General features: G+C 72.2%; 100 protein-coding genes, 1 tRNA gene, 1 pseudogene and 1 riboswitch (2 of these 103 only partly in view). Of the genes and pseudogenes, 34 read left to right on the top strand and 68 right to left on the bottom strand.

Annotation, left to right across the window (positions count from 1 at the left end):
- Positions 1-1,860 carry the 5' portion of an ATP-dependent Clp protease ATP-binding subunit gene (locus ACFYTE_RS03950; protein WP_388704519.1) on the bottom strand. It extends 618 nt beyond the left edge of the window, so only the first 1,860 of its 2,478 coding nucleotides appear in the window; it begins with the start codon at positions 1,858-1,860; its stop codon lies off the left edge, out of view.
- 157 nt (positions 1,861-2,017) lie between these two features.
- Between ACFYTE_RS03950 and ACFYTE_RS03945 the strand changes: the two genes are divergently transcribed.
- Positions 2,018-2,209, top strand: coding sequence for an antitoxin (locus tag ACFYTE_RS03945; RefSeq protein ID WP_388704517.1), 192 nt, complete (start codon positions 2,018-2,020; stop codon positions 2,207-2,209).
- Positions 2,210-2,289: 80 nt separating this feature from the next.
- On the opposite strand, the gene ACFYTE_RS03940 is transcribed toward ACFYTE_RS03945, so the two are convergent.
- The 5 genes from ACFYTE_RS03940 to ACFYTE_RS03920 form a co-directional block, all read right to left on the bottom strand.
- Complete coding sequence (locus ACFYTE_RS03940; protein WP_388704515.1) at positions 2,290-3,138, bottom strand: lysophospholipid acyltransferase family protein; 849 nt, start codon at positions 3,136-3,138, stop codon at positions 2,290-2,292.
- The gene (locus ACFYTE_RS03935; RefSeq protein ID WP_388704512.1) at positions 3,138-3,908 is read right to left on the bottom strand and encodes a GNAT family N-acetyltransferase; all 771 of its coding nucleotides are present in this window, start codon (positions 3,906-3,908) and stop codon (positions 3,138-3,140) included. The genes ACFYTE_RS03940 and ACFYTE_RS03935 overlap by 1 nt, the downstream gene beginning before the upstream one ends.
- A 536-nt stretch (positions 3,909-4,444) precedes the next feature.
- Complete coding sequence (locus ACFYTE_RS03930; protein WP_388704510.1) at positions 4,445-5,185, bottom strand: succinate dehydrogenase/fumarate reductase iron-sulfur subunit; 741 nt, start codon at positions 5,183-5,185, stop codon at positions 4,445-4,447.
- Positions 5,182-7,140 (bottom strand): fumarate reductase/succinate dehydrogenase flavoprotein subunit, encoded by a 1,959-nt coding sequence (locus ACFYTE_RS03925; RefSeq protein WP_388704506.1) that lies wholly within the window; start codon positions 7,138-7,140, stop codon positions 5,182-5,184. Before ACFYTE_RS03925 ends, ACFYTE_RS03930 begins: the two co-directional genes overlap by 4 nt.
- Before the next feature lies 1 nt (position 7,141).
- The gene (locus ACFYTE_RS03920; protein WP_388705162.1) at positions 7,142-7,813 is read right to left on the bottom strand and encodes a succinate dehydrogenase; all 672 of its coding nucleotides are present in this window, start codon (positions 7,811-7,813) and stop codon (positions 7,142-7,144) included.
- A gap of 130 nt (positions 7,814-7,943) precedes the next feature.
- On the opposite strand from ACFYTE_RS03920, the gene ACFYTE_RS03915 reads away from it, so the two are divergent.
- The gene (locus ACFYTE_RS03915; protein ID WP_388704503.1) at positions 7,944-8,831 is read left to right on the top strand and encodes a LysR family transcriptional regulator; all 888 of its coding nucleotides are present in this window, start codon (positions 7,944-7,946) and stop codon (positions 8,829-8,831) included.
- A 245-nt stretch (positions 8,832-9,076) separates the two neighbouring features.
- On the opposite strand, the gene ACFYTE_RS03910 is transcribed toward ACFYTE_RS03915, so the two are convergent.
- The 3 genes from ACFYTE_RS03910 to ACFYTE_RS03900 all read right to left on the bottom strand — a co-directional run bounded on the left by ACFYTE_RS03910 (position 9,077) and on the right by ACFYTE_RS03900 (position 13,302).
- Entirely contained in the window at positions 9,077-11,221 is a 2,145-nt protein-coding gene (locus ACFYTE_RS03910; protein ID WP_388704500.1) for a putative bifunctional diguanylate cyclase/phosphodiesterase, read from the bottom strand.
- Positions 11,218-12,039, bottom strand: coding sequence for an SAM-dependent methyltransferase (locus tag ACFYTE_RS03905; protein WP_388704499.1), 822 nt, complete (start codon positions 12,037-12,039; stop codon positions 11,218-11,220). Before ACFYTE_RS03905 ends, ACFYTE_RS03910 begins: the two co-directional genes overlap by 4 nt.
- Before the next feature lie 306 nt (positions 12,040-12,345).
- Positions 12,346-13,302 carry an SCO0930 family lipoprotein gene (locus tag ACFYTE_RS03900; protein ID WP_388704497.1) on the bottom strand — a complete coding sequence of 319 codons (957 nt, stop codon included), beginning with the start codon at positions 13,300-13,302 and terminating at the stop codon, positions 12,346-12,348.
- Positions 13,303-13,817: 515 nt separating this feature from the next.
- Between ACFYTE_RS03900 and ACFYTE_RS03895 the strand changes: the two genes are divergently transcribed.
- The 3 genes from ACFYTE_RS03895 to ACFYTE_RS03885 all read left to right on the top strand — a co-directional run bounded on the left by ACFYTE_RS03895 (position 13,818) and on the right by ACFYTE_RS03885 (position 15,999).
- Complete coding sequence (locus ACFYTE_RS03895; protein ID WP_388704495.1) at positions 13,818-14,384, top strand: hypothetical protein; 567 nt, start codon at positions 13,818-13,820, stop codon at positions 14,382-14,384.
- A gap of 49 nt (positions 14,385-14,433) precedes the next feature.
- Complete coding sequence (locus tag ACFYTE_RS03890; RefSeq protein WP_388704494.1) at positions 14,434-15,198, top strand: hypothetical protein; 765 nt, start codon at positions 14,434-14,436, stop codon at positions 15,196-15,198.
- Positions 15,199-15,423: 225 nt separating this feature from the next.
- Positions 15,424-15,999: a hypothetical protein gene (locus ACFYTE_RS03885; RefSeq protein WP_388704492.1), complete on the top strand. Its 576-nt coding sequence runs from the start codon at positions 15,424-15,426 to the stop codon at positions 15,997-15,999.
- Between the two features lie 122 nt (positions 16,000-16,121).
- On the opposite strand, the gene ACFYTE_RS03880 is transcribed toward ACFYTE_RS03885, so the two are convergent.
- Positions 16,122-16,991, bottom strand: coding sequence for a hypothetical protein (locus ACFYTE_RS03880; protein WP_388704491.1), 870 nt, complete (start codon positions 16,989-16,991; stop codon positions 16,122-16,124).
- A 163-nt stretch (positions 16,992-17,154) separates the two neighbouring features.
- Between ACFYTE_RS03880 and ACFYTE_RS03875 the strand changes: the two genes are divergently transcribed.
- Entirely contained in the window at positions 17,155-17,826 is a 672-nt protein-coding gene (locus tag ACFYTE_RS03875) for a class F sortase (protein WP_388704488.1), read from the top strand.
- Between the two features lie 43 nt (positions 17,827-17,869).
- On the opposite strand, the gene ACFYTE_RS03870 is transcribed toward ACFYTE_RS03875, so the two are convergent.
- Together ACFYTE_RS03870 and ACFYTE_RS03865 are read right to left on the bottom strand one after the other, a co-directional pair.
- The gene (locus ACFYTE_RS03870; protein ID WP_388704485.1) at positions 17,870-18,709 is read right to left on the bottom strand and encodes a polysaccharide deacetylase family protein; all 840 of its coding nucleotides are present in this window, start codon (positions 18,707-18,709) and stop codon (positions 17,870-17,872) included.
- A 190-nt stretch (positions 18,710-18,899) separates the two neighbouring features.
- Complete coding sequence (locus tag ACFYTE_RS03865) at positions 18,900-19,040, bottom strand: hypothetical protein (RefSeq protein WP_388704482.1); 141 nt, start codon at positions 19,038-19,040, stop codon at positions 18,900-18,902.
- A 90-nt stretch (positions 19,041-19,130) separates the two neighbouring features.
- Here ACFYTE_RS03865 and ACFYTE_RS03860 point away from each other — a divergent pair, with 90 nt between their 5' ends.
- The gene (locus ACFYTE_RS03860) at positions 19,131-19,601 is read left to right on the top strand and encodes a universal stress protein (protein WP_388704479.1); all 471 of its coding nucleotides are present in this window, start codon (positions 19,131-19,133) and stop codon (positions 19,599-19,601) included.
- A gap of 662 nt (positions 19,602-20,263) precedes the next feature.
- Complete coding sequence (locus ACFYTE_RS03855) at positions 20,264-21,694, top strand: amino acid permease (protein ID WP_388704476.1); 1,431 nt, start codon at positions 20,264-20,266, stop codon at positions 21,692-21,694.
- Here the strand turns inward: ACFYTE_RS03855 and ACFYTE_RS03850 are convergent.
- Positions 21,681-22,835: a CapA family protein gene (locus ACFYTE_RS03850; RefSeq protein WP_388704474.1), complete on the bottom strand. Its 1,155-nt coding sequence runs from the start codon at positions 22,833-22,835 to the stop codon at positions 21,681-21,683. The genes ACFYTE_RS03855 and ACFYTE_RS03850 overlap by 14 nt on opposite strands.
- 231 nt (positions 22,836-23,066) lie before the next feature.
- Between ACFYTE_RS03850 and ACFYTE_RS03845 the strand changes: the two genes are divergently transcribed.
- From ACFYTE_RS03845 to ACFYTE_RS03835, 3 genes are all read left to right on the top strand, one after another.
- The gene (locus tag ACFYTE_RS03845; RefSeq protein ID WP_388704471.1) at positions 23,067-23,615 is read left to right on the top strand and encodes a sigma-70 family RNA polymerase sigma factor; all 549 of its coding nucleotides are present in this window, start codon (positions 23,067-23,069) and stop codon (positions 23,613-23,615) included.
- A gap of 134 nt (positions 23,616-23,749) precedes the next feature.
- Entirely contained in the window at positions 23,750-24,265 is a 516-nt protein-coding gene (locus ACFYTE_RS03840) for a hypothetical protein (protein WP_388704469.1), read from the top strand.
- 164 nt (positions 24,266-24,429) lie between these two features.
- Positions 24,430-25,083, top strand: a complete 654-nt coding sequence (locus ACFYTE_RS03835) for an anti-sigma factor family protein (RefSeq protein WP_388704466.1) — start codon at positions 24,430-24,432, stop codon at positions 25,081-25,083.
- Between the two features lie 187 nt (positions 25,084-25,270).
- Here the strand turns inward: ACFYTE_RS03835 and ACFYTE_RS03830 are convergent, their stop codons facing one another.
- Both ACFYTE_RS03830 and ACFYTE_RS03825 read right to left on the bottom strand, forming a co-directional pair.
- Entirely contained in the window at positions 25,271-26,134 is an 864-nt protein-coding gene (locus ACFYTE_RS03830; RefSeq protein WP_388704464.1) for an Fpg/Nei family DNA glycosylase, read from the bottom strand.
- A 64-nt stretch (positions 26,135-26,198) separates the two neighbouring features.
- Entirely contained in the window at positions 26,199-26,732 is a 534-nt protein-coding gene (locus ACFYTE_RS03825) for a hypothetical protein (protein WP_388704461.1), read from the bottom strand.
- Positions 26,733-26,885: 153 nt separating this feature from the next.
- Between ACFYTE_RS03825 and ACFYTE_RS03820 the strand changes: the two genes are divergently transcribed.
- Positions 26,886-28,307: a lipase maturation factor family protein gene (locus ACFYTE_RS03820; RefSeq protein ID WP_388704458.1), complete on the top strand. Its 1,422-nt coding sequence runs from the start codon at positions 26,886-26,888 to the stop codon at positions 28,305-28,307.
- 218 nt (positions 28,308-28,525) lie between these two features.
- On the opposite strand, the gene ACFYTE_RS03815 is transcribed toward ACFYTE_RS03820, so the two are convergent.
- The 7 genes from ACFYTE_RS03815 to ACFYTE_RS03785 all read right to left on the bottom strand — a co-directional run bounded on the left by ACFYTE_RS03815 (position 28,526) and on the right by ACFYTE_RS03785 (position 36,177).
- Entirely contained in the window at positions 28,526-29,365 is an 840-nt protein-coding gene (locus ACFYTE_RS03815; RefSeq protein ID WP_388704455.1) for an amidohydrolase family protein, read from the bottom strand.
- Positions 29,366-29,501: 136 nt separating this feature from the next.
- Positions 29,502-30,455 (bottom strand): aldo/keto reductase, encoded by a 954-nt coding sequence (locus ACFYTE_RS03810; RefSeq protein WP_388704452.1) that lies wholly within the window; start codon positions 30,453-30,455, stop codon positions 29,502-29,504.
- A complete protein-coding gene (locus ACFYTE_RS03805; protein WP_388704450.1) occupies positions 30,452-31,216 on the bottom strand; it encodes an SDR family NAD(P)-dependent oxidoreductase in 765 nt (254 codons plus the stop codon). The genes ACFYTE_RS03810 and ACFYTE_RS03805 overlap by 4 nt, the downstream gene beginning before the upstream one ends.
- Complete coding sequence (locus ACFYTE_RS03800) at positions 31,213-32,553, bottom strand: enolase C-terminal domain-like protein (RefSeq protein WP_388704447.1); 1,341 nt, start codon at positions 32,551-32,553, stop codon at positions 31,213-31,215. The genes ACFYTE_RS03805 and ACFYTE_RS03800 overlap by 4 nt, the downstream gene beginning before the upstream one ends.
- Before the next feature lie 27 nt (positions 32,554-32,580).
- Positions 32,581-33,606 carry an ABC transporter permease gene (locus tag ACFYTE_RS03795; RefSeq protein ID WP_388704445.1) on the bottom strand — a complete coding sequence of 342 codons (1,026 nt, stop codon included), beginning with the start codon at positions 33,604-33,606 and terminating at the stop codon, positions 32,581-32,583.
- A complete protein-coding gene (locus ACFYTE_RS03790; protein ID WP_388704442.1) occupies positions 33,599-35,101 on the bottom strand; it encodes a sugar ABC transporter ATP-binding protein in 1,503 nt (500 codons plus the stop codon). Before ACFYTE_RS03790 ends, ACFYTE_RS03795 begins: the two co-directional genes overlap by 8 nt.
- On the bottom strand, positions 35,098-36,177 hold the full coding sequence (locus ACFYTE_RS03785; protein ID WP_388704440.1) for a sugar ABC transporter substrate-binding protein: 1,080 nt from the start codon (positions 36,175-36,177) through the stop codon (positions 35,098-35,100). Before ACFYTE_RS03785 ends, ACFYTE_RS03790 begins: the two co-directional genes overlap by 4 nt.
- Positions 36,178-36,340: 163 nt before the next feature.
- On the opposite strand from ACFYTE_RS03785, the gene ACFYTE_RS03780 reads away from it, so the two are divergent.
- Positions 36,341-37,054 carry a FadR/GntR family transcriptional regulator gene (locus ACFYTE_RS03780; RefSeq protein WP_388704437.1) on the top strand — a complete coding sequence of 238 codons (714 nt, stop codon included), beginning with the start codon at positions 36,341-36,343 and terminating at the stop codon, positions 37,052-37,054.
- A 472-nt stretch (positions 37,055-37,526) separates the two neighbouring features.
- On the opposite strand, the gene ACFYTE_RS03775 is transcribed toward ACFYTE_RS03780, so the two are convergent.
- Complete coding sequence (locus ACFYTE_RS03775) at positions 37,527-37,703, bottom strand: hypothetical protein (RefSeq protein WP_388704435.1); 177 nt, start codon at positions 37,701-37,703, stop codon at positions 37,527-37,529.
- A gap of 460 nt (positions 37,704-38,163) precedes the next feature.
- Here ACFYTE_RS03775 and ACFYTE_RS03770 point away from each other — a divergent pair, with 460 nt between their 5' ends.
- Complete coding sequence (locus tag ACFYTE_RS03770; RefSeq protein WP_388704433.1) at positions 38,164-38,580, top strand: hypothetical protein; 417 nt, start codon at positions 38,164-38,166, stop codon at positions 38,578-38,580.
- Positions 38,581-38,734: 154 nt separating this feature from the next.
- Here ACFYTE_RS03770 and ACFYTE_RS03765 read toward each other — a convergent pair whose 3' ends face one another.
- The 6 genes from ACFYTE_RS03765 to ACFYTE_RS03740 form a co-directional block, all read right to left on the bottom strand.
- Positions 38,735-40,231 carry an SDR family NAD(P)-dependent oxidoreductase gene (locus ACFYTE_RS03765; RefSeq protein WP_388704430.1) on the bottom strand — a complete coding sequence of 499 codons (1,497 nt, stop codon included), beginning with the start codon at positions 40,229-40,231 and terminating at the stop codon, positions 38,735-38,737.
- A gap of 159 nt (positions 40,232-40,390) precedes the next feature.
- Positions 40,391-41,734 carry a wax ester/triacylglycerol synthase family O-acyltransferase gene (locus ACFYTE_RS03760; RefSeq protein WP_388704427.1) on the bottom strand — a complete coding sequence of 448 codons (1,344 nt, stop codon included), beginning with the start codon at positions 41,732-41,734 and terminating at the stop codon, positions 40,391-40,393.
- 145 nt (positions 41,735-41,879) lie between these two features.
- The gene (locus ACFYTE_RS03755; protein WP_388704424.1) at positions 41,880-44,228 is read right to left on the bottom strand and encodes a GH92 family glycosyl hydrolase; all 2,349 of its coding nucleotides are present in this window, start codon (positions 44,226-44,228) and stop codon (positions 41,880-41,882) included.
- A gap of 146 nt (positions 44,229-44,374) precedes the next feature.
- On the bottom strand, positions 44,375-45,595 hold the full coding sequence (glgC, locus tag ACFYTE_RS03750; RefSeq protein ID WP_388704421.1) for a glucose-1-phosphate adenylyltransferase: 1,221 nt from the start codon (positions 45,593-45,595) through the stop codon (positions 44,375-44,377).
- A gap of 53 nt (positions 45,596-45,648) precedes the next feature.
- Positions 45,649-46,800, bottom strand: coding sequence for a glycogen synthase (glgA, locus tag ACFYTE_RS03745; protein ID WP_388704419.1), 1,152 nt, complete (start codon positions 46,798-46,800; stop codon positions 45,649-45,651).
- Between the two features lie 33 nt (positions 46,801-46,833).
- Positions 46,834-47,589 carry a (2Fe-2S)-binding protein gene (locus ACFYTE_RS03740; RefSeq protein WP_388705159.1) on the bottom strand — a complete coding sequence of 252 codons (756 nt, stop codon included), beginning with the start codon at positions 47,587-47,589 and terminating at the stop codon, positions 46,834-46,836.
- A 229-nt stretch (positions 47,590-47,818) separates the two neighbouring features.
- On the opposite strand from ACFYTE_RS03740, the gene ACFYTE_RS03735 reads away from it, so the two are divergent.
- A complete protein-coding gene (locus ACFYTE_RS03735; protein WP_388704416.1) occupies positions 47,819-48,958 on the top strand; it encodes a DMT family transporter in 1,140 nt (379 codons plus the stop codon).
- Here the strand turns inward: ACFYTE_RS03735 and ACFYTE_RS03730 are convergent.
- A complete protein-coding gene (locus ACFYTE_RS03730) occupies positions 48,948-50,168 on the bottom strand; it encodes a transglycosylase family protein (protein WP_388704414.1) in 1,221 nt (406 codons plus the stop codon). The two genes, ACFYTE_RS03735 and ACFYTE_RS03730, sit on opposite strands and share 11 nt — an antisense overlap.
- Before the next feature lie 274 nt (positions 50,169-50,442).
- Between ACFYTE_RS03730 and gndA the strand changes: the two genes are divergently transcribed.
- Positions 50,443-51,882: an NADP-dependent phosphogluconate dehydrogenase gene (gene gndA / locus ACFYTE_RS03725; RefSeq protein ID WP_388704412.1), complete on the top strand. Its 1,440-nt coding sequence runs from the start codon at positions 50,443-50,445 to the stop codon at positions 51,880-51,882.
- A 659-nt stretch (positions 51,883-52,541) separates the two neighbouring features.
- Here gndA and ACFYTE_RS03720 read toward each other — a convergent pair.
- Both ACFYTE_RS03720 and ACFYTE_RS03715 read right to left on the bottom strand, forming a co-directional pair.
- Positions 52,542-52,886: a GNAT family N-acetyltransferase gene (locus tag ACFYTE_RS03720; protein WP_388704410.1), complete on the bottom strand. Its 345-nt coding sequence runs from the start codon at positions 52,884-52,886 to the stop codon at positions 52,542-52,544.
- Positions 52,887-52,989: 103 nt separating this feature from the next.
- Positions 52,990-54,867 carry an ABC transporter ATP-binding protein gene (locus ACFYTE_RS03715; RefSeq protein WP_388705156.1) on the bottom strand — a complete coding sequence of 626 codons (1,878 nt, stop codon included), beginning with the start codon at positions 54,865-54,867 and terminating at the stop codon, positions 52,990-52,992.
- 171 nt (positions 54,868-55,038) lie between these two features.
- Here ACFYTE_RS03715 and ACFYTE_RS03710 point away from each other — a divergent pair, with 171 nt between their 5' ends.
- The 5 genes from ACFYTE_RS03710 to ACFYTE_RS03690 all read left to right on the top strand — a co-directional run bounded on the left by ACFYTE_RS03710 (position 55,039) and on the right by ACFYTE_RS03690 (position 62,323).
- Complete coding sequence (locus tag ACFYTE_RS03710) at positions 55,039-56,016, top strand: YbhN family protein (RefSeq protein WP_388704408.1); 978 nt, start codon at positions 55,039-55,041, stop codon at positions 56,014-56,016.
- Between the two features lie 67 nt (positions 56,017-56,083).
- On the top strand, positions 56,084-56,878 hold the full coding sequence (locus ACFYTE_RS03705) for an enoyl-CoA hydratase (protein WP_388704405.1): 795 nt from the start codon (positions 56,084-56,086) through the stop codon (positions 56,876-56,878).
- A 217-nt stretch (positions 56,879-57,095) separates the two neighbouring features.
- Positions 57,096-58,184, top strand: a complete 1,089-nt coding sequence (locus tag ACFYTE_RS03700; RefSeq protein ID WP_388704402.1) for a mechanosensitive ion channel family protein — start codon at positions 57,096-57,098, stop codon at positions 58,182-58,184.
- A 948-nt stretch (positions 58,185-59,132) separates the two neighbouring features.
- The gene (locus tag ACFYTE_RS03695) at positions 59,133-61,352 is read left to right on the top strand and encodes an NADP-dependent isocitrate dehydrogenase (RefSeq protein ID WP_388704399.1); all 2,220 of its coding nucleotides are present in this window, start codon (positions 59,133-59,135) and stop codon (positions 61,350-61,352) included.
- Between the two features lie 173 nt (positions 61,353-61,525).
- On the top strand, positions 61,526-62,323 hold the full coding sequence (locus ACFYTE_RS03690; RefSeq protein WP_388704398.1) for an N-formylglutamate amidohydrolase: 798 nt from the start codon (positions 61,526-61,528) through the stop codon (positions 62,321-62,323).
- A gap of 70 nt (positions 62,324-62,393) precedes the next feature.
- On the opposite strand, the gene ACFYTE_RS03685 is transcribed toward ACFYTE_RS03690, so the two are convergent.
- On the bottom strand, positions 62,394-62,879 hold the full coding sequence (locus tag ACFYTE_RS03685) for a hypothetical protein (RefSeq protein WP_388704395.1): 486 nt from the start codon (positions 62,877-62,879) through the stop codon (positions 62,394-62,396).
- A 54-nt stretch (positions 62,880-62,933) separates the two neighbouring features.
- Here ACFYTE_RS03685 and ACFYTE_RS03680 point away from each other — a divergent pair, with 54 nt between their 5' ends.
- On the top strand, positions 62,934-63,452 hold the full coding sequence (locus tag ACFYTE_RS03680; RefSeq protein WP_388704392.1) for a hypothetical protein: 519 nt from the start codon (positions 62,934-62,936) through the stop codon (positions 63,450-63,452).
- On the opposite strand, the gene ACFYTE_RS03675 is transcribed toward ACFYTE_RS03680, so the two are convergent.
- Entirely contained in the window at positions 63,341-63,979 is a 639-nt protein-coding gene (locus ACFYTE_RS03675) for an RNA polymerase sigma factor (protein ID WP_388704389.1), read from the bottom strand. The two genes, ACFYTE_RS03680 and ACFYTE_RS03675, sit on opposite strands and share 112 nt — an antisense overlap.
- A complete protein-coding gene (locus ACFYTE_RS03670; RefSeq protein WP_388704386.1) occupies positions 63,976-65,430 on the bottom strand; it encodes a S8/S53 family peptidase in 1,455 nt (484 codons plus the stop codon). Before ACFYTE_RS03670 ends, ACFYTE_RS03675 begins: the two co-directional genes overlap by 4 nt.
- Positions 65,431-65,559: 129 nt before the next feature.
- Between ACFYTE_RS03670 and ACFYTE_RS03665 the strand changes: the two genes are divergently transcribed.
- Complete coding sequence (locus ACFYTE_RS03665) at positions 65,560-68,163, top strand: CHAT domain-containing protein (RefSeq protein ID WP_388704383.1); 2,604 nt, start codon at positions 65,560-65,562, stop codon at positions 68,161-68,163.
- 183 nt (positions 68,164-68,346) lie between these two features.
- Here ACFYTE_RS03665 and ACFYTE_RS03660 read toward each other — a convergent pair whose 3' ends face one another.
- Positions 68,347-70,290, bottom strand: a complete 1,944-nt coding sequence (locus ACFYTE_RS03660) for a LuxR C-terminal-related transcriptional regulator (protein ID WP_388704380.1) — start codon at positions 70,288-70,290, stop codon at positions 68,347-68,349.
- Between the two features lie 95 nt (positions 70,291-70,385).
- Here ACFYTE_RS03660 and ACFYTE_RS03655 point away from each other — a divergent pair, with 95 nt between their 5' ends.
- The gene (locus tag ACFYTE_RS03655; protein ID WP_388704378.1) at positions 70,386-71,492 is read left to right on the top strand and encodes a M12 family metallopeptidase; all 1,107 of its coding nucleotides are present in this window, start codon (positions 70,386-70,388) and stop codon (positions 71,490-71,492) included.
- A 169-nt stretch (positions 71,493-71,661) separates the two neighbouring features.
- Here the strand turns inward: ACFYTE_RS03655 and ACFYTE_RS03650 are convergent, their stop codons facing one another.
- From ACFYTE_RS03650 to ACFYTE_RS03610, 9 genes are all read right to left on the bottom strand, one after another.
- A complete protein-coding gene (locus ACFYTE_RS03650; protein ID WP_388704375.1) occupies positions 71,662-72,792 on the bottom strand; it encodes an LLM class flavin-dependent oxidoreductase in 1,131 nt (376 codons plus the stop codon).
- Between the two features lie 226 nt (positions 72,793-73,018).
- Positions 73,019-74,398: an NtaA/DmoA family FMN-dependent monooxygenase gene (locus ACFYTE_RS03645; RefSeq protein WP_388704374.1), complete on the bottom strand. Its 1,380-nt coding sequence runs from the start codon at positions 74,396-74,398 to the stop codon at positions 73,019-73,021.
- 20 nt (positions 74,399-74,418) lie between these two features.
- Entirely contained in the window at positions 74,419-75,621 is a 1,203-nt protein-coding gene (locus ACFYTE_RS03640) for an LLM class flavin-dependent oxidoreductase (protein WP_388704371.1), read from the bottom strand.
- An 80-nt stretch (positions 75,622-75,701) separates the two neighbouring features.
- Positions 75,702-75,788, bottom strand: a complete 87-nt coding sequence (locus ACFYTE_RS03635) for a putative leader peptide (protein ID WP_310887600.1) — start codon at positions 75,786-75,788, stop codon at positions 75,702-75,704.
- 112 nt (positions 75,789-75,900) lie between these two features.
- On the bottom strand, positions 75,901-76,920 hold the full coding sequence (locus tag ACFYTE_RS03630; protein WP_388704368.1) for an ABC transporter substrate-binding protein: 1,020 nt from the start codon (positions 76,918-76,920) through the stop codon (positions 75,901-75,903).
- Between the two features lie 76 nt (positions 76,921-76,996).
- A complete protein-coding gene (locus tag ACFYTE_RS03625) occupies positions 76,997-77,785 on the bottom strand; it encodes an amino acid ABC transporter ATP-binding protein (protein ID WP_388704366.1) in 789 nt (262 codons plus the stop codon).
- The gene (locus ACFYTE_RS03620; RefSeq protein WP_388704364.1) at positions 77,782-78,762 is read right to left on the bottom strand and encodes an amino acid ABC transporter permease; all 981 of its coding nucleotides are present in this window, start codon (positions 78,760-78,762) and stop codon (positions 77,782-77,784) included. The genes ACFYTE_RS03625 and ACFYTE_RS03620 overlap by 4 nt, the downstream gene beginning before the upstream one ends.
- A 385-nt stretch (positions 78,763-79,147) precedes the next feature.
- Positions 79,148-79,257: riboswitch (SAM riboswitch) on the bottom strand.
- A 77-nt stretch (positions 79,258-79,334) separates the two neighbouring features.
- Positions 79,335-80,225 (bottom strand): glutathione S-transferase C-terminal domain-containing protein, encoded by an 891-nt coding sequence (locus tag ACFYTE_RS03615; RefSeq protein ID WP_388704362.1) that lies wholly within the window; start codon positions 80,223-80,225, stop codon positions 79,335-79,337.
- 97 nt (positions 80,226-80,322) lie between these two features.
- Entirely contained in the window at positions 80,323-80,442 is a 120-nt protein-coding gene (locus ACFYTE_RS03610; protein WP_388704359.1) for a putative leader peptide, read from the bottom strand.
- 345 nt (positions 80,443-80,787) lie between these two features.
- On the opposite strand from ACFYTE_RS03610, the gene ACFYTE_RS03605 reads away from it, so the two are divergent.
- Entirely contained in the window at positions 80,788-81,624 is an 837-nt protein-coding gene (locus ACFYTE_RS03605; protein WP_388704357.1) for a hypothetical protein, read from the top strand.
- Between the two features lie 66 nt (positions 81,625-81,690).
- Here the strand turns inward: ACFYTE_RS03605 and ACFYTE_RS03600 are convergent, their stop codons facing one another.
- The 6 genes from ACFYTE_RS03600 to ACFYTE_RS03575 all read right to left on the bottom strand — a co-directional run bounded on the left by ACFYTE_RS03600 (position 81,691) and on the right by ACFYTE_RS03575 (position 87,024).
- Positions 81,691-82,653, bottom strand: coding sequence for an alpha/beta fold hydrolase (locus ACFYTE_RS03600; protein WP_388704354.1), 963 nt, complete (start codon positions 82,651-82,653; stop codon positions 81,691-81,693).
- A gap of 255 nt (positions 82,654-82,908) precedes the next feature.
- Complete coding sequence (locus ACFYTE_RS03595; protein WP_388704352.1) at positions 82,909-83,145, bottom strand: hypothetical protein; 237 nt, start codon at positions 83,143-83,145, stop codon at positions 82,909-82,911.
- Positions 83,142-83,306 carry an ATP-binding protein gene (locus ACFYTE_RS03590; protein WP_388704351.1) on the bottom strand — a complete coding sequence of 55 codons (165 nt, stop codon included), beginning with the start codon at positions 83,304-83,306 and terminating at the stop codon, positions 83,142-83,144. The genes ACFYTE_RS03595 and ACFYTE_RS03590 overlap by 4 nt, the downstream gene beginning before the upstream one ends.
- A gap of 190 nt (positions 83,307-83,496) precedes the next feature.
- Entirely contained in the window at positions 83,497-84,711 is a 1,215-nt protein-coding gene (locus ACFYTE_RS03585; protein WP_388704349.1) for a helix-turn-helix domain-containing protein, read from the bottom strand.
- A 766-nt stretch (positions 84,712-85,477) separates the two neighbouring features.
- Positions 85,478-85,551: transfer RNA gene (locus ACFYTE_RS03580), tRNA-Pro, on the bottom strand.
- Positions 85,552-85,596: 45 nt separating this feature from the next.
- The gene (locus tag ACFYTE_RS03575; protein ID WP_388704347.1) at positions 85,597-87,024 is read right to left on the bottom strand and encodes an MFS transporter; all 1,428 of its coding nucleotides are present in this window, start codon (positions 87,022-87,024) and stop codon (positions 85,597-85,599) included.
- Between the two features lie 187 nt (positions 87,025-87,211).
- Here ACFYTE_RS03575 and ACFYTE_RS03570 point away from each other — a divergent pair, with 187 nt between their 5' ends.
- On the top strand, positions 87,212-87,808 hold the full coding sequence (locus ACFYTE_RS03570) for a TetR/AcrR family transcriptional regulator (protein WP_388704346.1): 597 nt from the start codon (positions 87,212-87,214) through the stop codon (positions 87,806-87,808).
- Here the strand turns inward: ACFYTE_RS03570 and ACFYTE_RS03565 are convergent.
- Positions 87,708-88,028: pseudogene (locus tag ACFYTE_RS03565) on the bottom strand (hypothetical protein); the annotation flags it as partial. The gene ACFYTE_RS03570 and the pseudogene ACFYTE_RS03565 sit on opposite strands and share 101 nt — an antisense overlap.
- A 98-nt stretch (positions 88,029-88,126) precedes the next feature.
- Between ACFYTE_RS03565 and ACFYTE_RS03560 the strand changes: the two are divergent.
- Positions 88,127-88,471: a cupin domain-containing protein gene (locus ACFYTE_RS03560; RefSeq protein ID WP_388704345.1), complete on the top strand. Its 345-nt coding sequence runs from the start codon at positions 88,127-88,129 to the stop codon at positions 88,469-88,471.
- Here the strand turns inward: ACFYTE_RS03560 and ACFYTE_RS03555 are convergent.
- Complete coding sequence (locus tag ACFYTE_RS03555) at positions 88,461-89,471, bottom strand: LacI family DNA-binding transcriptional regulator (RefSeq protein ID WP_388704342.1); 1,011 nt, start codon at positions 89,469-89,471, stop codon at positions 88,461-88,463. The genes ACFYTE_RS03560 and ACFYTE_RS03555 overlap by 11 nt on opposite strands.
- Before the next feature lie 111 nt (positions 89,472-89,582).
- Here ACFYTE_RS03555 and ACFYTE_RS03550 point away from each other — a divergent pair, with 111 nt between their 5' ends.
- Positions 89,583-90,743, top strand: a complete 1,161-nt coding sequence (locus ACFYTE_RS03550) for a Gfo/Idh/MocA family protein (RefSeq protein ID WP_388704340.1) — start codon at positions 89,583-89,585, stop codon at positions 90,741-90,743.
- On the opposite strand, the gene ACFYTE_RS03545 is transcribed toward ACFYTE_RS03550, so the two are convergent.
- Complete coding sequence (locus ACFYTE_RS03545; RefSeq protein ID WP_388704338.1) at positions 90,724-91,755, bottom strand: LacI family DNA-binding transcriptional regulator; 1,032 nt, start codon at positions 91,753-91,755, stop codon at positions 90,724-90,726. The two genes, ACFYTE_RS03550 and ACFYTE_RS03545, sit on opposite strands and share 20 nt — an antisense overlap.
- Before the next feature lie 120 nt (positions 91,756-91,875).
- Between ACFYTE_RS03545 and ACFYTE_RS03540 the strand changes: the two genes are divergently transcribed.
- The 3 genes from ACFYTE_RS03540 (at position 91,876) to ACFYTE_RS03530 (ending at position 95,048) form a co-directional block, all read left to right on the top strand.
- A complete protein-coding gene (locus tag ACFYTE_RS03540; RefSeq protein WP_388704336.1) occupies positions 91,876-93,105 on the top strand; it encodes a phytanoyl-CoA dioxygenase family protein in 1,230 nt (409 codons plus the stop codon).
- A gap of 15 nt (positions 93,106-93,120) precedes the next feature.
- Positions 93,121-93,897, top strand: coding sequence for an SDR family oxidoreductase (locus tag ACFYTE_RS03535; RefSeq protein WP_388704333.1), 777 nt, complete (start codon positions 93,121-93,123; stop codon positions 93,895-93,897).
- A gap of 146 nt (positions 93,898-94,043) precedes the next feature.
- Complete coding sequence (locus tag ACFYTE_RS03530; RefSeq protein ID WP_388704331.1) at positions 94,044-95,048, top strand: Gfo/Idh/MocA family oxidoreductase; 1,005 nt, start codon at positions 94,044-94,046, stop codon at positions 95,046-95,048.
- A gap of 60 nt (positions 95,049-95,108) precedes the next feature.
- Here the strand turns inward: ACFYTE_RS03530 and ACFYTE_RS03525 are convergent, their stop codons facing one another.
- From ACFYTE_RS03525 to ACFYTE_RS03510, 4 genes are all read right to left on the bottom strand, one after another.
- Entirely contained in the window at positions 95,109-95,300 is a 192-nt protein-coding gene (locus tag ACFYTE_RS03525) for a hypothetical protein (RefSeq protein ID WP_388704328.1), read from the bottom strand.
- Positions 95,301-95,500: 200 nt separating this feature from the next.
- Positions 95,501-96,415, bottom strand: a complete 915-nt coding sequence (locus ACFYTE_RS03520) for an ATP-binding cassette domain-containing protein (protein ID WP_388704326.1) — start codon at positions 96,413-96,415, stop codon at positions 95,501-95,503.
- Between the two features lie 4 nt (positions 96,416-96,419).
- Positions 96,420-97,496, bottom strand: a complete 1,077-nt coding sequence (locus ACFYTE_RS03515; protein ID WP_388704324.1) for an ABC transporter permease — start codon at positions 97,494-97,496, stop codon at positions 96,420-96,422.
- A complete protein-coding gene (locus tag ACFYTE_RS03510; RefSeq protein WP_388704322.1) occupies positions 97,496-98,515 on the bottom strand; it encodes a sugar ABC transporter substrate-binding protein in 1,020 nt (339 codons plus the stop codon). The genes ACFYTE_RS03515 and ACFYTE_RS03510 overlap by 1 nt, the downstream gene beginning before the upstream one ends.
- Positions 98,516-99,019: 504 nt before the next feature.
- On the opposite strand from ACFYTE_RS03510, the gene ACFYTE_RS03505 reads away from it, so the two are divergent.
- From ACFYTE_RS03505 to ACFYTE_RS03495, 3 genes are read left to right on the top strand one after another with little or no spacing between them, the layout of a single operon-like run.
- A complete protein-coding gene (locus ACFYTE_RS03505; protein WP_388704321.1) occupies positions 99,020-100,333 on the top strand; it encodes an ABC transporter substrate-binding protein in 1,314 nt (437 codons plus the stop codon).
- On the top strand, positions 100,330-101,307 hold the full coding sequence (locus tag ACFYTE_RS03500) for a carbohydrate ABC transporter permease (RefSeq protein ID WP_388704319.1): 978 nt from the start codon (positions 100,330-100,332) through the stop codon (positions 101,305-101,307). Before ACFYTE_RS03505 ends, ACFYTE_RS03500 begins: the two co-directional genes overlap by 4 nt.
- Positions 101,304-102,203 (top strand): carbohydrate ABC transporter permease, encoded by a 900-nt coding sequence (locus ACFYTE_RS03495; protein WP_388704317.1) that lies wholly within the window; start codon positions 101,304-101,306, stop codon positions 102,201-102,203. The genes ACFYTE_RS03500 and ACFYTE_RS03495 overlap by 4 nt, the downstream gene beginning before the upstream one ends.
- 40 nt (positions 102,204-102,243) lie before the next feature.
- On the opposite strand, the gene ACFYTE_RS03490 is transcribed toward ACFYTE_RS03495, so the two are convergent.
- From ACFYTE_RS03490 to rfbB, 10 genes are all read right to left on the bottom strand, one after another.
- Entirely contained in the window at positions 102,244-103,230 is a 987-nt protein-coding gene (locus ACFYTE_RS03490) for an aldo/keto reductase (RefSeq protein ID WP_388704315.1), read from the bottom strand.
- Between the two features lie 75 nt (positions 103,231-103,305).
- Positions 103,306-103,971, bottom strand: coding sequence for an NUDIX domain-containing protein (locus ACFYTE_RS03485; protein WP_388704313.1), 666 nt, complete (start codon positions 103,969-103,971; stop codon positions 103,306-103,308).
- Positions 103,972-104,220: 249 nt separating this feature from the next.
- Positions 104,221-105,285: an alpha/beta fold hydrolase gene (locus ACFYTE_RS03480; protein ID WP_388704311.1), complete on the bottom strand. Its 1,065-nt coding sequence runs from the start codon at positions 105,283-105,285 to the stop codon at positions 104,221-104,223.
- Positions 105,286-105,470: 185 nt separating this feature from the next.
- Positions 105,471-106,652: a macrolide family glycosyltransferase gene (locus ACFYTE_RS03475; protein ID WP_388704308.1), complete on the bottom strand. Its 1,182-nt coding sequence runs from the start codon at positions 106,650-106,652 to the stop codon at positions 105,471-105,473.
- A 72-nt stretch (positions 106,653-106,724) separates the two neighbouring features.
- Positions 106,725-107,693 (bottom strand): Gfo/Idh/MocA family protein, encoded by a 969-nt coding sequence (locus ACFYTE_RS03470; RefSeq protein WP_388705154.1) that lies wholly within the window; start codon positions 107,691-107,693, stop codon positions 106,725-106,727.
- Positions 107,694-107,707: 14 nt separating this feature from the next.
- Positions 107,708-109,105, bottom strand: a complete 1,398-nt coding sequence (locus ACFYTE_RS03465) for an NDP-hexose 2,3-dehydratase family protein (protein WP_388704305.1) — start codon at positions 109,103-109,105, stop codon at positions 107,708-107,710.
- Positions 109,106-109,148: 43 nt separating this feature from the next.
- Positions 109,149-109,892 (bottom strand): NAD-dependent epimerase/dehydratase family protein, encoded by a 744-nt coding sequence (locus ACFYTE_RS03460; RefSeq protein WP_388704302.1) that lies wholly within the window; start codon positions 109,890-109,892, stop codon positions 109,149-109,151.
- 42 nt (positions 109,893-109,934) lie between these two features.
- Complete coding sequence (rfbH, locus tag ACFYTE_RS03455; protein WP_388704299.1) at positions 109,935-111,257, bottom strand: lipopolysaccharide biosynthesis protein RfbH; 1,323 nt, start codon at positions 111,255-111,257, stop codon at positions 109,935-109,937.
- Between the two features lie 2 nt (positions 111,258-111,259).
- Complete coding sequence (locus ACFYTE_RS03450; RefSeq protein ID WP_388704296.1) at positions 111,260-112,258, bottom strand: NAD-dependent epimerase/dehydratase family protein; 999 nt, start codon at positions 112,256-112,258, stop codon at positions 111,260-111,262.
- On the bottom strand, positions 112,245-112,595 hold the end of the coding sequence (gene rfbB, locus ACFYTE_RS03445; protein WP_388704293.1) for a dTDP-glucose 4,6-dehydratase. The gene runs 636 nt beyond the window's last position; 351 of the gene's 987 nt are visible here — the last part of the coding sequence; its start codon lies off the right edge, out of view; the stop codon is at positions 112,245-112,247. Before rfbB ends, ACFYTE_RS03450 begins: the two co-directional genes overlap by 14 nt.

The raw sequence follows: 112,595 nt of genomic DNA, 5'->3' as shown, positions 1-112,595 counted from the left end.
GGCCTCCTCGTGGCCGACGTATCCGGGCGGGGCGCCGACCAGCCGGGAAACGGTGTGCCGCTCCTGGAACTCGCTCATGTCGAGGCGGATCATGCGGTTGTCGTCGCCGAAGAGTGCGGCGGCCAGGGCGCGTGCCAGCTCGGTCTTGCCGACGCCGGTCGGGCCCAGGAACAGGAAGCTGCCCACGGGCCGGTTCGGGTCGCTCATGCCCGCGCGGGCCCGCCGGACGGCGCGCGCGACGGCGGTGATCGCCTCGTCCTGGCCGACGACCCGCTCGTGCAGGTGCTCCTCCAGCCGCATCAGCCGCTCCCGTTCCTCCTCGGTGAGCTGGGCCACGGGGATGCCGGTGGTGCGGGAGACGACCTCGGCGATGTCCTCGGCGGTGACCTCGGGGGTCCGCTCCTGCGCCTTGGCGGCCTCGGCCAGCCCGGTCTCGGCTTCCTTGATCCGGTCGCGCAGTTCCTTGGCGCGCTCGTACTCCTCGTCGGCGACCGCCTGGTCCTTCTCCCGGTTGAGCGCGGCGATCCGGTCCTCGACGTCCCGGGTGTCGGCGAGCGGAGTCCTCGCGCGCAGCCGCACCCGGGCGGCGGCCTGGTCCATCAGGTCGATCGCCTTGTCGGGCAGGAACCGGGAGGTGATGTACCGGTCGGACAGCTCGGCCGCCGCCACGACCGCCTCGTCGGTGATACGCACCTGGTGGTGGGCCTCGTAGCGGTCCCGCAGGCCGTGCAGGATCTCGACGGTGTCGTCCACGGTGGGCTCGCCGACCAGGATCGGCGCGAAGCGGCGCTCCAGGGCGGCGTCCTTCTCGATGTGCCTGCGGTACTCGTCCACCGTGGTCGCGCCGATCAGATGCAGCTCGCCGCGGGCCAGGGCGGGTTTGAGCATGTTGCCCGCGTCCAGGGCGCCCTCGCCGCCTGAGCCGGCCCCGACGACGGTGTGCAACTCGTCGAGGAACAGCACGAGTTCGTCGCCGTGCTCGCCGACCTCGTCGAGCAGCTTCTTCAGCCGCTCCTCGAACTCGCCGCGGTACTTGGTCCCGGCCACCAGGCCGGCCAGGTCCAGGGAGACCAGCCGCTTGTCCTTGAGGGTCTGGGGCACGTCCCCGGCGGCGATGCGCTGGGCGATCCCCTCCACGATGGCGGTCTTGCCGACGCCGGGGTCGCCGATGAGGACCGGGTTGTTCTTGCTGCGCCGCGACAGCACCTCGATGGTCTGCTCGACCTCGTCGTCGCGGCCGATCACCGGGTCGAGGCGGCCCGCCCGGGCGTCCTCGGTGAGGTCACGGCCGTACTCGTCCAGGGTCGGCGTGTTGCTGGGCCTGCGCCGCTCGGCGACGCTCTCCGCGGGCATCCGGGTCGGCTCCCAGCCGCTCTCCGCCAGCACCCGGCCGGCCGCCGACTCCGGGTTCGCGGCGAGCGCCCGCAGCAGGTGCTCGGGGCCGATGTACGAGGCGCCCTCGGCGCGCGAGAGCCGGTAGGCGTCGAGCAGGGCGCGCTTGGCCGCCGGGGTCAGGGTGGCGGGCTCGCTCTTCTCGCCGCTGCCCGCGGCGGTGCCGAGCCGTTCCCGGACGCCGTCGGGGTCCGCGCCGGCCTCGCTGATCAGGCGCCGGGTCGAATCGTGCTCGGTGGCGGCGGCCAGCAGATGCCGGGCGTCCAGGTCCTCGCTGCCCTCCGCCGCGGCGATGTCCCGCGCCTGAGCGACCAGCTCGCGGCCCCGCTCCGACAGCAGGCTGCCGATGTCGACCCGCTGGACCCGCCGGGCGGGCGCGGCCCGACCGGTCCCGCCGAAGAAGCGGGACATCAACTCGTCGAATTCCTCGAAGGGGCTGCGTCCGAATCCGAATCCGGGAGTAGTCATCCTCGCGGGCCTTTCTGCGGCGGCAGGCATACCTACGTCCAAACTGGCACACAGCGGACACTCATGCATCCGTACGACGGCGCCCGGCCGAGATGCGAACCGTGTCCCGGCCGGTAAGTCTGGGAGAGAAGCCTCTACATCAGCTAGGAGGGTTGCCATGTCCCTCATGGACAAGCTCAAGGGCATGCTCAAAGGGCACGAGGACCAGGCGAGCAAGGGCATCGACAAGGCCGGCGACTACGCCGACGAGAGGACCGGCAACAAGTACCAGTCCCAGGTCGACACGGCACAGCAGAAGATGAAGGACGAGCTGGGCGGCCAGGACAGGGACGCTCCTCCGCAGCCGTAGATCCGCGACCACCGGACCAGACGACCACGCGAGGCACCGCCCGGCCCTGCCGTAGCTGGGTGTGTGCCTGCGGCTCCGGTTCAGGCCGCGCGGGCGCCTAGCGCCGGTTCCACTCGTGAGGCGCCGGTGACCAGGGCCGCATGGGTCCAGTCGGGTTCGTGCGCCGCCGGTTCGGCGGCGCGGGCAAGGGAACGGCGATCGGGATGGCTGCCCGCCGGGATCACCGGCCGGACCTCCACCTCGGCCACCAGCCCGCGCGACGTGGCCACCCGCCACATCGAGGCGAGCAGCGTGTCCTCGCCGACGAAGGCCGGGGCGGTGCTCGCCGGGCCGCCCGCGACCCGGTAGTGCAGCCGCACCGGCTGGACCGGTACGCCCGCGTCGAGAGCGGCCTGGAAGACGGCCCGGTGGAAGCGGCCCTGGGCCCGCCCGCACCAGGTGCTGCCCTCGGGGAAGGCCACGACCGCGGCACCGCCGCGCAACGCCTGCGCGATACGGGCGACGGTGCCGGGCAGGGCGCGCAGCCGGTCGCGTTCGATGAACAGGACACCGGCCCGGGCCACCAGCGCCCCGGCCACGGGCCACCGGCGGATCTCGGTCTTGGCGAGCATCCGCGCCGGGCGCACGGCGGCCAGCAACGGGATGTCCAGCCAGGAGATGTGGTTGGCCACCAGGAGCAGACCGCCGGTGGGCGCGGCGGTGCCGGTGACGCGGACCTGGACCCCGGCGGCCCGCACGATCGCCCGGCACCACCGCCCGACCAGCCCGGCGGGGATCCTCCCGCCGAGCGGGGACAGCACGATCCCGGTCAGCACCAGGACCGCGACCCCGGTGATCCGCAGCACGGCGCGCGGTACGGCCGTGGCGGACCCCGTCGGCTCCACACACGCCCCCGGGGTGCAGGGCGCGCTGGGCAGCCAGACGCTCATCAGGCCGGGACGAGCGAGAGGAAGTGCCGCAGATAGCGCGGGTTCACCCGGCGCATCGACAGCAGCACGTACAGGTCGGCGACCCCGAAGTCCGGGTCGTGCGCGGGCTCGGCGCACACCCAGGCGCCGAGCCGGAGGTAGCCGCGCAGCAGCGCCGGCAGTTCGGTCCGCTCGGTCGGAGCCTCGGTGCTCGGCACCCACGGCAGCAGAGGCCGTACCCGGAATTCCTCGGGGGCCAGGTGCTTGGCGCTGACCCGGTGCCAGGTGGCGGAGGCGAGCGCGCCGCCGTCGGCGAGCGGCATGGAGCAGCAGCCGGCCAGCCATTCGTGCCCACGATCCACCATGTAGCGGGCTATCCCGGCCCAGATCAGCCCGATGACGGTGCCGTCGCGGTGGTCGGGGTGCACGCAGGAGCGGCCGACCTCGACCAGGCCCGGCCGGATGCCGTCGAGCGCGGTCAGGTCGAACTCGCCCTCGGAGTAGAGTCGTCCGGCGACCGCGGCCCGGTCCGGCGGCAGCAGCCGGTAGGTGCCGACGACCTGCCCGGTCACGGTGTCACGCACGAGCAGGTGGTCGCAGTACGCGTCGAAGGGGTCGATGTCGTGGCCCGGCTGCGGGGTGGACAGCAGGGCGCCCATCTCCCCGGCGAAGACCTCGTGCCGCAGCCGCTGGGCGGCACGCACGTCGGCCTCGTCGGCGGCGAGCGTGACGGTGTAGCGGGTGGGCGCCGCGGGCTGTGGGGGGCGGTCGAGGGTGGAAACGCCGGTCATGGCTCTCTCCTGGTCACGGGCCGGGTCGGCGAAGCGGACGGCGGACCGGTGGCGTTCGGTCTGCCGCACCTGTTCTTCCGATGCCGACTGACCTCCGCGTGACCGGCGCAGAGAAAGCGGGTGTGAGGTTGTTGAACGGCTCGCTCAGCGGGCCCGCACAAGCGAGACGGGGCCGGTGAGCACCACTCCCGACCCCGCCCGTCCGCCCCAAGGCGAACGCCACCAGGGGCACGGGGAACTGCGCAACAACCCACGACGCACCCGCACCCGAAAAACCCCACGCAAGCCCCACCAGGGGCACGGGGAACTGCGCAACAACCCACGACGCACCCGCACCCGAAAAACCCCACGCAAGCCCCGCCAGGGGCGCGGGGAACTGCGCGACAAGCCACGAAGCACCCGCACCCGAACCACACCCCGAGCCACCCCTGTAGGGGCGCGGGGAACTGCGCAACCACCCACAACCCACCCGCACCCGAAACAACGCCCCAGCCCATCCCCATAGGGGCGCGGGGAACTGCGCAAAACCGCCCGCGCTACCCCTTACGTACAGCCCGCAGCCACTCCTTGTTCATGCCCGTGATGGACACCAGTGGGATGCCCTTCGGGCAGGCGGTGGCACACTCCCCGGTGAGCGTGCAGCCACCGAACCCCTCCTCGTCCATCTGCGCCACCATGTCCAGCACGCGCATCTCCCGCTCGGGCGCACCCTGCGGCAGCACGTTGAGGTGGTTGACCTTGGCGGAGGTGAACAGCATCGCCGCCCCGTTCGGGCACGCGGCGACGCACGCCCCGCACCCGATGCACTCCGCGTGCTCGAACGCGAAGTCGGCGTCCGGCTTGGGCACGGGCGTCGCATGGGCCTCGGGCGCGGCCCCGGTCGGCGCCGTGATGTAACCGCCGGCCTGGATGATCCGGTCGAACGCCGACCGGTCCACCACCAGGTCCTTGATCACCGGGAACGCCGAGGCCCGCCACGGCTCGATGTCGATCGTGTCGCCGTCCTTGAAGGACCGCATGTGCAGCTGGCAGGTGGTGGTGCGCTCGGGTCCGTGCGCATCGCCGTTGATCACCAGGCTGCAGGCGCCACAGATGCCCTCACGGCAGTCGTGGTCGAAGGCGACCGGGTCCTCGCCCTTGAGGATGAGTTCCTCGTTGAGCGTGTCGAGCATCTCCAGGAAGGACATGTCGGAGGAGATCCCGTCCACCTCGTAGGTGGACATGGCGCCTTCGGCGTCGGCGTTGCGCTGCCGCCAGACGCGCAGGGTGAGCTTCATGCGTAGCTCCGCTGAGTGGGGTGGACGTACTCGAAGACCAGGTCTTCCTTGTGCAGGACGGGCGCCTCGCCGGTGCCGGTGAACTCCCAGGCGGCGGCGTAGGAGAACGCGTCGTCCTTGCGGGCCGCCTCGCCGTCGGGCGTCTGCGACTCCTCACGGAAGTGGCCGCCGCAGGACTCGTCGCGGTGCAGCGCGTCGAGGCACATCAACTCGGCCAGTTCCAGGTAGTCGACGATGCGGTTGGCCTTCTCCAGCGACTGGTTGAACTCCTCGCCGGTGCCGGGCACCTTGATGCGCCGCCAGAACTCCTCACGGATCTGCGGGATACGCTCCAGCGCCTTGCGCAGTCCGGCGTCGCTGCGGGCCATGCCGCAGAACTCCCACATGAGTTCGCCGAGTTCGCGGTGGAAGGAGTCCGGGGTGCGGTCGCCGTCGACGGCGAGCAGCAGGTTGAGGCGGTCCTCGGTGTCGGCCAGGGCCTCCTGGATGACGGGGTGTTCGGCGGTGACCGTCTCCTGGTGCGGATGGCGGGCCAGGTAGTCGTTGATGGTGGCCGGCAGCACGAAGTAGCCGTCCGCCAGCCCCTGCATCAGCGCCGACGCGCCGAGCCGGTTGGCGCCGTGGTCGGAGAAGTTGGCCTCGCCGACGGCGAACAGGCCGGGGATCGTCGTCTGCAGGTCGTAGTCGACCCACAGGCCGCCCATCGTGTAGTGCACGGCCGGGTAGATGCGCATCGGCACCTCGTACGGATCCTCGTCGGTGATCCGCTGGTACATGTCGAAGAGGTTGCCGTACTTGGCCTCGACGGCCTTCCGGCCCATCCGCTGGATCGCGTCGGCGAAGTCCAGGTACACGCCCTGCCCGCCGGGGCCCACCCCCCTGCCCTCGTCGCAGACGTTCTTGGCGGCGCGGGAGGCGATGTCGCGCGGCACCAGGTTGCCGAAGGACGGGTAGATGCGCTCCAGGTAGTAGTCGCGCTCGTCCTCGGGGATCCGGTTCGGCGGGCGGGTGTCGCCCTCGGCCTTCGGCACCCAGATCCGGCCGTCGTTGCGCAGCGACTCGCTCATCAGGGTGAGCTTGGACTGGTGGTCCCCGGTGCGCGGGATGCACGTCGGGTGGATCTGGGTGAAGCACGGGTTGGCGAAGTAGGCGCCGCGGCGATGGGCCCGCCAGATCGCGGTGGCGTTGGAGTTCATGGCGTTGGTCGACAGGTAGAAGACGTTGCCGTAGCCGCCGCTGGCGAGGACGACGGCGTCGGCGACATACGTGTCGGTCTTCCCGGTGATCAGGTCGCGGGCCACGATGCCGCGGGCCCGCCCGTCGATGACGATCAGGTCCAGCATCTCGGTGCGCGGGTGCATCTCCACGTTCCCGGCGGCGATCTGCCGGGACAGCGCCTGGTAGGCGCCGAGCAGCAGTTGCTGGCCCGTCTGGCCGCGGGCGTAGAAGGTGCGGGAGACCTGGACGCCGCCGAAGGAGCGGGTGTCGAGCAGGCCGCCGTACTCGCGCGCGAACGGCACGCCCTGGGCCACACACTGGTCGATGATCTCGACGGAGATCTGGGCGAGGCGGTGCACGTTGGACTCGCGGGCGCGGAAGTCGCCGCCCTTGACGGTGTCGTAGAACAGCCGGTGGATCGAGTCGCCGTCGTTGCGGTAGTTCTTCGCGGCGTTGATGCCGCCCTGCGCGGCGATGGAGTGGGCACGGCGCGGGGAGTCCTGGTAACAGAACTGGACGACGTGGTAGCCCTGTTCGGCGAGTGTGGCGCCCGCGGAGCCGCCGGCCAGGCCGGTGCCGACGACGATGACCGTGTGCTTGCGGCGGTTGGCGGGGTTGACCAGTTTCGCCTCGAAGCGGCGCTTGTCCCAGCGCTCCTCGATCGGTCCGGTCGGGGACTTGGTGTCGACGGCCGGCTCGCCCGTCGCGTAGTCCGTGTAGGCGGTGGGGATGGTCATGTCAGCTCACCACTCCGGTCATGACGCCCACGGGTACGGCGATGAAGCCGGCCGTGAGCAGCAGCGCGAGGACGTTGGCGCCGGCCTTCAGGGCGCGGTCGCGGGTGCGGCTGCCGACGCCGAGGGTCTGGGCGGCGCTCCAGAAGCCGTGCCGCACATGCAGGCCGAGCGCGAGCATCGCGACGATGTAGATGACGTTGCCGTACCAGGTGGAGAAGGTGTCGACGACGTTCTGGTAGGGGTGCCCCTCCTGGAAGCCGCCGGAGTGCACGGTGCCGGTGGTCAGGTCCAGGATGTGCCAGACGATGAACAGGGCGAGGATGATCCCGCCCCAGCGCATGGTGCGCGTCGCGTAGCTCGCCCGCGGCTTCCTGTGCACGTACTTGCTCGGGCGGGCCCTGAGGTCGCGGCGGCTGAGCTGGTACGCGCAGACGGCGTGCGCGACGACGGCGACGACGAGGACGACGCGGATGACCCACAGCGTCCACTCGTAGTGCATGAACGGCTCGCCGATGGTGCGCAGCCAGTGGCCGTAGCGGTTGTAGTCGCCCGGGCCGAAGAAGATCTTCAGATTGCCGAACATGTGGACGGCCAGGTACAGCAGCATGATCAGGCCGCTGACCGCCATCACGGTCTTCTTGCCGACGGAGCTGTCCCACATCGCGCGCGCCATGGACGGCCGTCGGTCCGTCCGCGTTGCCAGTGCCATGCCCTGCACGCTAGGGCCGTTCGGCCCTATCGGTCCAAGACATGGTCCAGCTGGTTTCCATAGGCACAGGCTATGGCAGGGCTATGCTGACCTGATGCAGTTCCAGCAACTTCAGTACTTCGTTGCGGTCGCCGAGACCCGGCACTTCACCCGGGCCGCGGAACTGGTCCATGTCGCCCAGCCGTCGCTGTCCCAGCAGATCAGGGCGCTGGAGCGGGAGCTGGGGGCGGATCTGTTCCTGCGGGCCCGCGGCAACATCACACTCACCGACGCCGGCGAGGCGCTGCTGCCGCTGGCCCGGCGGATCCTGGCCGACGCGGACACCGCCCGGTACGAGGTGCAGGAGCTGGTGCAGTTGCGCAGCGGACGCGTCCGGCTGGGCGCCACCCCGAGCCTGTGCACCGGCCTGCTCCCGGACGTGCTGCGCGCCTTCCACGACCGCTATCCCGGCGTCCGGCTGCTGATCGAGGAGGGCGGCTCGCACGACCTGGTGCGGGAGCTGGCGCGCGGCGCGCTCGATCTGGCGCTGGTCGTCCTGCCGCTGCCGACGCCGTCGCCCGCGCTGACCACGGTGGAGCTGCTGCGCGAGGACCTGGTGGTGGTCTCCTCGCCGGAGGCCCCGGCGCCGGGCCTCGGCGGACGCCGCCCCGTGCGGATCGCCGACCTGGAGGGTGCGCGCCTGGTGATGTTCCGGCACGGGTACGACCTGCGGGAGCTGACCGTCGCCGCGTGTCGCTCCGCTGGGTTCGAGCCGGATTTCGCGGTGGAGGGCGGTGAGATGGACGCGGTGCTGGGTTTTGTGCGGGCCGGGTTGGGGGTGGCCGTCGTGCCGCGGATGGTCGCTACACGGTCGGGGCGGGGCCTGCGGGTCACTCCGTTGGCCCGGCCGGGGTTGCATCGGACGATTGCGCTGGCGCACCGCAGTGACGTGGCGCCGCCGCGGGCCGCGCGGGAGTTGCAGCGGATGTTGCTCGAACGTTGACGGTGGCTGCGCCGCTTTGGCGGTGGGGGGTGCGGGTTGTGGGGGCGTGTGGGTGGGTGGGGGGTGCGGTGTTGGTGGAGGGTGCGGGTGGGTGGGGGTGCGGGTCTTTGCGCAGTTCCCCGCGCCCCTTCGCCGTAGCGCCGGATCGCTATCGCGCCGTCGGGGAGTGCGGGTGCGTCGTGGTTGCTCGCGCCGTTCCCCGCGCCCCCTAAGGGGCGGGGGACTGCGTGGGTGACCGTACGTGGTCAGGTTGTTGCGTCTGCCAGGGCCAGGTGGTGGAGGCGTTCTGGGGGGCCGGGGCGGGCGTAGTACCAGCCCTGGGCCGTGTCGCAGCCCAGTATGCGCAGTTGTTCGGCCTGCGCACCGGTCTCCACGCCCTCCACGGTGACCGCCAGATCAAGGCTGTGGGCGAGCGAAACGATCCCCTCCACGATCTTGAGGTCGACGGGATCGGCCGGGAACCGCTGCATGCCCTGGGTGAAGGATCGGTCCAGCTTGAGGATGCTCACCGGCAGACGGCGCAGGTTGGCGAGGTTGGAGTAGCCGGTACCGAAGTCGTCCAGGGCGATGTCCACGCCCATCTCGGCCAGCCGGCGCAACGGCTTGAGCAGGTCGTCGTCCGCGCCGATCAGCGCGGACTCGGTGACCTCCAGGCACAGCGCGTCGGGGGCGACGCCGGTGCGCTCCAGGATCTCCACCGTGTCCTGGACCAGACCGGGATGGCTGAGCTGGCAGGGCGAGAGATTGACGTTGATGCGCAGCGGACCGCTCGGCGTCTGCTCGCCGTACCGTTCCCGCCACTCGCGCGCCTGGCGCACCGACTGCTCCAGGACCCAGCGGCCCAGCGGAACGATCAGCCCCGTGTGCTCGGCGAGCGGGATGAACCGGTCGGGGCCGATGACCCCGTGCTGCGGATGCAGCCAGCGGACCAGCGCCTCGGCCCCGCGGACGCTGCCGTCGCCGAGGTGCACCAGCGGCTGGTACTCGATGAAGAACTCGCCGCGCTCCAGGGCCGTCGGCAGCGCCGTGGTCAGCCCGTGCCGGGTGATGGCGCGGGCGTCGGCCTCCGCGTCGGCCAACTCGAAGCGGTTGCCGCCCGCCGACTTGGCCCGGTACATGGTGATGTCGGCGCTGCGCAGCACCTCCGCGGCGGTACGCTCGCCCGCCGGGCCCTCCACGATGCCGATGCTGCCCCGCACGAGCAGCTCACGGCCGTCGACGCTGACCGGGGTGACGAGGGCGTTCATGATGCGCTCGGCCAGCTCGTCGACCTCTTGCTCGGTCTCGGGCCCGGTGGTCAGCGCCACGAACTCGTCGCCGCCGAGCCGTGCGACCATCTCGCCGGGCGCGGTGGCGCAGGCCTGGAGCCGGTCGGCGACCTCGACCAGCAGCCGGTCGCCGGCCGCGTGGCCCAGGCTGTCGTTGATGGTCTTGAAGCCGTCCAGGTCCAGGTAGCACAGACCGAAGCGCTGGCCCTCGCCCGCGCCGAGCGCCTTCTCCAGGCGTTCGAAGAACAGGGTGCGGTTGGGCAGTCCGGTGAGCGCGTCGTGCGTGGCCTCGTAGCGCAGCCGCAGGTTGAGCAGCCGCCGCTCGGTGGTGTCCTCCATGAGCGCGAGCTGGTACTGCGGGTTGCCGTCCGCGTCGCGCAGCAAGGAGACCGTGAGATTCGTCCACAGCACGGTTCCGTCGGTGCGGTTGAACGCCTTCTCCACGTGGTAGTGCTCGCGCTCGCCCCGCACGAGTTCGTCGTAGAGCCGCCAGGTCTGCGGCGCGTCCTCGGGGTGCGTCCACTCCGGTACCCGGCGGCCGCGCAGCGCCTGTTCGGAGAGCCCGAACATGCGCAGCAGCGCCTCGTTGACCTGGAGCACCCGGCCTTCGAGGTCGGCGATGCCGATCCCTATGGCCGCGCCCTCGAACACCGCGCGGAAGCGGGCGTCACTGGCGTGCAGCGCCTTCGCCACCACCCCCTGGGCCTGCAACGCGGCCCGGGCGATGGCCTCCTGCTCGGCCAGGGTCCGCTCGCGCAGCGCCTGCGCGAACCCGGCCGCCATGGCGTGCTGCAACCGGGAGCAGCGCATGCGCAGTTCGTCCTGCGGCCCGTCCTCGCCGCAGTACAGCACCAGGTAGGCGTCGACGCAGTCCAGGGTGCGGGTCAGCGCCTCCGGGTCGGTGCAGTGCGCGTCGATCAGCGCGGCGCCGACCGCCTTCGCCTCCTCCGCGTCGAAGCCGCGCCGACGCAGCGCACGGCTCAGCCGGCGCGCGAGCGGCAGGAGTTGTTCCTCGAACTCCGACCGGGTCAGCGACGTCGAGGTCACCGGGAACACGGCCCGGCTCCAGATCGTCGCGAACCGCCGCAGTCTGTCCTCCGGCCCGTCCGGCTCCGCGATCACGCCGTACGCCCCACGCCCGCGAAGCCGGAGAAGGCGAACGGATCCTCGTCGTCCGGGCCCTCCGGTTCCGGCTCCGGGCGCCAGCGCGGCATCGCCACCAGTCCGGGTTCCACCATGTCGTACCCCTCGAAGAACCGCGCGATCTCCTCGCGCGAGCGCATGATCAGCGGGTTGCGAATGTCCTTGTACACGTCGACCGCGCCCGCGGCCCGTTCGGGCGGCAGCGGGATTCCCTCGTACGAGGCATGGGTGAGGATCAGCAGGCTGCCCGGCGCGAGTGCATCGCGCAGCTCGGCCACCGCACCGTAGGGGTCGTCCGCGTCTTCCACGAAGTGCAGTATGGCAACGAGCAGGAGCGCCACTGGCCGATTCTGGTCGATCAGTGACCGGACCTCGGGGCTCGACAGGATCTCCCGGGGCTTACGGAGGTCCGCGGCGACGACGCCCGCGTTCTCGTTGCCCGCCAGCACCGCCTGGCTGTGCGCGACCGCCACCGGGTCGTGGTCGACGTACACCACGCGGGCGCCCGGCAGGGCCGCCCCGGCCACCTCGTGGACGTTGCCGAACGTGGGGATGCCGGAGCCGATGTCGAGGAACCGGGTGATGCCCTCCCCCACCGCGAAGCGCACGGCGCGACGCATGAACGCCCGGTTCGCCTGCATGATCTTCGGGAGTCCCGGCAGGAACTCCATGGCCTTGCGGGCCGCCTCCCGGTCGACCTCGAAGTTGTACGAACCGCCCAGGTAGTAGTCGTGGATACGCGCAACGCTCGGCACCGTGATGTCGATGCTCCGTGGGGCCCAGGCGGGACGCTCCATGTACCTCTCCAAGGCGTAGGCGATCCAGTGTTCGAGCTGAGGCTACTGATCGTCCGCCAATGGAGCGACCCGAAACGGAAATTGACCATCCGTTCCCGGTCACTGCCTCCGGCACGTGCCGGAACGACGCCGCAGCGTGACGGTGTGCTCGCGCAGCGGTCCGCCCCCTCCGTGCGGTGCGGAGGGGGCGGACCGGTGGTCGTGCGCCTGGTGTCGTGCGTCCGGCACTCGCTTGCCGTCGTCCCTCCCTTCCGCGGTGGTCCGATGCTGACTGGGGTGGCAAGATCAACCCTGGGGAGGTGATCCCTACTTGGGCGCGCCGACCGGCTTGCCGTCGGGCGCGACGGCGTACCAGGTGCCGCCCACGCCCTGACCGTTGGTGTCCCCCGGGGCCTCGTCACCGGCGAAGGTGTAGATCGGCCAGCAGTCGACGGTCATCTGCTTGGCGCCGTCGGACCGGGTGAAGCCCATCAGGCCCTTCTTCTCTACGCCCTTGGTGTCGTCGGCGTCGACCGGCGCGACCGCCGGCCACTTCTCCAGGCAGTCTCCGGTGCAGTTCGAGACGGGCTTGGGCCACGCCTTGTCCTTCATGAAGCGGTAGACCGTCATGCCGTTCTTGTCGACGACGATCTCGCCCAGCTTGGGGTCCTTGCGGGTGGACAGGCCGGGCAGGTCCGACTGGGCCGCCTTCTTGCCGTCGGGGGCGAGCGCGAACCACTTGCCGCCCACGCCCTGGCCGTTGACGTCACCGACGTTGACGTCCTTCGCGTAACGGTAGGCGGGCCAGCCGCCCACGGTCAGCTGCTTGCTGCCGTCGGCGCGGGTCACCTCGCCGAGCAGGGCCTTGTCGATGCCGGTGCCGGCGGTCGCGTCGTCCGCGGGCACCGGCGGCCAGGTCGTTGCGCAGTCGCCGTCGCAGTTCGACTTGGGCGGCTTGGCGGTGTCCTGGTCGAAGCGGTAGAGGGTGAGGCCCGAGCCGTCGGTCACTACCTTGCCCAGATCGGGGTTGGCGGCGACCGTGAGGGCTCCCGCCGGCGCGGCCGGGCTCGGGGAGCCGGAACTCTGGCTGCCGTCGGCGCCGTAGCCGTTGCCCGCGCCGGTCCCCGTGCCGACGCCACCGTATCCGCCCGCCGCGGCCGTGGCCCCGACGTTCTGGGCCGCCGACGAGGGGGTGGTGACATTGTCCTGACCGCACGCCGTCGTCAGTGCCAGCACCGAAGCGGCCGTCGCCACCAGTGAGGCGGCCCGCCACGAGGTCTTCATCGTCAACTCCCCATTATCGCCTGGATATTGCAGCGCTCGCTGCGCCGCCGCACGACACTGGGTACGGACGCAACGGGCCATCGTGTTCAACCGTCCCGAAGATTTCTTGGCGGCGTCCGTGGCACACCGCGACGGATGCGGCAGCGCGAGCGCCCCCGGAACACGGGCCGGCCTGCGGTGCGGGCCAGTAGGCGGCAGGTGACGGCACCCTGACCACGGCGCCGTATCTCCCCGTACTCCCGACACCCACATGCGCCGTTGGGGATCGGGGGGAGCGCCGGTGCGGGTGGGTGGGGGCCGGGCGCGCAGTTCCCCGCGCCCCTGGGTGGGCTGGCCCTGGGGGTGACTCCGAAGTTGCCGGGGCCTTCCGGGGTGGTGTACATGCGTACATGCGTGCGCACGGAGCGGGTTTCGGGGGCTCGGCGTTCAAACCGCCCGAAAGCCGCTTCCCCCCTTCGGGGCAATCCGCGGACTCTGCGGCGTGGCCGGACTCTCCACACTCCATGATCTCGGTCGTGCAACCCGAAGCGACCCGATTCCCGCCCGTGGCAAGGGCGTTGGCCCTGGTGACGCTGGTGTGGGCCTTCGTGGGCTGTCCGGTCGGCACGGCCAGGGCCGACGCCTGCGCCTACGCCGCCACCGGCCCGGAGGGCACGGTGGCGGTGGCCGTCGCGGGCGGCTCCTGGCCGATTCCTCCGCCCTGCCTGACGCCCACACCGACGCCCACGCCGACGCCGCCCCCACCCCCGTCACCACCGCCGAAGCCCACACCACCGAAGCCCACGCCCGAACCGCCGCCACCGCCGAAGCCGAAGCCGCCGGCCCCGCGGGCCCTGCCGCCGGCCCCGCCGCGGCCGGCCCCCACCCCGACGCCGAAGCCGACGCCGACCCGTACCCCGGCTCCCGCACCCCGGCCGTCGGCCGAGCCCGCCCCGCGGCCCTCCGCGACCCCGGTCAGCTATCCGCGCTACCGCCCCCGGCCGGCCGACCCCCCGGCGCACAACCGGACCTCCCCGGTCACCTATGTCCTGCTCATCACCATCCCCGCGATCGTCGCCGTCGCCGCGCTGCGTCCCCGCTGACCCCGGAACCGCGCCGGCTCCACGATTCGCTCGTTCCTGGAGGCACCCGTTGTCGGATTGGCTTGTTCTCGTCCTCGCGATGCTGGGCGCGTGCGCCGTGGTGGTCGTCATCACCCTCGTACGGCACCGGACCGCCGCCGAGGACGACGACCCCAGCGAGACCCCCGACGTCATCGAGTACATGACCATGTGGATCGGCGTCGTCTACGCCATCGTCCTGGGTCTGGCCATCGCCGGGGTCTGGGAGGCCCGCAGCGCCGCCCAGGACCATGTGCAGGCGGAGGCCCAGGCGCTGCACGAGATCTCGGAACGGGTCCGGGTCTACCCGCCCGACATCCGCGACGCCATTCGGGCCGACGTCAACGCCTATGCCGGACACGTCGTCCGCACCGAGTGGAAGACGATGGAGCGCGACGACCGCCTCACCGACACCGGCGCCCGGCTGCTCGACCGCATCCGCCGCGACGTCACCGACTACCAGCCGAGGACGGACTTCGAGGCGCAGGCCTACCAACCGCTGGTCGACCAGGTGACGGCGGTGGACCAGGCGCGCAGCGCCCGCGCCGACTCCACGGGGGCCACGATGCCCGGCGTGGTGTGGTTCGGGCTGTTCTTCGGAGCGGTGGTCACCGTCGGTATGGTGTTCGCCCTGCAGATCCGGCGCACCCCGCGGGAACTGGTCCTCGCCGGGCTGTTCTCCGCCACGATCGCGTTCATGCTCTTCTTGATCTGGATCTTCGACTCCCCCTACAGCCGGGGCATGGACGCGACGGCACAGCCGTTCCTGGACCTCTTCCCGAACATCAAGGGCTGAGAGGCCCGGCCCGCCACGGCGGACCGCCGGAGGGGTGTGCGCCGCACCGCGCACACCCCCGTCCGCAACGGGGATTTCGCCCGAACGGCCGCCGGAGATGACCCGTTCGCGCTACTGGGTTCGCGCACCCGCGCGAACATTCCTAGCGTTCCGGACATCGAGGTGCACGCACGGCGCAAGCGGCAGAGGTCCGCGGGCTGCTCCTCGGGTACCGGAGGAAACACCATGCGCGCGATACGCGTCGCTTCGGCCGCACTGCTGGGCACCGGCGCCCTCGTCCTGTGCGCCCCGGCCGCCGTGGCGGAGGACGGCGGCGGCAGCCACACCGTCACGCCGTTCGGTTTCGGGGTGGAACCGTCCACCATCACCGCGGGCGGCAAGGTCAACCTGCGCCTGGACCGCAACGACGGCTGCACGGGCGGCGCCACGGTCACCTCGGAGGTCTTCGAGACGGTCCGCATCCCGTCGGGGCGGTCGTCGGCCACGACCACGATCGGCCCGGACGTCAAGTCCGGCTCCTCGTACCGGGTGACGTTCAGCTGCGACGGGGCGAGCGGCTCGACGAACCTGAAGATCGCGGAAGGGCCTGCCGACGGCGGCCGGGACTCCGGGCCGGCCGTTCAGTCTCCCGGGGACGGCGGCTTGACGGGCACGCCGGTCCCGGGCGCGGTGCAGGCCGGCGACGGCGGCAGCATCGCCGGGTTCGACCTCGGGGAGATCGGCCTGGGCACGGTGCTGACCGCCGGGGCGGTCGGCACCGCCTGGCGGCTCGCGCACCGCCGCACCGGCGACGACACCTGACCGTGCCGCCCGGACCACGCGGCCGGACCTTCGCCCACGATCCGCCACGGGATCCTGGGCGAAGGTCCGGCCGCGTGCGCTCCGCTCCGCGCGTGGCGGCCACCGGCACGGTGGTCGCCGGGTCAGATCCGCTTCTCGTGCCGACGGCGCACCCAGAACACGCCGCCGCCGATCACACCCGCCGCCACCAGGCCGCCGCCGATGGCCATGTCGGCCGGGGCCGCTCCGGAGGTGACGGAGCCTCCGAAACCGCCGTGGACCGGGCCCGGCCTGATGTCGTTTCCGGGCCGAATGCCCTCGCGACCGTTGCCGAGGCCCTCACGACCAAGGCCTTCTCGGCCAACGCCCTCTCGACTGATGCCCTCCCGGCCGAAGCCTTCCCGGCCAAGGCCCTCACGACCGAAGCCTTCACGGCCGTTGCCTTCACGGCCGTTGCCCGGGCGCAAGCCGTTGTTGCCGGGAAAGTAGCCGCCGCCCGGAACGACGAGGCCCGGTCCGACCCCGCCCGGCACGAACCCACCGCCGGGAAAGTAGCCGCCGCCCGGAAAGACTCCACCCGGGCCGAATCCACCACCCGGAAAGACGCCACCGCCCGGAACGACTCCACCGCCCGGAACGACGCCGCCCGGAGCGATTCCACCGCCGGGCAGAACGCCGCCCGGAGCGATTCCACCGCCGGGCAGGACGCCGGTGCCGTTGACGCCGCCGGTGTTGCTCGGTCCGCCCCCGTTGCCCACGCCGTCCGCGACGGCCGTGGGGGCGGCGAGCCCGAGGACGGCGACGGCGATGGCCGTGGCCGCCAGGGCGCGAGTGTTACCCATGTGATCCTCCGCGAGAGGCACCCCGGGACCCGTCCCCGGTCGATCGGCGAAAAAGCACCTCCGAGGTCGACCTTCGGATGAACGGAACACGCCCGCATGTCGAGAATGCTCCGTCCCGGTGATCGGACACGCTGAACCAAAAGCGCACAATCGGATGTTGTCCCAGGTCACGGACCGTCAGATAAATTCCTCTCGGCCGCACCTCGGATGGCGCACCGAAGGGCGTCCCGGTAACCCGTTCGCCATCGCCCCCGTCGCCGCCCGTCCGCGCGCGACTTAGCGTTCTCGTATGCGTGAGTGACGCGGCGACAGCCGCGCCGAGAGGGGATGGCGAATGTCTGCGTTCGAGCTGTCCGAGCTTCCCGAAGAGGAGGAACGGCACAGGAAGCGCGCTCCGTGGGGCGTGATAGCACTTGTTCTGCTGACCGGTCTCGCGCTGATCCGGAACGGGTCGGGCGAGTTCGACGTCGGACCGCCGCAGCCCGCGCAGAACGCGGCCGCCGACAGCCCCGTACCCGGCACCGGTTTCGCCGGCGCGCCGGACGCGCTGCCGTTCTCCGCCGCGGAGCGGGTGATGATCCCGGCGATCCGGGTGGACGCCCCGGTCACACCGGTCGGCCTGGACGCGGACGGCTGGGTGACCGCGCCGCCGCCGGAGGACCCGAACCTGGCCGGCTGGTACACGGGTGCCGTCTCGCCCGGGGAAAAGGGGACGTCCGTCATCGTCGGGCATGTGGACAACTCGTCCGGCCCCGCGGTGTTCTACGGACTGGGGTCCCTGAAGAAGGGAAACCGGATCGAGGTCCGGCGCAAGGACCGGAAGACGGCGGTCTTCGAGATCTACGGTGTCGAGGTCTTCGCGAAGAACAGCTTCCCCGGCGACCGGGTCTACGGCTCCAAGGGCACGCCCGAACTCCGGGTGATCACCTGCGGAGGCGGGTTCTCCAAGCAGAACGGTTACGACGGGAACGTCGTCGTCTTCGCCCGCCTGGCCGAGGTCCGCTGACGGTGTCCCGGCCCTGTGACTGAGCGGGCGGCCGGCCGGCCGCTCAGCCATAGGGCCGCTTGGGGACGATCAGGTGGTAGCCGTTGTCCAGCAGCCAGGGCAGATAGCGGCGCAGGGCGCCGACGCTCTGCGAGCGGTCGCCCCCGGCGTCGTGGGAGAGCACCACGACGCCGGGGGCGGCGCCGCGCTCGATCCGGTCGATGATGGTGCGGGTGCCCGGCTTGGTCCAGTCCAGGCTGTCCACCGTCCAGGCCAGCGGCTCCATGCCCATCTCGGCGCCCAGTTGGAAGGCCGCCCGGTTCCAGGCGCCGTACGGCGCGCGGAACCAGCGGGGGTGCTCGCCGTAGCCCTTCGCGATGGCCTCGCTGGTGCGTTCCATCTCGGAGCGGATCTGTGCCCGGCTCAGCTCGGTGAGCCGCGGATGGGACCAGGTGTGGTTGCCGACGACGTGTCCCTCGTCGGCCATCCTTGCCAGCAGGTACCCGTTCCACTCGGCCATCTCGCCGCACACGAAGAACGTCGCGCGGACGTCGTACTTCGCGAGGGTGTCCAGGATGTGCGGGGTGTAGGCGGGGTCGGGGCCGTCGTCGAAGGTCAGCAGCATGCGCCGGCCGGTGCCGGGCATGCGCAGGATCGGCTCCTTCCGTACGGGGGTCCTGGCGGGCGGGGTGCGTGCCGGTCCGTCACCGGTCAGCGGCCGCAGGCGAAACACGGAGGACTTGACCGCGGCCCGTGCACCGGGTCCGGCCGCGGGTGCACCGGAGCGTGCGGGGGCCGTGCCCGTGCGGCCGGTCAGGAAGAGGTCGGCGGTGCCGGCCGCTCCCATGACGGCGGCACCGGCGAGCAGCACGCGGCGCCGCGTGAGCATTTGATCCTTTTTCATGACTCATCACTCGCCCTCGGGGCGTCGGCGCATCACTCGCACACCGGTACGGCGACGGGATTCCACCCGCACGGCGCAGCCGCGCTTTGTCCGGGGTCGGGCGCCCCACCGTGGTACGGCACGCCGCCCGCCGGGGTGCGGGTGTGTTATGGCCGAGCGCGCCGTTCCCCGCGCCCCTTCAGGGCCTGCGTCAGCGGCGGTGGACGAGCGGGAAGGGCAGGGGCTCCCGGATCGCCAGTCCGGTCAGGAACATGGCATCCGATCGACTCCGAGTAGGCGGTGTCGGGTCCGTGGCGTCCTTCCCCTGAGCGGCCTCCGCGGTGGCACTCATGGTTTCGGCTGTAGGAACCGCGGGGGCCGCTCCCCCGTCGAGGGCTCCCGCAGGGGAGCGGGACCTGCGGCTTCCGATAGCCTCACGGCCGTGACGGAACAGCACGAACAGCATGCGCACAGGTTCGAGCGGGGCACGGACGGGCCGAAGGTCATCGTGGCCGGGGTGGACGGCTCCGAGTCCTCGCTGCGGGCCGCCGCCTATGCCGCCGGTCTGGCCCGGCGGCAGCACGCGCTGCTCGCGGTCGTCTATGTGCAGCCGGTGATGGCGGCGGGGGCCGCGCTCGGGGCGCCGGTGGCGGAGACGACGGACGAGATCGCCGAGGACCTCGTCACCCACATCCGTGAGTCCGCCGAGCAGGTCAAGGGGATATTCGACGTGCGCTGGGAGTTCCACACGTTCCGTGGCGATCCCTACAGCGGCCTGGTGAGGGCGGCCGACGAGCTGAAGGCCGACGCGGTCGTGGTCGGCGCGTCCGAGCAGGCGGGCCACCGGATCATCGGCTCGGTGGCGATCCGCCTGGTGAAGGCGGGCCGCTGGCCGGTGACGGTGGTCCCCTAGCCGGGGCCACGCCGCCCGCCAGACACAGCCAGACCCCACAACGAGAAACCGAGACCCCAGGACGACCCCGCCGCGGATCGACCAAGCGGCCCGCGCCAAGCCCGTCCGGCGCCCACCCCCACCGGGCAAGCCGCCGACACCGGCCCGCCCCTTCCTGAAGACGGCCCCGGCCGACGACCGGGCCGTGCCCGAGGCGGCGACAGCGCGCGAAGCGGTACGCCGAGGCAGCGAACGCGACGCGGGGCGTTGAGCGCGGGCGGGGAAAGCCACCGTCACCGGCCTGTCGCAGACCACTCGGCGCACCCTCTGCCCGAAACGGCCGCGGCGACCGGACCGGGCCCCTGCTCGCCGCCCCGGCCACCACGCCTCACCGCCCCCGCGGGGCGGCAGCGGGACATGAGAAGCAGTACAGCAACGAGACGAACGCGGCGCGGGGCGAGGCGTTGAGCGCGGTCAGGAGCTGTCACACGAGCGCCACGACGACCCCGCCGTGACCCTGCTCGTCGCCCCCGCGAGGCATGAGAGGCAGTACGCCGACGACGGACGCGGTGTCCGGGGTTGTGGCGGGGGGTGGATTCGTGTGTGGTGTCTTTCGTGGAGCGCGGGTGGGGGCCATCATGATCCGCCGTCAGCCGTTCGCCGTAGGTGAAGAGGTGAGGCACATGGCCAAGATCCGGCCGGGTGAGGGCATTCTCCGCCGCAAACCCATCGAGCACATCGAGGACACCGAGATCGGCGAGGGCCCCCGGCTGGCGAGATCGCTCGGCCTGTGGCAGCTCACCGCGATCGGCGTGGGCGGCATCATCGGCGCGGGCATCTTCACCCTGGCCGGCACGGTGGCGGGCGGCGTGGCGGGTCCCGCGGTGGTCGTCTCCTTCCTCATCGCCGGTCTCGCCAGCGCGGCCGCGGCCCTGTCGTACGCCGAGTTCGCCGGCCTGATCCCGAAGGCGGGCTCCGCCTACACCTACGGCTACGCGGTGCTCGGCGAGTTCGCGGGCTGGTTCATCGGCTGGGACCTGCTGCTGGAGTACACGGCGATCGTCGCGGTGGTCGCCATCGGCATCTCCGGCTACTTCAGCTTCCTGGTCGAGGAGATGGGCGCGAACCTGCCGGCCTGGATGCTGGGGGCGCCCGGCACCGGGGCCGGGCACCGGGTGGATCTGTTCGCCGCAGTGCTGTGCCTGCTCATCGCCTGGCTGCTCACCCTCGGCATCCGCAGCGCGGCCCGCTTCGAGACGATCGTGGTGGTGCTGAAGGTGCTGGTGGTGCTGTTGGTGATCGGTGTGGGCGTCTTCCACGTCACCACCGCCAACTACCACCCGTTCTTCCCGTACGGCATCGGCGGGGCGTTCACCGGCGCGGCCACCGTGTTCTTCGCGGTCTTCGGCTACGACGCCATGTCCACGGCCGCCGAGGAGTCCAAGGACGCGCAGCGGCACATGCCGAGGGCGATCGTCTACTCGCTCGCGATCTCGATGGTGCTGTACGTGGCGGCCTGCCTGGTGCTGACCGGAATGCAGAACTACCGGCACATCGACAAGGCGAGCGGCTTCTCCACGGCGTTCAAGTCGGTGGGCCTGAGCGGACTGGCGGATGTGATCGCGGTGGGCGCGATCATCGGCATCCTCACGGTGATGTTCACGTTCATGCTGGGCGTGACCCGGGTGTGGTTCTCCATGTCGCGGGACGGTCTGCTGCCCAAGTGGTTCGCGAAGACCCACCCGACGCGGCACGTGCCGACACGGGTGACCTGGATCGTCGGGGTGGCCTCGGCCGCCATCGCCGGGTTCCTGCCGATCGGTGAGGCGGCCGAACTGACCAACATCGGCATCCTGTTGGCGTTCGTGGTGGTGTGCACGGCGGTGATCGTGCTGCGCTACCGGCGGCCGGATCTGCCGCGCACCTTCCGTACGCCGTGGATGCCGTTCGTACCGGCGCTGGGCGTCGTCTTCTCGATCTGGCTGATCACGTTCCTGCAGTGGCAGACCTGGGTGCGGTTCGCGGTGTGGTTCGTGGTCGGGGTGGTCGTCTACTTCGGGTACTCCTACCGGCGCTCCGCGCTCGCCGGGCCGGGTCGGGTCACTCCCCCATGACCAGGCCGTCCTTGGCGGCGCCGCGGGCGAGCACCACGTCCCGGATCCGGTCGCGCACGGTGGTCAGCTCGGCGCCGTCGGCGATGGCCGCGTTCAGGTTGACCACGCGGCCCGCGTCGAGGTCGTACAGCTGCGGGACGAACTCGGCGCGGGTCACCTCCCAGCGGGCGCCGGGCCGGGCGGGCGGGGAGAAGGTGAAGCGGGCGAGCGTGGACTGGTTGCCGCGCGGGTCCTGGAGGCCCTGCCGGTTGTACATCTCGCCGGCAATCTGATCGCCCATGCCGTACACGACCCAGGTCCCGTTGACCTTCTCGTACGCCTGCGGGACATGGGCGTGGGTGCCGATGATCAGGTCCAGGTCGGGGCGGCCGGCGGTCCGTGAGGCGGTGAGGCGCTTGGCGAGGGCGAGTTGCCGGTCGTCGGGGTCGTCCTGCCATTCGGTGCCCCAGTGCAGGGACACGACGACCACGTCCGCGCCCTGCTTCCGGGCGGCGCGGGCGTCGGCGACGATCCGGGCCTCCTCGATCAGGTTGACCGCCCAGGGCTGCCCGGCCGGCGGCGAGAAGCCGTTGGTGTCGTAGGTGTACGCCAGGTGCGCGACCCGGGCCGGGCCCGCCTGCATGAGGGTGGCCGCGCGGGCCTCCCCCTCGGTACGCCCCGTTCCGGAGTGCCGCAGGCCCGCCCGGTCCATGGCGTCCAGCGTGCGGGCGACGCCCTCGGCGCCGTCGTCCAGGGCGTGGTTGGAGGCCGTGGAGCAGGCGTCGTAGCCGGTGGCGGCGAGGCTGGGGGCGATCTGCGGCGGGGACTTGAAGGCGGGGTAACCGGTGTAGTCACCGTTCGCGCCATACACGGTCTCCATGTGGCACAGCGCCAGGTCGGCGCGGTTGACGACCGGTTGCACACCGGCGAGCATCGGGCGGAAGTCGTAGCCGGCGCCGCCCGCGTCGAAGTTGGCCCGCTCGATCACGGAGGTGTGCGGCAGGACGTCGCCGGAGGCGACGAGGGTGAAGCCGCGGGCCGCCGCCGTCGGCGCCGGGTGTGCGGGCGCGGCCGGCTGCTTGCGGGCCTCGGCCGAGCAGGCGGCGGCAGCCGTGAGGAGTACGGTCAGGGCCAGGGCGACCTGGCGTCTGCGTGCGATCATCGGCTCATCCCGGATGGTCTCGAATCACCGTCACGTTTCGTATTTACAGACAAATGAGTACGAAGATGACGGCCGCCCCAAACAACCCGGTGGCCCTCTTTAACCCGTCCGGTGTCCGTGACGGGCCGTGACGGACCGTTCGCCGAACCGTTCGCCGACGCGATCGACCGTCCGTCGCAGATCCCTGTGCGCACCCTGTCCCGTCGGCGGACCCTGCGCTGCCATATGCCCATGACGGCCGGAACCACCCTTGACCACGGGACGACGACCGCCGAGCACGAGCTGGCCGCGCTGCAACGCGAGCACGGCCGACCGCTCTTCGCGCTGCTGCTGCGGCTGTGCGACGGGGACCGGCAACGTGCCGAGGACCTGGTGCAGGAGACCTTCGTACGCGCCTGGCAGCACCCCGAGGCGCTGCGCGCCGACGCCTTCGACTCGGTGCGGCCCTGGCTGCTGACCGTGGGCCGGCGGCTCGCGATCGACGCGCGGCGGGCCCGCCAGGCGCGACCGCCGGAGGTCGGCGACGCGATCCTGGAGAACGCGCGGGTGTGCGCCGACCACGCCGAGCGGTCGGCCGCCACCCTGGATGTCCGCGAGGCTGTGAAGACACTCACTCCGGAACACCGTGAAGTACTGGTGCTCGTGTATTTCCAAGGGGCGAGTGTGGCGGAAGCCGCGGAAACGCTGGGAATCCCACCCGGTACGGTGAAGTCCCGCGCGTACTACGCGCTGCGCGCCCTGCGCCGGGTTCTGCCGGGATACGCGCCCGACCTGCGGTGAAACCGGGTCCTGGGTCAAACCTCGGTAAAGCGCCTTGCTGCGGACCCCGTTGGAGCAATCAGCTGTCTTCATCCGTGTTCCGGACCGGGGCGGGGTTCGGGCGACGCGCACGTACCGGAGGAAGGCAGGACGGGATGCTGCACAGAGGTCAAGAGAGCACGGACGGCACCGGCGGCGGCGCGCTGACGGTCCCCGTGGCCTGGTTCTATGCCGAGTACATCGCCGACGAACTGCTGCGGACCGGCGATCTGATGCCACCCACGTCCTTCGAGTTCCGGGCCGGCCGGGACGCGCTGGCGCTGACCGTCTTCCTGTCCGACACCGACGGCGAACTCTCCGGCATCCGGGTCGTCTCCCAGCTGGAGACCTGGCTGTCGCTGACGGCGTACGACCAGCCCTGGCAGGACTGGGTGCGCGAGCGCATGGCCCAGCTCGCCGGCGCGGCGATCGCCTCCGGCAGCCCCGCGCCCGACCTGGACCTCGCCGCAAAGGCGTGGCGCTGGCTCCAGGAGACCGAACTGCTCGCCCCCGACCTGGACGCGGTGCCGGGCGGCGGCCCGGTGGTCGCCGAGGAGGACGGGCCCAAGGTGTGGACCCCCGCCTGGCGGCTCGGGCTGCCCCTCGGCCACCTCGCCATCCACCTTTTCTGAGCTTCTTCGCCGTCGGACCAATCCGCGGGCCGGACCGCTCCGAATCCCTGGGTTGTCCCCTGGGGCGGCGATTGTGGACGTGGCTTGAGTGATTCGGCTGTCCGGTGCGTACCGGTGGGTGCACGCAGTCACCCCACCCGCACCCAACGGCACGAGGATTCGGCATGAGGTCCCTGGAAAGGCATCGCGACGTCGGCGCTTATGCGCTCGGCGTGCTGGACGAGGCGGAGGCCTTCCGCTTCGAGGACCACCTCATGGAGTGCCCCAGCTGCACGGCACACATGACCGAATTCGGCGCTGCGGCACGGCAGTTGATGCTGTACCGGCGGGCCACACCGCGCGTTGTGCACCCCCTGGCCCAGCCGGGCCCCCGGCTGCTCGACCGGCTGCTCGCCGAGGTCACGGCACGCCACCGGGCGCGCCGCCGACGCCTGCTGTACGGCCTGGCCGCCTCCGTGGTGTTCGCCGTCGCCGGTCCCGGGATCGCCGTCTACGCCGGGCACGGGACGGCGTCCGTACGGGTCACGGCGACGACCGACCCGGACTCCGGTGTGTGGGCGCAGCTGACCAGCGAGGGCGAGGCCTACGGTACCGAGGTCGAGCTGAAGGTCAGGGACGGGGCGGGCCCGCATTCCTGTCGCCTGGTCGCGGTCGGCGAGGACGGCACCGAGCAGATCCTCACCAGCTGGACGGTGCCCGACCACGACGCCGGCACGAACACCCTGCGGGGCGCCTCCGCGATGCCCCCCGACCAAATCGACCACTACGAGGTACGCACCACCGCAGGCGACCACCTGGTAACCCTGAAATCCCCCTGACCAAACCAGCGCCCCAAGGGGCGCGAGGCTGTATCGACATGCGGCTCCGCCGCGCGGGCGCGACCAGCCACAACGACGCCGCAGCCGAACACCACGAGCAGCACCCCATAGGGGCGCGGGGAACTGCGCGACCAGCCACAACACCGCCGCAGCCGAACGACGGCTTCAACACCCCCACCTGCGGAAACTACTTCAGCAGGCGCGACATCCTGCGGTCCGCCAGCGGCTTGCCGCCCGTCTGGCAGGTCGGACAGTACTGCAGCGACGAATCGCTGAACGACACCTCGCGGATGATGTCGCCGCAGACCGGACAGGGCTCCCCGGCGCGGCCGTGCACCCGCAGTCCGCTCTTCTTCTCCGTCTTGAGCCGCCCGGCGGCCAGCCCCCGGGAGCGGTCGACCGCCTCCGTCAGGGTGCTGCGCAGCGCCTCGTACAGCCGCCGGGTCTCCTGCGGGGTCAGGGACGCGGCGAGCTTGAACGGGGACATCTTCGCGGCGTGCAGGATCTCGTCGCTGTAGGCGTTGCCCACGCCGGCGAGCAGGCTCTGGTCCCGCAGCGCACCCTTGAGCTGCCGCCGTTCCCTCGTCAGCAGGGCGGCTAGCCGGGCCTCGTCGAAGTCGTCGGCGAGCGGGTCGGGGCCGAGCCGGGCCACGCCGGGCACCTCCCGCACATCCCGTACCAGGTACACCGCGAGCCGCTTCTGGGTGCCGGCCTCGGTCAGGTCGAAGCCCGCGCCGTCCGCCAGGGCGGCCCGCAGCGCGAGCGGGCCCTTGCCGGGGCGCGGCGGACCGTCGGGCAGCCGGTCCTTCCACTGCAGCCAGCCCGCGCGGGCCAGGTGCGTCACGAAGTGCAGGCCCGTGTCGCCCTCGATGTCGAGGAACTTGCCGTGCCGGTGCACGGCCGTCACCTCGCTGCCCTCGAACGCGGACACCGGCGGGTCGTAGGTCTTCAGGACGCTGATCGCGACCGGCAGCACCCGGACGACCTCGCGGCCGACCAGGTGCTCGGTCAGGAAGTCCTTGAGCGCTTCCACCTCGGGGAGTTCCGGCATAGGTCCAGGGTGCCACCGGGTCCCAACCGCCGCCCCGCGCCTCCACGCCCCACACGGCCTGCCGTCAGCCGCCGAGGACGCCGGTGGGGCTGTCGAAGATCGCGTCGGTGACGGCGGTGTCGTCTGGGGCCAGACCGCCGCCGTCGGGCAGGTCGGGCGCTTCCGGGACGGTTTCGGGTCCGCCCTCGTCGGTGCGCGGGGAACTGCCCGGCTTCGAGGCGGGCGGCGAAACCGACTGGATGGCCGTAGGGGCCGATCGGGTGGCCCGGATGCAGTCGGCCGGGCCCGGCCGGGCCGCGGCTGCGGCGTCCGCCGCGGCTATGCCCGCACTGGCGCTCGCATCCGGGGCGGGGGACGCCGTCCGGGGCGTGCAGGTCGGCGCCGGGGTGCGCGGGCCGTCGCCGGTGGGACCGACGTCCGGCGTCGGGGTCGCTGTGCGCGGCAGCGAATCAGGGTCGGCTGGTACGGCGGCGGGCACGGCCGGCCTAGCCGTACGGGTGACCCGGCCGTCGTCGGCGCCGCATCCGGCGAGGAGCGGCACCGCCGAGAGCACCGAGAGCACACTGACCGTGAGGATGGTTCCGGTGGGTATCCGCACCGTGTTCTCCGACATCATTCAGACCCGGTTGGGACATTCGGTCATTTGACACCATTGTCCGCACCACCCGCCCGGGTTACGCAAACGCAGCGACGCGGTACGCACAGTGATGCGCCCGCCCGCGGGCGGGCACCGAGGAGGGAGCACGGGGCCGTGGACTGGTTCACCGCATCCGAGTACTGGTTGAGCCGACTGGTGTTCCAGCGGGCTCTGGCCGCCGTGTACCTCGTCGCGTTCCTGACGGCCGCCCTCCAGTTCCGCGCCCTGATCGGGGAGCGGGGCATGCTGCCGGTCCCCCGGTTCGTGGCCCGGGTGCGCTTCTGGCGCGCGCCGAGCCTGTTCCACCTGCACTACTCCGACCGGTTCTTCGCGGCCTGCTGCTGGGCGGGCTGCGCCGTCTCGGCGGCGCTGCTCGCGGGAGCGGACTCGCTGCTTCCCACGGCCGGCGCGATGACCCTGTGGCTGGTGCCCTGGGCGCTGTATCTGTCGGTCGTCAACGTCGGCCAGACGTGGTACGCGTTCGGCTGGGAGTCGCTGCTGCTGGAGGTCGGCTTCCTCGCCGTGTTCCTGGGCAACGACGAGGTCGCGCCGCCGGTGGTGGTGCTGTTCCTGCTGCGCTGGATCCTGTTCCGGCTGGAGTTCGGCGCGGGTCTGATCAAGATGCGCGGCGATCCCTGCTGGCGGAAGCTGACCTGCCTGTACTACCACCACGAGACCCAGCCGATGCCGGGCCCGCTGAGCTGGTTCTTCCACCGGCTGCCCGGGCCGCTGCACCGAGTGGAGGCGGCGGCGAACCACGTCACCCAACTCGTGGTGCCCCTGCTGCTGTTCGCCCCGCAGCCGGTGGCGACGGTCGCCGCGTCCCTGATGATCGTCACCCAGCTGTGGCTGGTGCTGTCCGGCAACTTCTCCTGGTTGAACTGGATCACCATCGTGCTGGCGCTGTCGGCGATCCGCTTCCCCGGCTCGCCCCCTTCGGTGGGTGCGGCCCCGCTGTGGTACGTGTGCGTGGTGCTCGCCGCCGCCGCGCTGCTCGTGTTCCTGAGCTACCGCCCGGTGCTGAACATGGTCTCCCGCCGCCAGGTGATGAACCGCTCCTTCGACCCGCTGCACCTGGTGAACACCTACGGCGCGTTCGGCAGCGTCGGCCGGGTCCGCTACGAGGTGGTGGTCGAGGGCACGCTGGATGCGGTGCCGCGGGCGGACGAGGGGTGGCGGGAGTACGAGTTCAAGGGCAAGCCGGGCGACCCGCGGCGCTGGCCGCGCCAGTTCGCCCCCTACCATCTGCGGCTGGACTGGCTGATGTGGTTCGCGGCGCTGTCACCCGCCTACGCCGGGGACTGGTTCGGCGGCCTGGTGGAGCGGCTCCTGGAGAACGACCGGGACACGCTGCGGCTGCTGCGCCGTTCGCCGTTCCCGCCGGACCGGCCGCCGCGCTACGTCCGCGCCCGCCTCTTCCGCTACCGGTACACGACGTGGCGCGAGCTGCGGGAGACGGGCGCCTGCTGGGAGCGGACGTACGTGCGGGAGTTCCTGCCGCCGACCCGGCTGGCGGCGAGGGCTCACACGCGGTAGACACGGCCGACAACGAGGGCCCACACGCCGCACACGCGGCCAGCAGCAAGGGCCTAGACGCCGCAGACGCAGGCGGCAGCGAGGGCTCACACGCCGCACACGCGGCCAGCAGCGAGGGCACACACGCCGCAGACACGGCCGACAACGAGGGCCCACACGCCGCAGACGCAGGCGGCGGCGAGGGCCCACACGCCGCACACGCAGGCGGCGGCGAGGGCTCAGATGCCGTAGACGCGGGCGGCGGTGCCCTCGAAGACGGCGGTGCGCTCGGCCGCGCCGAGGTGGGCGGTCAGTTCCCGGGCCGCGGCGAGCACCCGGCCGTACGGCGCCGCCAGCGTGCACACCGGCCAGTCGGAGCCGAACATCAGGCGGTCGGGTCCGAAGGCGGCCAGGGCCGCTTCCGTGTACGGGCGCAGGTCACCGGTCGTCCAGGATGCCGGGTCGGCCTCGGTGACCAGGCCGGAGAGCTTGGCGACCGTGTTGGGCAGCGCGGCGAGGGCCCCGAGGTCCGCCGTCCAGGGCCCGGGTTCGCCCGAGACGATGGGCGGTTTGCCCAGGTGGTCCAGGACGAAGGTCAGCCCGGGCAGCGCCGCCACGGCCCGGGCGCACGCCGGAAGCTGATGGGGCAGGACGACGAGGTCGTAGACCAGGCCCGCGTCGGCCACGGCGGCCAGGCCCCGGCGGACGTCCGGGCGCAGCAGCCACTCGGGGTCGGGCTCGCCCTGGACCTGGTGGCGGATGCCCTTCAGGTACCGGCCGCCGGGCAGTTCACGCAGCCGGGCGAGTTCGTCGGCGACATCGGGGCGGGTGAGGTCGGTCCAGCCGACGACCGCCGCGATCAGCTCATGGCCGTCGGCGAGGGCCAGCAGCTCGGGGGTCTCCTCGGCGACGGTGACCGTCTGGACCAGCACGGTCCGGTCCACGCCGCACCGGCGGGCCTGCGGTTCCAGGTCCTGGACCGTGAAGGTACGCCGGATCGGCCTCAGTTCGGGGCCGGTGATCCAGTCCTGGTCGCGCACCGCGAGGTCCCACACGTGGTGATGGGCGTCCACCGTCATGGCAGCTCGGCGATCCGGTGCGGGCGCGGCTCGGTGGGCGGGGCGGCTCTCACGACGGCTCCTCCTCGGTGTTCATGACGTCCCTCCCTCATGGCCTCATGGCCTCATGGCCTCATGGCCTCATGGCCTCATGGCCTCATGGCAGCAGGCCGGTGTCCCGCAGTTCCCGCCAGAATCCGTCCGGCACCGGTGTGGCGTACCGGTCGGCGCAGTCCCGGACCTCCGCAGCGGAGCGGGCGCCGACCAGGACGGCGGCGACGGCCGGGTGCGCGGCGCAGAACGCCAGGGCGGCGCCCCTCAGGGTGATCCCGTGCCGGTCGGCGGCGGCCTTCATGCGCAGCGCCCGGTCGAGCAGTGCGCCGGGCGCGCGGGCGTATTCGTAGGTCGCCGAGGGCTTCGGGTCGGCCAGCAGGCCGGAGTTGAAGGCGCCGCCGATGACGACCGACACGCCCCGCTCGGCGGCGGCCGGCAGCAGTTCGGTCCGGGCGCGCTGGTCGAGCAGGGTGTAGCGGCCCGCGCAGAGCACCACGTCCACATCCGTGTCACGGACGAACCGGGTGAGCATCTCCGTCTGGTTCATGCCGGCGCCGATCGCACCCACCACGCCCTGGGCGCGCAGCTGTTCAAGGGCGGGATAGCCCTCGCGGAAGGCCTGCTCGGCGTGGTCGTCGGGGTCGTGCAGATAGACGACGTCCACCCGGTCGAGGCCGAGCCGGTCCAGGCTGGCCTCCAGGCAGCGGCGGACGCCGTCGGCGCTGAAGTCCCACACGCGGCGGTGGGTCGCGGGCACCGCGAAGCCGTTCGCGAGGTCGTCGCCGCCCGCGGTCGACGGCTCAAGGCGCCGGCCCACCTTGGTGGAGACGGTGAACTGGTCGCGGGGCAGGTCCCGCAGGGCCGCGCCGAGGCGGCGCTCGGCCAGGCCGAGGCCGTAGTGCGGGGCGGTGTCGAAGTAGCGGACGCCCCGCTCCCAGGCCGCGGCCACCGCCTCGTGCGCCTGCGCGTCGTCGACCGTGGTGTACAGGTTGCCGAGGCCGGCGGTGCCGAGGGCCAGCGGGCTGACCGGGACGCCGCTGCGTCCGAGGGTGTTCACCGGCCCGCCGGGCGCAGCCGCAGGCCCTGCATGCCGCCGTCGACGGCGAGGGAGGTGCCGGTGGTGGCGCCGGACAGCGGGCTCGCCAGATAGGCGATGGCGCCGGCGACCTCGGCCGCGGAGACCAGGCGGCCGGTGGGCTGGCGGGCCTCCAAGGCGGCGCGTTCGGCCGCCGGGTCGTCGGCGGCGTCCAGCAGCCGGCCGACCCACGGGGTGTCCGCCGTACCGGGGTTGACACAGTTGACGCGGATGCCCTCACGCAGATGGTCGGCGGCCATGGCGAGGGTCAGGGAGAGCACGGCGCCCTTGGTGGCGCTGTACAGGGCGCGCTGCGGCAGTCCCGCGGTGGCGGCGATCGAGCAGGTGTTGACGACGGCGGCGTGCCGGGAGCGGCGCAGGTACCGCAGGGCGGCGCGGGCGGTGCGGACCATGCCGAGGACGTTGACGTCGAAGGCGTGGTGCCACTCGTCGTCGGTGTTGTCCTCGACGGTGCCCTGGGCGCCGATGCCGGCGTTGTTGACGAGGACGTCCAGGGTGCCGTCGGCGCCGAGTTCCGTGGCCGCGGCGTTGACCGCGGCGCGCACCGAGGCGTCGTCGGTGACATCGGCGCGCAGGCCGAGCAGCGGCTCCGTGACGGACCGCGGGTCCAGGTCGAGGACGGCGACCCGGGCGCCGCGCTCGGCGAGGAGTTCGGCGGTGGCCCGGCCGATCCCGGACGCGCCGCCGGTCACCAGGGCCGTCAGCCCCTCGAAGTCACTCATGCAGCCTGTCCCTTCCGGGTGTCGGGGTCGGCGGCCCAGAAGGTGCCGCCGGGGTATGTGTAACGCGCGATGGACTCGGGCCGCATCGCTGCCGAGAAGCCCGGCGCGGTGGGTGCCCGGTAGTGGCCCGCGCGGACCACCACCGGGTCGAGGAAGTGGTCGTGCAGATGGTCGACGTACTCGATGACCCGTTCGTCGGTGCTGCCGGAGACCGCCAGATAGTCGAACATCGACAGGTGCTGGACGAGTTCGCACAGGCCCACGCCGCCCGCGTGCGGGCACACGGGGACGCCGAACTTGGCCGCGAGCAGCAGGATCGCCAGGTTCTCGTTGACGCCGCCGACCCGGGCCGCGTCGATCTGCACGATGTCGAGGGCGCCCGCCTGGAGCATCTGCTTGAAGACGATGCGGTTGTGGACGTGCTCGCCGGTGGCCACCTTGACGGGGGTCACCGCCCGGCGGATCGCCGCGTGACCGAGCACGTCGTCGGGGCTGGTGGGCTCCTCCACCCAGTACGGGTCGAACTCGGCGAGGGCCCGGGTCCAGCGGATCGCCTCGTCGACGTTCCAGCGCTGGTTGGCGTCGATGGCCAGGCGGATGTCCGGTCCGACGACGGAGCGGGCGACGCGGCAGCGCCGTACGTCGTCGTCCAGGTCGGCGCCGACCTTCAGCTTGATCTGCCGGAAGCCGTCGGCGACGGCCTGTGCGGCGAGCCGGGAGAGTTTCTCGTCGTCGTAACCGAGCCAGCCCGCGGAGGTGGTGTAGGCGGGGTAGCCGCGCTCCAGGAGGCGGGCCCGCCGCCGCTCGGCGCCGGCCCGGCCGCGGCGCAGCAGGTCCAGCGCCTCGTCGGGGGTGAGCGCGTCCGTGAGGTAGCGGAAGTCGATCTGCCGCACGATCCACTCGGGTTCGGCGTCGGCGAGCAGTTGCCACAGGGGCTTGGCGGCCCGTTTGGCGGCGAGGTCCCACACGGCGTTGACGACGGCGCCGATCGCCATGTGCATCACGCCCTTCTCCGGCCCGAGCCAGCGCAGTTGACTGTCCCCGATCAGGTCCGCGAAGAGCGACCCGGGGTCTGCGCACATCTCCTCGACCACGCGGCCGACCACGTGGTCCCGCAGCGCGCCGATCGCGGCGACCTGGACATCGTTGCCCCGCCCGATGGTGAAGGTGAACGCGTGCCCCTCGTGCCCGTCGGCGGCGTCGGTGCGCAGCACGACGTACGCCGCCGAGTAGTCGGGGTCCGGGTTCATCGCGTCGGAGCCGTCCAGCTCGCGCGAGGTCGGGAAGCGGATGTCGTGGGTGTCGACCGCGGTGACGCGGGCGGGGCTCGGGGACACGGAGTGCCTTTCGGTCGGTGGCGGGGGTCAGTCCTGGGCGCGGCCCGTGGTCAGGCGGGCGATCATCAGAGCGAGCAGGATGATTCCGCCGTAGATGGCGTCGATCCAGAACGAGGGCACCTGGGCCATGGTGAGCATGGTCTTGACCACGCCCAGCAGGAGAACACCGGTGAGGGCGCCGAACATGGTGCCGCGCCCTCCGTCCAGGCTGATGCCTCCGATGACGGCCGCCGCGAACACCGTGAAGATCATGTTCTCGCCCTGGTTGGCGCCGATCGCGCCGACGTAGCCGGTGTACATGAGGCCGCCGATCGAGGCGAGCACCCCGGCGACGACGTAGACGCACAGGCGGACCCGGTCGACGCGGATGCCCGCGGCGCGGGCCGCTTCCAGATTGCCGCCGATCGCGTACAACGACCGGCCCACCCGGTGGTACTTCAGCACCAGCCCGGCAACGGCGAACGCCACAGCGGCGAGCCAGACGGACAGCGGGATGCGCAGGAACGTGGTGGTGGCCACGGAGAAGAACGCGTCCGGCATGCCGAACAACGTCTTGCCCTTCGTGGCGCCCACGAGGAGTCCGCGCAGAATGATCAGCATGGCCAGGGTGACGATGAACGCGTTCAGCTTCGCCTTCACCACGAGGACGCCGTTGACGGCACCGATAGCCGCGCCCACCAGGGGGATGGCCAGCAGGGCCACCGGCGCGGGGAACCGCGTGTCCCAGCCGGACTGGGCGGCCGGCAGCACCAGGAGTGCCGCCACCGCCGGCGCGATGCCGACCACCGACTCAAGTGACAGGTCGAACTTGCCGGTGATCAGCACCAGCGACTCGGCGAGCACCACCATCGCCAACGCGGCGGACGAGGCCAGGACGGAGATCAGGGTCGCCTCGGTGAAGAAGGCGTCGTTGAGCACGGCGCCGAGCAGGAGCAACAGCAACAGCGCGGGAACCAGCGCGAGTTCGCGGGCCCGGCGCACCAGCACGGCCCGCGCAGGACCGGCGTCGGTCAGCCGCACCGGTTCGACGGGCGCGGCCTTGGTGTCAGCCATGGTCCACTCCTTCGATGGAGGCGATCAGCTCGTGGTCGCGCCAGCCGGCCGGGTGCTCGGCGACGATGCGGCCGTGGAAGAGGACGAGGACGCGGTCGCAGCGGCGCAGGTCGTCCAGTTCGTCGGAGACGACGAGCACCGCGGTGCCGTCCTCGCGGGCGCTGTCCATGCGGGCCAGCAGGGACTCCTTGGACTTCACGTCGACGCCCGCGGTCGGATTGATCAGGACCAGCAGACGCGGGCCTGAGGCGAGGGCGCGGGCCATGACGACCTTCTGCGCGTTGCCGCCGGACAGGTCGGAGACGGGCTGTTCGGGGCCCTCGGTGTGGATGTCGAGGCGCTCGATCAGCTCGCCGGCGAAGCCGCGCCTGCGGTCGGTGCCGACGAAGCCGAGGCGGCCGAGCCGGTCCAGGACGGTCAGGGTGGTGTTGTCGCCGATGGACATCCCGGGGACCAGGCCCTGTACGTGCCGGTCCCGGGGCACGCAGCCGACACCGGCCCGCAGCGCGGCCCGCACGTCGCCGAACGGGAGGTCGCGTCCCTCGATCCGGGCCGAGCCGGCGGTCGGGGTGTGCAGCCCGGCCAGGGACTCGGCCAGCTCGGTCTTGCCGCTGCCGCTGGTGCCGGCGAGCCCGAGCACCTCGCCGCGGCGCACGGTCAGGTCGACGCCCGTGTAGGCGGCGGAGGTGAGCCCGCGGACGTCGAGCACGACGGGCGCGTCGGCGGCCACCGTCCCGTGCGGGTGCTCCCGGTCCGCGACGGACTCCCCCGCCATGGCCTCCACCAGGTCCGCCCGGGGCAGGTCGGCGACGGGGGCGGTGACGATCCAGCGGGCGTCGCGCAGCACGGTGACGGTGTGGCAGACCTCGTACACCTCCTGGAGGTGGTGCGAGATGTACAGGAAGGTGACGCCGGAGTCCTGGAGCGCCCGCATCCGGGCGAACAGCCGCTCGATCTCCCGGTTGTCGAGCTGGGCGGTCGGCTCGTCGAGCACGATGAACCGGGCGCCAAGGCTCAACGCCCTTGCCATCTCGACCATATGACGGTTCTCGACCTTGAGGTCGGCGGTGCGCGCCTCGGGGTCGACGCGTACGTCCCAGGTGTCGAGGAGCGCGGCGGCCTCGGTCCGCAGCCGGCGCCAGCTGATGAACCCGCGGCTCACCGGCTGCCGGTTGATGAACAGGTTCTCGGCGACGGTCAGCTCCGGGACGACCGTGGGCTTCTGGTACACACAGGCGACCCGGCGCCGCCAGGCGTCCCGGTCGGCGAGCGGGGGCGCGGGCTCGCCGTCGAAGCGGACGGTGCCCTCGTCGGGGGCCTGGAGTCCGGTGAGGATGTTGACGAGGGTGGACTTGCCCGCGCCGTTGCGGCCGACGAGGGCGTGCGACTCGCCGGGCAGCACGGTGAGCCGGCCGTCGGCGAGGGCCACGGTGGGGCCGTAGCGCTTGACGATGCCCTGCGCTTCCACGAGGGGGGTGGCGAGTGGGGTGCTCATTTGACCGTGTTGCCCCACAGCTCGGGGTCGTCGACGTTCTCCTTGGTGACCAGGGGCGCGGGCAACTGGTCCTCCAGGATGCCGCTGGGCAGCTTCACGATGGTGGAGTCGTGGTCGGTCGGTCCGGGCCCGAACGTCTTCCCCTCCATCGCGGCCTTGATGTAGTACATGCCGTACCGGGCGTAGGCGTCCGCGGGCTGTGAGACGGTGGCGTCGATCTCGCCCTTGCGGATGGCGTCGAACTCCTGCGGGATGCCGTCGTTGGAGACGATGACGATGTGTCCCTCGCGGCCCGCCGGCCTCAGCAGTTTCTTGGACTTGAGGGTCTGCAGGGTGGGGGCCAGATAGACGCCGCCGGCCTGCAGATAGATCCCCTTGATGTCGGGGTGGGTGTTCAGCAGGGTGTCCAGCTTGGCGGCCGCGGTGTCGGACTCCCATTCGGCGGGGATCTCCAGGACCTTCAGCTCCGGGTACTTCTTGCGCACGCAGGTCCGGAAGGCCTCGGAGCGGTCGCGGCCGTTGACCGAGGCCAGGTCGCCCATGATCTGCACGACCTTGCCGCCGGTGATGTGCCGACCGAGGTATTCGCAGGCCTTCTGGCCGTAGGCCACGTTGTCGGCGCGGACGACCATGGCCACCTTGCCCTTGTCGGGGGCGACGTCGACGGCGACGACGGGCACGCCCTTGCGTGCGGCCTGGTTCAGCCCGGCCTCGATGGCGGCGCTGTCCAGCGGGGCGACGACCAGGCCCTTGACGCCCTGGTTCAGCTCGTTGTTGATGTCGGTGATCTGCTGGGAGGGATCACTGTTGGAGTTGACCGTCTTCAGTACGTCGACGCCTTCCGACTCGGCCATCTTCGGCACGTAGTCGTTGTACGACTGCCAGAACGGCGAGGTCAGCAGCGGCAGGATCACCCCCACCTTGCCGGTGCCGCCGCCCGCCGCGCCGGAGGGGCCGCCGTCCTCGGTGCTGCCGCACGCGGCGAGCACGAGCGAGGCACCGGCCGCCAGGGCCGTCGCGCCGATGATCCGTGACCGGTTCCGCTTTCTCGGGGTCCGCAGTGTTCCGCCGCGCATCTGAAGGCTCCTCATCGAGCGTGTTCTGGCAGATGCCCGCATACTTATCAGACCACTTGGGCTCCACAACACCCCTGTGAGGCCGCCTTTCCCGCGATTCGGCCGTAGTGGTCCGACCACATACGTGGTTAGACTGCGGCGCACCGGTGACAGGAGGAGTGGCGTGGACGAGACAGCCCCACAGAAGGGCACCGTGACACAGCGCGCCATCGAGCGGATCAAGGCGATGATCGCCGAGGGCCGGTTGGCGCCGGGCCAGCGGCTGCCCACCGAGCGCGATCTCGCGGCTCAACTGGGCATCTCCCGCAGCTCGATGCGCGAGGCGATCCGCGCGCTGACCGTCCTCGGCGTGCTGGAGGCCCGCCACGGCTCCGGCATCTACGTCACGGCGCTGGAGGCCGGGGACCTGCTGGAGACCTTCGGGGTCGTCGCCGACCTGTCACGCGGCCCGCGCCTGGTCGAACTGCTCGAAGTGCGCCGGATCCTGGAGTCCACGGCGACGGCCATGGCCGCCGCGCGCATCACCCCGGACCGGCTCGCCGAGGTGGAGAAGCACCTGACCGCGATGAACGCGACCGACGACCCCGAGGAGATCCTCGCCCACGACCTCGCCTTCCACCGGGAGATCGCCGGCGCGGCCGGCAACGAGACCATGGCCGCCATCCTGGAGGGCCTGTCCTCGCGCACGTTCCGCGCCCGCGTGTGGCGCGGCTACCAGGAGGAGGGCGCCTTCGCCCGCACCCGCCGCGAACACGCCGCCATCCACCGCGCGCTGGCGGCCCGCGACCCGGAGGCGGCGCGGGCCGCGGCGGCGGCGCATGTGGGGGAGGTGGAGGAATGGCTCAAGACGCAGAGCGCTCCGCTGGGTGGGGCGTGAAAGCTCCGGGTGCGTTGGGCTGGGCGTGTGTTTTCCCCCTCGGGGGGAGCGTTGTTCGGGCGCGGGTACGTGGTGGTTGCTCGCGCCGTTCCCCGCGGGCCCTCACGGGGCGGTAAGGCCGTCGTTCGAGTGCGGGTGCGTTGTGGCTGATCGCGCCGTTCCCCGCGCCCCTGGCGGGGCAACACCGTCGTCGTTCGCCTGCGGGTGCATCGGGGTTGCTCGCGCCGTTCCCCGCGCCCCTCACGGGGCAACACCGTCGTCGATCGACTGCGGGTGCATTGTGGCTGCTCGTGCCGTTCCCCGCGGTCCTCACGGGGCGGCACGGTCGTCGTTCGCGGGCCGGCCGGCGGTGGCGATGCGGGGCCAGAACGGTCAGATTCGCGGGCAGTCGCCGGGCACGGCGTCTCTGATCAGCATGGGCGTGAGTCTCGCACGCCCATGCGTCGGGCGACCGCGCCGGACGCCCCTCTGATCAGTCGACGCTCGGCAGGATGTGGGGCTCGGCCAGGTCGTCCTCGTAACCCGCCAGGCGGATCGGGGCCGACCGGGCCCACACGTCGAGGCTGCCGAGCTGTCCGGGCCTGCGCCCACCCGACCGCTCCGGGCGTTCCTTGGGACGCTGCTCGTGCTTCGTCTTCTCCGGTGTCACCGCGCACTCCTTATGTGTCGGGTCACCCTCGGGGCGTGTCGGCCAGTGTGCGTCTCCGGCGCTCGACGCCCGCTCGGGTCTGGATGAAAGGCCAGTTCGGACGCGGTGGCGCCGGTACTCGCTACAAAGCCGGCCGTGATGGACCGGTCGGCCCCGGACGGACTGGGGGTGTGGATGGGACCCGGTGTTGTCGTCCGCCTCACCCCAGGTTAACCAAATGAGCGGGGGTCCGCTCGATCGGGAGTGCAAACAAGCTGTAACGTTCGCGCGTCACTCCGCGCCAAGCCGACAGCAATTTGACCCTGTTTGTAACGTAACGCGCCTCTTGGGATCACCCGTTCGAAGCAACGATCGAACACAGGAACCCGGCGCTGTGCAGTTCAAGTCCTGTTGGCCGAGTCGCAAGCTCTCCATGATCTGCTGACACAAGGCAACGGCTGTCTCGCAGGAGGACTGACGCATGGAGCTGCGCAGCGTCGAGGAGCTGATGGATCTGCTGTACGCCTGCCGGTACGAGCACGCGCTGCGCACCGCCGCGCTGCTGCGCCGTACCCGCCCCGCCGACAAGGAACTCCAGGTGGCGGGGCTGGTGCACGGCATCGGGCAACTGCTCGGACCGGGCGACCCGACAGGGCAGGCGACGCGCGCCGCGGAGGCCGTACGGCCGCTGCTCGGGGAGCGCGTATACGGTCTGGTGCGGCATCGCGGCCCTGCGGCCGACGACGATCTGCTGCGGCTGCAGCACGCGGTCGAGGAGGGCCGGACCGCCGCCTTCGACGCGGGGGTGCTGGAGGACTGGCGCACAGTGCTCGAACTGATCGCGGCCCGGTACTCCCGGCTCGCGCCGGGCGTCGGCCGTGACGGTCGCTCCGCCTGAGCGGTAGGTCGTCGGTCCACTGCGGGTGCATCGTGGCCGGCCGCACAGTTCCCCACGCCCCTTTTGGGGCGCAACGGCCGTCGATCGACTGCGGGAGCATCGCGCTTGGGCGCGCAGTTCCCCGCGCCCCTTTCGGGGCGCTTTCCGTGGGGCGTTACCACTTGGCGGGGGCGTAGTCCTTCAGGAAGACGCCGTACACGTCCTCGCCGGCCTCGCCGCGCACGATCGGGTCGTAGACGCGGGCGGCGCCGTCTATCAGGTCCAGCGGGGCATGGAAGCCGGCCTCGGCGAGGCGGACCTTGTCGGGGTGCGGGCGCTCGTCGGTGATCCAGCCGGTGTCCACGGCCGTCATCAGGATGCGGTCCTTGTCGAACATCTCCTGGGCGCTGGTGCGGGTGAGCATGTTGAGCGCGGCCTTGGCCATGTTGGTGTGCGGATGCCCGGCACCCTTGTAGCCGCGGCTGAAGACGCCCTCCATGGCGGAGACGTTGACGACGTACGTCCGCCTGGCCGGAGAGGCCGCCATGGCCGGGCGCAGCCGGCTGATCAGGATGAACGGGGCCGTCGAGTTGCACAGCTGGACCTCCAGCAGCTCCACCGGCGTGACCTCGTCCACCGACTGGATCCAGCTGTTGGTGTCGTGCAGGTCGGGGACCAGCCCGCCGGCGTCGATGGCCGTACCGGCCGCGATCCGCTCCAGGGACGCCGAGCCGGAGACGAGCGCCAGGCCGGTCACGTCCGCGGCGGTCAGGGCGCCGCCGCCGGCCACCGGGAGCGCGGCGACCGCGCCCGAGCCGAAGGCGCCGATCACCTCGGCGGCCGGCAGCTCACCGGCCGGCAGCGGGGCGGACTCGGCGGCGACCAGCTCGCTGTAGGCCTGCGGGGAGCGGCGCACCGTCTGCGCCGCGTTGTTGATCAGGATGTCCAGCGGACCCTCGGCGGCGACCGCGTCGGCCAGCGCCACCACCTGGGCGGGGTCACGCAGATCGATGCCGACGATCTTCAACCGGTGGATCCACTCGTCGCTGTCGGGCTGGGCCTTGAAACGGCGGATCGCGTCGTTCGGGAACCGCGTCGTGATCGTCGTGTGCGCGCCGTCGCGCAGCAGTCTGAGCGCGATGTACATACCGATCTTGGCCCGGCCGCCGGTGAGCAGCGCCCGCTTGCCTGCGAGGTCGGCGCGGGCGTCGCGGCGGGCCCGGTTCTCGGCGGCGCACTCCTGGCACAGCTGGTGGTAGAAGTAGTCGACCTCGGCGTAGCGCTGCTTGCAGATGTAGCAGGAGCGCGGGCGCTGGAGCACGCCCGCGATCCGGCCCGCCTGCGTCGCCGAGGAGGGCAGGATGCCTTCGGTCTCGTCGTCGATGCGCTGGGCGGAGCCGGTCGCGGTGGCCTCCGTGACCGCCTTGTCGTGGGCGGTCTTGGCGGCCCGGCGCTCCTGACGGCGGCGCTGCTTGACCGTGCGGTAGATCTGCGAGGTGGCCCGGCGCACCTTGACCGCGTCGGGGTGGTCGACCTCGATCCGGTCGAGTTCCGCCAGCACGCTGAGGCACACGGCGAGGCGTTCGGGGTCGATGCCCGGACCGTACGCCGCCTCGTCACCGGGCTCCAGCGCCCCTTCGGGAGCCGCCGGGCCGTCCTGTGTCACCGTCATCGCGCTGCCGTTTCCCTGATCACCGCGCGGCGCTCCGGTCGCGCCCGCCGTCGAACGCGGAATTTTACGGAGCGCCCGGCCGCACCGCCAAACCCGGGCCTTTTGGGCCCGCGGCGCACGGGGCCGGGCGCCGCGGCGATCGGGGCCCGCCCGCCGTGCTCAGGCCTCGCAGACCGTGATCAGGGCGTCGACCTCGTCGGTCACCGCCCGGGCCAGCCGGTCGAGGTCGGGCACGGCCCGCGCGTCGGCGACGAGTCCGTAGTGGACACGGCCGCGGTACGTCGAGATCGCGACCGCCAGCGACTGGCCGGAGGCGAGCGGGGCGAAGGGGTAGACCTCGGCCAGCTGGTGGCCGCCGAGCCGCAGGCCGAGACCGGGCAGCGGCACGCTGGTGACCAGGATGTCGAACCAGAGCCGGGCTGCCTGACCGACGAACGGTCCGCCGAGCCGGTGCCCGAGGGCGGGCACGTGGTCGGCGAGCAGCGCGACGGCGCCCGCGCCCCGGTTGGGTCCCGCGTTCTTGTTGCGGTCCATCGCGGCACGCACCGTGCCGAGGCGGCACAGCGGGTCGGGCTCGCCCACGGGAAGCCGTATCAGGTACCCGGAGAGCCGGTTGCCCTGGGGGTGCGCGGTGCGCGGGCGGCGCTTGGAGACGGGGATCAGGGCGCGCGGCGCGACCCCCTCGCTGCCGTCGCCGCGCTCGTCGAGCCAGCGCCGCAGGGCGCCCGCGACGACGGCGATCAGGACGTCGTTGACGGTGCCGCCCGCGGTCTTGCGGACCCGGTGCACGTCGTCGATGTCGAGGACGACGCCCGCGGTGCGGCGGGTGCCGCTGGGGGCGGAGGCGAGCGCGGCGGAGGAGCGCACGCCCAGGCCGGACAGGGCCACGGAGGCGCCGATGTCGAGGGCGCGGCCGACGTCGGACAGGGCGCCGCGCAGCAGGCCGGGCAGTCTGCGCACATCGGGCACCGTGCGGCGCGGCGGGGCGGCGGGGCGGGGGCCGCGCTGCGGCAGGTCCACCGGGTCGAGCACGCCGGCGGCGAGCTTGAGCGCCCGCAGGCCGTCGGCCAGCGCATGGTGGAACTTGAACAGCACGGCGAAGGAGACGCCGTCCGCGCCGGGCAGGACGTGTGCCTCCCAGGGCGGCAGGCCGCGTTCCAGCGGACGCTGCATCAGCCGGCCCGCGACGGCCTGGAAGTCGTCGGTGGGGGCGTGCAGGCGCACATGGTTCAGGGGGTCGAAGCCGGGGTCGGGTTCGCGGGCCGCGCCGCCGAAGGCGAGCGGGAGGGCCAGCGGGGAGCCGGTCGGCTGCCACACGTCCCGGATGCGCATGCGCAGCCCGGGCACGGCGGCGGCGCGGGCGGCGAGCAGGTCGGCGGCGTGCGCGGCGGCGGTGGGCGAGTGCGTGGCGAAGACACCGAGCGCACCCAGGTGCATCGGGTGCAGGGCGGACTCGATGTTCCAGAACGCAAGGTCGAGAGGTGCGAGCAGGTGGGATGTCAATGGTTTGCCTCGCGTCGGCGGAGGGGGGACAAGCAGTCAACCCCCCACCGGCGATTACGGTCAAGTACGATCAGACTACGCACAGTTAACGCCACATGAAGGACGCGACCCTCCGAAAGCGGCGGGACGCATGAGGCGCCTGAGGTCACGTCAGGGCAGGTGGGGCCGCCTGAGGTGATGTACCCCACTCTGACGGGCGCGGGCCGACCGTGAACGCGAGCGTCCGCAGGGAGCGCAGCGCACCCGTCGTCAGATACGTCCGGGCGTGCGGCACTCCGTCGGCGCGGACCGTCTGGACGTAGCGGTCGGCGGCCGAGGTGCCGGGCGCGGTGACGGTCAGCCCGCCGCTCGGCCAGTGCCGCCGGTCGAGGACCAGCTCGACCCGGTCGAAGACGGGCGTGGACAGGCCCCAGGTGCCGTAACCGGGCTGGACGGGGAAGAGCCCGATCGAGGAGAGCACGTGCCAGGCGGACATGGTGCCGAGGTCGTCGTTGCCGGTGACCCCGGCCGGCGCGTCCGTGAACAGGGTGAGCGCCGCGTGCACCACGTCGGTGGTCTTCCAGGGCTGACCGGTCGACAGATACGTGTACGGGGCGATGAGGTCGGGCTCGTTCTGCGGGTTGTACTTGTCCGCGTGGTAGTACGCGTACGGATCGCCGTGCACCCACACCCGACGGGCGGTGCCCTCCGGGTCGGCCGGCAGCCGGTCGTAGGCGAAGAACGCGTCCAGCCGGTCGTTCGCCGCCCGCTCGCCGCCGAGCAGGCCGATCAGCCCCGGCAGGTCCTGCGGGACCAGCCACTGGTACTGCCAGGCGGTGCCCTCGTGGAAGCCGACGCTGTGCGCCGGGTCCGCCGGTCCGGTGAAGGCGCCGGAGACGTCCCGGGAGCGGAAAAAACCGGTCGAGGAGTCGAAGACGTTGCGGTAGTTGCGGGACCGGGCCGCGTAGCGGGCGGCGTCGCCGGTGTGGCCGAGACCGCGCGCCATCTGCGCGAGCATCGCGTCGGACAGGGCGTACTCCAGGGTCACCGAGCCGCCCTGGTGGTAGTCGGAGTCGCCGAGCTTGGCCTGCGGGCGGCCCTTGTCGTAGGGGGCGAAGCCGTGCGCGATGTACTCCGCGTTGGCCTCACGGCCCGCCATCGGCAGGCCGGCCGGCGGCACGCCGTCGGCGTTGCGCTTCAGCACGCGGTACGCCCGCTCCTCGTACCCGTCGTACCCGTCGTACCCGTCGTGCCCGGCGAGCAGGCCCTGCTGGTAGGCGGTGGTCAGGAACGGGGTGACCGGATCGCCCGTCATGATGTTCGTCTCGACCGTGCCGTAGCCCCACTTGGGCAGCCAGCCGCCCTCCTCGCCGACCCTGACCACCGAGACCGCCATGTCGCGGGCCTCGCGCGGCGCGAGCAGGGCGAGCAGCTGGCACTGGGTGCGGTAGGTGTCCCACAGGGACCAGTTCTGGTAGTACGTGAAGTCCTGCGCGCGGCGGACCCGCAGGTCCCAGCCCCGGTAGCGGCGGTCCGCGTCGCTGCCGACGTTCGGCGCGAGGAACGACCGGTACAGCGACGAGTAGAACGTGCGCCGGCGCGTCTGGTCGCCGCCCGTGACGCGGACCGTGCCCAGTCGCTCCTCCCAGGCCCGCCGCGCCGCCGCGCGCACGGCGTCGAAGGAACGGCCGCCCTCCGCGCGCAGGTTGACCTCCGCGCCGTGCTCGTCGACGTACGACAGGGCGGTGGTCGCCGTGACGGTGCGCTGCCCGGTCGTGTCGAAGCGGAGGTAGGCGCCGCCCGGCCCGGTCCGCGCGCCGGGCGTGACGGTGGCGCCGTCCCAGGTGCCGTACGCCGTGAAGGGCCGGTCGAAGCGGGTCAGCGTGTACACGGTGTAGGGCAGGGTGTTCCGGCAGAAGCCACGGCCGGTGATCTTGGTGCGCACCGTCCGGTCGTCGAGGATCCGCACCTCGCCGGCGACCGGCTTGTGCAGCGACTGGGCCGCGTTCAGCAGCACGTTCGCCTTGTCGGTGGCGGGGAAGGTGTAGCGCTGCACGCCGGTGCGGGCGGTGGCGGTGAGTTCGGCCCCGATCCCGGAGGCCAGGCCCACCCGGTAGTAGCCGGGGCTCGCCCGCTCGTCGTCGTGCCGGAACCCGGCCGCGTACCGGGCGTAGTCCGTCTGCGTGACGTCACCGGTGGTCGGCAGCGCGGGCAGGTCACCGCCGATCCGGCAGCCGACGCCCGAGAGGTGGACCAGCGAGAAGCCGCGGATCCGGCGGTGGGAGTAGTCGTAGCCGGTGCTGTGCCCGGTGTCCGGGGACAGTTGCACCATGCCGAAGGGCACGGCGGCGCCGGGGAAGGTGTTGCCCTCGTTCTGGGTCCCGATGAACGGGTCGACCAGGTCGGTGAGGTGGCCGACGGTCGGCTCGGCGGCCCGTGCGGCGGGGGTGGCGAACAGCGCGGACGCCGCCATCACCCCGGCCAGGCACAGTCGCGGATGCCGGGTCACTCTCATCTCGGATGACCTCCGGATCTCGACATCGTTGTCTGCATCCTGAGGTCCGCGGGCCGGAAAGCCGGGGATCCCACGGGGGTGGTGCGCGGCACATCGCCCGCGCGGCCCTGCCGGTGCCGGGAGCGGCGAACGCTCCCGGCGGCCCGTCACGAGACCCGCTGCCCCTTGCCGAGCGCGATCACCCCGCCCGCGGAGACCGTGTACAGCTCCGCGTCCCGCTCCGGGTTGACGCCGATGGTCGCGCCGGGCGGCACATCGACGTTCTTGTCGAGGACGGCACCGCGGACCACCGCGCCCCGTCCGACGTGGACGTTGTCGTGCAGCACCGAGCCCTGGACGACGGCACCCGGGTCGACCACCACACCCGGGGAGAGCACGGACCGGGTGACCTGACCGCGGATCAGACAGCCGGCGCTGATGATGGACTCGCTCGCCATGCCGCCGGCGTTGAACCGGGCCGGCGAGAGCTGGTTGGAGTGGGTGTAGACGGGCCAGCTCCGGTTGAACAGGTTGAAGGCGGGACGCTCGGCGATCAGGTCCATGTGCGCGTCGTAGTACGCGTCCAGGGTGCCGACGTCCCGCCAGTAGCCCCGGTCGCGGCTGGTCTCGCCGGGCACGTGGTTGTCGCCGAAGTCGTACAGCTGCGCCTCGCCGCGGCCGGTGAGCCGGGGCAGGATCGAACCGCCCATGTCGTGCGCCGAGGACTCGTCCTCGGCGTCCCGCTGCAACGCCTCGATCAGCGCCTTGGTGGTGAACAGGTAGTTGCCCATCGAGGCGACGACCCGCTCCGGGTCGTCCGGCAGGCCGGGAGGGTCGGTGGGCTTCTCCAGGAACCGCTGGATGCTCCGCCCGTCGGAGCCGGGCGTGATCACACCGAACGCCGAGGACTCGGAGCGCGGCACACGGATGCCCGCGACGGTCACGCCCGCGCCGCCCTCGATGTGCTGCCGGAGCATCTGCCGCGGGTCCATGCGGTAGACGTGGTCGGCGCCGAACACCGCCACGTAGTCGGGCTGTTCGTCGTGCACCAGGTTGAGGGACTGCAGGATCGCGTCGGCGCTGCCCAGGTACCAGCGCGGGCCGAGCCGCTGCTGGGCCGGGACGGGGGTCACATAATTGCCGAGCAGGCTCGACATCCGCCAGGTGGTGGTGATGTGCCGGTCCAGCGAGTGCGACTTGTACTGGGTGAGCACGCAGATGCGCAGGATGTCGGCGTTGACGAGGTTGGAGAGCACGAAGTCCACCAGGCGGTAGGTGCCGCCGAAGGTGACCGCCGGTTTGGCCCGGTCCGCGGTCAGGGGCATCAGCCGCTTGCCCTCGCCGCCCGCCAGGACGATGCCGAGCACTGAAGGCCCTCCACGACGCATGGCCGCTCCCCCCCTCACCCTGGTTCCCCCATGCTGCCCTGGCCCGGCACGCGCTAAGCCTGCTTGACGACCTCCTCGTACAGCCCGACCGTGCGCCGTGCCACCGCGTCCCAGCCGAACTCGCGCACGGCGCGCTCCCGTCCGGCCTCGCCCATCCGCCGGGCCGTCGCCGGATCGCCGAGTACACGGTCAAGGGCCCGCGCCAGGGACGCCTCGAAGTCGTCGTCCACGTCGACCAGCAGCCCGGTCCGGCCGTCCTCGACGACCTCGGGGATGCCACCGACCCGGGACGCCACCACCGGGGTGCCGCAGGCCATCGCCTCCAGGTTGACGATGCCGAGCGGTTCATACACCGACGGGCAGACGAACACGGCGGCGTGCGTGAGGAGTTGCACGACGTCGGCGCGCGGCAGCATCCGCGGGATCCAGTGCACACCGGCGCGGACGCGGCTCAGCTCCCCGAACAGATCGCGGAACTCCCGGTCGATCTCAGGGGTGTCGGGGGCGCCGGCACACAACACGACCTGCGCCGCCGGGTCGATGTCCCGCACGGCGCGCAGCAGCCGGGGCACGCCCTTCTGACGGGTGATACGGCCGACGAACAGGACGTAGGGCCGGTGCGGGTCAAGGCCGTTGCGGGTGAGCACGTCGGTGCCGGGGTCGGGCCGGTACAGGGCGGTGTCGATGCCGTTGTGCACGACGCGGACCCGGGCCGGGTCGAGCGCCGGGTAGCAGCCGAGGATGTCCTCGCGCATCGCACCGGACACGGCGATCACCGCGTCGGCGGCCTCGATCGCGGTGCGCTCGGACCAGCCGGACAGGGCGTAGCCGCCGCCCAGTTGCTCGGCCTTCCAGGGCCGCAGCGGCTCCAGGGAGTGGGCGGTCACCACGTGCGGGACCCCGTACAGGAGCTTGGCGAGGTGGCCGGCGAGGTTGGCGTACCAGGTGTGCGAGTGGACGAGTTCGCGGCCCGCCAGGGCCGCGGCGATGGACAGGTCCACGGAGAAGGTGCGCAGTGCGTCGTTGGCGGTGTCCAGCGCGGTCCACGGGCGGTGCCGTACGACGCCGGCGCCGCGGCCCTCGCCCCAGCAGTGCAACTCCAGATCGACGAGGGAGCCCAACTCGCGGGCGAGGAACTCGACGTGGACGCCCGCGCCGCCGTACACGTCCGGGGGGTATTCCCGGCTCAGCAGTCCCACTCGCACCCGTCAACCCCCTGCTCTCACCGGCCGGTCCCCTCATGGTGACCCGGACGGGGCGCGCGGGGAAGAGCCCGGCGGCCGGCTCAAGCAGCAGTCGCCGCAGAGCCCGCCGCCGGGGACCCGGTAGTACAGGCAGCAGCTGCGGCGCCGGAAGGTGGTCCCGGCGAAGGTGCCGGTCGGGCTCAGCAGGGGGTGGGCGAACAGGTCGGCGGTGAGCGCGCGGGCCCGGTCGGCGACGTCGCCGCGGCCGCTGCCGCGCGCCCACCGGTCCAGTTCGCGGGCCGCCCCGGCGAGCGCCGAGCCGGCGTTGCCCCACAGCAGGCCCGCGGCGATCCCGTAACGGGCGCGCAGCGCCTCGCCCAGCGGCCCGAGGTGGGCGTGCAGCACGGTGTCCGCGAGTACGGCGGCGGTCCCGGGCAGGGCACGCACCCCGGTCAGCCACAGGTCGTCGGGGGCGCCGGCCTCCGGGTCCCAGCGCAGCAGGCGCGGGTCGAGGTCGGGAACGCGGCCGTACAGGGCGGCGCAGCCGAGCGCCGCCGACCACAGCCGGGCGGCGAGTCCCTGCTGGGCGACGGACGCGCTCACCCGGGGCTCGGGGGCGCGCAGACGCCGGGCGACCAGCCCCACACGGAAAGTGAGCGGGATGCCGTAAACATCCGACCTCGCGTCGGCGTACGCGTCCGCGAGCGTCGGCAGCGGCCGGTGAGGATCCGTACCGGCGTCCGGGGCGACGCGTAGGACGAAAAAGCCACCGAGCGGGCGGAGCGCGGCGAGTTCGGGGTCGAGGTCCACGAAGTGGAGTACTACCAGGGCCGGTGGCGGCGGCCGGTGACCGGGTGTCCACCCTGCGTCGCCCACCCCTGGGATGACAGGGATCGGACCGTACTCCATCGGCAGTAGGACCCATTGCCTGCTCAGGTACGACGACGGGAAGCCTTCGGGCGGGCAGAGTGTTGGATATGCAAGACGATCATTCGCCGCACCGGGCTCCGCGCCCCCGTTTCACGCAGAGGAGCCGTTCATGAGTGCCCTCGCGTTGTCCGTGGTGCTCTCGATCGTCTCCGCCGTCGCCTACGCCGGCGGAGCGATCGTGCAGGAGCGGGTGGCGGTGTCCTCCTCCCCGGACGACCGGTACGGGCCGCTGGGCCGGCCGATCTGGTGGGCGGCGATGGCGCTCAACGGGCTCGGCGGGCTGCTGCACGTGGTGGCACTGGCCTACGGTCCCCTCAGCCTGGTGCAGCCGCTGGGTGCCCTGACCATCGTGTTCGCGCTGCCCATGGCGGCGCTGTTCGTCAGGCGCAGGGCCGGGGCCGCCGCCTGGCGCGGTGCGATCATGGCCACGGTCGGCCTGGCGGGTCTGCTGTCCCTGGTCGGCGCGTCCGACGGGCAGGCGCTCGACGGTGCCGCGCAGTTGGCGGTCGGGCTCGTCACCGGCGGTGCGGTCGTGGCCCTGATGATCGCGGGCCGGGTGGCGCACCGGCATCCGGCGGTGCGCAGCGTGCTGCTTGCGACCGCCTCCGGCATAGCGTTCGGCATGTCCTCCGTGTTCACCAAGACCGTCGCGGTCGACTGGAGCAGCGGGATCGCTCCGGCGGAGCTGCCGTCGCTGGCCGTGATCGGCGCGTTCGCCGTCGGCGGCGTACTGCTGTCGCAGGCGGCGTACCGCGGTGGCGGCCTGGCCGCGCCGCTGGCCACGCTGACCGTGGTGAACCCGGTGCTGGCCGCCGCGGTCGGCCTCACCCTGTTCGGCGAGACCTTCCGGTACGGCACCACGGGCACCGTCCTCGCGCTGGGCTGCGGCGTGCTGGCGGCCGGCGGACTGGTCCTGCTGACGACCGAGCGCATGGGGCCGGCCCCGCACCCCGGCGAGCCGCTGCCCGCGACGGGTGCGGCCCCGCTGCCCGTGCCCGCCCTCGCCGGGACGGCGGCGGGCGGGGAGGCGGTCGTGGTGCTGCCGCAGCAGCGGGGCGCGGCGGGCCGGGCGGAGCCGGACCGCAGACCGGCGGCCGAGGACAAGACGGTGGATGCGCCGCCGGGCGACGGCGAAGGGCGGGCGTGGGACACGTACACGCTCTTCGCCCCCTGCGGCCCGCTGCACGGCGGCGTCTACCGCGTGCCCCTGCCGCTGCAGGAGCGGTGCCGGGCGCGGGTCAGATTCTGACGCCGCCCGCGCGTAGATAGGCGACCGGATCGATGTCCGCCCCGAACCCCGGCCCCGTCCGCACCTCGAAATGCAGATGCGGCCCCGTCGAGTTCCCGGTCGACCCGGAACGCCCGATGCGCTGTCCCGCGGTGACCGGTTGGCCGGCCTTCACGGAGATCGCCGACAGATGGGCGTACTGCGAGTAGCGGCCGTCGGCGTGCCGGATCACCACCTGGTAGCCGAAGGAGCCGCCCCAGCCGGCCGAGACCACGTGGCCTGCCGCGACCGCCTTGACCGAGGTGCCGGTGGGCACAGGGAAGTCGACGCCGGTGTGGTAGCCCTTGGACCAGTGCGCGCCCGAGGCGTGGTACGGCGTGCCCATGGCGGCCTGCACGGGTGCCACGAGGGCGTGGGCGCCGGCCGACGCGTGGGTGCCGCCGGCCGTCTTCTTCGTCCCCGAGGAGGACTTCTTCGCTTCGGGGGCGGCCTTCTTCTTTTCCGGGGCCTGCTTCGCCTTCGTGGCCTTCTTCGGTGGCGAGGTCCGCTTCTGCGGTGTCCCGGTGCCGGAGCGGCCCCCGGTCGCCGGGGCGTGCAGGTCGAGCCGCTGCCCCGGCAGGATCAGATCGGGGTCGGAGCCGATCGTGTTCCGGTTGGCCGAGTACAGCCGCTGCCAGCCGCCCCGCACCCGGCGTTCCTCGGCGATGCCGGAGAGTGTGTCGCCGTGCACCACCGTGTACATGCGTGCCCGGCCGGCCCGGGACTGCGGCGTGGTCTGCGGCTGTACGTCGCGCACCGGGCTCTCGGCGGGCCGGGTCGCGGCGCTCTGCGGGTGCGTACCCGGGTCGTCGCCGCCCCGGGTGAGCCCCGCCCGCGCCGAGCACGTCGGCCAGGCGCCGGGCCCCTGCCCGTCGAGCACCCGCTCCGCCACCGCGATCTGCTCGCCCCGGGTGGCCAGATCCGCGCGCGCCGCGTACGTCGTGCCGCCGTACGCCGCCCAGGTGGACTGGGTGAACTGAAGCCCGCCGTAGTACCCGTTGCCGGTGTTGATGCTCCAGTTGCCGCTCGACTCGCAGGCGGCGACCTTGTCCCAGGTGGCCGCGTCGGCCGCGTGGGCGGTTCCGGTGCCGATCAGCGGGATCGCGATGCCGACGCCGCCCGCCGTGGCCGTGAGCGAGGCGCGGTTGATCCTGTTCGGCTGGTACCGGCGGTGCCGGCCGCGTACGGCCATGGAGAGCCCCCTCGACATACGCAGGAGCGGCAAAGGTAAGCGCCGCGAACAGGCCATGACAAGACGGCAATCGGCCGCATCGCGTCACAAGTGACCGGGAATCCACCCCGGTTGGAATACGGCTGAGGCGGGTGGGGCTTGTCATGCGTATCTGCCTGCGCAGCCGGAACAACCAGGACGTGCGGGCGGCGTACCGGCACGTCAGGATGGTCAGGGGCAATACTGGCGGCACAACCGGCACCACCGATGTCCAGGATCCTTAGGAGCCAACCGTATGAGCACTTCAGCCCAGATCGGCGTCACGGGTCTTGCGGTCATGGGCCGCAATCTCGCCCGCAACTTCGCCCGCAACGGGTACTCGGTCGCGGTGCACAACCGGACCGCGACCCGGACCCGGGAGCTGGTGGCGGAGTTCGGACACGAGGGGGACTTCGTCGCCGCCGAGACCGCCAAGGAGTTCGTGGCGGCGCTGGAGCGGCCGCGGCGCCTGGTCATCATGGTGAAGGCGGGCGACCCGACCGACGCCGTGATCCAGGAGTTCGCCCCGCTGCTGGAACCCGGCGACATGATCATCGACGGCGGCAACGCGCACTTCTCGGACACCCGGCGCCGCGAACGCGAGCTGCGCGGCAAGGGCATCCACTTCGTGGGCACGGGGATCTCCGGCGGCGAGGAGGGCGCGCTGCACGGGCCGAGCATCATGCCGGGCGGCTCGAAGGAGTCGTACGACTCCCTCGGTCCGATGCTGGAGAAGATCTCCGCGAAGGCCACGGACGGGGCGCCCTGTGTGACCCATGTCGGCCCCGACGGCGCCGGGCACTTCGTGAAGATGGTGCACAACGGCATCGAGTACGCCGACATGCAGCTGATCGGCGAGGCCTACCAGCTGCTGCGCGACGTCGCCGGCTACTCCCCCGCGCGGATCGCGGACATCTTCCGCACCTGGAACACGGGCCGTCTCGACTCGTATCTGATCGAGATCACGGCCGAGGTGCTGTCCCATGTCGACGCGGCGACGGGCAAGCCGTTCGTGGACGTCGTGGTGGACCAGGCGGAACAGAAGGGCACCGGCCGCTGGACGGTCCAGATCGCCCTCGACCTCGGCGTCCCGGTGTCGGGCATCGCCGAGGCCGTGTTCGCCCGCTCCCTTTCGGGGCATGCCGCGCTGCGGGCGGCGTCGCGGGGTCTGACCGGGCCGAAGCCGGCCCCGCTCGGCGAGGCGGAGGCGGCGGCGTTCGCCGACCGGGTGGAGCAGGCGCTGTACGCCTCGAAGATCGTGTCGTACACGCAGGGCTTCCACGAGATCGCCGCGGGCAGCGCGGAGTACGACTGGAACATCGACCTCGGCGCGGTCTCCGCCATCTGGCGCGGCGGCTGCATCATCCGGGCGGCGTTCCTCGACCGCATCCGCACGGCCTACGACGCCCGGCCGGACCTGCCGAGCCTGCTGTCCGACGAGACGTTCGCACAGGAGATCGCGGCGGCGCAGGACGACTGGCGCGAGGTGCTGGTCGCGGCGACCCGGCAGGGCGTCGCGGCCCCCGGGTTCGCGGCGGCCCTCGCCTACTACGACGCCCTGCGCGCCGAGCGGCTGCCCGCAGCGCTGACCCAGGGGCAGCGGGACTTCTTCGGGGCGCACACCTACCGGCGGATCGACCGCGACGGCTCGTTCCACACGCTGTGGGGCGGGGACCGCTCGCAGGTCGAGGCGTAGCGAGGCGCCGGCCGGGGGGGGGGGGGGCCCGCGGGGGGGGGCCCCCCCCCCCCGCGGGGGGGGGGGGGGGGGCGCCGGGGGGGGGGGGGGCGGGCGGCCCGGGGGGGGGGGGCGGGGGGGGGGCGCCGGCCCGGGGGGGGGGGGGCGGGCGGGGGGGGGGGGGGGGGGGGCGCCGGGGGCGGCCCCCCCCCCCCCCGGCCGGGTCAGGTCAGCGGTGGACCCGGTTCGGGGTTCGGCACGGGCTCCGGGCCGGGCGGGATCGGGGACGGCGAGGGCTCCGGCGGCGGCCCCGGATGCGGAGGGGGCGGCGGAGTCGGGGCCGGGCCGGGGGCCGGCGGTTCCGGGGCCGGCGGCGGCTCGGGGGCCGGGACCGGGCTCGGATACGGGTCCGGCGGCCGGGGCCCTGGACCCGGTGCGGGTCCGGGCGGGACGGGTTCGGGATGCGGATTGGTCATGACGTCCTCCGGCGGGCCACTCGACAGCGCCACTGGACTACTCTCCCGCGTACCCGGCAGCACGTCCGCCACTCACCCGGGCACACCAGGACCGTCCCGCCGAAGCCGCACCGCCGCACCGTCCCCACCGACGCCGGACCGCCGCACCGTCCCTGCCGAAGCCCGACCGCCGCTGCGGTCCGGCGCCCGTGGTCACCGCCCCGGTCAGAACCGGCCGGGGTGCGCCGCCAGCCAGGACTTCGCGGCCCGCAGCAGGTCGCGGTCGGCGGGCGGCGCCTCCTCGGGGTGGCGTGCGGCCCACTTCACGACGTACGGGCAGAGCGGGGCCACCGCGACGCCCTCGCGCCCGGCGATGGCGTACAGCTCGCGGGCCAGGGAGCCGGCGATGCCCTTCCCCTCGTGCGCGGGCTCCACGATGGTGTGCACGGGGACCAGGGCACGCCCCGGTGACTCCAGGACGAAGTACTCGATGTGGCCGACGACTTCGGCGTCGGAGACGGCCTCCAGACGGCCCGCCGCCCGGTCGTCGCGGATCTCTGTGTCACTCATGGCTGCGTGCCCTCCTGCTTCGGTCAGCCGAGCGTAACCCATGTGATCAGCGGCGGGGCGGCGCCGGGGGCACCCCCGCACACGGGGACGGCGGGACCCGCGTTCAGCCGACCGCGAGTTCGGTGTCCCGCCCCTCGAAGCGGGTGCGGTGCAGTTCGGCGTACCGCCCGTCCGCGGCCAGGAGTTCGTCGTGGGTGCCCCGTTCCACGATGCGCCCGCCCTCGACCACCAGGATCAGATCGGCGGCCCGGACCGTGGACAGCCGGTGGGCGATCACCAGGGCGGTCCGGCCCGCCAGGGCCTCGGCCAGCGCCTGCTGGACGGCCGCCTCGGAGGTGTTGTCCAGATGGGCGGTGGCCTCGTCCAGGATGACCACGCGCTGCCGGGCCAGCAGCAGCCGCGCGATGGTCATGCGCTGGCGCTCACCGCCGGAGAGCCGGTAGCCGCGTTCACCGACCACCGTGTCGAGGCCGTCGGGCAGCGACCGTACGACGTCGTCGAGGCGGGCCCGGGTCAGCGCCTCCCACAGTTCGGCGTCGCCGGCCGTGGGGCGGGCCAGCAGCAGGTTGGCGCGCACCGTGTCGTGGAAGAGATGGCCGTCCTGGGTGACCATGCCGAGGGTGGCCCGCAGCGAGGCCGCGCCGAGGTCCCGCACGTCGACGCCGCCGATCCGCACCGCGCCCCCGTCGACGTCGTACAGGCGCGGCAGCAGCTGCGCGATCGTGGACTTCCCGGCGCCGGAGGAACCGACGAGGGCCACCGTCTGCCCGGGTTCGGCGCGGAAGGAGATGCCGTGCAGGACCTCGGCGCCGCCCCGCGTGTCCAGGGTGGCAACCTCCTCCAGGGAGGCGAGGGAGACCTTGTCGGCGGACGGATAGCCGAAGCGGACGTCCTCGAACTCCACCGCCACCGGCCCCTCGGGCACCTCGCGCGCGTCCGGCCGCTCCGCCGGCAGCGGCCTGAGGTCCAGCACCTCGAAGACCCGCTCGAAACTGACCAGTGCGCTCATCACCTCGACGCGGGCGCCGGCGAGCGCGGTCAGCGGCGCGTACAGCCGGGTCAGCAGCAGCGCCAGCGACACCACCGCGCCCGCGTCCAGGGTGCCGCGCAGCGCGAGGAAGCCGCCGAGCCCGTAGACCAGGGCGAGGGCCAGCGAGGACACCAGGGTGAGGGCGGTGATGAACGCCGACTGGGCGGTCGCCGTGCGGATGCCGATGTCCCGCACCCGCCCGGCCCGGGCCGCGAACTCCGCCGACTCCTCCTGCGGCCGGCCGAAGAGCTTGATCAGGATCGCGCCGGGGGCCGAGAACCGTTCCGTCATGCGGGTGCCCATCGCCGCGTTGAGCGCCGCCGCCTCGCGCTGCATCCGGGCCATCCGGCGGCCCATCCGGCGGGCCGGGATCACGAACACCGGCAGCAGCACCAGCGCGAGCAGGGTGATCTGCCAGGACAGGGTGAGCATGACGGCGAGGGTGAGCAGCAGCGTGACGACGTTGCCGACCGCTGAGGACAGGGTGTTGCTGAACGCCCGCTGTGCGCCGATGACGTCGTTGTTGAGACGACTGACGAGCGCTCCCGTACGAGTGCGTGTGAAGAACGCGACCGGCATCCGCTGCACATGATCGAACACAGCCGTGCGGAGGTCGAGGATGAGTCCCTCCCCGAGCGTCGCCGAGAGCCGTCTGCCGAGTATGCCGAGGGCCGCCTCGGCGACCGCGATCAGGGCGATCAGCAGGGCAAGACGGACGACGGTGCCCGTGTCCCCGTGCGACACGATCGCGTCCACGACGCGGCCGGCGAGCACCGGGGTGGCGACGGCGAGCAGCGCCGTGGCCACCCCGAGCAGGACGAACCGGGCGATGCGGCGGCTGTGCGGGCGGGCGAAGACGGCGATGCGGCGCAGAGTGGCGCGGCCCAGCGGGCGGCGCTCGTGCTCGGCCGTCATCACGCTGTGCAGCTGGGTCCAGGCGGTGGTCTCCATGCTCATGGCCGAGAACGTAGGACCTCGACCTATGTTGAGGTCAACAGCGCAGGAACAACGCTCCGCGCGCGGCCCCCGAGGCGGCCCCGCCCTCATCCGCTTCCCGTACGTAAGCCGCCGTCCCCGATCCGGCTACCCGCCGTTGACGTGGTGCGGAAAACCTCTCCGGATGTGACAGCGGCACACCTCCCCGATCCCCGCGGGGCACGACGTCTCCTGCGGCGCCTCCCCGTCCGCCAGGTGCTGTGCCTGGCCCCGCTCGTGCTCGTCACCGTGATCGCGGTGCAGCACCGCTCCGTGCTCGCCGAGGGCTTCGGCCATCTGCGCAGCGCGTCCTGGCCCTGGCTGCTGGCGGCGGGCGGCGCCACCTGCCTGACCTGGGTGGCGGCCGCGGTGACCCGGCAGGGTGCGGTGGTGCAGCCGCTGCCGAAACGACGGCTGCTGGCCACCCAGTTCGCGGCGTACGCGGCCAACCACCTGCTGCCGACGGGGCTCGGGTCGAGCGCGGTGAACCTGCGCTTCATGACCGTGTGCGGGGTGCCGCTCGCCCGTTCCTCGGCCGCGGTCGCGCTGTATCTGCTGGCCGAGTCGGTGGGCCGGGTGGGCCTGCTGGCGGCCCTGCTGATCGCCTTCCCGCACGCGCTGCGGGTGGGCGGCCTGCTGCCCGCAGGGGCGCTCGGCCCGCTGCTGCTGGCCACCGCCCTGCTGCTGGCCGTGGCGGCGGGCGTGCTGGCGCTCGTACGGCGGCTGCGCACGGCCGTGTGGTCCTTCCTGCGCAGCGCGCTGGGCGAGGCACGCTCGGTGCACACGCGTCCGTCGCGGGCGCTGGCCCTGTGGGGCGGATCGCTGGCCTTCCCGGCGTTGCAGGCCGCGGGCCTGGCCGCGGTGGGGCGGGCACTGGACCTGCCGGTGGCGCCGGCCCACATGGCGCTGGCCTATCTCGCGGCGACGGTTGCGGTGGCGCTGGTGCCCACGCCGGGCGGCCTCGGCTCCGTCGAGGCCGCGCTGATCGTGGCCCTGGTGGCGGCGGGCGGACCGGTCGCGGTCGCCACCGCGGTGGTCCTCGCCTACCGCATCATCACCGTGTGGGTGCCGCTGCTGCCAGGGGCGCTGACGCTGGGCGCGCTGGTGCGGCTGAAGGTGATCTGAGGCAGAGTTGGCCTCCGAGCCGACCGGGGGCGCGGCCCGGCCGGCCTGCCAGGGAGGAGAGGCGTCCGTGCCGGTGCGCCTGGAACGCGCGGAACACGTCACCACCGTCGTGCTGTCCCGGCCCGAGGTCCGCAACGCGGTTGACGGGCCGACCGCGGCCGAACTCGCCGCCGCCTTCAGGGCGTTCGAGGCCGACGAGGAGGCGCGGGTGGCGGTGCTGTGGGGTGCGGGCGGCACGTTCTGCGCGGGCGCGGACCTGAAGGCGCTGGGCACGGGGCGGGGCAACCGGGTGGCCGAGGACGGCGACGGCCCGATGGGGCCGACCCGGATGCGGCTGTCCAAGCCGGTGATCGCCGCGGTCGCCGGGCACGCGGTCGCCGGGCACGCGGTCGCCGGGCACGCGGTCGCCGGGGGTCTGGAACTCGCCCTGTGGTGCGATCTGCGGGTGGCGGAGGAGGACGCGGTCTTCGGCGTGTACTGCCGCCGCTGGGGCGTCCCGCTCGTCGACGGCGGCACGGTACGGCTCCCCCGGCTGATCGGCACCGGCCGGGCCCTGGACATGATCCTCACCGGGCGGCCGGTCCCGGCCCGGGAGGCATACCAGATGGGCCTGGCCGACCGGATCGTGCCCGCCGGGCGGGCGCGGGACGAGGCGGAGGCGCTGGCCGCGGCCCTCGCGCGCTTCCCGCAGGCGTGTCTGCGTGCCGACCGGGCGTCGGTACTGGAGCAGGAGGGGCTGCCGGAACCGACCGCGCTGCGCAACGAACTCCGGCACGGCTCGGCGGTGTTGGGCGAGGCCGTGGACGGGGCGGCCCGGTTCACCGACGGCGCGGGCCGGCACGGGTCCTTCACCGACCTGTGAACCACGGGCCAAGCCCGCCGGGGCCGCCTCCCGCGGGGCGGCCGTGGTGCGAACTCCCGTGCCGGATACGGCAGGATGAACGAGCGCGGCGGTCCTTCGCACCGTGGAACCGGCGCGCCCGCACATCCCGGACACGAACAGGTGACAACGTGACGAGACATCGCATCCGGCCGTCGGACGCCCGGCACGCCGCACGGCGCCGCACCGGAGGTGACCGGTGAACCGGGCACTCACCGCGCACGATCTGATCCTCGCCGGAATCGCCGTGGCGGCGGGCCTGGTGGCGGCGTTCCTGTCACGGACGCTGCTGCGCTGGCTGGGCAAGCACGCGAAGCGGACCCGCTGGAGCGGCGACGACGTCGTCGTGGACTCCCTGCGGAGCGTCGTGCCCTGGGCGGCGATCGCGGGCGGTGTGGCCGTCGCGGCGGCCGTGCTGCCGCTGACCCGGACCGTGCGGCACCACACCGACCAGGCCCTGCAGGTGCTGCTGATCCTCGTGGTGAGCGGCACCGCGGCCCGCGTGGTCGCCGGTCTGGTGCGCACGGTCACCCAGTCCCGGTCCGGGGTGGCCGGTTCGGCCACCATCTTCGTGAACATCACCCGGGTGCTGGTCCTCGCCATCGGGTTCCTGGTGATGCTGCAGACCCTGGGCATCTCGATCGCGCCGCTGCTGACCGCCCTCGGCGTCGGCGGTCTGGCCGTGGCCCTCGCGCTCCAGGACACCCTCGCCAACCTCTTCGCGGGCATCCACATCCTCGCCTCCAAGACTGTGCAGCCCGGCGACTACATCCGGCTGAGCAGCGGGGAGGAGGGCTATGTCGTGGACATCAACTGGCGGCAGACGACGGTCCGCCAGCTCTCCAACAACCTGGTGGTCATCCCCAACGGGCAGCTCGCGAAGACCAACATGACCAACTTCACGCGTCCTGAGCAGGAGCTGACGATCCTGGTGCAGGTGGGCGTCAGCTACGACAGTGACCTGGACCAGGTGGAGCGGGTGACCGGCGAGGTCGTCACGGAGGTGATGACGGAGATCACCGGGGCGGTCCCCGACCACGAGCCCGCGATCCGCTTCCACACCTTCGGGGACTCCCGGATCGGCTTCACGGTGATCCTCGGCGTGGGTGAGTTCAGCGACCAGTACCGGATCAAGCACGAGTTCATCAAGCGCCTGCACCGGCGCTACCGCGAGGAGAGCATCCGCATCCCGGCCCCGGCACGGACGGTGGCCCTCCAGCAGGGTGCGCTCCTGATCCCCCACCAACGAGCCACCGACAACGAACCGACGCCCCCACACCACCCCTGACCCCCGCCCGCGAACGGCACGGAACGGGCACACCCCGACCCACGCCACCCGCCCCGACACCGGAGCCAAACCAGACCGCGCGTCCACCGGTGGCCCGATCACCCCACGCCAAGGCCCTGCCCTGCGGGCGCTGCCCCGGCGGCCCCTCGCGGCACGCCCGCCGCGACGAGCGCGCGCTCCCGCTCGGCAGACAGCGCGGCACAACCGAACCCGGAGCCGGGCGCCGGGCCCCGACCGGGTGGCCGCACAGCAGTGAACGGTCTCGGCGTGGAGGCGGTGGCGGCGGTGGCGGCGCGACCCGACACCGCCCCCACGCCCCCGGCATCCCGAACCCAACACGCAAACGCGCCGCACGACCGCAGGCCCGGCGGCTCGTCCCGGCACACCCACCACGCGAAGCCACGCCCTGCGCGCAGCGGACGGCGCGACACAACCGAACCCGAGCCCGTGCACCGAGCCCCGGCAGGCCAACCCGACGCGGGACATGCGTCCGATTCCGTCCGTCCCGCCCAGCGATCCCGAGGGCGCCTACGCCCCCTCCTCACGGCCGGCCGTGCCCGGCCCGCCCTGCCCACGCCGGCCCCGGCCGCCGGGCCGCACAACCGGACCACCGCCGACGGCCGCCCGCCGGTGGTCCGGTTGTCCCACGCCAGTGCCGCAGGGCCCGTCCTGTGAGCGCTGCGCCTGGCAAGCCGTAAGCCCCGGCGGGTCTCGCCGGGCTTCTGGCGGGGGAAGGCACGCTTTCCGTGTGGTGCGACCGGGCCCGGAGCCGGGCGCTGCGCGCCCCCGGCCGGCCGCTCCCGGTGCCCGCGTCGGCCCCGGTCGGCGGGCCGCTGGGCGGAGGGCAGGGATCGTGGTGGGGGCGAGTTGTCGGGTGCTGTCGAGTTGGGGGGCGGCACGAGATATCTTGATGTCGAGCAATGTTGCAGACGTGGAGCGGAGCACCCGGTGACTGACTCGACCATCATCTACACCTACACAGACGAGGCCCCGGCCCTGGCGACGCATTCGTTCCTGCCGGTGGTCCAGGCGTACGCCTCGCGGGCCGGTGTCGCCGTGGAGACCCGGGACATCTCGCTGGCGGGCCGCATCATCGCCGTCTTCCCGGAGTATCTGAACGAGGACCAGCGCATCCCGGACGCCCTGTCGGAGCTGGGCGAGCTGGCCAGGTCGCCCGAGGCCAACATCGTCAAGCTGCCGAACATCTCGGCCTCCATCCCCCAGCTGAGGGCCGCGATCGCCGAGCTGCAGGGCAAGGGCTACGCCCTGCCGGACTACCCGGACGACCCGAAGAGCGACGAGGAGCGGGAGATCCGCGCCCGCTACGACAAGATCAAGGGCTCCGCGGTCAACCCGGTGCTGCGCGAGGGCAACTCCGACCGCCGCGCACCGGCCTCGGTGAAGAACTACGCCAAGACCCACCCGCACCGCATGGGCGCCTGGACCCCCGAGTCCAGCACGAACGTGGCCACCATGGGCGTCGACGACTTCTGTTCCACCGAGAAGTCCGCGGTGATCTCCGAGGCCGGTGCGCTGCGCATCGAGCTGAAGGGCGACGACGGCTCCACCACCGTGCTGCGCGAGTCCGTACCGGTGCTCGCGGGCGAGGTCGTCGACGCCTCCGTGATGCGCGTCGCCGCGCTGCGCGAGTTCCTGACCGCGCAGGTGGCCCGCGCCAAGGAGGAGGGCGTCCTGTTCTCCGTGCATCTGAAGGCCACCATGATGAAGGTCTCCGACCCGATCATCTTCGGCCATGCGGTGCGCGCCTTCTTCCCGAAGACCTTCGCGACGTACGGCGAGACGTTCGCCGCGGCCGGTCTGACCCCGAACGACGGCCTCGGCGGCATCTTCAAGGGCCTTCAGTCCCTGCCGAACGGCGATGAGATCAAGGCGTCCTTCGACGCCGAGCTGGCCGAGGGCCCCCGGCTGGCGATGGTCGACTCGGACAAGGGCATCACCAACCTGCACGTTCCCTCCGACGTGATCGTGGACGCCTCCATGCCGGCCATGATCCGCACCTCCGGCCACATGTGGGGCCCGGACGGCCAGGAGCACGACACCCTCGCGGTGCTGCCGGACTCCAGCTACTCCGGCGTCTACCAGGCCGTGATCGACGACTGCCGCGCGCACGGCGCCTACGACCCGTCGACCATGGGCTCGGTGCCGAACGTGGGCCTCATGGCGCAGAAGGCCGAGGAGTACGGCAGCCACGACAAGACCTTCGAGATCCCGGTCACGGGCACCGTCCGCCTGGTCGACCAGGCCGGCACCGTCGTCCTGGAGCAGACCGTCTCGGCCGGCGACATCTTCCGCTCCTGCCAGACCAAGGACGCCCCGATCCGCGACTGGGTCAAGCTGGCCGTGACCCGCGCCCGCGCCTCCGGCGACCCGGCCGTGTTCTGGCTGGACGAGAACCGCGCCCACGACGCCGTACTGATCGAGAAGATCAAGGCGTACCTGCCGGAGCACGACACCGAGGGCCTGGACATCAGGATCCTGCCTCCGGTCGAGGCCACCAAGCTGTCCGTGGAACGCATCCGCCGCGGCGAGAACACCATCTCCGTCACCGGCAACGTGCTCCGCGACTACCTGACCGACCTGTTCCCGATCCTGGAGCTGGGCACCAGCGCCAAGATGCTGTCCGTGGTCCCGCTGATGGCGGGCGGCGGCCTGTTCGAGACGGGGGCCGGCGGTTCCGCGCCCAAGCACGTCCAGCAGCTGGTCACGGAGAACTACCTGCGCTGGGACTCCCTCGGTGAGTTCTTCGCGCTGGTGCCGTCCTTCGAGCAGTACGCGAAGACCACCGGCAACGCCCGTGCCCAGGTCCTCGCGGACACCCTGGACCGGGCCACGGCGAGCTTCCTCAACGAGAACAAGTCGCCGACCCGCCGGGTGGGCGGCATCGACAACCGCGGCAGCCACTTCTACCTGTCCCTGTACTGGGCGCAGGAGCTGGCCCGGCAGACCGACGACGCGGAACTGGCCAAGGCGTTCGCCGCGTTCGCCGAGACGCTGAGAGCGCAGGAGCAGAAGATCGTGGACGAGCTGATCGCCGTCCAGGGCTCCCCGGCCGACATCGGCGGCTACTACCGGCCGGACCGCGCCAAGGCCGACAAGGTGATGCGCCCGTCGGCCACCTGGAACGAGGCGCTCGCCGCCCTGAGCTGACCTCCCGTCCCGCGGCCGCACGCGCACCCCGCGGCCCGTCCGCTCCGCCCCGGCCGGCGTACCGCCCGGCTGGGGCGGAGCCATGTCCAGCGGCGCCCGGGGCGCCGCGTACGGTGCGTACGGTGGGCCGTGATCGTCCGCCGTACCGCCGACAGCGCCCAGGGAGCCACCGCATGCATGCCGCCGTACCGTCCTTCGAACTGCTCCCCGGCGCCGCGGCCTCTCCGGTGATCCTGCATGTGCCGCACTCCGCACGGGAGATACCGGCGGCGGTGCGCGCGGGCATCGTGCTGGACGACGCCGCGCTGGAGCGGGAGCTGGACGACATCACGGACGCGCACACGGCTCAGCTGGCCGAGGTCGCGGCCGGGCTGGCCCGGCTCACCCCGTGGCGGTTCGTGAACCGGCTGTCCCGGCTGGTGGTCGATCCGGAGCGGTTCCCCGACGAGCGGGAGGAGATGCTGTCCGCGGGGATGGGGGCCGTCTACACGGGGACCACCCGACGGGGGACGCTGCGGCCCGCCGACACCGATCCGGAGCCCCTGATCGAGCGGTACTTCCGGCCGTACGCGCGGGCCATGACCGAGGCCGTGCGGGACCGGCTCGCCGCGACCGGCCGTGCCGTCGTCATCGACGTGCACTCCTATCCCACCGAACCGCTGCCCTACGAGCTGCACGGCGACGGGCCCCGGCCGCCGGTCTGTCTGGGCACCGATGCCTTCCACACCCCGGCCCAGCTGGTGGAACTGGCCCGCGAGGCGTTCGCCGGGTGCGGCGGGACGGGGCTCGACAGTCCGTTCGCCGGGGCGTACGTGCCGCTGGAGTTCTACGGGACGCAGCCCCGGGTCGGCGCGCTGATGGTGGAGATCCGCAGGGACGGCTATATGACGGAGCCGGGCGGCCCGGCCGGGACCGGGCTGCACCGGCTCGCGTCCGCGCTCGCCGCCCTGGCGGACGGTGCGGGCCGCTGACGCCCCTACGCCCGGAGCGCTCCGGCGCAGGGGCGTCGCCGCTGCCCGTCACCCGGTGGCGCGGGCCGCGTCAGGCGCGCAGCCACTCGGTGACGACGACCTCCCCGCCCGTGCGCAGCCGCAGCGCGAACGGGCCGGCGGGGCGCGCGTCGCTGGTGAAGCGGCCCAGTTCGTCGACGGGCACCGGCAGCGCCGACTGCGGCCCGCCGAGCACCTCGATCCGCGCCGGCTGCGGCGGCAGCACCTGCCCCAGCAGACCCTGCCCGGTGACCTCGACGTCGACGGTCAGTTCGCCGGCGTGGAAGGTGAGCATGCGGGGCGCGTCCGTCACTCCTCTGATGGGCAGGGCGTCCACCAGGGAGTCGAAGGTCAGCTCGGCGACGCGGGCGTCGAGGTCGTACAACGCATAGGCGTCGAGGGCCAGTTGGTGCAGCTCGGTGGGGACGGGGTCCCGGACGGCGGCCGCCTGACGCAGTTCCTCCTCCAGCAGCCCGTCGTCGAACCCGGCGGAATCGAACCCAGCCGGATCGAACCCGGCCGAACCAAATTCAGCCACGTCGAACTCGGCCCGGTCGAAGGCATCCGCGCCAAGTTCCCACTCCCCCTCACCATGCCGCCCGACGTCACTACGCCGCGCGTCCTCACCGTGCCGGTCGACGTCACCATGCCGGTCGACGCCACTACGCCGCTCGACCACACCGTGCCGCTCGACGCCACCGTGGCGCTCGATCTCACCATGCCGCGCGTCCTCACCATGCCGCGCGTCCTCACCATGCCGGTCGGCCTCATCGTGCCGGTCGACGTCACCATGCCGCTCGACGCCACTACGCCGCTCGACCACACCGTGCCGCTCGACGCCACCGTGCCGCTCGACCTGACCATGCCGGTCGGCCTCACCATGCCGCTCGGCCGCACTACGCCGCGCGTCCTCACCATGCCGGTCGGCCTCACCATGCCGGTCGGCCTCATCGTGCCGGTGGCTCTCGTCGTACCGGTCGTTCTCCTCCCGCATGCCGCTCATACCGCCCCCCGTGCGTCGAGCCGGGCCCGCAGCCGGCGCAGGCAGCGCTGGCGCAGCGGTCCGATGCTGCCGACCGCGATGCCCAGGGCGGCCGACACCTCCAGATAGCTGGGCGGCGGCGAGGCCATCAGGACGCGCAGTAACCGGCGGCAGCGGTCGCCCAGTTCCTCGAACTCCTGCCACAGGCGGCGCACCCGCTCGGCCTCGGCGGCCGCTTCCTCGGAGTCGATCAGCAACTGCTCCGGGGTGCGGTCCTCGCTCACCCGGTCCAGGACGAGCGGGTCGTCCGTAGGCATCAGCCGGGTGAGGCTCTTGATGACCTTGAGGCACTCGTGCCGGGCCGTACTGGCGAGCCAGGACCCGGCCTTGTCCGGCTCACGGATCCGGCCGAGGTGCTGGGCGAAGCGGAACCACACGGTCTGGTAGACCTCGTGGCCGTCGGCGTCGGACAGCCGGTGGGCCCGGACCACCGCCCACACCAGCGGACTCAGCCCTTCCACCAGCGCCTTCCAGGCCCCCGCGTCGCCGTCGACGGCGGCCCGGACCAGCGCGCCGACCTCTGCTCGCTCCACAGCCCCACCCCTCGTGTACGGCCTGTCATCGTACGCCGTGGAGGGGGCGGTTCCGGCCGTCATGCCTCGGCGTCCGGTCGGACAACCGGAGCCGGGCGCCAGGTGGGTGGCAGGAGCGCCGGCACGTACGCCCCGCGCACTTCCGCGTACGCGGTGGTGGCTTCGAGCAGCTGCCTGCGGGCCGCGCGCGGGTCGCTCTCCTTGTGCGCGCTCATGTGGGCGGCGACGAGCCCGGCGGCCAGCGGGGTCGCGAACGAGGTCCCGCTCCAGTGTGCGAACCCCGCGAACGTCACCCGGTCCGGCTCGCCCGGGTCGCTGTCACCCTCCTCGTTCTCCTCGCCCTCCTCGCTCAACACGCCCGTGTGGCGTGGGAACTGACAGGTGCAGGCGTAGCTGAAGCCATACCGGCAGGCGTCGTAGGTGGAGTGCTGGTACACATACGGCACGGGTGTCTCGAAGCCGGTGAGGGAGCTGACGAGGCGTTCACCGGGCGCGTAGGCCGCAACCCAGGGGCCGTGGTTGCTGAAGCAGGCGCCCCGCTCGCCGTCGCCGCGCAGCGCGCCGACCGACAGCACGGCGTCCTGGTAGCCGGGCAACGAGGCGTAGGCGGCGGGCCAGAACGGGGTGGCGCTGCCGTTGTTGCCGGCCGCGGCGACCAACAGGGTGTGCTGCTCGCGCAGTTCACGCATGAACGCGTCGACGCCGAGCAGCCCGTCGGCGCGGCCGTTCGAGGTGCCGGCGGACAGGCTGATGACGTCCGGCCAGCCGTTCCGGTCGACGGCCTCGAACAGCCTGGCCCCGAACTCCGACTCCAGGATGGCCCCGGCGTCGTTGAGGGTGCCCCGCACGGTGATGTCGGTGTTGGGCGCGACCGCGGCGACCAGCCCGGCGATGAACGTGCCATGACCGACGTACTGCCGCAGGACGCCCTCCTCGTCGGTCTCCGCGACCTGCCCGTCGCCCTCGGTGTGCGCGAGCGGCGGGTAGCAGCGGTGGTCGTGCATGAGGCCGGTGTCGACGACCAGGACGCCGACGGCCGTGTCCTGGTCGTAGGGCGTGCCGTCCGCGGCCGGGTTGGGCGGCTCGCCGGCCGGGGCGGGCACCGGCTCGTCGCCGGGACAGGCGTTGACCGCGATCGAGACCACGTGGTTACGGCTGACCAGCCGGTGTCCGCGGCGTCCCTCCGCCTCGCGCAGGGCGCGCAGCGCGCGTGCCACGGCCGGGTCACCGTCGCGCACCCCGCGGCCCGGGTCGCCGACCCGGATACGGGTGATACCGGTCCGGTCGGTCTGCGGGCCCGCACGGCGCACGTCGTCGGCGGCCAGGTCGGGCGCCGCGGCGAAGTGACTGCGCACGGCCTCCTCGACGACGCGCGCCTCCTCGCCGTCGCGGGCGAGGACGACGCCCTTCTCGTAGAAGAACTCGGCGGAGTCGTCCGGGCCCATCGCCAGCGGGACGTCGGGCATCGAGCGCTGGATCTGGTCGAACTGCTCGCGGAATCGCTGTGGTGCCATGGCGTGTCCTCCCACTCGGGCGGCGGTCGTCAGTCAGAGCCCCGGGGCCGCCGGTTGATACAGCCGATACCGTCATCCCCTGCGTCAAACCCGTGTGACGTGCAGCCTTGGGCCACTACCATCCGAGGGGTGACAGCGGGAAGCGACTCGGTTCTCGAACTGCTGCCGATGGTGTTCGCCGACCCCATGGAGGCCCTGGCGCGCGCGGAGCGGGTGCTGGAGACCGGTCCGCCGCCGCTGCACGCCTCCGTCGCCCACCAGGTGATCGGCATCTGGCAGCGGGACTTCGGCGACCTGCGGATCGCGCTGCGCCATCTGCGGCGGGCCCGTGACCTCGCGGCGCGCGCCGAGTCCGCCGAACGCGAGGCGGATGTCCTCGCCACCCTCGGGGTCGCACTCGTGCACGCGGGGCGCACACGGCAGGGGCTGACGGCGTTCGAGCGCGGGGTGGCCCGGGGCACCGGGCACACCCGGGCCCGGGTGCTGTATCGCCGCGCCTACGTCTGGTGGGTCCTTGGCCGCCACCGGGAGGCCCTGGAGGACGTGCGCCGGGCGATCTCCGTGCTCCGCCAGGCCGATGACGTCATCTGGACGGCGCGGGCGCTGACGCTGCGGGCCACGGTGCATCTGGCGCTCGGCGCGGTGGACCGGGCGGACGCCGACTTCACGGCGGCGGAGCGGCTGTGGGAGACCACCGGCCAGGAGCACGACAAGGCCGACGCCGTGGAGAGCCGGGGGCTGGCCGCGTTCCGGTCGGGCGACATCCCGGCCGCGCTGCGCCTGCTGGACGAGGCCGAGGAGCGGTACGCCAAGCTGGGCACGCCGACCTTCATGCTGAACATCCGCCGCTGCGAGGTGCTGATGGCCGCCGGGCTGGCCCCTGAGGCACTGGCCGAGGCGGACGCGGCGATCGCCACGCTCGACGGGATCGGCGGGCAGTCCACCCGCAAGGCGGAACTGCTGCTGGCCGCCGCACGGGCCGCCCGTTCGGCGGGCGACGCGCACACGGCGATCGCCCGAGCCGCCGTCGCCGTACGGCTGTTCGCGGCGCAGCGGCGTGCCTGGTGGGAGACGCACGCCCGGCTGGTGCTGATCGAGGCGCGGGTGGCGACCGGGCGCGGCTCGGGGCGGCTGGTCGCGGACACCGCCGCGGTCGCCGAGCGGCTGGCGTCCTTCGGCTCGCCGGCCGCGCCGGAGGCCTCCCTGCTGGCGGGCCGGATCGCGCTCGGCCTGGGCTGGACGGCGGACGCGGAACGGCATCTGGCGCTCGCGGCGCGCAGCAGACACGCGGGCCCGCCGCTGGCCCGGATGACGGGCTGGGCGGCGCAGGCGCTGCGGGCGCGGGCGGCCGGTTCCGGGCGGGGTGTGCTGGAGGCCTGCCGGCGCGGGCTCGATGTGCTCGACGACCATCGGATGACGCTGGGCGCCTCGGAGTTGCGGGCCCGGGCCACGGCGCAGGGCGCGGAGCTGGCGGCGCTGGCCCAGCAGGCCAGCCTGGCCCGGGGCGGTCCGCGGCGGCTGCTGGAGTGGAGCGAGCGGTGGCGGGCCACGGTGCTGTCCGCGCCGCCGACCCGGCCGCCCGCCGACCCGGCGCTGCTGAGCGGGCTGACCGCGTTCCGGGAGATCGCGGCCCGCGCGGAGGCCGCCCGGGTGGAGGGCCGTCCGGTGCCCGCCCTGGAACGCGAACAACGGCGCCTGGAACGGGAGATCCGCTCCCGGACCCATCACATGCGCGGCGACGCCTCCGGCGACGGCCGCCGCTTCGACACCGCCCGGCTGCTGGCGCGGCTCGGTGACACGACGCTGGTCGAACTCGCCGTGCTGGCCGGGCGGGTGCAGGTGCTGCTGTGCGGGCAGGGCCGGGTACGGCGGTTCGAGGGCGGGGCGCTGGCGCAGGCGCTGACCGAGGCGGAACACGTCCAGGCGGGGCTGCGGCGGCTCGCCCATCCCGGGGCGGAGGGGCGGCTGCCGGTGGTGGAGGCGGCCGGCCGCCGGCTGGAGGAGCTGCTGCTGGGCGGTGCCGTGCGCCGGCTGGGCGGCGGCCCGGTCGTGATCGTGCCGCCCGGGGCGCTGCACCGGGTGCCCTGGGCGCTGCTGCCGGCGCTGCGCGAGCGGGTGCTCAGCGTCTCGCCGTCGGCGGGCAGTTGGCTGCGGGCCCGGGAGACCGAGGCGCCGCCGGGCGGCCGGCATGTCTTCGTGCGCGGGCCGGGCCTGGCCACCGGCGGCGCCGAAGTGCCCGAGGCGGCGGGCCGGTACGGCACGGCGACGGTCCTGGAGCAGGCGGACGCGCGGGTGCCGCGCGTGCTGCGGGAGCTGGACGGGGCGGCGCTGGCGCACCTCGCCGCGCACGGCACGTTCCGCGCGGACAGCCCGATGTTCTCCTCGCTGCGGATGGCCGACGGCCCGCTGATCGTGCACGACTTCGAACGCCTCGACCGCAGCCCGTACCGGATCGTCCTGTCCAGCTGCGACACCGCCCGGCTCGCCTCGGTCGGCGCCGATGAACTGCTCGGCCTGGTCACCGCGCTGCTCCCGCTGGGCACGGCCGGGGTGGTGGCGAGCAGCGCGCCCGTCAACGACGCCGCGGTGGTGCCGCTGATGCTCGCCCTGCACAAGGGCCTCGACGCGGGACTCTCCCTGGCCGAGGCCCTGCGCGACGCACGGGCGGCCCTGCCGGGCGACGCGGTCCACCAGGCGACGGGATGGGCGTTCGCAGCGTTCGGCGCGGCATGAGACCCGCCCGACGACCGGTCGGACCGATGCAGCCTCGGCCCGTGCGGCGTCAGCCAGCACAGCGTCAGCGCAGCGCGGCGTCAGCGCAGCGCGGCGTCAGCGCAGCGCGGCGTCAGCGCAGCGCGGCGTCAGCGCAGCGCGGCGTCAGCGCAGCGCGGCGTCAGCCCGGTGCGGCGTGCGGTGTCAGGCCGATGCGGTGTCAGGTTGTTCCATCAGCCGGGGCAGCGCGGCACGGTCGCCGGCGCCCAGCCGGGTGTAGGCGCTGTACAGGTGGTTGCCGACGGTACGGACGGACAGCGTGAGCCGTTCGGCGATCTGCCGGTTGCTCAGCCCGGCGGCGGCGAGGGTGACGATCTGCCGCTGCCGGGCGGTGAGTTCGCCGAGCACCAGCCCGGCAAGCGCCGGGGTACGGGCGCCCTGGCAGCGGCGGGCGAGGGCGACCGCGCGGGTGCGGGCGGTGCGGGCGGCACCGGGGTCGCGGTGCACCCGTACGGCCTGGGCGTACGCCTCGGCCGCGAACAGCAGGAAGCCGCGCTCCGCGAGCGCCGCGGCGGCCCGGTCGAGAGCGGGACCGTCGCCGCGGGCGAGCGCGTCGGCGTGCCGGGCCAGCACTCCGTCGCCGGGCAGCCGTCCGGCGGCCGGCTCGGGCGCGCCGAGGCGTACGGCGTCGTAGCGGGCGTACGCGGTGGCGTGCCGGCCGCCCGGGTCACCGGAGGCGTCGTGACCGTCGGCGCCGTCGGCGTCATCGGCACGGCCGGCGAGTGCCCGTAGGGCGCCGTCCACATCGCCGCGCGCCGCCGCGGCCCAGACCGCCGTGCCGTCCGCCGTCGACGGCCCGGCGGCGCGGGCCGCTGCGCCGCCGTGGCCCCGCCCGCCCGGTGCTCCGTCGGCCGGGTCCCCGCCAATCCGGCCCACCTCGCCCGACTGGGCCGCGGCAAGGGCGAGTTCGGTACGGCACGAGGCGTCGCCCGGCGTCTCCTGCAGCCCCTCCCGCGCCCATGCCGCCGCCTCCCGCAACTCGCCGCGCAGCCGCGCGAACCGGGCCCGCAGCGCCGCGTATCCCGCCGGTACCGCCGCCCCCTCCGCGACCAGCCACTCCCCCACCGGGGCCGGCAGCGCCCGTACGTCCTGCTCGTCGATCCGCCGGGCCAGGGCGTGCTGTTCGGCGGCCAGGGCCGGGCCGTGCTGCCGCGGGTCGCGGGCCAGTCGCCGGGCCCGCAGCCGTCCCGCGCAGGCGCGCAGCGCCGGGCCGTGCAGCGGGTGGGCGAGGCGGACGGTGCCGTGGTCGTCGACGTGGACCAGGCCGTCGGCCTCGACGCGTTCGAGGGCGTCGAGGTCGAGGTCGTCCAGGTGGAGCGGCAGGGGTTCGGCGAAGGCGAGGCGTTCCAGCACGTCGCGTTCGCCGGGACCGCAGCGGTCCAGAAGGTCGGCGACGCGCTCACGCACGGTGGGCGTCATCGGCACCGGGCCGCGCCAGGCCCATGTGTCCGTGCCGGGCACCGGGGTGAGCAGCCCCTGGGTGCGCAGCGCGCCCGACAGGTCCCGCAGCAGCCGCAGATCGCCCTGGCAGATCCGGTGCAGCCGGCGCACCGTGAGCGGTTCCAGGGCGGCGGCGCCGCGGGCGAGCAGGTGGGCCGTCTCCTCGTGCGGCAGCGGTTCCAGGGCCAGCCGCGGCAGGAGTTCACCCGTCCACAGCCGGGACACCGCGCCCGGGACGGGGGTGCGGTCGTCGGCGATCACGATCAGCCGGGTGCGGCCGTGCACGGCGAGCTGGTGGACCAGGGCCGCCGAGGCCTCGTCGAGCAGATGGGCGTCGTCGACCACGAGGAGGCGTGCGCCGGACAGCGACTGCACCGCGCGGTGCAGTGAGACCGTCCCGGGCAGCAGCGGCGCGAACGCGGCGAAGGGCAGCGAGCGGGCCTCGGGGGTCGCGGTCACCCGGGCGCAGTCGGTGCCGCGCACGGCCTCCGTGACCAGCCGGGTCTTGCCGCGGCCGGCCGGGCCGGTCACCACGATGCCCTGCCGTCCCGCGGCCAGGGACCGGCGGATCAGCTCCAGTTCGTCCTCCCGGCCGGTGAACGGCCAGGGCAGTTCGAGGGTCTTGGCGTCCTGTACGTAAGTCGTCACGTCATGGAGAGTCCCGCTACTCACGTCTGATACAGGGGGACTTGAGTAGCCCCCGACTCAGGCGCGCCGGGCCGGGCCGACGGCAGTCTTGGCGCATGACCCAGCGCTACTGCTCACTTCCGCAGCAGCCCGCCCCGTCCTTCGCGCCGGGGCTGGCCGCCGAGCGGTTGAGCGCGCTCGTCGCGGGGCGGCGGATGTGGGTCAACGGCACGGTCCTGCACTACTTTTTCTTCGACGCCGACACCGACGGCTCGGTCATCCCCGTGCCGGGGACCGGGGAGACCCGGTGGGTGCCGTGGGCCGGCGCCAAGGAACAGTGCGATGTCGTGCGGGAGTGCTTCCGTCAGTGGCAGGACCTCGGCATCGGGGTGACCTTCGCCGAGGTCGCCGACCGGCGCGAGGCGGAGCTGCGGATCGGGTTCCAGTACGGTGACGGCTCCTGGTCGCAGGTGGGCCGGGACGCCCTCGCGGTCGGCCTCAACGAGCGCACCATGAACCTCGGTTGGGACCTCACCCGGGCCGGGGAGCGGGTCACGGCCCTGCACGAGATCGGGCATGCGCTCGGCATGCAGCACGAGCACCAGAACCCGCTGGCCGGCATCCACTGGGACGACGAGGCGGTCTACGCCGACCTGGCGGGTCCGCCGAACCACTGGAGCCGGGACAGGACGTTCTTCAACATCCTGCGCAAGCTGGACCCGGCCGAGGTCAACGGGTCCGTCTGGGATCCGCAGTCCGTGATGGGTTTCCCGTTCGAGGCGGGGCTGGTCCTGGAACCGGAGCAGTACCACGGGGGGCTGCATCCGCCGGGCACGCTGTCCCCGGCCGACAAGGAGTTCGTGCTGCGCTGGTATCCGCCGGCCGGCCCCGGCCCGGCCGCGGGCGGACTCGACGGGCCGGCCGCGCTGGTGCCGTTCCGTTCGGCGCCGCTCAGCCTGGGGCCGGGCGAGCAGGCCGACTTCACCGTCGATCCGCCCGAGACCCGCGACTACTCGGTGGGCACCTTCGGCGACGGGGACGGCGTGGTCGTCGCCTTCGAGGAACGCGACGGCGTACCGCGCTATCTCGCCGGGCGGGACGACGGGGGCACACCGCACAACACCGTACTCAGGGTCAGGCTCGTCAAGGGCCGCCGCTATTTCGTCCGTGTCCGTCTGTACTCCACGTGGGGAACGGGCGAGACGGCCGTCATGTGCTGGTGACAGCACAGGACCGCGCCACGCGGACGCTCGGACCACAGTCCGGCACCGGGGGAGCGGTCGAGGACGTCACCTTCGGGGGACGATGTCACTCAGACACTGTTCGGGGGAGCAGGGTCTCAGCGGGACATCGTTGGTGACGTCCTCGACCACGCCACTCACTGCGTGCCGTTCACCGGCGCTGCCACTCCCGGGCCAGCAGTTCGTAGGAACGGACCCGGGCCGTGTGGTCGTGGGTGATGGTGGTGATGAGCAACTCGTCGGCCCCGGTGGCCTCCTGGAGCTGTTCCAGTTGGTCGGCGACGCGGGACGGGGAGCCGACGAACCGGGTGTCGACGCGGTCGCGCACCAGGTCCCGGTCCTCGTCGGACCAGGCGTGGGCGCGGGCCTCCTCGGGGGTGGGGAACGCGATGGCGCCCTCGGCGGTACGGATGCCGCGCACCCACAGGCCGTACCCGGTGGCGATGTCGTGCGCGGTGGCCTCGTCCTCGGCGACCACGACGTCCGCGGAGACGCTCACGTACGGTTCGGCGAGGTCGTCCGAGGGCTCGAAGTACGCGCGGTAGCCGTCCACGGCCTCCAGGACGGTGGCCGGGCTGACGTGGTAGTTCGCGGTGAACCGCAGCCCGCGCCGGCCCGCGACCTCGGCGCTCGTGCCGCCGCTGCTGCCCAGGATCCACACCTCGACGTCCGCGCCCTCGCCGGGCACCGGGTGCGCCTCTGTGCCCTCCGCGGAACGGTAGGTGCCGGCGAGCAGGGCGAGGATGTCGTCGACCTGCTCGGCGTAGTCCTGGGACTCGGCGCCCGGCAACTGCAGGAGCCGCCGCTGGAGGGCGATCCTGGGCGAGCCGAGCAGCCGCTCGAAGGAGAACCGGGGCGGGATGAGCAGTCCGCCCGGGGCGCGGCCGTCGACGACCGGGGTCGCCGTCGGGGGCAGGGCCGCCCGCTCGCCCGGTGGCCGGCCGCCCGAGCGGCCGAGGCCCAGATCGACGCGGCCCGGGTGCAACGCGTCGATCAGGCCGAACTCCTCCACCGTGCTCAGCGCCGTGCGGTGGCCGAGCTGCACGGCACCCGAGCCGAGCCGGATGGTGGAGGTGGCGGCGGCCGTCAGGGCGAGGACGACCGCCGGTGACGTGCCCGCCACCCCGGGGTTGAGGTGGTGCTCGGCGAACCAGTACCGGTGGTAGCCGAGGCGTTCGGCACGCTGGGCCAGGTCGATGGAGTTGCGCAGCGCCTCGCCTGCCGTGGCCCCCGAGGAGACGGGCACCAGGTCGAGGACGCCGAGGGGTGTGCTGGAGGACATGCGGGCTCTCCCTCAGTGCGCGTCGGGCACGGGTGCGGGGTCCGGTGGCGCGAGCACCGGGCCTTCTCGATGACCTGCTGGGGGCTGCCGATCGGCGCCGAGCTGCGTTCGACGAAGTCCTCCAGGGGCTCGAAGACCACGGGCAGGCCCGTCGCCCGCTGGAAGGCGAGGTTGCCCTCGAAGACCGGCCGGCGGGCGGCGAGCGCATCCTGTGTGGCGAGGAACTTCACGAGGCCGCCCGTTCCCGCTCGCCCCGCGCGTCGTCGGGGTGGGCGAGGCCGAGGTGGTCGCGCAGGGTGGTGCCCGCGTAGTCGGCGCGGAAGACGCCGCGTTCCTGGAGCAGCGGGACGACGGTGTCGGCGAACGCGTCGAGGCCGCCCGGTGTGATGTGCGGGACGAGGATGAAACCGTCGCCGGCGTCCGCCTGGACGAACTCGTCGATGGTGCGGGCGACGGTGGCCGGGGAGCCGACGAAGGTCTGCCGGTTGCCGGTGTTGATGACCAGGTCGCGGATGGACCACCGGTGCGCGGCGGCCAGTTCCCGCCACTCGCGGGCGGTGGCCAGCGGATCCCGGTACATGCGCACCTGGGCGCGGCCCCGCGCGATGTGCTCCTCGTCCACGTTCGGGTCGATCTCGGGCAGCGGGCCCTCCGGGTCGTACCCGGACAGGTCCCGGTTCCACACGAACTCCAGGTGCTTGATCGCGGTGGCGCCGCTGACCTGCTGCCGGCGCACCTCGCGGGCCGCTTCCTCGGCCTCGGCGTCGGTGTCGCCGAGCACGAAGGTCGCCGCGGGCAGGATGAGCAGCTGGTCGCGGCGCCGGCCGTGGGCGGCAAGGCGCCGCTTGACGTCGGCGTAGAACGCCTGGCCCTCCTTGAGGGTGGAGTGCCGGCTGAAGATCGCGTCGGCGCTCGCCGCGGCGAACTCGCGGCCCTCCTCGGAGTCGCCGGCCTGGAAGATCACCGGTCGGCCCTGCGGCGAGCGCGGCACGTTGAACCGGCCGTGGATGTCGAAGTGCCGGCCCCGGTGGACGAAGGCGCCGGCCCGAGCGCCGCGCAGGAAGGTGCCGGTGGCCCGGTCGGCGAGGATCTCGTCGCCGTGCCAGGAGTCGAACAGCTCGTTCGCGGTGGCCAGGAACTCCTTGGCCCGGGAGTACCGCTCCTGCTGGGGCAGGAAGCCGCCGCGGCGGAAGTTCTCGCCGGTGAAGGCGTCCCATGAGGTGACCACGTTCCACGCGGACCGGCCGCCGGAGAGGTGGTCGAGGCTGGCGAACTGGCGGGCCACCTCGTAGGGCTCGTTGAAGGTGGAGTTGATGGTGCCGGTCAGGCCGAGCCGGTCGGTGACCGCGGCCAGCGCGGCGAGGACGGTGAAGGTGTCGGGCCGGCCGACGACGTCCAAGTCGTAGATCTGTCCGCCCTGTTCGCGCAGCCTGAGGCCCTCGGCGAGGAACAGGAAGTCGAACTTGGCGCGTTCGGCGGTGCGTGCGAAGTGCGCGAAGGAGGCGAACTCGATGTGGCTGCCGGCGGCCGGATCGCTCCACACGGTGGTGTTGTTGACGCCGGGGAAGTGGGCGGCGAGGTGGATCTGCTTCAGCGGCTTGCTCATGTCGGTGCGGTCCCTCCGGCTCAGGCAGCTGTGTAGCGGTTGGCGGGGCGGGCGAGCCCGAGCAGCCCGCGCAGGGTGTCGGCTTCGTAGGCGCGTCGGAACAGGCCCCGGCGCTGGAGTTCGGGCACCAGGCCCCGGGTGATCCGCGGCAGGTCGTGGCCGAGTACGGCGGGCCGCAGCCGGAAGCCGGTGAGTCCGCCCTGCCTCAACTCGACCAGGAGGTCTGCGAGTTGGGTGGGTGTGCCGGTGAAGATCCGGGCGTCCGAGGGGTGGGGCTCGCCGGCCGACTCGTCCAGGCGGGCGCGGCACGCCGACGCCTCGGCGGGGTCGTCGTCGAGGAAGACCAGCAGGTCGCCGAAGATGTGCAGGGGCTCTTCGGCGCGGCCGGCCGCCGCCTGTTCGGCCCGGATCTCGGCGACGATCGCGCGGGCCTCATCCGGGTCGTGCGGGGTGACGTATCCGACGTCGGCCTGGCGGGCCACGAGCCGGTAGGGGACGGTCTGGTGGGCCAGCGCGGTGACGAGCGGCTGCCCCTGCGGCGGGCGGGGCGTGATGCTCGGGCCCTTGACGCTGAAGTGCCGGCCCTCGAAGTCGATGTAGTGCAGCTTGTCCCGGTCGATGAAGCGGCCGGTGGCCGCGTCCCGGACCTCGGCGTCGTCCTCCCAGCTGTCCCAGAGCCGGCGGACGACCTCGACGTGGTCGGCGGCCTCGTCGAACAGGTCGGTGACCAGGTCCTGGGCGGCCGGGCTGTCGTAGGCGTCGATCCTCGGGAGGGTGCGGCGGCCGAAGTGGGCGGCCTCGTTGGGGCGTGCGGTGATCTGGACACGCAGGCCGGCGCGGCCGGCGCTGACGTAGTCGAGGGTGGCGATCGCCTTGGAGATATGGAACGGCTCCGTGTGCGTGGCCACCACCGTCGGCACCAGACCTATGTGGCGGGTGAGCGGTGCGACACGGGAGGCGACGAGGACCGCGTCGAGCCGGCCGCGCACCTGGTCGGTGCGCTCGTCCGGGTCGAGGAAGCGCGAGGACTGCGGGCCCAAGCCGTCCTCGACGGTGACGAAGTCGATCAGGCCGCGTTCCGCCTCGGCGACCAGGTCGGCCCAGTAGCCGGCGGTGAACAGGTCGCGGGGGCGGGCGGCCGGCTCGCGCCAGGAGGCGGGGTGCCAGCCGGTGCCGTCGAGCGCCACGGCGAGATGCAGGGGGGCAGGGGAGGATGAGGACACGATTGGGCGCCTTCCTGGAGGTCCGTACGGGATCGCCGGCCCGCCCCGGCCGTCGGGGCGGTGGCGGATGGGGCAACGGGTCAGGAACAACAGAGCGCGCCGGCGACGCGCAGCAGATCGATGTGCGGCCGGGAGTGGAGCCGGACGGCGCGACGGACCCGGATCATGTCCGTCACCTCCGCCCGTCGTCTCGGCGGCCGTGCGGCCGCGCCGTGCACATCTCGACTTCAGTCACAACACGCCGCCCGTCCGGTGTGTTCCAAGCCGCTTCCGCGGCGGTCAGGAGTTGTCGAGGGGCAGTCCGGGCGGGTTGACCTCGGCCTTGGTGACGGACTCGTCGGACAGGTTGTAGGCGGCGAGCCACTTGGCGTACTGCCCGTTCTCGATCAGGTGGTTGATCGCGTCGGCGACCGGCCGGGCTAGGCCGCTGCCCTTCTTCGTGGTCGCCGCGATCAGGCCCTGGAGCGTGGCGCCCGCGCCGGAGGAGGTGCCGCCGCTGCGGGTCGGGTTCGGCGACGTGGCCGTCTGCCTGATGTGGTAGGCGATCCCGGGATTGGCGGAGAAGTAGGCGTCGATCTTGCCGCCGGTCAGTGCGAGGGAGGTGGCGTTCTTGCTCGCGTAGTGCTTGACGGTGAGCTGCTTGCCCTCCTGCTTCAGCTTCGCCTGCCACTCCAGGAGGATCTTCTCCTGGTTGGTTCCGTTGTCGACGGCGACGGTCCGGCCGGCCAGGTTCCGGTAGTCGCCGTCGAAGTTCCAGGTGCTCTTCTTCAGCACCTCGAAGCCGAGGTTGTCCTTGCGGTAGGAGGCGAAGTCGTACTTCTTCTTGCGTTCCTCGGTGTCGGTGATGTTGGAGAAGCCGATGTCGGCCCGGCCGCTGTCGATGCCGACGAACATGTTCTCCCAGGTGGCGTTGGAGACCTCCGGTTTCAGACCGAGCACGGCGGCGACCAGGCGGGCGAGGTCGGGTTCGGCGCCGGTGAGGGTCTTCTGGTCCGAGCCGACGTACGCGAGCGGCGGGAAGCCGTCGGGCAGGGCGCCGATGACGATCTTCAGGGTGCCGCTGTCGCGGACGGATGCGGGCAGTTCGGCGCTGATCGACTTCACCTCCGCGACCTTGAGTTCGGTCTGTGTGGCGGCGCCGTTGGACACCCGGCCCACCGTGACCGTGCCCGCGGTGTCGGTGGTGGTGGCGGCATCGCTGTCGCCCCCGCAGGCGGTGAGGCCGGTGGCGAGGGTGGCTGCGGCGGCGACCGCGGTGATGCCGCGGATCAGACGGCGTCTGGAGAGCTGGCTGGGCATGGTTGTCCTTCGTCGCTGGGGGTGAGCTGGGTGTGAGTGGCTGCGAGGGAGCGGGAGGGTGCGAACGGGCCGGTGGTCACAGGACCTTGCTGAGGAAGTCCCTGGTCCGCTCGTGCCGGGGATGGTCGAGCACATCGGCGGGCGGGCCCTGTTCGACGATCCGTCCGCCGTCGATGAAGACGATCCGGTCGGCGACCTCGCGGGCGAATCCGATCTCGTGGGTGACGATGACGAGCGTGGTGCCGCTGGTCGCGAGGTCCTTGATGACGGAGAGCACCTCGCCGACGAGTTCCGGGTCGAGCGCCGAGGTCGGTTCGTCGAACAGGATGATGCCGGGGCGCAGCGCGAGGGCGCGGGCGATCGCGACGCGCTGCTGCTGGCCGCCGGACAGCTGCCGCGGATAGGCGCCCGTCCGGTCGCCGAGTCCGACCCGGGCGAGCAGGTCGCGGGCGAGTTCCTGGGCCGCGGGCCGGGTGAGCCGCCCGGTGGCCACCGGGGCGGCGGCGACGTTGTCGAGCGCCGTCAGGTGCGGGAACAGATTGAAGTTCTGGAAGACGAAGCCGATCCGGCTGCGCTGGGCGAGGATGGCCCGCTCGCTCAGTTCCTTCAGCCGTTTGCCGCTGCGTCTGACCCCGATCGGTTCACCGCCGACGCTGACGTGTCCGATCTCGGGCCGCTCCAGGTGGTTGATCACCCGCAGCAGCGTGGACTTGCCGGACCCGGACGGGCCGATGACGACGGTGACCTCGCCGGGGCGCACGGTCAGGTCGATGCCGTCGAGGACGCGGTGGGCGCCGTACCACTTGTGCACGTTGTGCACCTCCAGGGCGACGGGGGCCTGTTCGGCGGGCGTGACGGCGGTCATACGGCGGCCTCCCGGCGCAGTCGGGTGCGCAGCGCGGCGAGGCCGGAGCGGGCGCGCTGCCAGGGCGTCGGCGGCAGGGTGCGGGTGGCGCCCCGGGCGAAGTACCGCTCGACGTAGAACTGGGCGACGGACACGACGCTGGTGAGAATCAGGTACCAGACGGTCGCGACCAGCAGCAGCGGCACGATGTCACCGGGGTAGGTGCTGCCCATGGTCTGCACCGAGCCGAACAGGTCGAGCAGCGACACGTAGAACACCAGGGACGTGCTCTTGATCAGGCCGATGAGCTGGTTGACGTAGTTCGGGGTGATGGACCTGAGGGCCTGCGGGAACACGATCCGGATGAACTGGTAGCGCTTCGGCAGGCCGAGCGCGGCGGCGGCCTCGTGCTGACCCTGGTCTACGGAGAGGATGCCGCCGCGGACCACCTCCGAGGCGTACGCCGCCTCGTTGAGGCCGAGCCCGACCACGGCGACCACCATGTCGGTGGCCACTCTCGACTCGTCGAAGGTGACGAAGGCGGGACCGAAGGGGACGCCGAGGCTCACCGTCCGGTACAGGGCCGAGAAGTTGTAGAGGAAGATCAGTACGACGATGAGCGGCACGGACCGGAACAGCCAGGTGTACGTCCAGCTGACGGCGCGCAGTACGGGGCTTCCGGAGAGCCGGCCGAGGGCCAGCAGGATGCCGCCGAGCAGGCCCAGCACGGCGCTGAGCGCGGTCACTTCGAGGGTGATGAGCAGGCCGTCGAGGATGGTGGGGCGCAGGAACCAGTAGCGGAAACGGTCCCACTGGTAGAAGGGATTCGTGGCCAGTCCGTGCGCGATCTGTGCCACGACCACCAGCACGACGGCCGTGACGATCCATCGGCCAGGACGGCGCAGCGGCACAACTCGCTGGGCAGTCAGGGATTTTGACGGTGTGTCTGCTGGCGGCGGCGCGGTGAGGGACACGGCGCCGCCCGGGGGTTCGGTCATGGCGGGCTCCGGCGGGGTCGGGGCACCCCGGGGCCGCGGCGCGACCCGTGTGGCTGCGACGGCGCTACGCCGACGGCGTTGAGCCGGCGGCGCCATGGCGCGGCGCACGGGAGGGGCACGGGGACCGGGGAGGGGCGGGCAGCGGCACACCGCTCGGTCGGTGTGCGTCGGGAACGCGGGGGCCGGAAGTGGCGTCAGCCCCGGCGACGGGCAGAGCCCGAAGCGGTACACAGTGCGCTGTTCACGCGGAGCAGGTCGACCGCCCGGTCGGCGACGAGCAGACCCGCGTACGGATGTACGCAGCTTCGGGTGCGGCCGGCGGCCGTCCCGTCGGCTGCGTACATGTCCGTCACTCGCGTCACTCGCATTTCCGGCCCCTGCGGGGCCCTCGCGCTTACCGAAGCGTCATCCGGTCCGGTCGTCACCTGGGGCACCCCACCGCGGCGCGAGGGTTGCCGGCCAGCGAGCCAGGGCTTGTCGCTGACACTCATGACCGTTCAGAGCGGTAAGTAAGGCAGTTGGGCGGACGTATGTCAACGCCCGTCCGCTGAATGGACCGGCCCCTGTGCCGCTCAACCGCGCCGGGAACCGGGGGCGCCGGCCGCGTGCCGCGCCCAGTCCAGGATCTGCACGGCCGAGCCGGCCGCCTCCAGGCCCGCGCAGCGGGCGTGATGACGGTGGGCGATGCCGTCCAGGTCGAGGTGCGCACCGAAGGCGGGCCGGGCAGCCAGGCGCCGGGCGTGCTCCCACAGCGCCGGATGACCGGCCACGCGGTGCACTGCGGCGGCGTCGAGGTGGTGGCGGTGCACGGTGTCGAGTTGCACCAGGGCGACCCACAACTCGACGTCGGCGGCGGTGAGTTCGTCGCCCACGAGGAACTCCCGCCCGGCGAGCCGCCGTTCCAGTCCGGCCAGGGTGCCGAGCAGGACGTCGAGCGCCGCGGCCCGCTCGGCCGCGTCCGCGCCGGCCCGGCCCGCCCGCTGCGCGGCCTCCTCGATGCCCTGCGCGCACAGCCGCTCGATCTCCTCGATCCCCGCCTCGGTGCCGCACGGGTAGAGCCGGTCGCGCCCGTCGCCGAAGCAGCGGTCGAGGTCGCGCAGGATGTCGGGGGCGTGGGTGCTGACGATCCGCCCCGACCAGTCGTCGCTGAGCACCGGCGCGAGCGCGGGTCCGGGGTAGCGGTGCGCGCTCGCCTCGTACAGCGGGCGCAGCGCCGAGTGGCCGCCGCCGGGACAGTCGGGGACGGCGTCGAGGAAGGTGACCGGACAGATGTCGTCGAGGGCGAGGAAGCTGTGGCCCACGGCTATCCGCAGGCCGTCGGGACAGGCGGTCGTGAGATGGAGCCGGTAGCGGCGCGGCACGGCGTAGTGGCCGCTGCGCGCGTCCCGGCCGATCCTGCCCCGGAAGCGGGCGGGACGCTGGGCGGACGGGACGGCGGCGAGCGGCGTGCTGGACGTGGACATGCGTCTCCCCGGGTGCGAGCGCGCGCGGGTGTGCGCGGCTGAAGCGTCGGCGGTCGGTGCGTGCGAGGGGCCCCGGTCGGCCGGGAGCGCGGGACGGTCAGCCCCGAAGGCTGATCGCGCTGCAGACCCGCAGCAGGTCGATGTGCCGGCGGGAGGTCAGCAGGGGCAGCGACGGCGCACGGCGGCCACGGCCGGTGCTCGTCCCACGGCGCCCCATCTTTTCCCTACCTTTTCACTAGGATTCCCTCCTGGAGTGTCGTTCCGCGCCCACAGGCACGTCAAGAGGGCGTCCACCCCTGGGACACCGCCCCGCCGTGCGGCACCTGAAGAGGGCGTGACACGCCCGTTTGCCGGTCGTGTTCCGCACCGGCCCGACGGCGCCGAACACCGAGGAGTGCGCGGGGTACGCCGCCGAGGCGGTCCTGGCCGTCCCGGCACGGCGCGCCGCGACGCCGGGCGTGGTCGTCGCGCCGGTTCACCCGAACGGTCCGGTCACGCTGGTCGGTCGGACCGCTCGGTGGTGGCGTGGAGGGACGTACCGCGTTGCGAGGAGGCAACCCCGATGAACCGTCCGTACCGTCCCGCGCGTGTCCTCGCCTCGGCCCTGGCCGCCGGGTCACTGCTGGCCGCGGGCGCCTGCTCGGACGCCGACGGGGCCTCCGACACGGTGTCCGCCTCCCCCGCCGCCGAGCGGCCCCCGGATGCCGCGGCCGATCCCGGTCGCTCCCCGAGCCCGTCCGCCACCCCCGCGCTCACCAGGGCGGGCGCGAAGGCCGCGCTGATCACCGCGGCCGACCTTGAGGACGACTGGACGCAGGTGAACGACGCCGCCTCCTGGCGGGACAAGCTGCTGCTGGGCAAGGTCGACGTCGCCGCGTTCCTCAGGGGCAAGGCCGGCGCGGCCGACTGCCAGCGGCTCCTCGACGGCCTGTACTCCGACAGCCTGCTGGGCCGTGCGCCCGGCGCCTCGGCGCTCACCGGGTTCACCGATCCGCGGGCCCGACTGCTGTACCAGGTCGGCGACTACGGCGAGGCTTCGGTGAAGAAGTCCCTGGACTGGCTCCGGAGCCTGCCGCAGAAGTGCGGCCAGTTCACCGCGACCGGCTCGGACGGCGGCAAGCGGACCGTCCAGGTGGTGTCGGCCCCACTGCCCACCGCCGGCGACGACCGGGCGGGTGTCACGGTGACGGTGAAGGGCACCGCCGACGGGCAGCCGACCACGCTCACCACGGACGTCGCCGCGCTCCGGGTGGTCGCCTCCGGGGCCACCGTCGTCAACGGCGGTCTCTCGGGCGCCGATCGCACAAGCACCGAGGCGGCCGTACGGGCGGGTGCGCAGCGGCTGAGGGACGTCCTCGCCGGAAAGACCCCGGCGCCGCACCCCAGCGAGTTCGACTGACGGCGCCGTACGCGCAGGTGCCTCGCGGCGCCCGCCGGCCGGGACCGGCTCGCCGAACGCTCGTGATCAATACGCCTGGCGCCCCTCGGAGCGCAGCCGCTCCCGCCATTCCTCCACGGTTCCGCTGACCGGCTGCGTCGTGGCGATGAAGTTCTCCAGCACCGCCAGAAAACGGTGCGGATCGGCGCGGAACGGAAAGTGCCCCGAGCCCTCGAAGATCTCCAGACGGCTGCCGGGCATCGCCGCGTGCGCCACGGCGGCGTGCCCGGCGGGCACCACCTGGTCGCGCGAGCCCCAGACCAGCAGGGTCGGCATGCCGGCGGTGAGGTAGCAGCGGTCGAGCATGGACACCACCTGACCACGCCAGTCCACCACCGCGCGCAGCGTGCGGATGAACGCATCGCGGGAGGCCGAGTCGGGCAGCGCGTCCACCACCCGCAACAGATCCGGCGCGTCCACGCCGAGCCCGGTGTCGAGCAGTCGCAGCAGCCGGACCACGACGGCGGTCTGCGCCCGTACCGTCGGAAGCCGCAACAGGGCCAGGCCAAGATGGGCCCCGGGCAGCGAGGCCAGGCGCAACGCCGGGGTGACACCGCGGCCCACCCCGCCGGTGCTCACCAGCGCCAGCCGCTCGGTCCGGCCCGGGAACTGGTACGCGAACTGCATGGCCACACCGCCGCCGAGGGAGTGCCCGACCAGCGTCACCCTGTCGATGTCCAGCACTCCCAGCAGGTCCCGCATGCCGTTGGCGTACGCGGGGACCGAGTAGTCGCCGCGTGGCTTGTCGGAGGAACCGTGGCCCAGCAGGTCCGGGGCGATGACCGTGTGGTGCCGGGCCAGCTCGGGAATCAGCTCGGCCCAGGTGTCGGACGAGTCACCGATGCCATGGATCAGCAGTACGGCCGGGCCGCTGCCCGCCATGCGGAAGGCCCAGCGGTGGCCGTGCACGAACCGGTACTGCCGTGGGACGGGCTCCTGGATCCCACGCAACCGCGTGGACCCGCCACGCTGCGGGGGGATGCTTGCCACAGTGGCTCCTTTCCAGGGCGAAGCCCCTCGGCGCCGGTTAACGTGCTCGTAACTCATACGCGCTGCTGGAATCTAAATCAATAAATCGACTTACCGAAGTCGGCTACGTCACAGTGCGACGCCCCTCGCACGTGAGACACGCCATGTCGCCAGGTCAGCGGACAGCAGCGCCCAGCGGGCTTCGGGATGTGAGACGACCAGCCCCGGCTCAGTGATGTTCTGCCGGCGGCTTCGCGGCGACGGCAGGCGGTCAGCTCACACGTGCTGCCATGTACGCCACGGGCGCGTGATGCGCTCCCGGAAGGTGTGGTGCGACGGGTTCGTGGCGCAGTGCTTCACAACCCAAGAGTGCCCGTCCGCGAAGCCCTCGGATACATCCGAGGACTCCCCGCACACCGCGCACTCCATCGCGTACGCCGTCGGCTCGGCGTCGGGCTCCCGGTCGGGCTGCAGGGTCCACGTCCCCTGCCGGATCACTGCTCGCGTGCTCATCCTCGTTCCTTCCCGTGCAGTTCGGCCCACACCTGCTTGCCCCACGGCAGCGGATCCGTTCCCCATCTCACGGCCAGTTCCTCGACAAGCGCGAGGCCGCGGCCACTCTCGTCTGCGGTGTCGGGGTTCTTGCGCACCGGAAGCGCCTTCGAGAAGTCCAAGACGCCGATGCGCACCCGCGCCGCGCCAGGGCGGTCGGGCGTGCCCGCGTTGCAGGTTGCGGCAGGTGGGTCTGCTTCCTCAGATCGGCCGAGCCCCGGGGCCGGTCGCACGGCCGCCGGGGCACTGTCCGCTCATGTAAGCGACATGCCGAGGACGCTGACAGGGGTGCAACGTCCCACTTTCGCCACGCTATTCGCTGATACCCAGGAACTCCGCCAACGGCCGGAGCCCTGGCGGGTGGTTGGGAAGCGCCCAGAGGTCACGCACAATGGCCACGGCCAACGTGTGGTGCTGCATCCACGTCGGCGCCACCCGGCGCAGTGACTCCAAGGTCTTCACCGCTCCAGCGGCATCCCCGATATCCGTGTGGGCTCGGGCCACATCCAAGAGAAGCCAGGTCCGCCAGGACGGCGGCGTGTCCTTGCTCAGCCGCATCCCCTTGGCCAGTGCCAAGGCGTCGTGCGGGTGCCCATATTGAACTGCGAGCCGGACACGCTCGATACGAACCGACGACGGACTGAATACGCTGACCATACGATTGTCGCCACCGGCGGGCAGCTTCGTGACCTGGGCGGCTTCCCTCTCCGCCGTCTCCATCATCGCCGCCGCGCGCTCGTAGTCGCCGCTCCGCGCGGCTGACGTGGCGGCGCTCATGGTCAGCGCGCCCCACACCTTCAGTCCGTCGGCCGTGTCGGTGCGGCCCCCGTTCGCCATGTCCTCGGCGGCGCGTAGAGCGATGCTCAATGCGTCCTCCAAGCGCCCTTGCCGTTGGTAGGTCCACGCCATGGAGTTGACGAGCATCGGTAGAAGCAGCGGATCCGAGGAGAGTTCCGCAGCGTCTATCGCGCGCTCCAGACTGATAAGAGCGAGATCCGTCTTCCCCATTCGCACGGCGACGTGTCCAGCGAGCTGAAGCGCCTTACCCAGGGCGGCGAAACCGGCCCTGCGATCGTCGTCATTGGCCGAGGTCATAGCGGTGCGAGCATCCGAGATCATCTCTGGCAACGCTTTCATCACCGTGTCGAATTCGGCGGCGTGGTACTGCGTCCAACCGTCCGCGATCTGCTCGCGCAGTCGGTCCAACGAGAAGTCGAGCCTTGGCGGCCCCGGCTCCGGTCCCCAGAGCGCGGGCATGATGGCGCGGCGCACCGCTACGAAGCGTGGTCCGTCGTTCTCACCAGTGGAGGAGACGGCAGGCGGGTCGCCCAGAAGCGTGGTCAGCTCCACACCGAGACCGTTCGCCAGCGCGTGAAGCGTGGGGAGGCGCGCCGAGTGTTTCCGCCCCTGTTCGAGCTGACGGATCACATCGACGGATACATCGGAGCGCTCGGCCAACTCTTCCTGCATCAGGGAGGCCAGTCGACGCAGTCGGCGCAGGGTCCGTCCCAGATCTTCGTTTGCCACGCTGCCACGGTACGCCGCCATGCCCGGGAAGGAGCACCGCCGATGGCGACGCCCGTAGCGGCGTCTACGTCTGGGCGTGTGTGTACAGCCCCCGCAGGAGATCGCCCAGCTTCCCCTGGACCAAGCCTATTCCGACAGCCGTGCAGGCGTGTGCCCCGCGCGTGCCGCTCGGGGTCGCGGGCACCGTGTGGTCTGCAACTGGTCCCCAAGGCAGGGGCACTGACGAGGGGCATCAGCCCACGGGCAGAGACTCCTGGCCCCAAGGCAGGCCAATCAAGGGGCATCGTGCCGACGGATCCGCTCGGCCGTGTGCCTGAGGTTCCTGATGGCCTCGCCGTCTGCACAGGGGCGAGTGACCCTTTCCTTCAAACCGCGGGTCCGCGTTCGTGGTGTAGATCTGGGCCACGGCCAAGGGCCCCAGCGGCACACCACTGCCGCTGCGCCACCTGTCAGCACTGGGCTGCCGGAAGGGCGCGAGGTCCAGCCGGTCGCGCGTGAGCACTCCCTCCCACACGGCCAAGGGCAGCTTGATCCCTTGGCGGATCGCCGCGGGTGTCTGGGTGAGCGGCCACGTAGCCAAACGGCCGCCGGCGCCGCCCTCTTCGCACACCTGAGCGTGCTGCGCGCACCACGCTCCTTGCCGAGCCCGATCGTCGTGACCCGCTGACACCGGTCGAGGAGCACCGGTGCCCAATTGGTCCCCGCAAATGATCGAGGGGCGGTTTCGGATTGCTCCGAAACCGCCCCTGATCTGCGACTTCGCACGTCGGGACGACAGGATTTGAACCTGCGACCCCTTGACCCCCAGTCAAGTGCGCTACCAAGCTGCGCCACGTCCCGGTGCGGTGTCACGCGGTGGGTTCCGCGCGATCGCGCAGGTCAACCCTACCGCACGCGGACGGGTGCCGGTGCCGGGCGTTCGGCGGCCGGCTCGGCGGGGCGGCCGCCGAGCCGGGACGGTACGAGGAGCGCGGCGCCGGCGGCGCCCAGGCACAGCAGCGCCAGCAGGGCGAAGGCGTGCGTGTACCCGGCGGCCTCGGGCAGGCCGGAGGGCTGGAGCCGGCCGGTGACCAGGACGCTGGTCAGCGCGGCCCCGATGGAGCCGCCGATGGTGCGGATGTTGGCGTTCATGCCGGTGGCGGCGCCGGTCTCGGCGGGCGGCACGCTGCCCACGATGAGGTTGGCCATCGAGGCGAAGGCCAGCCCGATGCCGAGGCCGAACACGCCCGAGACCAAGCCGATCTGCCACTGCCTGTCGTGCCACAGCGCGAGGAAGCCGCAGGCGAACGCGCCGAGCGCGGCGCCGGTGGTGAGCTGTACCCGGGCGCTGAGGACGGGCGTGAGCCGGCCGCCGAGCAGACCGGAGAGGAACATGGCGAGGAGCATCGGCAGCATGAGCAGTCCGGACGCGGTGACACCGGCGCCGAAGCCGTATCCCGCCGAGCGGGGCGTCTGAACGAAGGCGGGCAGGAAGGACCAGATCGCGTACATGCCGGCGCCGAACAGCAGGGCGGCGGTGTTGGTGGTCCACACGGCGGGCAGCCGCATGACGCGCAGGTCGATGAGCGGATTGCGGGAGCGAGCCTCGACGCGCAGCCACAGCGCGAACAGGATCACGGCGGCGGCGAACAGCCCGAGCACCCTGGCCGAGCCCCAGCCCCAGCGCACCGCCTGGCTCAGCGGCAGCAGCAGCGCCACCAGCCAGCCGGAGAGCAGCGCGGCGCCCAGCCAACTGACGCTCCCCTCGGCCCTGCTGGGTGATTCGGGGACATAGCGGAGGGCGATCAGCGTGGTCACGGCGACGACGGCGACCGGTATCCAGAACAGCCAGCGGTAGTCCAGGGCGGAGACGATGGGGCCCGCGGCCACGATGCCGACGCCGCCGCCTGCCGCGATCACCGCGGACAGGTTGCTGATGCTGCGGCTCACCTGCGCCGGGGCGAACTCGTCGCGGATGATGCCGAAGGACAGCGGGAACAGGGCACCGCCGGCGCCCTGGACGACCCGGGCGACGATCAGTACGCCGACGGTGGGCGCGAGCGCCGCGAGCAGACAGCCGGCCAGCACGGCGAGGAGGACCGCGACGAGGGTGCGTTTCCTGCCGACGAGGTCGCCGACGCGGCCGAGGATGGGGGTGAAGACCGAGGCGGACAGCAGGTAGGCCGTCATCACCCAGGTCGCGGTGGACTGTGAGGTGTGCAGTGCGTGTTGGACGGTCGGCAGGGCCGGCGCGATCAGTGACTGCAGCATGGAGAACACGCCCGCACCGGTCGCGAGGACCGCGAACGTGAGGCGGGTGGACTTCCGGGGCATGAAAGGGCCTCTTTGCAGGGGAGCGCAGCAGGAAGGTGGCGCGGGAGGGAGGAGTCGGGGAGGTGCCGTCGCGGCGCGGGCACGTCTGCCCACGGCGGATCCACTCCGAACTGCTAAAGTGGAGGCACACCTCCACTGTACCGGAGGGATTCCTCCGCTTCAATCCGGTCGGCCCCGGGAGGCAGCAGTGACCGCCCCGCAGTTCCCCGTCAGTGAGATCGTCGCGTCCCGCCGTCCGCACCGTAAGGACGCCGCCCGCAACTACGACGCCCTGCTCGCCGCCGCGCGCGACGCGTTCGCGGAGAACGGCGCCGAGGCATCCCTGGAGGACATCGCCCGCCGCGCGGGCGTCGGCATCGGCACGCTGTACCGGAACTTCCCCACCCGCCGTGATCTGTTCGAGAGCGTCTACGCGGACGACGTCAACGCCCTGTGCCAAGCCGCCGCCGAGGTCGCCGCGCTGGAGCCGTGGGAGGCGCTGGTCACCTGGCTCGACCGGTTCGTCGGCTACATGGTCACCAAGCGTGCGGTGCGCGAGGCACTGAACGACGAGTCGGAGATCTTCCAGGCCTGCCGCGGCTCGATGTACGCCGCCGGCGGCCCGCTGCTGGAGCGGGCGCAGCGGGCCGGGGTGGCGCGCGCGGACATGGAGTTCGGCGATCTGCTGCGGATGGTCGCCGGGATCACGGCGACGGCCTTCGAGGACGACGCGCAGCGCGACCGGGTGCTGGCCATCGCCCTGGACGGCGTCCGCACGGGCCACGTCGCGACCAGCGGGCGGTGACCAGGCCGAGCGCGAACAGGATCGCGATGTTCAGGGCGAACGCCGGGTACTCGATGCCGTGCGGCGGCCACCAGCGCCAGCCGGCCCCCGCGAGGATCAGCACCGTCGACAGCACGGCCGCGACCAGCGGCACCTCTCGGCCAGGGCACGCAGGACGTCCCAGGGGCGGTGCGGGCCACGCTCAGTGCGCGTAACCGTGGGCGAGGACGGAGGCGAGCGCGCCGCTGCCCGCCGCCCGACGCAGTGTCTGCCCGGCGGGCCCGATGCCGCACACCCTGTCCACGGTCGGCGGGCGCACGGGCTCGCTAGGGTCACCCCATGACGCACAGCTTCGCTCTCCACGTCCCGGACGCCGACCTCGAACCCGAGCCCCTCGATGCGGCGCAGATCGTCGCTGGCACACCGGAGGTGACCGGGAAGGTGGTCTGGGAGTCGCCCGACGGCCGGCAGCTGCGCGGGATATGGCAGATCACCCCGGGTGTCGTCACCGACACCGAGGCCGACGAGCTGTTCACGGTGGTCAGCGGCCGCGCGACGATCGAGGTCGAGGGCGGGCCGACACTGCGGGTCGGACCCGGTGACCTGGTCGTGCTGCGCGCGGGCGACCGTACGACATGGACGGTGCACGAGACGCTGCGCAAGGTGTACGCGATCAACCTGTGAGGTCGTGCGGCGCCGCCGTGGTGCCCCGGATCCGCAGCGTGGGCGTGGCCAGATGCAGCCGCCCGGCGCCGCCGGGCCTATCGAAGCGGTCGAGGAGGAAGCGGGCGGCCCGGTGGCCCACCTCGTGCGGGGCCGTGTCGACGGTGGTGAGCCAGACATGGCGCAGCCGGGCGATGCTCGTGTTGTCGTACCCGGCCACCGAGAGGTCCCCGGGGATCCGCAGACCCAGTTCGCCGGCCGCCGAGAGCACGCCGACGGAGGCGATGTCGTTGACCGCGAAGACGGCGGTGGGCCGGTCCGGGCGGCCGAGCAGCCGCACGGCGCCACGGTATCCGCCCTCCTCCGTCATGTCGCCGGGCTCGACGAGCGCCTGGTCCGCGAGGCCGTGCGCGCGCATCGTCGCCTCGAAGCCGCGCCGCCGCAGCTCGCCGACGGCTCCGTGGCCCGCGAGGTGGGCGATGCGCCGGTGGCCGAGCCCGATGAGGTGTTCGGTGGCGAGGCGCGCGCCGGCCTCGTCGTCGCCCGCCACGAGGTCCACGCCCGCGGGCGTCGGCTCCCGGGCACCCGCGACGACCACCGGGAGCCGCTGCGCGACCGTGTCGAGGACCGTCGGATCGGGCAGCGTGCCCACCACCACCAGGCCGTCCACCCCGAGGTCGAGGAAGGGACCGGTGAGCCGGCCGCCGGTGCGGCGGCTCAGGCGGGCGTCGGCCAGCAGCATGTGCAGACCGCCCGCGTGCAGCAGGGAGTTCAGACCGTCGAGCAGGTCGACGAACCAGGGGTTGCGCAGATCGTTGAGGAGCACGCCTACGGTGCGCGAACGCTGCTCGCTGAGGCTGCGCGCGGCGGCGTTCGGCCGGTAGCCGAGTTCCCGTACGGCCCGCAGCACGGCCTCCCGCTTCTCGGGGCGCACCTGATGCGAGCCGCGCAGCACCAGGGAGACCAGCGACTTGGAGACGCCGGCCCGGTCGGCCACATCGCGAATCGTCGGAGGTCTCACGCCATGGACCGTTCCACGAGGTCCGGGCGCTTGTCAAAGGGCTTGACACCGGCGATTTTGCCTCCAAGGGTGGCCTGGACAGGATGTGGACCGTTCCAAAGAGGGGCTGTCATGGTGGATGCGCTCGGTGTCGCCGTCGTCGGGTTCGGCTGGATGGGCCGGGTGCACACCCAGGCGTACGCCCGGGTCCCGCACCACTATCCGCATCTGGGTCTGCGGCCCCGGCTGGTCACCGTCGCCGAGGAGGTGCCGGGCCGGGCCGATGAGGCGGCCCGGCAGTTCGGGTTCGCCTCGGCCACCCGCGACTGGCGCGAGGTGGCGGCCGATCCCCGGGTGCGGGCGGTCAGCATCACCGCGCCCAACTTCCTGCACCGGGAGATCGGCGTCGCGATGGCCGAGGCGGGCAAGCACATCTGGATCGAGAAGCCGGTGGGGCTGACCGCCGACGATGCGCGGGCGGTGGCGGACGCCGTGGCCGAGGCCGGGGTGCAGGGCGCGGTCGGCTTCAACTACCGTAACGCGCCTGCCGTGGAGAGTGCCCGCGAGCTGATCGCCGCCGGCGAGATCGGCACCGTCACCCATGTCCGCATCCGCCTGTTCAGCGACTACGCGGCGCACCCGGACTCCGCCCTGACCTGGCGCTACGAGCGCGAGCGTGGCGGCAGCGGGGTCCTCGGCGACCTCGCCTCGCACGGCGCCGACCTGGCCCGTTTCCTGCTCGGCGACATCGCGTCGCTGACCGCCGACACCGCGATCTTCGTGCCCGAGCGGGCCCGCCCCACGGGCGCGACCGCGGGCCACACGCTCGCCGCCGGAGGCGAGTTGGGCCCGGTGGAGAACGAGGACTACGTCAGTTGTCTGCTGCGCTTCGCCTCCGGTGCCCGGGGCGTCCTTGAGGCCTGCCGGGTCTCGGTCGGCGAACAGAACAACTACGGCTTCGAGGTGCACGGCACCAGGGGCGCGGTGTCCTGGGACTTCCGCCGGATGAACGAACTCGCGGTCAGCCGCGGCACCACGTACCAGGACCAGCCGGTCAGCACGGTGTACGTCGGTCCCGGCCAGGGCGAGTTCGGTGCCTTCCAGCCCGGGGCGGCCAACGCCATGGGCTACGACGACCTCAAGGTCATCGAGGCGTACCGGTTCCTGCGCTCGATCGCCGAGGGCACGCCGCACGGCACCACCCTCGCGGACGCCGTGCGCAGCGCCGTCGTGCTGGACGCGATGGCCCGGTCCGCAAAAACCGGGTCCTGGGTCAACCTGCCGGTGTCGTAGGCATGTTGTAGGGCGTGACCACCTGGATCGCGGACGGCAGGGTGGGCCCGGCGGGCGGCAGCGCGCCGTGGGCGCGCATCACCAGATGACAGGCCTCGCGCAGATCGTGGCGCAGATCGTGGTGGAGCACCGCGGACAGCCGGTGCTCGCGCAGCAGCGCGGTGTTGTCGTGGTCCAGGTCGTGGGCGACGAACACGGCGCACTCACGGCCGAGGTCGGCGAAGGCCCGCAGGGTGGCGATGTTGCCGCCGCCGATCGAGTAGACCGCGCGGATCTCCGGGTCGTGTTCCAGGGCGGCCCGGACGAGGTCGTACTGGGTGGCGTCCAGGCCCTGCCCCTCGGCGATCTCCACGAGCCTGCGCTCCGGGTGCAGGGCCCGCATGGCGCTGCGGAAGCCCATCTCGCGCTCCTCCTCGTTGCGGAAGAAGCCGCTGCTCAGGCTGGTGAGCACCTGGCCGGGGCGGTCGCCGAGCCACTGGCCCATGAGGTAGGCGGCCGTGGCACCCGCCGCCCGGTTGTCGATGCCGACGTAGGCGAGCCGGCCGCTGGCGGGCAGATCGGTGGCCAGGGTGACCACGGGGACGCCCGCGGCGGTGAGGCGGCCGACGGCCGCGGTCACCTCGGGGACGTCCGGTGCCTTGAGGATCACGCCCTGCGAGCCGCGCCTGGCTATCCGGTCCAGCGTTCTGACCTGCTCGGCGGCCGGTCCGGTCTCCCGGAAGTGGAAGCGGGAGCGCAGCACCGCCGGGTGCAGGCCGGGCAGTTCGGCCTCCAGGGCGGCGCGCACGGCGGTGGTGAACCGCTCGGGCGCCTGCATCACGATGTCGACCATGAAGGTGCGCCCGACGAGCCGCACCTGGGTGCGCTGCCGGTCCAGGTCGGCGATGGCCCGGTGCACCTCCTGCGCGGTGCTCTGCCGCACCCCTCCCCTGCCGTTCAGCACGCGGTCCACGGTGGCCTCGCTCAGACCTGCCTGACGTGCGATCTCACGGATCGGGAAGGGGTGGCCCATGGGCGTGGACTCCTCGGTTCGGTGAGGGGTTTTTGATGGCTGCCTGCTGGTTGTTCGAGGGGTTTGTACTGACAAGAATGGCAGCACCACGTCACCCCCGTGACCGAAAGAGGGACACCGATGTCCGTCACCGCCGCGCAAGGCCCTGCCTGGCTGTCCGAACGGGACTGCGATCTCGACGCGTTCCGGGCGCTGGTCGGGCGGACCACTCGGCTCGCCGACTATCCGCACGCCTCGTCGGTGCGGCGCAACGTCCTCGTCTACGACAGCGCCCGGCTGCGCGCCGCCGGCGACGGGCGCGAGGTCGCGGCGGAGCTGGTCCGCGCGCTGACCGACGGGCCCGGTGTCGTGGTCTTCCAGGGCGCCTTCCCCCACGCCTCGGTCGTGGACCGGGCCACCGCCGTGTTCGACGCGCTGATCGCCGAGCAGCGGGCCGCGGGTACCTCGGCCGGCGACCACTTCGCCGCGCCGGGCACCAACGACCGGGTGTGGAACGCGCTGGAGAAGGCGGCGCTGTCGGACCCGGAGGCGTTCGCCGACTACTACGCCAACGACATCCTGGCCCTCGTCTCGACAGCCTGGCTCGGCCCCGGATACCAGGTCACCTCGCAGATCAACGTCGTCAACCCGGGCGGGGCCGCCCAGTTCCCGCACCGCGACTACCACCTCGGTTTCCTCACGGGCGAGGTCGCCGCCGCCTACCCGGCGCATGTGCACCGCCTCTCGCCCGTGCTGACCCTCCAAGGCGCGGTCGCCCACTGCGACATGCCCGTCGAGTCGGGGCCGACGCTGTATCTGCCGTACTCGCAGCAGTACGAGCCCGGTTATCTGGCCTGGCGGCTCCCGCGGTTCCGGGCGTACTTCGAGGAGCACCACGTCCAGCTCCCGCTCGCCAAGGGTGACGCGGCCTTCTTCAACCCCGCGCTGTTCCACGCCGCCGGCGCGAACCGCTCCGCGGACGTGCGGCGCATGGCCAACCTGCTCCAGGTGTCCTCGGCGTTCGGCCGGGCCATGGAGACGGTGGACCGGCAGGCCGTGGTGAACGCGGTCTTCCCGGTGCTGCTGAAGCGCCGTGCCGAGGGCTTGGGCGAGCCGTGGCTGGACCGGGTGATCGCGGCGAGTGCCGAGGGCTACCCGTTCCCCACCAACCTCGACCGCGACCCGCCGCTCGACGGTCTGGCTCCGCCCAGCCAGGCGGACCTGGTGCGGCGGGCGGTGCGCGAGGAGTGGACCCCGCGGGCACTGCGGGACGCGCTGCGGGCCGGCGCCGAGCGGCGCGCGAGCTGGCGACGGCCGACGCGCGCGGCCGAAGAGCGGACGAAGCGCGGAAGAAGAGCGGGCGAGAGCTGAAGGGGCAAGCACATCATGGGACTTCTCGACGACAAGGTGGTCCTCGTCAACGGCGGCAGCCAGGGCGTGGGCGCCGCCATCGCGCGGGCCGCCGTCCGCGAGGGAGCCACCGTCGCCGTGACCGGGCGGCGCCCCGAGCCGGGCGAGGCGCTGGTCGCCGAGCTGTCGGCGGCGGGCGGCAAGGCACGGTACGTGCGGGCCGATCTCGCCGACGCCGAGCAGGCCAAGGCGGCCGTGGCGGAGGTGGTCGCCGCGTACGGCCGGGTCGACTGCCTGGTCAACTCGGCGGGGCTCACCGCGCGCGGCACCCTGCTGGACACCACGCCCGACCTGTTCGACGCGCACATCGCGATCAACCTCAAAGGGCCGTTCTTCGCCATGCAGGCGGCGGTCTCCGACATGGTGGCGCGCAAGGCGCCCGGCACGATCGTCAACATCATCACGTCCTCGGCGCACGGCGGTCAGCCGTTCCTCGCCCCGTACGTCGCCGCCAAGGCGGGCCTGATCGGTCTGACCCGCAACGCGGCGCAGGCCCACCGCTGGGACCGGATCCGGATCAACGGCCTGAACATCGGCTGGACGGCCACCGAGGGCGAGGACGCGACGCAGCGGACCTTCCACGGCGCCGGCGACGACTGGCGCGATGAGGCCGCGGCCCGGCTGCCGATGGGCAAGCTCGGCCAGCCGGACGAGATCGCCGACTTCGTGGTGTTCCTGCTGTCCGAGCGGTCCGGCGTGGTGACCGGTTCCGTGATCGACTGGGACCAGAACGTGCTGGGCGGCCTCGACTAGGCGCTCCGCTGGTTTGGCCGTTGTGCGCCGTCTGTTGTCGGTCGGGTGCGGCGGCGTTGTGGCTGGTCGCGCCCGCGCGGCGGAGCCGCATATTGATACAGCCCCGCGCCCCTTTGGGGCGCCCTGCGTCTAGGAGTTGCAAGTTTATGCGTATCGGAATTCTTGGGCTTGGTCGTATCGGTGCCTTTCATGCCGAGACCCTGTCCGCACTGGACGCGGTCGAGTCCCTCGTCGTCGCCGACCCGTTCGCGGACGCGGCCAAGGCCGCCGCGGAGCGGTTCGGGGCGCAGGTCGCGGACTCGCCCGAGGCGGTACTGACCGCCGGCGTGGACGGCCTCGTCGTGGCGGCGGCGACCGACGCCCATCCGGCCCTGATCCTGGCCGGCGTCGAGGCGGGGGTTCCCGTCTTCTGCGAGAAGCCCGTCGCCCGCACGATGGCGGAGGGGGTGGCGGTGCTCAAGTCCGTGGCGGACAGCGACGTGCCCGTGCAGATCGGCTACAACCGGCGCTTCGACGCGGGCTTCGGCGCCGCGCGGGCCGCGGTGCGGGGCGGCGAACTGGGCACCCTGCACACGATCCGCTCGACCACGCTGGACCCGGCCCCGCCGCCGGCCGCGTACATCGCGGCCTCCGGAGGCATCTTCCGCGACTGCAGCGTGCACGACTTCGACATCATCCGCTGGGTGACCGGCCGCGAGGTGACCGAGGTGTACGCGGTGGGCGGCAACCGGGGCGCCGACTACATCAAGGAGGCGGGCGACGCCGACACCACCGGTGCGATCCTGACGCTGGACGACGGCACCATCGCGGTGGTCTCCAACAGCCGCCACAACGCCCGGGGCTACGACGTCCGCATGGAACTGCACGGCTTCCGGGACTCCATCGCCGTCGGTCTGGAGGACAAGCTCCCGCTGCGCTCCGTCGAGCCCGGGGTGACCTTCCCGGCCGGCACCCCGCACGACTTCTTCATGGACCGCTTCACCGACGCCTACCGCGCCGAACTGACCGCGTTCACCGAGGTCGTGGCCGGCCGCCGGCCCTCGCCGTGCACGATCGCGGACGCCCTGGAGGCCGGCTGGATCGCGGAGGCCTGCACGCTGTCCCTGCGCGAGCACCGGCCGGTGACGGTCGAGGAGGTCCGCACGGCCTGATGCGGGCCGCACCGCCCCGGCGACGAGGCACCGACCGCCACCGACCGTGCCCGGCAGGGCTCACAGGCAGTAGCGGACCAGCCAGTCGTCGGGGTGGTAGGCGTCCCGGGCCGGGTCCCGGGGCGTGGTCTGGTTCGTCTCCACCGTGTCCCGCGGGTGGATCCGCCGCGGCAGCGTGCCGAAGCGGGAGCGGCGCAGGGCGGCCTCGGCCGCCGTGTCCGGCGTCTGCTCCTGCGCTCTCGTGTGTGTCATCCCGGTCCTCCTCGTCCTGCCGGTCCCTGGTGTGCACACCCTTCGTCCGTGTGAACGCGTGCGGCGGACCGCGGGTTCCCGCCGGGAGCCCGCCGAGCCGGTCAGGAGCGCGAACATCTCCGCGCCGAGCCGCTGCGCGGCGGCCGTCACCGGCGCCGGCGGAGCCGGGGCCCCCGACCGGGTGCGGTCGAGGGCGTTCGTCATGGTCGGGGTGTCTCCTCGGGGGAGTCCGCGGTCGGCGCGGTGAGATCGTCCGCCTCGGGAAGCTCCTCCACGTCGACACCGCGCACCTGCGCCAGCTCGTGCTTGAGCGCCGCGAGTTCGGCGCCGCCCGCCATGTGGTTGGTCAGTTCCTCCAGGGTGATCTTCGAGCGCTCGGCGCTGAGTTCGAGGGTGCCGAGGCGCAGCACGTTGAAGTGGTCGCCGACCATGTAGGCGTGGTGCGGGTTGTGGGTGATGAAGATGACGCCGAGGCCGCGGTCGCGGGCGGCGGCGATGTACTTCAGGACGACACCGGACTGCTTCACGCCGAGGGCGGCGGTCGGCTCGTCCAGGATCAGGACGCGGGCGCCGAAGTAGACGGCGCGGGCGATGGCGACGCACTGCCGCTGGCCGCCGGAGAGCGTGCCGATGGGCTGCTCCAGGTCGTCCAGGACTATGCCCATGTTGCGCAGTTCCCGGTCGGCGGTCTGCTTCATGCGGGCGATGTCCAGACGGCGGACCGGCCAGGGGCCCTTGGTCATCTCGGAGCCGAGGAAGAAGTTCCGCCACACCGGCATCAGGGGGACGGTCGCCAGGTCCTGGTAGACGGTGGCGATGCCCAGGTCGAGGGCTTCGCGCGGGGTGCCGAAGCGCACCGGCCGCCCGTCGACGAGGAAGTCGCCCTCGGTGTGCTGGTGCAGCCCCGAGATGATCTTGATGAGGGTGGACTTGCCGGCGCCGTTGTCGCCCAGGACGCAGGTCACCCGGTTCGGGCGCACCGTGAGGTCGACGCCGTGCAGGGCGCGGATGTTCCCGTAGGACTTGCCCGCGCCGCGCAGTTCGACGAGCGGTGCGTTCTCGTCGGGCGCGTCCTGCAGGACGGCGCCGTGGGTTCCGGTCGTGTCGCTGGTCATCGGGTCACCTCCGGGTCGCCGTGCGCTGGACCCACAGATTGATGAGGACGGCGCCGAGCAGCATGACGCCGAGGAAGGCCTTGAACCAGTCGGGGTTCCAGCCGGCGTAGACGATGCCCTGGTTCACCATGCCGAACATGAAGGCGCCGAAGACCGGGCCGATCGCGGAGCCGTAACCGCCGGTGAGCAGGCAGCCGCCGATCACCGCCGCGGCGATGTAGATCAGCTCCTGGCCGACGCCCTCGCCGGACTGCACGGTGTTGAAGGCGAAGAGCTGGTGCATGCCGACGAACCAGGCGCCGAAGCCCACCGCCATGAACAGCGTGATCTTGGTGAAGTTCACGGGGACGCCGACCGCGCGGGCGCTGTCCTTGTTGCCGCCCACGGCGAAGATCCAGTTGCCGTACTTGGTGCGCAGCAGCACCCAGGTGGCCAGGGCGGCGAAGACCAGCCACCACACCACGGTGATCTTCACCTGGACGCCGCCGACGTCGAAGGAGGACGCGAAGATCTTCTTCGCCTGGTCGAAGCCGTCCATGTCGCTGATGTCGTCGGTGGCGACGTTGCCGGTGACCAGCTTGGTCACGGCGAGGTTGAGGCCCTGGAGGATCAGGAAGGTGCCGAGGGTGACCAGGAAGCTGGGCAGTCCGGTCCTGACCACCATCCAGCCGTTGAACGCTCCGACGGCGAGGGAGACGATCAGGGCGACGATCACGCCCATCCAGACGTTCAGCGTCAGTTGGTAGCTGAGCATGCTCGCGGTCAGCGCCGAGGAGACCACGGCGACGCCGGAGGAGAGGTCGAACTCGCCGCCGATCATCAGCAGGGCCACGGGCAGGGCCATGATGCCGATGGTCGAGGACTGGTAGAGGACGGTGGCCATCGAGCTGCCCTGGCGTACCGCGGGCGCGGCGACGAGGAAGAACACGAGGACGGCCAGCGCGCCGAGGAAGACGCCCACCTCCGGGCGGGCCAGCATACGCAGCACCAGGGGGCGCTCGGCGGTGCGGCCGTCGCTCTCCTTGGGGCCGGGGTCCGGCGGTGTGCCGACCGCAGGCTCGGCCTTTTGGGCCATACTCATCACCGGGTGCCCTTCGCGGCGAACTGGGCGACCCTGTCGACGTTCGACGTGTCGACGAAGGCGGGCCCGGTCAGCACCGGCTGCTCACCACCGCCGCTGTAGTTGCCGTTGTTCTTGTACAGCCACAGGGAGTCGACCGCCAGGTAGCCCTGCAGATACGGCTGCTGGTCCACCGCGAACTGGATCGTCCCCTTGGAGATCGCGCCGGTCAGGTCCTTGTTCAGGTCGAAGGTGGCGATCTTCGCCTTGCTGCCCGCGTCCCCGACCGACTGGACCGCGGCCAGGGCGTAGGGGGCACCGAGGGCGACGACGTAGTCGATGCCGCTGTCCTGCTTCAGCTTGGCGGTGATCGTCGACTGCACGGACGGCATGTCGGTGCCGTTCACATACAGCGTCTCAGTGGTGCCGGAGAACGTCTTCTTCACGCCGTCGCAGCGCTGGGTGAGGCCGACGTTGCCCTGCTCCTGGATCACGCACACGGCCTTCTTGGCGCCCTCCTCGTTCAGCCGCTTGCCGAGCGCTTCGCCGGCCACGCTCTCGTCCTGGCCGAAGAACTGCAGCAGCCCGAGCTTCTTCCAGTCGCTCACACCGGAGTTGAGGCCGACGACGGGGATGTTCGCGGCCTTCGCCTTGGCGATGACGTCCTTCATGGCGTCCGGCTTGGCGAGGGTCACGGCGATGCCGTCGACGTGCTGGTCGACGGCGTTCTGCACCAGGTTGGCCTGGGCGCCGGCGTTCGGGTCGTGCGCGTAGACGAGCTTGATGTTGTCCTTGGCCGCCGCCGCCTCGGCCCCCTTGCGCACGATGTCCCAGAAGGTGTCGCCCGGCGCCTGGTGGGTGACCAGGGCGACCGTCATCCGGGGAGTGGTGGCCTTGCCCGCGGAGGCTTCCGACCCTCCCTCATCGGCCTTCTTTCCACCGGAGCTGCTCGAACAGCCGGCGAGAGCCAGCGCAGCCGCGGCGGCGACGGCCACGACGGGGGCCAGTCCGCGAGAGCGGGAGCGAGAAGAGCGGTCCATCTTTCCTGCACCTCACTGTGCTACGGGGGAAAGGGAGGGGATCCGCGAGGATCCTGGTCCCTGAACCGGGGCGGTCCGGGTCGTTGTGCTTGTGTGTGCTGGGACGGGATCCAAGTGCCTGGCGCGCCTGCTGTCAATACTTTGTTAAGACATCATTTCACAATCAGGTCCGAATGTAAGTACAAAACAGGGGGCAACGCGACCCGCCGGGTCCTCCACATGGAAGACGTCGGGCCCCGACCCGGAGGACAGCCTAGGGCGCCCGCCCCGGCCCTGCTCCTTCGACTTCCAACTGCTGGTCAGAACCCGGCCGTTGGGCCGCCCGCCATGCGGATCCGCGGGTGTCGGTCACGTTTCGGGCAAGAGAGACCCGGCCTATTGACGCTGGCTGGACATGCGGCTGTGATTACGCCCACGCTGTTCGGTCGAGTTGGTTTCTGATCGGTTTCGACTACCTTTCAGCGCCGGCTCTCCCTTGGCCGAACCCTGCCTCCAGGAGCCGCCATGCGTCACTCCCCGTCAGGTCTCCCCGTCCAGGGCCCCAGCCGTCGTGCCCTGCTGCGCCTGACCGGCGGCACGGCCGTGCTCGCCGGCGCCGGCATACCCCTGCTGAGCGCCTGCGGCGGCAGCGGCACGTCCTTTGACCCGAAGACCGTCACCGTGGGCTCCAACGCGTCGGACGCGGTACCGAAGAAAGCGTTCGAGGAGGTCTACGCGGCCTTCAAGAAGCAGTCCGGCCTCACCGTCGATGTGAACACGAAGGACCACAACACCTTCCAGGAGCAGATCAACTCCTATCTCCAGGGCACGCCTGACGACGTGTTCAACTGGTTCGCCGGTTTCCGTATGCAGTTCTTCGCCGCGAAGAAGCTCGCCACGCCCGTCGACGACGTCTGGGCGAAGATCGGGGGCAACTTCCCCGACGCGATGAAGAAACTCAGCAAGGGCGAGGACGGCAAGTACTACTTCGTGCCGCTGACCACGTACCCGTGGGCGGTGTTCTACCGCAGAAGCGTCTTCCAGCAGCACGGGTACCAGATACCCGGCACCTGGGACCAGTTCGTCGCGCTGTGCCGGCAGATGCAGAAGGACGGGCTGGTGCCGATCGCGTTCGGCGACAAGGACGCCTGGCCCGCGATGGGTACCTTCGACCAGATCAACTTCCGCCTGAACGGCTACGACTTCCATGTCGAGCTGATGGCAGGCAAGGCGTCGTGGACCGACGCGAAGGTGCGCGCCGTCTTCGATCACTGGTCGCAGATCCTGCCCTACCACCAGGACGGCGCAATGGGCCGCACCTGGCAGAACGCCGCGCAGTCGCTGGTGGCGAAAAAGTCCGGCATGTATCTGCTGGGCAGCTTCGTGGCCCAGCAGTTCACCGACAAGGCCGACCTGGACGACCTCGACTTCTTCGCCTTCCCCGAGATCAACCCCGCGCACGGCCAGGACACCGTCGAGGCGCCCACCGACGGCTTCATGGTCAGCAGATCCCCGAAGAACCACGCGGGTGCCGTGAAACTGCTGGAGTACCTGGGCACCCCGGAGGCCGAGGAGACCTATCTCAAGACCGACCCCAGCGTGGTGGCCGCCTCCGACAAGGCCGACACCTCCGCCTACAGCCCGCTGCAGAAGAAGGCGTTCACGATGATCAGCGGTGCGAAGAGCCTCACCCAGTTCATGGACCGCGACAGCCGTCCGGACTTCACCTCCACGGTGATGCAGCCCTCGCTGCAGAAGTACCTCCAAAACCCCAAGGGCATCGACTCCGTGCTGTCCTCCATCGAACGCCAGAAGAAGACGATCTTCGCTTCGGCATGAGCACCGACACGACGAAGACCCGGGAGGCGTCCGCCGCACCGCCACCGGGGTCCGTATCCGACACCCAGCGGGTCACACCGAGCCACCGGCGGCTGCTGACCCGCCGTGACCGGATCACGCTCGCCCTGATGGCCGGCGTGCCCACGGTCCTGCATGTGGCCCTCGTCTGGGTCACCGCACTGGCCTCCATCGCGCTCGCCTTCACCACCTGGGACGGCATCGGCATCGACTCGATCAGATGGGCCGGCCTGGCGAACTTCGAGGAACTGTTCACCAACAACCCGCAGTTCTGGCCCGCCGTCGAGCACAACCTCATCTGGTTCGGGGCGCTCATCCTCGTTCCGACGCCGCTCGGCCTGTTCCTCGCCACCCAGTTGGACAAGCGGATCCGCTTCAGCCGCGTCTACCAGACGGCGTTCTTCCTGCCCGTCGTCATCTCCATGGCCTGCATCGGCTTCGTCTGGCAGCTCGTCTACAACCCCGACACGGGCCTCATCAACAGCCTGATCGGCGCCAACGAGCCCGGCCACTACATCGACTGGATCGGCGACCCCGACCTGAATCTGTGGGCGGTACTGATCGCCGCCTCCTGGCGGCACACCGGCTACATGATGATCTTGTACCTTGCCGGTCTGAAGAGCGTCGACCCCTCGCTGCGGGAGGCCGCCGCGCTGGACGGGGCAGGCGAGTGGCAGACGTTCCGGCACGTCGTCTTCCCGACGCTGCGCCCCACCAACACGATCGTCCTGGTCGTCACCATCATCGAGGCGCTGCGCGCCTTCGACCTGGTCTTCGTCTTCAACAAGGGCGCCCAGGGCACCGAGTTGCTGTCGATCCTGGTGACCAACAACATCATCGGCGAATCGAGCCGCATCGGGTACGGGTCGGCGATCGCGGTGGTCTTGCTGGTCATCTCGCTCGTCGTGATCATCCCCTATCTGGTGGCCACCTTCCGGAAGGAGCGGCGGGCATGAACGCCCCCACCCTCGCCACCGGCGCGGGCCGGCGGCGGCGCGCGCCCGTCCGCCCGGCCCGGGTCCTGCTGCACGTCTTCCTCGCGGGCGCCGCGCTGGCATGGCTCGCCCCGCTCCTGTGGGCGGTCTTCTCGGCGCTGCGCCCGTACGGCGAGACCAGCGCCAAGGGCTATGTGTCCTGGCCGGACAAGCTGAGCCCGGACAACTTCACCAACGCCTTCCAGCAGTCGGACATGATGCACTACTTCGGCAACACGCTGCTGATCGCGGTGCCCGCCGTGCTGCTGACGCTGTTCCTGTCCTCCTGCGTGGCCTTCTACTTGGCCCGCTTCGACTTCCGGCTCAACCTGGCATTGCTGCTGGTCTTCACCGCGGGCAACCTGCTGCCGCAGCAGGTCGTCATCACCCCCCTGTACCGGCTGTACCTCCTGGTCGACCTGCCAGGCGTCACGGTCAGCGGCAAGCTGTACGACTCCGCGCTCGGCCTGGTCCTCATCCATGTGGCGTTCCAGTCCGGGTTCTGCGCGTTCGTGCTGAGCAACTACATGCGCTCGCTGCCGCACGAGCTGACCGAGGCCGCGCTCGTCGACGGGGCCTCGGTATGGCGGCTGTACTGGCAGATCACGCTGCCGCTGTGCAAGCCGGCGATGGCGGCGCTGGCCACGCTGCTGTCGATCTGGATCTACAACGACTTCTTCTGGGCCATCGTCCTCGTCTCGACCGGGGAGAACATGCCGATCACCTCCGCTCTGAACAACCTGTCCGGGCAGTACTTCACCGACCCCAACCTGGTCGCCGCCGGCGCCCTGCTGACCGCGATCCCCACGCTGGTCGTGTACTTCCTGCTCCAGCGCCAGTTCGTCAACGGCCTCACCCTGGGCTCCAACAAGGGCTGATCCGGTGCCGGGCGCGGCGCCCGGCACCGGGAGCGCGCTTTCAGTGGGCCCCGTCCAGCCGGGCCCGCTGCTCCGCCGTCAGCTCCAGGTCCACGGCGGCCAGGTTCTCCTCCAACTGGGCCACCGAGGACGCCCCGGCGAGCGGGACGACGGGCAGCGGCCCGCCCAACTGCCAGGCGAGCACCACCTGGTTGGGGGTCGCGCCGGTCTGACGGGCCACATCGCGCAGGGCCGCGAGCCGGGCCGGGGTGCCCGGGTGGTCGTAGTCGGGCGGCAGCGGCTTGTCCGCCCGGGTGTACGCGCCGGTCAGCAGCGGCGAGTAGGCGACCAGGGTCAGCCCCGGCTCGGCCCGCAGATAGTCGATCAGCTGGGCGTCCGTCCCGCCCAGGGTGCCGTCCGGGAACAGGTCGCTGGGCACGTCGGTGCGCGGCCTGAGGAGGCTGTGCTGGTACTGAAGGACCTCATAGCCGGGCAGGCCCGCCCCGGCGGCGAGCGCGCGGGCCCGCTCCACGCGCCACACCGCATGGTTGCTCACGCCGAGCAGGCCGACGGTGCCCTCGGCGACCAGCGCGGCGAACCCCTCGACCGTTTCCCGCAGTTCCACGGTCGGGTCCGCTATGTGCGCGTACAGCAGGTCGATCTTGGCCACGCCCAGGCGTTCGCGGCTGCGCTCGGCGGACTCGCGGATCACCTTCGCCGACAGGCCCTCGGGGTTGTCGACATAGCCGGTGCCGGGGGCGAGCGGCCGGGCGCCGAGCTTCGTCGCGATGACGATCTCGTCGCCGACGCCCCGGCTGCGCCGCCAGCGGCCGAGCAGTTCCTCGCTCTGTCCGCCCTGACCGCCGTCCTCCCAGAACGCGTAGTTGTCCGATGTGTCGATGAAGTTCCCGCCGGCCTCGACATAGCGGTCGAGCACGGCGAAGGAGGTCTTCTCGTCGGTCCGCGAGCCGAACAGCATGGCGCCGAGCGCGAGCACGCTCACCCGGCGGCGGGTGTCCGGATCGGTGCCGATGGTGCGGTACTTCATGGGTGTCCCTCCGTTCCCTGCACCCGGCATGTGGGGTGCAGGGAACGGAGTCTCGTGCCTGGAGCGCTCTTCAAGTCAAGCGGCGGCGAACGGCCCTTCCAGCGCCGCCCATTGCAGCAGCATGATTGTCTTGGCGTCGGCGATCTCGCCGGTGCGGATCATCTCCAGGGCCCGGCGGAAGGGCAGTTCGAGGATCTCGATGTCCTCGCCCTCCTCGTCCAGACCGCCGCCCTCGTGGGTGCGGGTCGAGGGACCGTAGGCGGCGGCGTAGAAGGAGACGCGTTCGGTGACCGAGCCGGGGCTCATATAGACGTCGAAGACGTGCCGGACCTCGCCCACGGTGTGCCCGGTCTCCTCCACCGCCTCGCGCCGCACGGCGACCTCGGGGTGCTCGTCCTCGTCGTCGAGCAGTCCGCCCGGGGTTTCGATCAGCATGCCGTCGGGGTGGCCGTTGACGTAGACCGGGAAGCGGAACTGCCGGGTGAGCAGCACGGTCGCCCGTTCGGTGTCGTACAGCAGCAGGGTCGCTCCGTTGCCGCGGTCGTGCGTCTCGCGCTGCTGGGTGCTCCAGGTGCCGTCGGCGCGGCGGAAGTCGTAGGTGGTGGCGCGTTCGACGTACCAGTGGCTGGAGAGGAGTTTCACCTCGCGCACCCTGACGCGCGGGTTGCCGGTGAGGTCGAGGCCGGTCCGGTCGAGTCCGGTGCGGCCCCGGCGGTCGGGGGTGTCGATGCCGGCGGTCATCGGCCGGCCGCCGGGGAGGCGAGGAAGTACGAGTCGTTCATGGCTCCCTCTCTAGCATCCCGGGTGCCGGAACACGCACACGCCGGAGACCGCGCCTTGGTTCGTCATCTCGCTGACGGCCGGGCGGCGGTCCGTGGTGGAGGGGCGTCAGGTCGTCCTCGGTGATGCCGAGCGAGGCCGGCGTCTGCCACGGCCGCACCGTGCCGCCGGCGGCGCCGTACGCCACCGCGTCCTGGTTCGCGTGCTCGCTCACGAGGCTCCCCCGCCGAGCGGGGCGCGGGAGGCCGGCCGGGCACCGCGGCGGGCGACGCGCGACCACAGCAGCTGGGAGATGAGCCAGCGTCGCATCGCGCCGAGATGGGCGGGCGAGCCGTGCACGTCGTCGAACGTCCTGAACCGGACGTCGTGGAGCGTGTCGCGCAGCAGCGTGCGCTCCGTGTCCGGGATGATCTCGTCTCGGCTGCTGACGACGTACCTGACGGGGATGCGCAGGTGCCCGAGCTGCTTCGGTGTGAGGGCGAACTCCGGTAGGCGGGCGCGGAGTTCAGTGAGGTCGCCGCTGCCGGTGAGCCGGCGCAGGGTGTCCGCGGTGATACCGGGTACGCGCGGCCACCACGTCTCGTCGGCGAAGAAACCGGCGACGGGCGCGCCCACGGTGAGGACGCGGCGGATGCGCGGGTCCTCGACGGCGGCGCGCAGCGCGAGGTGGCCGCTGAAGCTGAGGGCGAGCATCGAGGTGTCGTGGACCCGGGCGCGGTCGGCGAGCCCGTCGAGCAGCAGGCCGAGGGTGCGCCAGGAGTCGGGGCCGTAGGTGACGGTGTTCTCGCCGACGCCCGGCAGTTCGGTGACGACGGCCGCGTAGCCGAGTCTGCGCAGCAGGGGCAGCAGCGGCGCCCACTGTTCCTTGACGCTGACGATGCCGCCCATGACGACCAGCAGCGGGCGGGACCTGCCGAGTCCGGCGGCCCAGCAGGCGATGGTTTCGCCGCCGTGGTCGAACTCCAGGCGTTCGATGCCGTCCTGGCCGCGGCGCCACTGGTCGAAGGTGTCGACGCAGAGCCGCTGGGCGGTTCGGCGGTCGGGGTCGCCGTGGTACGGGAAGCGGGCGAGCGCGTAGTGCCGGCACGCGTCGAGCAGGTCGCCGCGGTCGGCGGCGGCCCGGCCCTCGGCGGTCCACACCGCGGGCCAGGAGTCCGGGTCCCCGGTGGTTTCGTTGGTGATCCGGGCGAGCACACGCGTGGCGTGCTCGGCCGTCATGCCCTGGCCGCGGGCGTGCAGGCGGGCGAATTCCTTGAGTTCTTCGAGATGGTCCATGAAGGTCGGTCACCGTCCCCGGTCGGTGCAGTGCGCCGTCGCTGCGGCGCGGACCGTGGCCGCGGGGCCCGGTCGACTGCGATGTGCGGCGGCGTTGGCCGGCCGGTGTCGTACGGCCTGTGAGCGGGGCCGTACGACACCGGTGCGGCCGCCCGCGGCACAAAGGCGTGCCGCGGCGTCGGTGGTCAGCCCAGCCGGGCGAGGTGATGCTCGACGGCGTCGGCCGCGACGGCCGGACCGTCCACGGACCGCATGCGCTCCCGCAGGGCCCGCACCCGGTCGGTCACGGACGCGTCGCCCGTCACCCGGGCCGCGGCCTCGCGCAGGCTCTGCACCGTGACGTCCTCCTTGGCCAGCCGGCGGCCGAGGCCCAGCTCCGCCACGCGCTGGGCGTTCGCCCGCTGCTCGCTCGTCTGTGGCACGACCACCATGGGCACGCCGTTGTCCAGCGACTCCATGGTGCTGTTCATCCCGCCGTGGGTGATGAACAGCCGGGCGTGGCGCAGCACGTCGAGCTGCGGCGCGTACCGCCGTACGTCGACGTTCGCGGGCAGCGGTCCGAAACCGGCCGGGTCGGTGTGCTCGCCGACGGTGATGAGGACGTCCCACTCGGAGTCGCCGAAGGCTTCGATGGCCGTCGTGAAGAACTCCGGCCAGCCCCTGGCCGAGGTGCCGAGCGAGATCAGCAGCACCGGCCGGTCCGCGGAGGCCGGCTGCCAGCTGCCCTGGTAGGGGCGTTCGGCGATGCAGGGACCGGTGAAGACGAACCGTTCGTCGAAGGTGTCGCCCGCGTACTGGAATTCGCGCGGGAGGAAGACGATGCCGAGTTGTTCGATCGACGAGAGGAAACCCATCGGGTCGGCGGGCAGGCCGAACCGGGGCAGCACACCGGCGAGCTTGTGCACCGCCTCCATGATCTGCGGGTCGTTCAGCTCCGCGACCGGGAACTTCTCCCGCAGCGAGAAGTGTTCGTTGGCGCCGAACACCGGATAGGTGCGGATCAGCGGGATGTCGTGTTCGGCGGCGAAGAAACGCGCTCCCCAGGCCATGAAGTCGTGCACGATCACATCCGGCCGGTTCTCCTCGTAGTACGGCGCGACCTGTTCCACGAGCGAGGTGCTCTCGTCCAGGCACCGCAGCCCCTCGCCCGCGTTCTCCTCGGCGGTCAGCGGGGCCCGGTAGAAGTCGCCGAAGACCGAGTCGTAGCGGACCGGTTCGGCGCCCGCGGCCTTCACGATGGGGGCGAAGTGGTCCGTCACGGTGCAGGTGACGCGATGGCCGCGCCTCACCAGCTCCTCGACCACGCCGATCGTGGGATTGACATGGCCTACGGCCGGAAAGTTGAAGAAAGCAATGTGGCGTTGCACGAGTGTGTCTCCTTCCATGCGCTGCCGGTGTCCTTCGGCCGGTCGTCGCCGAAGCGTCCGGGCAGCGGCCGCTCATCCGGTTGCGTCGGGTTCCTCGCGTGAGGCGGACCGGTGTATCTCGTCGAGGAGTTCGGCCTGCCGCAGGGTGGCGCCGTCGTCCGGCTCGGTTCCGGTGCGCACCGCGGCGGCGAAGGCCGCGACGGTGGCCGCCACCTGATCGTGCGGTGCGAGCCGGATCTCCTCGGCCGTTCGGCCGCGGTTGAGGCCGATCACGGGGACGTGGTCGGCGGGCGGGGTGAACGCCCGGTCGACGGTGATGCTGCCCTCGCTGCCCCACAGTTCGTACGCCGAGCGGTAGGCGTGCTCCATGCCGAAGGTGATCTGGGCCGTGACGGTGCCGGGGGTGCCCAGCAACGCGGCACCCGAGGTCTCGACCCGCCGTCCCTCGCCCCGTGTGAGGCGGGCGCCGACGACGTCGAGCCGGTCGCCCAGGAAGTGCAGCGCGGCCCGCAGCGGGTAGACGCCGACGTCGGCCAGCGCCCCGCCGCCGAGTTCCGGGTCGTAACGGATGTCCGCTTCCGCCAGCGGGGGGATGGTGAACGCCGCGTGGAACGCGCGCAGTTCACCGATCGCGCCGTCGGCGACCAGGCGCCGCACGGCCTCGTGCCGGTGGTGGTGGACGAACATGATGTTCTCCATGAGCACCAGGCCCCGGCGGCGGGCGAGTTCGAGCAGTTCCGCGGTGCGCCGGGGGTCGGTGGTCAGGGGCTTCTCGGCGAGGACGGGCCGGCCCGTGCGCAGCGCCGCCTCGGTCCACCGGGCGTGCAGGGCCGCGGGCAGCGGCACGTAGACGGCCTGGATGTCGTCCTGTTGGAGGAGTTCGGCGTAGCCGCGCACCGCACGGCAGCCGAAGCGTTCCGCGACCTGCCGTGCCTTGGCCGCATCACGGCTGGCGACGGCCGCGATCTCGATGTCGGGGCAGGCGGCGAACGCGGGGAGCATACGGCGCACCGCGATGCCCGCGCATCCGATCACCCCCATCCGCAAGGGGTGCGTCACCGGTCCTGCTCCGCGATCGCGTTGAGGCAGGCGAGCATGGTGCGGGCCTGGACGTTGAGGTAGTGGCCGTGCCGGACCAGGGACGTGAGCTGTCCGGGGGTGACCCAGGCGTAGCCGGGCGGCGGGGTGAGCGGCGCGTCGGTCTCGTCCGCCCGGACGACGAGGAAGCGGCTCTCGGCGTTGAGGAAGCGGCCGCCCTCCTCGGAGTGCACGACCTCGTAACGGATGCGGTCCGGCCCCGCGCCCAGCACCGTGTCCAGGAATCCGGGGCGTTGTTTCTCGGGCAGGTGTGCGTAGTTGTCCGGGGTGCACTGCACGGTCGGGCCGAGTTCGACGGTGTCGAGGAAGCCGCCCTCGACCCGGGCGTGCACCAGCACATGTGCAACGCCGTCGAACTCGCGGGTGAGGAAGGCGGTGACGCCGAGGCCGACCGGCTCGAACAGGGGCTGGGTCCAGCCCGTCACCTCGCGGTTCTCCGCCTGTACGGACACGGCCACGACCTTGAAGTAGCGGCCTTCGCCGTGCTCGATCGCGCTCTCGCCGCGCTTCCAGCCGGGGATGGAGTCCAGCGGGACGCGCTCGGCCCGCACGCTGTGCCGGGTGCGCTCGCCCGTGATCCACGAGTGCAGTTCGGTGTCGGAGAGCAGCGCGCCGTGCGAGGCGTCCGCGACGGGCAGGCAGGACAGCACGGTGCGGGAGTCCATGTTGACCACGTTGTCCCGGTGCAGCAGTGCGTGGATCTGGCCGAGGGTGAGCCAGCAGAAGTCGTCGTGCAGCGGCACGTCGCCGACGGCCTCCACCACCATGTTGCGGTTGGCTTTGCGGTAGAACCACGAGCCGTGCTCGGACTGGAGCACGTCCGCGACGATCCGGCCGCGGTCGGGCCCGACGAAGTACTCGATGTACTTGACGTCCCCGCCCTGGTGGGCCTTGGTGTAGTTGCTGCGGGTCGCCTGGACCGTGGGCGAGAGCTGGAGCAGGTTCGGGTTGCCGGGCTCCATCTTCGCCTGCATCAGGAAGTGCAGCACCCCGTCGAACTCCTTGACGAGGATGCCGAGGACACCCACTTCGGGCTGTTTGATGATGGGCTGGTACCAGTCGGCGTACGGGCCGTCGCCGTAGGGTTCACCTTCCTCCGTGACGTGCAGGCCCTCGACGGTGAAGAACCGGCCGCTGCGGTGCACGAGGTTGCCGGTGGACTCCTGGAAGGACCAGCCGTCCAGTTCCGCGAACGGTATCCGCTCCACCCGGAAGGTATGGGCCCTGCCCCGTTCGGCCAGCCAGTCGCCGAAGTGCTCGGTGCGCAGGTGTGCGCCCTCGGTGGTGGCGGCCGACAGGGCGATGCGGGCGGGCAGGCTCTTGTTCTCACGTGTCTGGAGGATGTGGGACGGCATCGGAGGGACTCCCCGCCTTTCTCGTGATGCGTACGCGGCCCGGTCAGGCATGTTCGGCCGCGAGGAAGTCGTTGAGGACGAGGCGGTAGTAGTCGGGGCCGAAGCCCATGTCCGCCACCTGAGGGACCAGGGCGCGCAGTTTCTCGGTGGAGATGGCGTACTGGACGCCGGTGTCCACGTACTCCTTGCGCGGCGTGAGCCCCAGCGCGCGGGCGAGGTGGTCGACGATGTCCTCCACCGGGACGGCGTGTCCGGAGGCCACGTTGACCGTGTCGGCCCGCAGACCGGCGGCGAGCAGCCGGTCGATGATCGTGATCGCGTCGCCGACCCGGATCAGGTCCCGACAGGCGCCCCGGTGCATGGCCACCGCCCCTTCGCGGACCTGCCGCAGCAGCGTGGGGATGAGCTGGTGGTACCGGCCGTGCGGACCCACCAGGTGTGCCAGCCGGAGGATCAGATGGTCGGCCCCTGAGTCGCGCAGTTGCTCCTCAAGGGCGAGTTTGTGTGCGCCGTAGGGGGTGTAGGGGGTCACCGGGGTGTCCTCCCTGCCGGGTCCCTCGGCGAACCCGTACATTCCCGTCGCGGCCGTCGAGAAGAACACCAGCCGCGCTCCGGTGGCCGCGCACTGCTTGGCGACGTCGCGCAGCAGTGCGGCCTCCCGTGCGAAGTCCGCGTCCAAGGCGCCGCTCGTCCTGGACTCCCCCGCCGCGAGGGCCACGGTGCCCGGATGCCGGCCGGCCAGCGGACGCAGGCTCCGCGCCAGGAATCCGGTTCCCACTATCTCCATCGTCGTCGTCCTGATCTCTGCGTGGGAGGCGGTCCGTCGGGCTCAGCCGCGCTGGGCCACGAACTCCTTGATCGTGGCGGTCATGTAGTCGAGCATTTCGTCGGTGAGCCCCGGGTAGACGCCGATCCAGAAGGTGTGCTCGGTGATGACGTCGCTGTGGGTGAGGTCGCCGACGACGCGGTGGGGGCGGCCGATGTAGGCCGGCTGGCGGGTGAGGTTGCCGGCGAACAGCCGGCGGGTGCCGATCTTGCGTTCCTCCAGGTGGTCGACCAGTTCGGCGCGGGTGAAGGGGGCCTCGGGGTCGACGGTGATGACGAAACCGAACCAGCTCGGTTCGGACCGCGGGGTCGGCTCGGGCAGCAGCAGGCCCGGCACGCCGTCCAGTCCCTCGCGCAGCCGGCGCCAGTTGCGTCGCCGTGCCTCGATGAAGCCGTCCAGCTTGTCGAGCTGCGCGAGGCCGAGGGCGGCCTGGATGTCGGTTCCCTTCAGGTTGTAACCGACGTGGGAGAAGATGTACTTGTGGTCGTATCCGGCGGGCAGGTCGCCCATCTGGTACTCGAACCGCTTGAAGCAGGTGTTGTTCTTGCCGGGTTCGCACCAGCAGTCCCGCCCCCAGTCGCGCAGCGACTCCACGATGCGGGCGAGGGCCAGGTTCGAGGTGAGGACGCAGCCGCCCTCGCCCATGGTGAGGTGGTGCGCGGGGTAGAAGCTGACCGTGGTCAGGTCGCCGAAGCTGCCGGTGAGCTGTCCGTCGTAGGTGGAGCCGACCGCGTCGCAGTTGTCCTCGATGAGGAAGAGGTCGTGTTCCTTGGCGAGTTGGGCCACCTCGGCGACCTCGAAGGGGTTGCCGAGCGCGTGCGCGATGATGATCGCCCGGGTCTTCGGGCCGATGGCCCGCGCCACCCGGTCGGCGGTGGTGTTGTACGTGGCCAGGTCGACGTCCACGAACACCGGCAGGAGGCCGTTCTGCAGGATCGGGTTGACGGTGGTGGGGAAGCCGGCCGCGACGGTGATCACCTCGTCGCCCGGCCGCAGCCGCCGGTCGCCGAGCTGGTGCGAGGTGAGGGCCGTGACGGCGAGCAGGTTCGCCGACGAGCCGGAGTTGGTCAGATGGGCCTTGCGGCGCCGCAGGCGCTTGGCGAACGCGGACTCGAACGTCCTGGAGCTGGGTCCGGCGGCGATGCGCATGGTCAGCGCGGCCTCGACGAGCGCGACCCGGTCCGCTTCGTCCAGGACCGCGCCGGAGGGCCAGATCTCGGTGACGCCGGGCACGAACTCCCGGTCGGGTGCGGTCTGCCGGTGGTAGCCGCGGACCGCGTCCAGCACCCGTTCCTTGAGGTCGCTGTGGTGGCTGTTGCCGCTCATCGTCATGTCCTTCCGTTGACGGGCGTCGGCACCGTGGCCGAGAGCAGGTCGCGCAGCGAGGCGTCGAGGGTGCGCCGCGGCTGCCAGCCCAGGACCCGCAGCGCCCGTGAGACGTCCAGTTGCTGCCACTGCGCGTCGGTGCGCGAGGGCCGGTCGGAGGCGGTCTCGACGACCGGGATGCGCACGCCGCTGAGTTCGACCATGCGGTGGACCAGCGCGTCCATCGGGACCGCCGCGCCGCGGCCGATGTTGACCACCCGGCCGCTCAGGCCGGTGCCGGGCGCGGTGGCGGCGGCCCGTACGGCGTCGACGGCGTCGTGCACGTCGACGACGTCGCGGTGGGCGCGCAGCGGCGGCAGCCTCAGCTCCTCCGGTTCCCTGCCCAGGTGCCGGGCACGGGCGGCCTCGCCGAGGTGTGCGGCGATGCAGCCGAAGAGGCTGCCGGCCGGCACCCCGGCGCCGATCACATTGGCGAGGCGGAGCACCACGCCGTCCAGGCCGTCCTCGGCCGCGGCCCGCAGGACGGTACGGGTGCCGAGCAGTTTGGTGCGCCCGTACGGTGTGACGGGAGCGGGCTCCTGGTCCTCGCGGGTGCCGACGCCCGGTGTGCCGGCGCCGTACTCGTGGACGGTGCCGAGCTGGATCAGCCGCGGCGGGCGGGGCAGTGGTGTGAGCGCCTCGGTGACCCGGGCGACGAGGTCGGCGTTGCCCGCGGTCATCTCGGCCTCGTCACCCCGCCAGACCAGGCCGGCGGCGTTGACCACCACATCGGGGCGTACCGAACCGAAGAACCCGGCGAGTTCGCGTGGACCTGCGGCCAGCAGGTCCAGGGGGATGCGGTGGTCGTCCGCGGGGCCGTCCTGGGCGGGGCTGCGGGACACCAGGTGCACCAGGGCGCCGTCGGCGCGGAACGCCTCGCCGATGCGGCGGCCCAGGTAGCCGGTGCCGCCGAGCACCACGACACGGAGCCCGGCCGCTCCGCCGCTGTCAGCCGTCCGCACGTTCGGCCCCGTACTTGACGGTCTTCCACCAGTCGGGGTTGTCCCGGTACCAGGCCACCGTGGCGGCCAGGCCCTCGTCGAACCCAGTCAGCGGCGCGTAGCCCAGCTCTTCCCGGATCTTGGACTCGTCGATGGAGTACCGCAGGTCGTGCGCCTTGCGGTCGGCGACGTGGCGGATCATCTCCGGTCCGCAGCCGGTCAGTTCGAGCAGCCGCTCGGTGATGGCGCGGTTGGTCCGCTCGTTGCCGCCGCCGATGTTGTAGACCTCGCCGGCCCGGCCGCCCCGGAGCACCAGGTGGATGCCGCGGCAGTGGTCGTCCACGTGCAGCCATTCGCG

Origin of the sequence: Streptomyces sp. NPDC004629 (assembly GCF_042873595.1) — a bacterium.
In the GTDB taxonomy this organism is placed as follows: Bacteria; Actinomycetota; Actinomycetes; order Streptomycetales; family Streptomycetaceae; genus Streptomyces.
Note: the sequence above shows the minus strand (reverse complement) of the source record. Positions and strands in the feature narration are given on the sequence as shown.

What these genes read in the sequence shown, in the direction of transcription:
- ACFYTE_RS03625 (WP_388704366.1), bottom strand. Translation starts at nt 77,785, where the DNA reads ATGACCGCCGTCACGCCCGCCGAACAGGCCCCCGTCGCCCTGGAGGTG.
- ACFYTE_RS03540 (WP_388704336.1), top strand. Translation starts at nt 91,876, where the DNA reads ATGTCCGTCACCGCCGCGCAAGGCCCTGCCTGGCTGTCCGAACGGGAC.
- gndA (WP_388704412.1), top strand. Translation starts at nt 50,443, where the DNA reads ATGAGCACTTCAGCCCAGATCGGCGTCACGGGTCTTGCGGTCATGGGC.
- ACFYTE_RS03615 (WP_388704362.1), bottom strand. Translation starts at nt 80,225, where the DNA reads ATGTCCACGTCCAGCACGCCGCTCGCCGCCGTCCCGTCCGCCCAGCGT.
- ACFYTE_RS03460 (WP_388704302.1), bottom strand. Translation starts at nt 109,892, where the DNA reads ATGGAGATAGTGGGAACCGGATTCCTGGCGCGGAGCCTGCGTCCGCTG.
- ACFYTE_RS03680 (WP_388704392.1), top strand. Translation starts at nt 62,934, where the DNA reads ATGCCGCCCGACGTCACTACGCCGCGCGTCCTCACCGTGCCGGTCGAC.
- ACFYTE_RS03805 (WP_388704450.1), bottom strand. Translation starts at nt 31,216, where the DNA reads ATGAGTGACTTCGAGGGGCTGACGGCCCTGGTGACCGGCGGCGCGTCC.
- ACFYTE_RS03765 (WP_388704430.1), bottom strand. Translation starts at nt 40,231, where the DNA reads ATGACGGTGACACAGGACGGCCCGGCGGCTCCCGAAGGGGCGCTGGAG.
- ACFYTE_RS03495 (WP_388704317.1), top strand. Translation starts at nt 101,304, where the DNA reads ATGAACGCCCCCACCCTCGCCACCGGCGCGGGCCGGCGGCGGCGCGCG.
- ACFYTE_RS03870 (WP_388704485.1), bottom strand. Translation starts at nt 18,709, where the DNA reads ATGAAAAAGGATCAAATGCTCACGCGGCGCCGCGTGCTGCTCGCCGGT.
- ACFYTE_RS03885 (WP_388704492.1), top strand. Translation starts at nt 15,424, where the DNA reads ATGCGCGCGATACGCGTCGCTTCGGCCGCACTGCTGGGCACCGGCGCC.
- ACFYTE_RS03755 (WP_388704424.1), bottom strand. Translation starts at nt 44,228, where the DNA reads ATGAGAGTGACCCGGCATCCGCGACTGTGCCTGGCCGGGGTGATGGCG.
- ACFYTE_RS03520 (WP_388704326.1), bottom strand. Translation starts at nt 96,415, where the DNA reads ATGACCAGCGACACGACCGGAACCCACGGCGCCGTCCTGCAGGACGCG.
- ACFYTE_RS03715 (WP_388705156.1), bottom strand. Translation starts at nt 54,867, where the DNA reads ATGGAGACCACCGCCTGGACCCAGCTGCACAGCGTGATGACGGCCGAG.
- ACFYTE_RS03730 (WP_388704414.1), bottom strand. Translation starts at nt 50,168, where the DNA reads ATGGCCGTACGCGGCCGGCACCGCCGGTACCAGCCGAACAGGATCAAC.
- ACFYTE_RS03630 (WP_388704368.1), bottom strand. Translation starts at nt 76,920, where the DNA reads ATGCCCAGCCAGCTCTCCAGACGCCGTCTGATCCGCGGCATCACCGCG.
- ACFYTE_RS03790 (WP_388704442.1), bottom strand. Translation starts at nt 35,101, where the DNA reads ATGAGCACCCCACTCGCCACCCCCCTCGTGGAAGCGCAGGGCATCGTC.
- ACFYTE_RS03940 (WP_388704515.1), bottom strand. Translation starts at nt 3,138, where the DNA reads ATGAGCGTCTGGCTGCCCAGCGCGCCCTGCACCCCGGGGGCGTGTGTG.
- ACFYTE_RS03905 (WP_388704499.1), bottom strand. Translation starts at nt 12,039, where the DNA reads ATGGAGCGTCCCGCCTGGGCCCCACGGAGCATCGACATCACGGTGCCG.
- ACFYTE_RS03575 (WP_388704347.1), bottom strand. Translation starts at nt 87,024, where the DNA reads ATGCCCCGGAAGTCCACCCGCCTCACGTTCGCGGTCCTCGCGACCGGT.
- ACFYTE_RS03515 (WP_388704324.1), bottom strand. Translation starts at nt 97,496, where the DNA reads ATGAGTATGGCCCAAAAGGCCGAGCCTGCGGTCGGCACACCGCCGGAC.
- ACFYTE_RS03490 (WP_388704315.1), bottom strand. Translation starts at nt 103,230, where the DNA reads ATGAAGTACCGCACCATCGGCACCGATCCGGACACCCGCCGCCGGGTG.
- ACFYTE_RS03935 (WP_388704512.1), bottom strand. Translation starts at nt 3,908, where the DNA reads ATGACCGGCGTTTCCACCCTCGACCGCCCCCCACAGCCCGCGGCGCCC.
- ACFYTE_RS03535 (WP_388704333.1), top strand. Translation starts at nt 93,121, where the DNA reads ATGGGACTTCTCGACGACAAGGTGGTCCTCGTCAACGGCGGCAGCCAG.
- ACFYTE_RS03650 (WP_388704375.1), bottom strand. Translation starts at nt 72,792, where the DNA reads ATGTCCTCCAGCACACCCCTCGGCGTCCTCGACCTGGTGCCCGTCTCC.
- ACFYTE_RS03770 (WP_388704433.1), top strand. Translation starts at nt 38,164, where the DNA reads ATGGAGCTGCGCAGCGTCGAGGAGCTGATGGATCTGCTGTACGCCTGC.
- ACFYTE_RS03945 (WP_388704517.1), top strand. Translation starts at nt 2,018, where the DNA reads ATGTCCCTCATGGACAAGCTCAAGGGCATGCTCAAAGGGCACGAGGAC.
- ACFYTE_RS03505 (WP_388704321.1), top strand. Translation starts at nt 99,020, where the DNA reads ATGCGTCACTCCCCGTCAGGTCTCCCCGTCCAGGGCCCCAGCCGTCGT.
- ACFYTE_RS03620 (WP_388704364.1), bottom strand. Translation starts at nt 78,762, where the DNA reads ATGACCGAACCCCCGGGCGGCGCCGTGTCCCTCACCGCGCCGCCGCCA.
- ACFYTE_RS03485 (WP_388704313.1), bottom strand. Translation starts at nt 103,971, where the DNA reads ATGACCGCCGGCATCGACACCCCCGACCGCCGGGGCCGCACCGGACTC.
- ACFYTE_RS03850 (WP_388704474.1), bottom strand. Translation starts at nt 22,835, where the DNA reads ATGATCGCACGCAGACGCCAGGTCGCCCTGGCCCTGACCGTACTCCTC.
- ACFYTE_RS03465 (WP_388704305.1), bottom strand. Translation starts at nt 109,105, where the DNA reads ATGCCGTCCCACATCCTCCAGACACGTGAGAACAAGAGCCTGCCCGCC.
- ACFYTE_RS03785 (WP_388704440.1), bottom strand. Translation starts at nt 36,177, where the DNA reads ATGCGCGGCGGAACACTGCGGACCCCGAGAAAGCGGAACCGGTCACGG.
- ACFYTE_RS03690 (WP_388704398.1), top strand. Translation starts at nt 61,526, where the DNA reads ATGCATGCCGCCGTACCGTCCTTCGAACTGCTCCCCGGCGCCGCGGCC.
- ACFYTE_RS03900 (WP_388704497.1), bottom strand. Translation starts at nt 13,302, where the DNA reads ATGAAGACCTCGTGGCGGGCCGCCTCACTGGTGGCGACGGCCGCTTCG.
- ACFYTE_RS03545 (WP_388704338.1), bottom strand. Translation starts at nt 91,755, where the DNA reads ATGGGCCACCCCTTCCCGATCCGTGAGATCGCACGTCAGGCAGGTCTG.
- ACFYTE_RS03480 (WP_388704311.1), bottom strand. Translation starts at nt 105,285, where the DNA reads ATGGACCATCTCGAAGAACTCAAGGAATTCGCCCGCCTGCACGCCCGC.
- ACFYTE_RS03815 (WP_388704455.1), bottom strand. Translation starts at nt 29,365, where the DNA reads ATGACGGTGGACGCCCATCACCACGTGTGGGACCTCGCGGTGCGCGAC.
- ACFYTE_RS03470 (WP_388705154.1), bottom strand. Translation starts at nt 107,693, where the DNA reads ATGGGGGTGATCGGATGCGCGGGCATCGCGGTGCGCCGTATGCTCCCC.
- ACFYTE_RS03835 (WP_388704466.1), top strand. Translation starts at nt 24,430, where the DNA reads ATGAGGTCCCTGGAAAGGCATCGCGACGTCGGCGCTTATGCGCTCGGC.
- ACFYTE_RS03830 (WP_388704464.1), bottom strand. Translation starts at nt 26,134, where the DNA reads ATGCCGGAACTCCCCGAGGTGGAAGCGCTCAAGGACTTCCTGACCGAG.
- ACFYTE_RS03530 (WP_388704331.1), top strand. Translation starts at nt 94,044, where the DNA reads ATGCGTATCGGAATTCTTGGGCTTGGTCGTATCGGTGCCTTTCATGCC.
- ACFYTE_RS03920 (WP_388705162.1), bottom strand. Translation starts at nt 7,813, where the DNA reads ATGGCGCGCGCGATGTGGGACAGCTCCGTCGGCAAGAAGACCGTGATG.
- ACFYTE_RS03925 (WP_388704506.1), bottom strand. Translation starts at nt 7,140, where the DNA reads ATGACCATCCCCACCGCCTACACGGACTACGCGACGGGCGAGCCGGCC.
- ACFYTE_RS03930 (WP_388704510.1), bottom strand. Translation starts at nt 5,185, where the DNA reads ATGAAGCTCACCCTGCGCGTCTGGCGGCAGCGCAACGCCGACGCCGAA.
- ACFYTE_RS03735 (WP_388704416.1), top strand. Translation starts at nt 47,819, where the DNA reads ATGAGTGCCCTCGCGTTGTCCGTGGTGCTCTCGATCGTCTCCGCCGTC.
- ACFYTE_RS03655 (WP_388704378.1), top strand. Translation starts at nt 70,386, where the DNA reads ATGACCCAGCGCTACTGCTCACTTCCGCAGCAGCCCGCCCCGTCCTTC.
- ACFYTE_RS03610 (WP_388704359.1), bottom strand. Translation starts at nt 80,442, where the DNA reads ATGGGGCGCCGTGGGACGAGCACCGGCCGTGGCCGCCGTGCGCCGTCG.
- ACFYTE_RS03795 (WP_388704445.1), bottom strand. Translation starts at nt 33,606, where the DNA reads ATGGCTGACACCAAGGCCGCGCCCGTCGAACCGGTGCGGCTGACCGAC.
- ACFYTE_RS03525 (WP_388704328.1), bottom strand. Translation starts at nt 95,300, where the DNA reads ATGACACACACGAGAGCGCAGGAGCAGACGCCGGACACGGCGGCCGAG.
- ACFYTE_RS03840 (WP_388704469.1), top strand. Translation starts at nt 23,750, where the DNA reads ATGCTGCACAGAGGTCAAGAGAGCACGGACGGCACCGGCGGCGGCGCG.
- rfbH (WP_388704299.1), bottom strand. Translation starts at nt 111,257, where the DNA reads ATGAGCGGCAACAGCCACCACAGCGACCTCAAGGAACGGGTGCTGGAC.
- ACFYTE_RS03865 (WP_388704482.1), bottom strand. Translation starts at nt 19,040, where the DNA reads ATGAGTGCCACCGCGGAGGCCGCTCAGGGGAAGGACGCCACGGACCCG.
- ACFYTE_RS03510 (WP_388704322.1), bottom strand. Translation starts at nt 98,515, where the DNA reads ATGGACCGCTCTTCTCGCTCCCGCTCTCGCGGACTGGCCCCCGTCGTG.
- ACFYTE_RS03675 (WP_388704389.1), bottom strand. Translation starts at nt 63,979, where the DNA reads ATGACGGCCGGAACCGCCCCCTCCACGGCGTACGATGACAGGCCGTAC.
- ACFYTE_RS03720 (WP_388704410.1), bottom strand. Translation starts at nt 52,886, where the DNA reads ATGAGTGACACAGAGATCCGCGACGACCGGGCGGCGGGCCGTCTGGAG.
- ACFYTE_RS03550 (WP_388704340.1), top strand. Translation starts at nt 89,583, where the DNA reads ATGGTGGATGCGCTCGGTGTCGCCGTCGTCGGGTTCGGCTGGATGGGC.
- ACFYTE_RS03500 (WP_388704319.1), top strand. Translation starts at nt 100,330, where the DNA reads ATGAGCACCGACACGACGAAGACCCGGGAGGCGTCCGCCGCACCGCCA.
- ACFYTE_RS03855 (WP_388704476.1), top strand. Translation starts at nt 20,264, where the DNA reads ATGGCCAAGATCCGGCCGGGTGAGGGCATTCTCCGCCGCAAACCCATC.
- glgC (WP_388704421.1), bottom strand. Translation starts at nt 45,595, where the DNA reads ATGCGTCGTGGAGGGCCTTCAGTGCTCGGCATCGTCCTGGCGGGCGGC.
- ACFYTE_RS03670 (WP_388704386.1), bottom strand. Translation starts at nt 65,430, where the DNA reads ATGGCACCACAGCGATTCCGCGAGCAGTTCGACCAGATCCAGCGCTCG.
- ACFYTE_RS03875 (WP_388704488.1), top strand. Translation starts at nt 17,155, where the DNA reads ATGTCTGCGTTCGAGCTGTCCGAGCTTCCCGAAGAGGAGGAACGGCAC.
- ACFYTE_RS03595 (WP_388704352.1), bottom strand. Translation starts at nt 83,145, where the DNA reads ATGAGCACGCGAGCAGTGATCCGGCAGGGGACGTGGACCCTGCAGCCC.
- ACFYTE_RS03915 (WP_388704503.1), top strand. Translation starts at nt 7,944, where the DNA reads ATGCAGTTCCAGCAACTTCAGTACTTCGTTGCGGTCGCCGAGACCCGG.
- ACFYTE_RS03635 (WP_310887600.1), bottom strand. Translation starts at nt 75,788, where the DNA reads ATGATCCGGGTCCGTCGCGCCGTCCGGCTCCACTCCCGGCCGCACATC.
- ACFYTE_RS03645 (WP_388704374.1), bottom strand. Translation starts at nt 74,398, where the DNA reads ATGAGCAAGCCGCTGAAGCAGATCCACCTCGCCGCCCACTTCCCCGGC.
- ACFYTE_RS03845 (WP_388704471.1), top strand. Translation starts at nt 23,067, where the DNA reads ATGACGGCCGGAACCACCCTTGACCACGGGACGACGACCGCCGAGCAC.
- ACFYTE_RS03560 (WP_388704345.1), top strand. Translation starts at nt 88,127, where the DNA reads ATGACGCACAGCTTCGCTCTCCACGTCCCGGACGCCGACCTCGAACCC.
- ACFYTE_RS03605 (WP_388704357.1), top strand. Translation starts at nt 80,788, where the DNA reads ATGAACCGTCCGTACCGTCCCGCGCGTGTCCTCGCCTCGGCCCTGGCC.